Source organism: Paenibacillus phyllosphaerae, assembly GCF_014192105.1.
GTDB classification, from domain to species: domain Bacteria; phylum Bacillota; class Bacilli; order Paenibacillales; family Paenibacillaceae; genus Paenibacillus_Z; species Paenibacillus_Z phyllosphaerae.
On the sequence record NZ_JACHXK010000010.1, the window covers coordinates 1 to 115,343 of the forward strand.

General features: G+C 56.0%; 96 protein-coding genes, 8 tRNA genes and 1 riboswitch (1 of these 105 running past the window's edge). Of the genes, 79 read left to right on the forward strand and 25 right to left on the reverse strand.

What is annotated here, in order from left to right:
• Positions 1–47: 47 nt before the first annotated feature.
• The 8 genes from FHS18_RS19910 (at position 48) to FHS18_RS19945 (ending at position 855) form a co-directional block, all read left to right on the forward strand.
• Positions 48–133, forward strand: a tRNA-Tyr gene (locus FHS18_RS19910).
• Between the two features lie 122 nt (positions 134–255).
• Positions 256–328: transfer RNA gene (locus FHS18_RS19915), tRNA-Lys, on the forward strand.
• 15 nt (positions 329–343) lie between these two features.
• Positions 344–429, forward strand: a tRNA-Leu gene (locus FHS18_RS19920).
• A gap of 9 nt (positions 430–438) precedes the next feature.
• Positions 439–525: transfer RNA gene (locus tag FHS18_RS19925), tRNA-Leu, on the forward strand.
• A 3-nt stretch (positions 526–528) separates the two neighbouring features.
• A tRNA-Gly gene (locus FHS18_RS19930) sits at positions 529–603 on the forward strand.
• A 7-nt stretch (positions 604–610) separates the two neighbouring features.
• Positions 611–687, forward strand: a tRNA-Arg gene (locus FHS18_RS19935).
• Between the two features lie 9 nt (positions 688–696).
• Positions 697–773 (forward strand) — tRNA-Pro (locus FHS18_RS19940).
• A gap of 8 nt (positions 774–781) precedes the next feature.
• A tRNA-Gly gene (locus FHS18_RS19945) sits at positions 782–855 on the forward strand.
• Positions 856–1,019: 164 nt separating this feature from the next.
• Here the strand turns inward: FHS18_RS19945 and FHS18_RS19950 are convergent.
• Positions 1,020–2,540, reverse strand: a complete 1,521-nt coding sequence (locus FHS18_RS19950) for a PhoX family protein (protein ID WP_183601872.1) — start codon at positions 2,538–2,540, stop codon at positions 1,020–1,022.
• Positions 2,541–3,295: 755 nt separating this feature from the next.
• Here FHS18_RS19950 and FHS18_RS19955 point away from each other — a divergent pair.
• The 13 genes from FHS18_RS19955 to FHS18_RS20015 all read left to right on the forward strand — a co-directional run bounded on the left by FHS18_RS19955 (position 3,296) and on the right by FHS18_RS20015 (position 25,173).
• Entirely contained in the window at positions 3,296–3,778 is a 483-nt protein-coding gene (locus FHS18_RS19955) for a GNAT family N-acetyltransferase (RefSeq protein WP_183601874.1), read from the forward strand.
• A gap of 94 nt (positions 3,779–3,872) precedes the next feature.
• Entirely contained in the window at positions 3,873–4,166 is a 294-nt protein-coding gene (locus tag FHS18_RS19960; protein WP_183601876.1) for a DUF6916 family protein, read from the forward strand.
• 45 nt (positions 4,167–4,211) lie between these two features.
• Positions 4,212–4,739, forward strand: a complete 528-nt coding sequence (locus FHS18_RS19965) for a phage tail protein (RefSeq protein WP_183601878.1) — start codon at positions 4,212–4,214, stop codon at positions 4,737–4,739.
• 38 nt (positions 4,740–4,777) lie between these two features.
• Positions 4,778–5,284, forward strand: a complete 507-nt coding sequence (locus FHS18_RS19970; RefSeq protein ID WP_183601880.1) for a phage tail protein — start codon at positions 4,778–4,780, stop codon at positions 5,282–5,284.
• A gap of 12 nt (positions 5,285–5,296) precedes the next feature.
• Complete coding sequence (locus FHS18_RS19975) at positions 5,297–5,815, forward strand: phage tail protein (protein WP_354471337.1); 519 nt, start codon at positions 5,297–5,299, stop codon at positions 5,813–5,815.
• A 50-nt stretch (positions 5,816–5,865) separates the two neighbouring features.
• Positions 5,866–16,410: an S-layer homology domain-containing protein gene (locus tag FHS18_RS19980; protein WP_183601884.1), complete on the forward strand. Its 10,545-nt coding sequence runs from the start codon at positions 5,866–5,868 to the stop codon at positions 16,408–16,410.
• Between the two features lie 277 nt (positions 16,411–16,687).
• On the forward strand, positions 16,688–16,921 hold the full coding sequence (locus FHS18_RS19985) for a hypothetical protein (RefSeq protein ID WP_183601886.1): 234 nt from the start codon (positions 16,688–16,690) through the stop codon (positions 16,919–16,921).
• A 100-nt stretch (positions 16,922–17,021) separates the two neighbouring features.
• Positions 17,022–18,149 (forward strand): slipin family protein, encoded by a 1,128-nt coding sequence (locus tag FHS18_RS19990; protein ID WP_183601888.1) that lies wholly within the window; start codon positions 17,022–17,024, stop codon positions 18,147–18,149.
• A gap of 418 nt (positions 18,150–18,567) precedes the next feature.
• Positions 18,568–19,989 (forward strand): RtcB family protein, encoded by a 1,422-nt coding sequence (locus tag FHS18_RS19995; protein WP_183601890.1) that lies wholly within the window; start codon positions 18,568–18,570, stop codon positions 19,987–19,989.
• Entirely contained in the window at positions 19,986–21,284 is a 1,299-nt protein-coding gene (locus tag FHS18_RS20000) for an AAA family ATPase (protein WP_183601892.1), read from the forward strand. The genes FHS18_RS19995 and FHS18_RS20000 overlap by 4 nt, the downstream gene beginning before the upstream one ends.
• Before the next feature lie 532 nt (positions 21,285–21,816).
• Positions 21,817–23,205 (forward strand): MATE family efflux transporter, encoded by a 1,389-nt coding sequence (locus FHS18_RS20005; protein WP_183601893.1) that lies wholly within the window; start codon positions 21,817–21,819, stop codon positions 23,203–23,205.
• 104 nt (positions 23,206–23,309) lie between these two features.
• Complete coding sequence (locus tag FHS18_RS20010; RefSeq protein ID WP_183601895.1) at positions 23,310–23,954, forward strand: CBO0543 family protein; 645 nt, start codon at positions 23,310–23,312, stop codon at positions 23,952–23,954.
• A gap of 211 nt (positions 23,955–24,165) precedes the next feature.
• Complete coding sequence (locus FHS18_RS20015; protein WP_183601897.1) at positions 24,166–25,173, forward strand: aromatic acid exporter family protein; 1,008 nt, start codon at positions 24,166–24,168, stop codon at positions 25,171–25,173.
• On the opposite strand, the gene FHS18_RS20020 is transcribed toward FHS18_RS20015, so the two are convergent.
• The 3 genes from FHS18_RS20020 to FHS18_RS20030 all read right to left on the reverse strand — a co-directional run bounded on the left by FHS18_RS20020 (position 25,136) and on the right by FHS18_RS20030 (position 27,890).
• A complete protein-coding gene (locus tag FHS18_RS20020; RefSeq protein ID WP_183601899.1) occupies positions 25,136–25,609 on the reverse strand; it encodes a cupin domain-containing protein in 474 nt (157 codons plus the stop codon). The genes FHS18_RS20015 and FHS18_RS20020 overlap by 38 nt on opposite strands.
• A gap of 84 nt (positions 25,610–25,693) precedes the next feature.
• Entirely contained in the window at positions 25,694–26,590 is an 897-nt protein-coding gene (locus FHS18_RS20025; protein WP_183601901.1) for a WYL domain-containing protein, read from the reverse strand.
• Positions 26,577–27,890 (reverse strand): helix-turn-helix transcriptional regulator, encoded by a 1,314-nt coding sequence (locus FHS18_RS20030; RefSeq protein ID WP_183601902.1) that lies wholly within the window; start codon positions 27,888–27,890, stop codon positions 26,577–26,579. Before FHS18_RS20030 ends, FHS18_RS20025 begins: the two co-directional genes overlap by 14 nt.
• A gap of 223 nt (positions 27,891–28,113) precedes the next feature.
• Here FHS18_RS20030 and FHS18_RS20035 point away from each other — a divergent pair, with 223 nt between their 5' ends.
• The 10 genes from FHS18_RS20035 (at position 28,114) to FHS18_RS20080 (ending at position 44,439) form a co-directional block, all read left to right on the forward strand.
• Positions 28,114–28,902, forward strand: a complete 789-nt coding sequence (locus FHS18_RS20035) for a nucleotidyltransferase domain-containing protein (protein WP_183601904.1) — start codon at positions 28,114–28,116, stop codon at positions 28,900–28,902.
• 28 nt (positions 28,903–28,930) lie between these two features.
• On the forward strand, positions 28,931–30,388 hold the full coding sequence (locus FHS18_RS20040) for a 3' terminal RNA ribose 2'-O-methyltransferase Hen1 (RefSeq protein ID WP_183601906.1): 1,458 nt from the start codon (positions 28,931–28,933) through the stop codon (positions 30,386–30,388).
• Complete coding sequence (locus FHS18_RS20045; protein WP_183602180.1) at positions 30,388–33,000, forward strand: polynucleotide kinase-phosphatase; 2,613 nt, start codon at positions 30,388–30,390, stop codon at positions 32,998–33,000. The genes FHS18_RS20040 and FHS18_RS20045 overlap by 1 nt, the downstream gene beginning before the upstream one ends.
• 159 nt (positions 33,001–33,159) lie before the next feature.
• Positions 33,160–33,891, forward strand: coding sequence for an NAD-dependent protein deacylase (locus tag FHS18_RS20050; protein ID WP_183601908.1), 732 nt, complete (start codon positions 33,160–33,162; stop codon positions 33,889–33,891).
• A gap of 208 nt (positions 33,892–34,099) precedes the next feature.
• Positions 34,100–35,335: an SEC-C metal-binding domain-containing protein gene (locus FHS18_RS35235; RefSeq protein WP_183601910.1), complete on the forward strand. Its 1,236-nt coding sequence runs from the start codon at positions 34,100–34,102 to the stop codon at positions 35,333–35,335.
• A gap of 373 nt (positions 35,336–35,708) precedes the next feature.
• Entirely contained in the window at positions 35,709–36,380 is a 672-nt protein-coding gene (locus FHS18_RS20060) for a GntR family transcriptional regulator (RefSeq protein WP_183601912.1), read from the forward strand.
• Between the two features lie 162 nt (positions 36,381–36,542).
• Entirely contained in the window at positions 36,543–37,904 is a 1,362-nt protein-coding gene (locus tag FHS18_RS20065) for a GntP family permease (protein ID WP_183601914.1), read from the forward strand.
• A 49-nt stretch (positions 37,905–37,953) separates the two neighbouring features.
• Positions 37,954–39,480 (forward strand): gluconokinase, encoded by a 1,527-nt coding sequence (gene gntK / locus FHS18_RS20070; protein WP_183602182.1) that lies wholly within the window; start codon positions 37,954–37,956, stop codon positions 39,478–39,480.
• Positions 39,481–39,705: 225 nt separating this feature from the next.
• Positions 39,706–43,170, forward strand: coding sequence for an S-layer homology domain-containing protein (locus FHS18_RS20075; protein WP_183601916.1), 3,465 nt, complete (start codon positions 39,706–39,708; stop codon positions 43,168–43,170).
• Positions 43,171–43,341: 171 nt separating this feature from the next.
• Positions 43,342–44,439, forward strand: a complete 1,098-nt coding sequence (locus FHS18_RS20080; RefSeq protein ID WP_183601918.1) for an N-acetylmuramoyl-L-alanine amidase family protein — start codon at positions 43,342–43,344, stop codon at positions 44,437–44,439.
• Between the two features lie 122 nt (positions 44,440–44,561).
• Here FHS18_RS20080 and FHS18_RS20085 read toward each other — a convergent pair whose 3' ends face one another.
• Positions 44,562–45,344 (reverse strand): ABC transporter ATP-binding protein, encoded by a 783-nt coding sequence (locus tag FHS18_RS20085; RefSeq protein WP_183601920.1) that lies wholly within the window; start codon positions 45,342–45,344, stop codon positions 44,562–44,564.
• A 140-nt stretch (positions 45,345–45,484) separates the two neighbouring features.
• A riboswitch (PreQ1 riboswitch) is annotated at positions 45,485–45,529 on the forward strand.
• Positions 45,530–45,536: 7 nt separating this feature from the next.
• Between FHS18_RS20085 and queF the strand changes: the two genes are divergently transcribed.
• Positions 45,537–46,040 carry a preQ(1) synthase gene (gene queF / locus FHS18_RS20090; protein ID WP_183601922.1) on the forward strand — a complete coding sequence of 168 codons (504 nt, stop codon included), beginning with the start codon at positions 45,537–45,539 and terminating at the stop codon, positions 46,038–46,040.
• 71 nt (positions 46,041–46,111) lie between these two features.
• Here the strand turns inward: queF and FHS18_RS20095 are convergent, their stop codons facing one another.
• A complete protein-coding gene (locus FHS18_RS20095; protein ID WP_183601924.1) occupies positions 46,112–46,903 on the reverse strand; it encodes a metallophosphoesterase family protein in 792 nt (263 codons plus the stop codon).
• A gap of 366 nt (positions 46,904–47,269) precedes the next feature.
• Between FHS18_RS20095 and FHS18_RS20100 the strand changes: the two genes are divergently transcribed.
• From FHS18_RS20100 to FHS18_RS20110, 3 genes are all read left to right on the forward strand, one after another.
• Positions 47,270–48,313 carry a Leu/Phe/Val dehydrogenase gene (locus FHS18_RS20100; RefSeq protein WP_246427790.1) on the forward strand — a complete coding sequence of 348 codons (1,044 nt, stop codon included), beginning with the start codon at positions 47,270–47,272 and terminating at the stop codon, positions 48,311–48,313.
• Positions 48,314–48,502: 189 nt separating this feature from the next.
• A complete protein-coding gene (locus tag FHS18_RS20105; protein WP_183601926.1) occupies positions 48,503–49,441 on the forward strand; it encodes a YsnF/AvaK domain-containing protein in 939 nt (312 codons plus the stop codon).
• Positions 49,442–49,763: 322 nt separating this feature from the next.
• Positions 49,764–50,909 (forward strand): PQQ-dependent sugar dehydrogenase, encoded by a 1,146-nt coding sequence (locus FHS18_RS20110; RefSeq protein ID WP_246427791.1) that lies wholly within the window; start codon positions 49,764–49,766, stop codon positions 50,907–50,909.
• 9 nt (positions 50,910–50,918) lie between these two features.
• Here FHS18_RS20110 and FHS18_RS20115 read toward each other — a convergent pair whose 3' ends face one another.
• The 3 genes from FHS18_RS20115 to FHS18_RS34515 form a co-directional block, all read right to left on the reverse strand.
• Positions 50,919–51,404 (reverse strand): GNAT family N-acetyltransferase, encoded by a 486-nt coding sequence (locus FHS18_RS20115; RefSeq protein WP_343060592.1) that lies wholly within the window; start codon positions 51,402–51,404, stop codon positions 50,919–50,921.
• A 90-nt stretch (positions 51,405–51,494) separates the two neighbouring features.
• Positions 51,495–53,783, reverse strand: a complete 2,289-nt coding sequence (locus FHS18_RS20120; protein WP_183601930.1) for a PAS domain-containing protein — start codon at positions 53,781–53,783, stop codon at positions 51,495–51,497.
• Between the two features lie 258 nt (positions 53,784–54,041).
• Positions 54,042–54,503, reverse strand: a complete 462-nt coding sequence (locus FHS18_RS34515; RefSeq protein ID WP_343060593.1) for a YecA family protein — start codon at positions 54,501–54,503, stop codon at positions 54,042–54,044.
• A gap of 224 nt (positions 54,504–54,727) precedes the next feature.
• On the opposite strand from FHS18_RS34515, the gene FHS18_RS20130 reads away from it, so the two are divergent.
• The 5 genes from FHS18_RS20130 to FHS18_RS20150 all read left to right on the forward strand — a co-directional run bounded on the left by FHS18_RS20130 (position 54,728) and on the right by FHS18_RS20150 (position 59,654).
• Positions 54,728–55,060 carry a DUF1904 family protein gene (locus tag FHS18_RS20130; protein ID WP_183601932.1) on the forward strand — a complete coding sequence of 111 codons (333 nt, stop codon included), beginning with the start codon at positions 54,728–54,730 and terminating at the stop codon, positions 55,058–55,060.
• 474 nt (positions 55,061–55,534) lie between these two features.
• Positions 55,535–55,786 (forward strand): hypothetical protein, encoded by a 252-nt coding sequence (locus FHS18_RS20135; protein WP_183601934.1) that lies wholly within the window; start codon positions 55,535–55,537, stop codon positions 55,784–55,786.
• 110 nt (positions 55,787–55,896) lie between these two features.
• A complete protein-coding gene (locus FHS18_RS20140; RefSeq protein WP_183601936.1) occupies positions 55,897–57,315 on the forward strand; it encodes an RtcB family protein in 1,419 nt (472 codons plus the stop codon).
• A gap of 129 nt (positions 57,316–57,444) precedes the next feature.
• Entirely contained in the window at positions 57,445–58,014 is a 570-nt protein-coding gene (locus FHS18_RS20145) for a ribonuclease H-like YkuK family protein (RefSeq protein WP_183601938.1), read from the forward strand.
• A gap of 176 nt (positions 58,015–58,190) precedes the next feature.
• Positions 58,191–59,654 (forward strand): nicotinate phosphoribosyltransferase, encoded by a 1,464-nt coding sequence (locus FHS18_RS20150; protein WP_183601940.1) that lies wholly within the window; start codon positions 58,191–58,193, stop codon positions 59,652–59,654.
• A 74-nt stretch (positions 59,655–59,728) separates the two neighbouring features.
• Here FHS18_RS20150 and FHS18_RS20155 read toward each other — a convergent pair whose 3' ends face one another.
• On the reverse strand, positions 59,729–60,472 hold the full coding sequence (locus FHS18_RS20155; RefSeq protein WP_183601942.1) for a M15 family metallopeptidase: 744 nt from the start codon (positions 60,470–60,472) through the stop codon (positions 59,729–59,731).
• A 123-nt stretch (positions 60,473–60,595) separates the two neighbouring features.
• On the opposite strand from FHS18_RS20155, the gene FHS18_RS20160 reads away from it, so the two are divergent.
• On the forward strand, positions 60,596–61,312 hold the full coding sequence (locus tag FHS18_RS20160; protein ID WP_246427792.1) for an HAD family hydrolase: 717 nt from the start codon (positions 60,596–60,598) through the stop codon (positions 61,310–61,312).
• A gap of 63 nt (positions 61,313–61,375) precedes the next feature.
• Here FHS18_RS20160 and FHS18_RS20165 read toward each other — a convergent pair whose 3' ends face one another.
• Positions 61,376–61,957: a CBO0543 family protein gene (locus FHS18_RS20165; protein WP_183601944.1), complete on the reverse strand. Its 582-nt coding sequence runs from the start codon at positions 61,955–61,957 to the stop codon at positions 61,376–61,378.
• A gap of 180 nt (positions 61,958–62,137) precedes the next feature.
• Between FHS18_RS20165 and FHS18_RS20170 the strand changes: the two genes are divergently transcribed.
• The 10 genes from FHS18_RS20170 (at position 62,138) to FHS18_RS20215 (ending at position 73,661) form a co-directional block, all read left to right on the forward strand.
• Positions 62,138–62,917 carry a YheC/YheD family protein gene (locus FHS18_RS20170; RefSeq protein ID WP_183601946.1) on the forward strand — a complete coding sequence of 260 codons (780 nt, stop codon included), beginning with the start codon at positions 62,138–62,140 and terminating at the stop codon, positions 62,915–62,917.
• Positions 62,918–63,041: 124 nt separating this feature from the next.
• On the forward strand, positions 63,042–63,263 hold the full coding sequence (locus tag FHS18_RS20175) for a hypothetical protein (RefSeq protein ID WP_183601948.1): 222 nt from the start codon (positions 63,042–63,044) through the stop codon (positions 63,261–63,263).
• Between the two features lie 126 nt (positions 63,264–63,389).
• Positions 63,390–63,611, forward strand: a complete 222-nt coding sequence (locus tag FHS18_RS20180) for a hypothetical protein (RefSeq protein ID WP_183601950.1) — start codon at positions 63,390–63,392, stop codon at positions 63,609–63,611.
• A gap of 176 nt (positions 63,612–63,787) precedes the next feature.
• Entirely contained in the window at positions 63,788–65,239 is a 1,452-nt protein-coding gene (locus tag FHS18_RS20185) for an SWIM zinc finger family protein (protein ID WP_183601952.1), read from the forward strand.
• Between the two features lie 43 nt (positions 65,240–65,282).
• The gene (locus tag FHS18_RS20190; RefSeq protein ID WP_183601954.1) at positions 65,283–67,172 is read left to right on the forward strand and encodes a HEAT repeat domain-containing protein; all 1,890 of its coding nucleotides are present in this window, start codon (positions 65,283–65,285) and stop codon (positions 67,170–67,172) included.
• Positions 67,145–68,239 carry an AAA family ATPase gene (locus FHS18_RS20195; protein ID WP_183601956.1) on the forward strand — a complete coding sequence of 365 codons (1,095 nt, stop codon included), beginning with the start codon at positions 67,145–67,147 and terminating at the stop codon, positions 68,237–68,239. The genes FHS18_RS20190 and FHS18_RS20195 overlap by 28 nt, the downstream gene beginning before the upstream one ends.
• On the forward strand, positions 68,218–70,602 hold the full coding sequence (locus FHS18_RS20200) for a DUF5682 family protein (RefSeq protein ID WP_183602190.1): 2,385 nt from the start codon (positions 68,218–68,220) through the stop codon (positions 70,600–70,602). Before FHS18_RS20195 ends, FHS18_RS20200 begins: the two co-directional genes overlap by 22 nt.
• Positions 70,603–70,619: 17 nt before the next feature.
• Positions 70,620–71,822, forward strand: a complete 1,203-nt coding sequence (locus tag FHS18_RS20205; RefSeq protein WP_183601958.1) for a VWA domain-containing protein — start codon at positions 70,620–70,622, stop codon at positions 71,820–71,822.
• Positions 71,823–72,088: 266 nt separating this feature from the next.
• On the forward strand, positions 72,089–73,303 hold the full coding sequence (locus FHS18_RS20210; RefSeq protein ID WP_183601960.1) for a GIY-YIG nuclease family protein: 1,215 nt from the start codon (positions 72,089–72,091) through the stop codon (positions 73,301–73,303).
• 4 nt (positions 73,304–73,307) lie between these two features.
• Positions 73,308–73,661: an MmcQ/YjbR family DNA-binding protein gene (locus FHS18_RS20215; protein ID WP_183601962.1), complete on the forward strand. Its 354-nt coding sequence runs from the start codon at positions 73,308–73,310 to the stop codon at positions 73,659–73,661.
• 58 nt (positions 73,662–73,719) lie between these two features.
• Here FHS18_RS20215 and FHS18_RS20220 read toward each other — a convergent pair whose 3' ends face one another.
• The gene (locus FHS18_RS20220) at positions 73,720–74,511 is read right to left on the reverse strand and encodes a lipase family protein (protein ID WP_343060595.1); all 792 of its coding nucleotides are present in this window, start codon (positions 74,509–74,511) and stop codon (positions 73,720–73,722) included.
• A 380-nt stretch (positions 74,512–74,891) separates the two neighbouring features.
• Between FHS18_RS20220 and FHS18_RS20225 the strand changes: the two genes are divergently transcribed.
• Complete coding sequence (locus FHS18_RS20225) at positions 74,892–76,238, forward strand: GH1 family beta-glucosidase (RefSeq protein WP_183601964.1); 1,347 nt, start codon at positions 74,892–74,894, stop codon at positions 76,236–76,238.
• A 154-nt stretch (positions 76,239–76,392) separates the two neighbouring features.
• Here FHS18_RS20225 and FHS18_RS20230 read toward each other — a convergent pair whose 3' ends face one another.
• Entirely contained in the window at positions 76,393–76,560 is a 168-nt protein-coding gene (locus FHS18_RS20230; protein ID WP_183601966.1) for a DUF1328 domain-containing protein, read from the reverse strand.
• A gap of 405 nt (positions 76,561–76,965) precedes the next feature.
• On the opposite strand from FHS18_RS20230, the gene FHS18_RS20235 reads away from it, so the two are divergent.
• From FHS18_RS20235 to FHS18_RS20245, 3 genes are all read left to right on the forward strand, one after another.
• The gene (locus FHS18_RS20235; protein WP_183601968.1) at positions 76,966–77,520 is read left to right on the forward strand and encodes a DUF948 domain-containing protein; all 555 of its coding nucleotides are present in this window, start codon (positions 76,966–76,968) and stop codon (positions 77,518–77,520) included.
• 78 nt (positions 77,521–77,598) lie between these two features.
• Positions 77,599–78,765 (forward strand): PP2C family protein-serine/threonine phosphatase, encoded by a 1,167-nt coding sequence (locus FHS18_RS20240; protein WP_183601970.1) that lies wholly within the window; start codon positions 77,599–77,601, stop codon positions 78,763–78,765.
• A gap of 23 nt (positions 78,766–78,788) precedes the next feature.
• On the forward strand, positions 78,789–78,962 hold the full coding sequence (locus FHS18_RS20245) for a hypothetical protein (RefSeq protein ID WP_183601972.1): 174 nt from the start codon (positions 78,789–78,791) through the stop codon (positions 78,960–78,962).
• Positions 78,963–79,029: 67 nt separating this feature from the next.
• Here FHS18_RS20245 and FHS18_RS20250 read toward each other — a convergent pair whose 3' ends face one another.
• The 4 genes from FHS18_RS20250 to FHS18_RS20265 all read right to left on the reverse strand — a co-directional run bounded on the left by FHS18_RS20250 (position 79,030) and on the right by FHS18_RS20265 (position 82,072).
• On the reverse strand, positions 79,030–80,208 hold the full coding sequence (locus FHS18_RS20250; RefSeq protein WP_183601974.1) for a magnesium transporter CorA family protein: 1,179 nt from the start codon (positions 80,206–80,208) through the stop codon (positions 79,030–79,032).
• A gap of 248 nt (positions 80,209–80,456) precedes the next feature.
• The gene (locus tag FHS18_RS20255) at positions 80,457–81,239 is read right to left on the reverse strand and encodes a sigma-70 family RNA polymerase sigma factor (protein ID WP_183601976.1); all 783 of its coding nucleotides are present in this window, start codon (positions 81,237–81,239) and stop codon (positions 80,457–80,459) included.
• Entirely contained in the window at positions 81,236–81,715 is a 480-nt protein-coding gene (gene rsbW / locus FHS18_RS20260) for an anti-sigma B factor RsbW (RefSeq protein WP_183601978.1), read from the reverse strand. Before rsbW ends, FHS18_RS20255 begins: the two co-directional genes overlap by 4 nt.
• 30 nt (positions 81,716–81,745) lie before the next feature.
• Positions 81,746–82,072 (reverse strand): STAS domain-containing protein, encoded by a 327-nt coding sequence (locus FHS18_RS20265; RefSeq protein WP_183601980.1) that lies wholly within the window; start codon positions 82,070–82,072, stop codon positions 81,746–81,748.
• A gap of 283 nt (positions 82,073–82,355) precedes the next feature.
• Here FHS18_RS20265 and FHS18_RS20270 point away from each other — a divergent pair, with 283 nt between their 5' ends.
• Together FHS18_RS20270 and FHS18_RS20275 are read left to right on the forward strand one after the other, a co-directional pair.
• The gene (locus FHS18_RS20270) at positions 82,356–82,901 is read left to right on the forward strand and encodes a general stress protein (protein ID WP_183601982.1); all 546 of its coding nucleotides are present in this window, start codon (positions 82,356–82,358) and stop codon (positions 82,899–82,901) included.
• Positions 82,902–83,912: 1,011 nt separating this feature from the next.
• A complete protein-coding gene (locus FHS18_RS20275) occupies positions 83,913–84,167 on the forward strand; it encodes a hypothetical protein (RefSeq protein ID WP_183601984.1) in 255 nt (84 codons plus the stop codon).
• Between the two features lie 520 nt (positions 84,168–84,687).
• Here the strand turns inward: FHS18_RS20275 and ligD are convergent.
• From ligD to ku, 3 genes are read right to left on the reverse strand one after another with little or no spacing between them, the layout of a single operon-like run.
• Positions 84,688–85,581, reverse strand: coding sequence for a non-homologous end-joining DNA ligase (gene ligD / locus FHS18_RS20280; protein WP_183601986.1), 894 nt, complete (start codon positions 85,579–85,581; stop codon positions 84,688–84,690).
• On the reverse strand, positions 85,578–86,786 hold the full coding sequence (locus FHS18_RS20285; RefSeq protein WP_183601988.1) for an ATP-dependent DNA ligase: 1,209 nt from the start codon (positions 86,784–86,786) through the stop codon (positions 85,578–85,580). The genes ligD and FHS18_RS20285 overlap by 4 nt, the downstream gene beginning before the upstream one ends.
• Positions 86,787–87,782, reverse strand: a complete 996-nt coding sequence (ku, locus tag FHS18_RS20290; RefSeq protein ID WP_183601990.1) for a non-homologous end joining protein Ku — start codon at positions 87,780–87,782, stop codon at positions 86,787–86,789.
• A 157-nt stretch (positions 87,783–87,939) separates the two neighbouring features.
• On the opposite strand from ku, the gene FHS18_RS20295 reads away from it, so the two are divergent.
• The 11 genes from FHS18_RS20295 (at position 87,940) to FHS18_RS20345 (ending at position 97,833) form a co-directional block, all read left to right on the forward strand.
• The gene (locus FHS18_RS20295) at positions 87,940–88,161 is read left to right on the forward strand and encodes a hypothetical protein (protein ID WP_183601992.1); all 222 of its coding nucleotides are present in this window, start codon (positions 87,940–87,942) and stop codon (positions 88,159–88,161) included.
• On the forward strand, positions 88,151–88,333 hold the full coding sequence (locus FHS18_RS20300) for an H-type small acid-soluble spore protein (RefSeq protein ID WP_183601994.1): 183 nt from the start codon (positions 88,151–88,153) through the stop codon (positions 88,331–88,333). Before FHS18_RS20295 ends, FHS18_RS20300 begins: the two co-directional genes overlap by 11 nt.
• Positions 88,334–88,704: 371 nt before the next feature.
• On the forward strand, positions 88,705–88,866 hold the full coding sequence (locus FHS18_RS20305; RefSeq protein ID WP_183602221.1) for a hypothetical protein: 162 nt from the start codon (positions 88,705–88,707) through the stop codon (positions 88,864–88,866).
• 292 nt (positions 88,867–89,158) lie between these two features.
• Complete coding sequence (locus FHS18_RS20310) at positions 89,159–90,031, forward strand: YitT family protein (protein WP_183601996.1); 873 nt, start codon at positions 89,159–89,161, stop codon at positions 90,029–90,031.
• Positions 90,032–90,311: 280 nt separating this feature from the next.
• Complete coding sequence (thiL, locus tag FHS18_RS20315) at positions 90,312–91,361, forward strand: thiamine-phosphate kinase (protein WP_343060607.1); 1,050 nt, start codon at positions 90,312–90,314, stop codon at positions 91,359–91,361.
• A 28-nt stretch (positions 91,362–91,389) separates the two neighbouring features.
• Complete coding sequence (tsaE, locus tag FHS18_RS20320; RefSeq protein WP_183601998.1) at positions 91,390–91,869, forward strand: tRNA (adenosine(37)-N6)-threonylcarbamoyltransferase complex ATPase subunit type 1 TsaE; 480 nt, start codon at positions 91,390–91,392, stop codon at positions 91,867–91,869.
• Positions 91,866–92,726 carry a tRNA (adenosine(37)-N6)-threonylcarbamoyltransferase complex dimerization subunit type 1 TsaB gene (gene tsaB / locus FHS18_RS20325; RefSeq protein WP_183602001.1) on the forward strand — a complete coding sequence of 287 codons (861 nt, stop codon included), beginning with the start codon at positions 91,866–91,868 and terminating at the stop codon, positions 92,724–92,726. Before tsaE ends, tsaB begins: the two co-directional genes overlap by 4 nt.
• The gene (rimI, locus tag FHS18_RS20330) at positions 92,719–93,216 is read left to right on the forward strand and encodes a ribosomal protein S18-alanine N-acetyltransferase (protein WP_183602003.1); all 498 of its coding nucleotides are present in this window, start codon (positions 92,719–92,721) and stop codon (positions 93,214–93,216) included. Before tsaB ends, rimI begins: the two co-directional genes overlap by 8 nt.
• Positions 93,206–94,231 carry a tRNA (adenosine(37)-N6)-threonylcarbamoyltransferase complex transferase subunit TsaD gene (tsaD, locus tag FHS18_RS20335; protein WP_183602005.1) on the forward strand — a complete coding sequence of 342 codons (1,026 nt, stop codon included), beginning with the start codon at positions 93,206–93,208 and terminating at the stop codon, positions 94,229–94,231. The genes rimI and tsaD overlap by 11 nt, the downstream gene beginning before the upstream one ends.
• 1,184 nt (positions 94,232–95,415) lie before the next feature.
• Positions 95,416–96,963 carry a 2-isopropylmalate synthase gene (locus FHS18_RS20340; RefSeq protein WP_183602196.1) on the forward strand — a complete coding sequence of 516 codons (1,548 nt, stop codon included), beginning with the start codon at positions 95,416–95,418 and terminating at the stop codon, positions 96,961–96,963.
• A gap of 57 nt (positions 96,964–97,020) precedes the next feature.
• Complete coding sequence (locus tag FHS18_RS20345) at positions 97,021–97,833, forward strand: class I SAM-dependent methyltransferase (protein WP_183602007.1); 813 nt, start codon at positions 97,021–97,023, stop codon at positions 97,831–97,833.
• A 681-nt stretch (positions 97,834–98,514) separates the two neighbouring features.
• Here FHS18_RS20345 and FHS18_RS20350 read toward each other — a convergent pair.
• Positions 98,515–100,455 carry an ABC-F family ATP-binding cassette domain-containing protein gene (locus FHS18_RS20350; RefSeq protein WP_183602009.1) on the reverse strand — a complete coding sequence of 647 codons (1,941 nt, stop codon included), beginning with the start codon at positions 100,453–100,455 and terminating at the stop codon, positions 98,515–98,517.
• Positions 100,456–100,688: 233 nt separating this feature from the next.
• Here FHS18_RS20350 and FHS18_RS20355 point away from each other — a divergent pair, with 233 nt between their 5' ends.
• From FHS18_RS20355 to FHS18_RS20395, 9 genes are all read left to right on the forward strand, one after another.
• Positions 100,689–101,303 carry a 5-formyltetrahydrofolate cyclo-ligase gene (locus FHS18_RS20355; protein ID WP_183602011.1) on the forward strand — a complete coding sequence of 205 codons (615 nt, stop codon included), beginning with the start codon at positions 100,689–100,691 and terminating at the stop codon, positions 101,301–101,303.
• Between the two features lie 46 nt (positions 101,304–101,349).
• Complete coding sequence (moaC, locus tag FHS18_RS20360; protein WP_183602198.1) at positions 101,350–101,829, forward strand: cyclic pyranopterin monophosphate synthase MoaC; 480 nt, start codon at positions 101,350–101,352, stop codon at positions 101,827–101,829.
• Positions 101,830–101,866: 37 nt separating this feature from the next.
• The gene (locus FHS18_RS20365; RefSeq protein ID WP_183602013.1) at positions 101,867–102,361 is read left to right on the forward strand and encodes a MogA/MoaB family molybdenum cofactor biosynthesis protein; all 495 of its coding nucleotides are present in this window, start codon (positions 101,867–101,869) and stop codon (positions 102,359–102,361) included.
• A complete protein-coding gene (locus FHS18_RS20370) occupies positions 102,358–103,380 on the forward strand; it encodes a molybdopterin-binding protein (protein ID WP_183602015.1) in 1,023 nt (340 codons plus the stop codon). Before FHS18_RS20365 ends, FHS18_RS20370 begins: the two co-directional genes overlap by 4 nt.
• Before the next feature lie 84 nt (positions 103,381–103,464).
• On the forward strand, positions 103,465–103,701 hold the full coding sequence (gene tatA, locus FHS18_RS20375; protein WP_183602017.1) for a twin-arginine translocase TatA/TatE family subunit: 237 nt from the start codon (positions 103,465–103,467) through the stop codon (positions 103,699–103,701).
• Between the two features lie 41 nt (positions 103,702–103,742).
• Positions 103,743–104,528, forward strand: coding sequence for a twin-arginine translocase subunit TatC (gene tatC / locus FHS18_RS20380; protein ID WP_183602019.1), 786 nt, complete (start codon positions 103,743–103,745; stop codon positions 104,526–104,528).
• 363 nt (positions 104,529–104,891) lie between these two features.
• A complete protein-coding gene (groES, locus tag FHS18_RS20385; protein ID WP_183602021.1) occupies positions 104,892–105,173 on the forward strand; it encodes a co-chaperone GroES in 282 nt (93 codons plus the stop codon).
• A gap of 151 nt (positions 105,174–105,324) precedes the next feature.
• On the forward strand, positions 105,325–106,959 hold the full coding sequence (gene groL, locus FHS18_RS20390; protein WP_183602023.1) for a chaperonin GroEL: 1,635 nt from the start codon (positions 105,325–105,327) through the stop codon (positions 106,957–106,959).
• 663 nt (positions 106,960–107,622) lie between these two features.
• Positions 107,623–108,855, forward strand: coding sequence for an aminopeptidase (locus FHS18_RS20395; protein WP_183602024.1), 1,233 nt, complete (start codon positions 107,623–107,625; stop codon positions 108,853–108,855).
• 124 nt (positions 108,856–108,979) lie between these two features.
• Here FHS18_RS20395 and FHS18_RS20400 read toward each other — a convergent pair whose 3' ends face one another.
• The 4 genes from FHS18_RS20400 to FHS18_RS20415 form a co-directional block, all read right to left on the reverse strand.
• On the reverse strand, positions 108,980–110,086 hold the full coding sequence (locus FHS18_RS20400) for a CobW family GTP-binding protein (RefSeq protein WP_183602026.1): 1,107 nt from the start codon (positions 110,084–110,086) through the stop codon (positions 108,980–108,982).
• A gap of 112 nt (positions 110,087–110,198) precedes the next feature.
• Positions 110,199–111,371 carry a Ger(x)C family spore germination protein gene (locus FHS18_RS20405; RefSeq protein ID WP_183602028.1) on the reverse strand — a complete coding sequence of 391 codons (1,173 nt, stop codon included), beginning with the start codon at positions 111,369–111,371 and terminating at the stop codon, positions 110,199–110,201.
• On the reverse strand, positions 111,368–112,465 hold the full coding sequence (locus FHS18_RS20410; protein WP_183602030.1) for a GerAB/ArcD/ProY family transporter: 1,098 nt from the start codon (positions 112,463–112,465) through the stop codon (positions 111,368–111,370). The genes FHS18_RS20405 and FHS18_RS20410 overlap by 4 nt, the downstream gene beginning before the upstream one ends.
• A 7-nt stretch (positions 112,466–112,472) precedes the next feature.
• Positions 112,473–113,981: a spore germination protein gene (locus tag FHS18_RS20415; protein ID WP_183602032.1), complete on the reverse strand. Its 1,509-nt coding sequence runs from the start codon at positions 113,979–113,981 to the stop codon at positions 112,473–112,475.
• Positions 113,982–114,165: 184 nt separating this feature from the next.
• Between FHS18_RS20415 and FHS18_RS20420 the strand changes: the two genes are divergently transcribed.
• Together FHS18_RS20420 and FHS18_RS20425 are read left to right on the forward strand one after the other, a co-directional pair.
• Positions 114,166–115,200, forward strand: a complete 1,035-nt coding sequence (locus tag FHS18_RS20420) for a CobW family GTP-binding protein (protein ID WP_183602034.1) — start codon at positions 114,166–114,168, stop codon at positions 115,198–115,200.
• Between the two features lie 100 nt (positions 115,201–115,300).
• A protein-coding gene (locus FHS18_RS20425; RefSeq protein WP_183602036.1) for a hypothetical protein crosses the window boundary here: on the forward strand, positions 115,301–115,343 show its beginning. It continues 506 nt past the right edge of the window; 43 of the gene's 549 nt are visible here — the first part of the coding sequence; it begins with the start codon at positions 115,301–115,303; the stop codon falls past the right edge of the window.

The following is a 115,343-nucleotide window of genomic DNA, read 5'->3' on the forward strand; positions in this document are numbered from 1 at the left end:
GTAATCAGTAGGTTGGGGGTTCAAGTCCTCTCGGCGGCACCATCCATGGAGGATTAGCGAAGTGGCCAAACGCAGCAGACTGTAAATCTGTTCTCGTCCGAGTTCGGTGGTTCGAATCCATCATCCTCCACCAGTTTTATTTTATGGCATCTAGGAATTACTGACTTATGGCTATTCGATACGAGGCCAAGCGGTATGGATATGTGCTTTACTTCCTCAAAGTAAAGAGAACGGTCCGGGATCCAGCCATTGTATGAGCCATTAGCTCAGTTGGTAGAGCACCTGACTTTTAATCAGGGTGTCGTAGGTTCGAGTCCTACACGGCTCACTTTTATTTTCATATGCGGTTGTGGTGGAATTGGCAGACACGCTATCTTGAGGGGGTAGTGCCCACCGGGTGTATGGGTTCGAGTCCCATCAACCGCACCATATTATTTTGCGGTCATGGCGGAATTGGCAGACGCGCTAGATTCAGGTTCTAGTGGTGTAACAACCGTGGAGGTTCAAGTCCTCTTGACCGCACCATTTGCGGAAGTGGCTCAGCGGTAGAGCATCGCCTTGCCAAGGCGAGGGTCGCGGGTTCGATTCCCGTCTTCCGCTCCATAAGTACGCGCCCTTAGCTCAGCTGGATAGAGCGTTTGACTACGAATCAAAAGGTCAGGAGTTCGAATCTCTTAGGGCGCGCCATTTTTTTATCGGGATGTAGCTCAGCTTGGTAGAGCACCTGGTTTGGGACCAGGGGGTCGCATGTTCAAATCGTGTCATCCCGACCATTATGTTTGCGGGTGTAGTTCAATGGTAGAACTTCAGCCTTCCAAGCTGATAGCGTGGGTTCGATTCCCATCACCCGCTCCATACATACACATTTTAACTCCTTGCTAATAGCGAGGAGTTTTTTGCATGCGTACCGTTTAAGACGTTTCGGTTGATTGCATCTCAAATAGAAAGCCGTAGTCCGCCAGATCCCGATCCGAAAGGATCCCGATTCTGCACGTCTACGGCTTTCTTGTTGCAATTCTTTATTTCTTGCGTATGGCAACAACGCTGCTGCTAGGTTCATTTTGTTGTTGCACCACTGTGAATAGGGTATCGCCCGCACCGAATGCCACCGAGGCGAGAGTCGCATTCGCTGGGGCATAGGCGAACGATTCCGCTTTGGCGAAGGTCTCGCCGGAAGGGGATAACGCATAGATCGCATTGTTACCGAATGCGGCATAAGAGCCTTCATTCAAGCGGGATGCTGGAATCGCTGTCGATAACCATAAACGGCCTGCATCATCGAATAGCGCGCTATTCGGCGAGCTGAAACCTGCTTGTCGTCCGCCTGCTGTGGTCAAGTCGGCCTCGAAAGATAAGGATGCGGCATCATCCTGCTGCTCCACGAGTCGCATAATGCTGCCGAAACCATTACCAGCTTCCGCATTGCCTGTCTGTGTGATGAAGAGGGAACCGTCCGCAGGATGCAGCGCAATGCCGGTCGCATTCTCCAAGCGTGTCGCGCCTAAAACAAGAGCAGCTTCATGGGCATTCGTGAGCACGCTTGCCTCGTCCTGCAGCATGTCGATCAAATCCTCGCGCAGCCAGGTTACGCCTGCAGGTACCTTGAACGTGCGATCTGCAAGGATTGGCGCAATCGCCGAAGCATTCAGTGCGATCCAATTGCCTTTGCCCAAATCTGCCGCATAAAGTGTACCTTCTTCAAGTAGGGAAGAATTCGCTGTTCCGTTCCCCGCATGATATTGGCCGCTGCTCACGAATTTGTAGAGCGCATGTTGTCCGCCCATATAGACGACGACCCGTCCGTTCTTGGACAGCGTGGTTACCGCATGACCATGGGCAAAACGTCCGAGCGCCGAATGCTTACGCGGTTTGAAGCTGCTGTCGGACGGATCGAACTCAGCTAGCCATCCATATGAGCTTGGGGGCATTCCGGTCTGGGCGGCTTGCGTATCATTCGTTTGTTCGCCTACAAAAGCCGTTCCCCATAATGTTGCTCCGCCCGAACCATTCGACCAAATGCCTTGCGTGACCGATGCGCCATGTACCGCTTTGCTGCCTTTCGCTTTGCCTGTCAATTGAACTCGCTCTGAGGCAGTAAGTCTGCGCGCAGCAGGATTCTCCTTGTCTAGCGACCAGGATCCGTTTGCCGTACGCTTTACTCCCATTACGGATACGCCTCTGTTGTCAGCCGCATGATTAGGAAGAGCTGTGTGATTGACCCATACGAGTCCGGTACTCGCGTCCGTGCCTGGGCGGAATCCGACATAACCGCCGCCTACACCCAATTGAGCGGTACCGCGAAGGCTGTCACCATGATGAGCCAGCACATCGATCGTGTAGCCGTCTGCTGCCAGAAGATAATCGGTTGTAACCGGTTGAAGAGCAGGGAATGGGAGGGCCGTCGGCTTAGGGGTCCAAGTCGCAGCGGATGCTTTTCCGATGAAGGAGTCTAATCCCGTTGAAGCCGCCGCGAGTGCTGCTGCTCCGGTGCCTAACATAGCCAGAAAAGAGCGGCGGCTTACTTGTTTTTGTTCTTTCATATGTTCCTCCTGATCGATTACGCACGATAGCAAATTAGTTTCTTCTAAGCTTAAAGATAGCACAACTTGAGAGGGAGGCAAAACTATTTTGTGCGAAGAAAGTTAGTGCATTAGCATGAGGAACGGTATACTATTGAACTAGCGAAATATGCGATTTATTGCCGAAAAGCCCAGTAAAACCTTCAAAGTTTCCAGGTCCATGCAACAGCGGATTATTAAGGGATTAATGGTATCTTGCAGGGTCCTAAGATGAGATTTCGATCCATAGTCCGATCTGCAATAGAGAGACTTTGATCGTTGCTGCGTTGTGCCTCTTGGCTCAACTAGGAGTGTACGTGAAGCTTAACAGCAAGCCAGGTTCAATGAGATTGAGGGATGGAGCTTCATATGTGGACAGCTGGCTGAGACTGGCTGGTTCGTCTAGCAGTTGAACGGGATGTGAGATAGCACGGCCTCCCGGAATAGTGACGTAAGCCATGAGACTCACATGGTGCTTATGGACTACACAAGCTTTGGATGATCGAAATGCAATCGGCTATCGCCCGCCTAGAGCTGAAGTCATAGCGGAACGAGTAGACAGGCCTCGGCTGAATAGCAAAACAATCATAAGTACAGCCCACGCCTCGTTACCATCGGCGAAGAGGTGTCTCAGTTGTGCCCAACGGCAAATGAGGGCGTAGTGAAGGAAATAATCGAGCACAGATCGGAAGCAGCAATCGGGTGCCGATGTGCGAACGGGATTGGAGGAAGGGAGTATGCAGCTCGTTCGGATGGATCATCCCGATGAGGAGCTTCTGTTCGGGATGTATGCTGCCGTTTACCGTCGGAGCTTTGAGCAGTGGGGACTAGGTGAGAGGGAGACGAATCAAATCCTTCAGCTGCAGTACCGGGCGAAGTCCATGTCGTATCGGAACCAGTATCCCCAGGCGATCGACTTTCTGATCGATCTCGATAACGAAGCGGCTGGGATCGCGATCGTGCATGAAGGCACAACCCTCCTGTCGCTGATCGATCTCATGGTACTCCCGCACTTCCAACGGTTAGGATTAGGCACGCAAGTCATACGTCTGTTGCAATCAGAAGCGCAGCAGCGGGACATTCCCGTCAAGCTTCATGTAGATGTTTCGAATACGAATGCTTATAACTGGTATGTCCGAATGGGATTCGAGGAAGTAAGCAGCACACTCACGCATCACGAGATGATATGGAACCCGAATGGAGATTCCCTTGGACCCTAACCATGTCTACAGGGCCACGGCATGATACCGGGAGAGAAGATAGGCGCGGCTTGTCAGAGGCTGCTAACTATACATAGAGAGGAGGAAAACAGAATTGAGTATCTCACTTCAGCAATACAAGGATGCGGTTCATACGGCGTTTCGGGTAATCGGGACCGAGCCGGCAGTTGAGCTCACGTTATCGGACGTTGTGGATTACGGGGTGGAGAGCGGCTTCGAACGGTTTACGCTCGTATATACCGGACCGCTGCAGCCATTCTTGCAGCAGCAGACGCTGGTGCTTGGACATGAGCAACTGGAAGAGGAAGCGGTGTTCATCGTTCCGATTCAGAAGGTTGACGCTGGCATTCACTATGAGGCTGTCTTTAATCGTCCAGTCGTGGAGTAGAAGGGATAATAGATGATCTTACTATGATGAGAGAGGAGGAAACAAATGGGCACTCCGTATGTAGGGGAAATACGCATGTTCGCGGGGAACTTTGCTCCCGTAGGCTGGGCATTTTGCGACGGACAGTTGTTGCCGATTTCGGAGAATGATACGTTATTCAATCTAATCGGAACAACCTATGGCGGGGATGGACAGGAGACGTTCGCACTACCGAATCTTCAAAGCAGAATTCCGATTCATATGGGTACCGGACCGGATGGAACCACCTATCAAATCGGCGAAATGGCCGGCACAGAATCCGAGACGCTATCAACGCAGCAGATTCCTGTCCATAATCACTATTTATCCGGCCGCAAGGAACAGGGAAATACGAGCAATCCATCGGGAGCTGTGCCGGCTATGTCGACACTCGCGCCGTATACCGATCCGGAAGATACGACGGTTAGCGCAAACAAGATGCACGCGCAGGCGATTCAGTCGACTGGCGGCAGCCAACCGCATAACAACCTGCAGCCGTATCTGTGCGTGAATTTTATTATCTCGCTGTATGGTATTTTTCCGCAGCCAACCTAAAGAACGAGCAGCCTAAATCAGAAAGGAGGCGATCCGAAATGTCAGAACCTTTCCTGGGGGAAATCAAGATGTTTGCTTGCAATTTTGCCCCTAAAGGATGGGCGTTGTGCAACGGTCAGTTCTTGCCGATCAATCAGAATCAAGCTCTGTTTGCATTGCTAGGCACGATGTACGGCGGCAATGGGCAGACCACCTTCGCGTTGCCGAACTTGCGCGGCAGAGTTCCGATTCATGTGGCTAACGGTTATACGCAAGGACAAGCGAGTGGGCAGACGTCGCATACGATCACGATTAGCGAACTGCCGGCGCACTTGCATGATTTAGGGGCAACCACGCAACAAACCACGGTCAAATCACCTGATGGAGCGATCTGGGCGGCGCCTGCCGTAAGCGCGTATCATGATGGAGGAGCTAATACTGTCATGTACACCGCAAATCAGTACGTAACCAATACAGGCGGCAGCCAGGCGCATAACAATATGCAGCCCTACTTGGTACTCAACTTCTGCATCGCGCTGCAAGGTATTTTCCCTTCACAAAATTAAAGGAGAATGAATGTGGATCCATTTTTAGCCGAAATTCGCATCGTCGGATTTAATTTTGCGCCCACAGGCTGGGCGTTCTGCAATGGACAGATCCTGCCTATCTCGCAGAATACGGCGCTGTTCGCTTTACTAGGAACGACGTATGGCGGCGATGGCAAATCGACGTTTGCACTCCCGAATTTTCAGGGAAGCGCGCCTATGCATCCTGGCCAAGGTCAAGGGCTCTCTCTGCGAGATCTCGGGGAGCTAGGCGGAGAAGCGTATACGTCGCTGCTGGTATCCGAAATTCCCGCGCATACCCATCAGCTTTCGTATGGGACGACCACCGTTCCGCAAGGCGATCCGACCAGCGCGCTGCCGACGGCACCGAGAGGAAGACGGGCGGGAACGCTCTACCATGTAGGCAGCCCTACGGTTGGAATGCCGGCAACGTATCCGACGGGGGGAAGCCAGCCTCACAATAACATGCAGCCTTACCTGACGATGAATTTCATCATTGCGCTGCAGGGCGTATTCCCGCCGAGGTCGTAGCGTGCGGCAAAAAGCGTAAGATAGAAATGATGCAGGAAGCGGGGAGTCGGATGGACTTCGAAGGTAGTACCGTCCAGCGGCGAAAGCTGTGGAGACGAATAACGGCGGGGGCTTTCGGCGTAGCTTTGCTGGCAGGGACCTTGTTCCAACTGCAAAATAACGAAGGCTCGGCAGCCGTTGAGACGTATACGGTTAACAATATTACGGAGCTTAGGAACGCTGTAACGCAAAGCAATCTCAGCTCCGATGTGAATACGATCAACATGGCAGCCGGTACGTATGATCTGGGCGATGAGCCGCTGGACATTACGGAGCCGGTCAACCTGATCGGTTCCGGCGGCAATGCGGAAGGGACGGCAGGCGCCACGATACTGGCAGCTTCGGACAACCGGGTGCTGAACATTAATGACGCGCTAGGCACTTTCGGCAGCATGAAGATCGCGGCACTTACCATAACGGGAGGAACCGCGCCGGACAGTCAAGTAACCACTAAGGACCCGGTTACCGGGAAGGAGACGGTTACGAAAGTTGCCAGCGATATCTATGGCGGCGGAGGCATTCTGGCAGATACGGGAAGCGGGACGCTGTCGCTCTATAACGTCGCGATTACGAATAACGCAACGGGAGACAACAGCGGCTATGGCGGCGGCCTTTATGTATCGGGTCCCAATCAAGGCGCTTTAAGTTTGGATCGGGTAACCATCGGGAGCAACATGGCCGTAGAACACGGGGGCGGCATGTTCGTGGAGGGCGATCTGTCGGTCTCGATCATACGCTCCACATTCGAGAGCAATATTGCCAAGCGCTTTACCGGCGGCGGCATTGCTTTTCTTCCGGAGACCGAATCGGGTGCGGGACCGGTCACGATCAGCGACAGTGCATTCATCGGCAACGAGGCGCAAGGAATGGATGATCTAACGCCGACCAAACAAGGCGTTGGCGGCGGCCTGGTCATCAGTGTCCCGCTCACGACGATAACGAATAGCACCTTCAGCGGCAACAAAGCGCGGGACGGGGGCGGCGGCATCATCGCGGCAGCGGCCAGTACCGGGATACCCGTGCTTAAACATGTGACGATTGCCAATAACAGCAGTTCGACCGGCAGCGGCGGCGGATTGCTACTGAATGGCGGCACGCCGCAGTTGATCAGCTCCATCGTATCGGGTAATACTGCTGCATCTGCAGCCAATGCGGATGTTGCCATCGGAGCGGGAAAAACCGCTAAACTCGATGACACGACAAGCATGAACAACGTGCTCGAGAAAGCAGCGAGCGTCTTCAAGACCGCAACGCCAGGCGGCGGCAACGTCATCGGCTTGTCGGCGAATTTGCTGCCGCTTGCGGACAACGGCGGATTCACGAAGACACATGCGCTGGGAACGAGCAGCCCGGCTCTAGCAGCCGGCGGCGCAACGGGGGTAAGTTACGATCAGCGGGGCTTCCCAAGGCTCGTGGCCGCTCAGACGGCAGCCGGGGCCTATGAAAGCTTCAGAGCTTCTATTCGTTACAACCGCACGTATAGCGGGACATTTAATTTCGGCGGAGCTTCCGGAGTCTCCATGACGAAGAAGAGCGAGACGCCATCTGGCCTTATCTCTAGTTTCCAGTTTGCGAATCCGGCGGTTACCGCCACGCCGACGACTGAACAAGCAGGCACGGCGGTCTACGAAATTTCGCTCAACCGGACGATTGCGAACGTCAACTATACGCTTAAGGGGAATTTCGAGTTGGAAGTTCGGGCAGTTCCGGACTTGACCGTATCGGTCACCCACAGCGGCAATTTCTATCAGACGCAGAAAAAAGCGGCTTATACGATAACCGTCAAGAATGAGGGAATCAAGGAGACCAGCGGAACAATTACGCTTACCAACACCTTGCCTACAGGGATGACGTTGGACTCATCCGTCGGCACGGGGTGGACATGCACGGGCTTAACGTGTACGAGCACGACGTCGATTCCGGCCAAAGGCTCCGCGGCATTAACGCTCTATGTGAATATCGCGGATAATGCGTCGGGTACGGTGATTACCAAAACCGCCGTATCCGGCGGCGGCGAGGAAACTGCGGATAACACCAATAACTCGGGTTCGGATACGCACCAAATCTATCCGATTCCGCGCATTCAGACGATTGCGGTACCTGGAAGCAAGACGTATAAGATGGGCGATGTCCTTGCATTCTCGCTCACTTACGACAGGAACGTGACCGTGACCGGCACGCCTTCGCTGCCCATCACGATCGGCGGCACGACGAAGCAGGCCGTGTATACCGGGGGCTCCGGCTCGCAGGTGTTAACATTCGCGTACACCGTCGAAGAGGGATTAACCGACGCCGATGGCATTCAGCCGGGGTCAAGCCTTGTGCTTGGAGCGGGAACCGGCATGGCCAGCGAATATGAAGCGCCGGCTCAACTCACGCTGACCTCCATGCCAACTACAGGCGGCGTTCGGGTCGATTCCGTTATTCCGCAGATCTCTTCGATCGGACTTCCGACGAATGGTACGTTCAAGGCAGGTACCCAATTGGACTTCAATGTGATGTTCAGCGAAAATGTTGCCGTGCAAGACGCGCCGACATTGACCATGGACGTTGGAGGCGAAACGGCGGAAGCCGTCTATGTGCCGAATACCGATCCAGGCGCCGATCAGAAGAAAGCGACGTTCCGTTATATCGTCCCACAAGGGCACAACGATGCGGATGGAATCGAGCTTACGGAGATTACGCTGAATTCGGGCAGCATCCGCGACGGAGCGGGCAACGACGCGAGGTTGACGCTGGCGCCGGCAAACACGAGCGGCATACGGATCGATACCGTCGCTCCAGTTATGCAATCGTTAGACGTTCCGTCCAGCAGCTCCTACAACGAGGGAGATACGTTTACTTTTACGGCCAACTATGATGAGCCCGTAACGGTAACAGGCACGCCGACGATCAAATTCGTGAGCGGCGAGACGGAACAGCAAGCGGCCTATGTATCCGGCTCAGGAACGCAAACCTTGCGTTTCACCTACACGATACAGGCTGGCGACAACGATGCGGATGGCATCGCGTTCAGCGGAGGCGAGGCAGCCATTACTTTGAATGGCGGTACGCTTCGAGACGTGGCGGGCAATGCAGCAGCGATAAAGCCGACATCTAATCCAGTCATGAACGGCGTGCTTGTGGATACGACTGTACCGCAAGTTACGGGGATTACGATTCCGTCCAAGACGTATTTGGCAGGGGATACGATCCCGATGACGGTGCAGATGAGCGAAAACGTCAACGTGAGCGGCACGCCGAAACTGAGCTTCAATCTTGGCGGCAACACGGTCGATGCTGTTTATCAGTCTGGTTCTGGCACGCAGACGCTCAGCTTCGCTTACGAGATTCCGGCTGGCAAGCAAGATGGCGACGGCATCAGCCTTGGTACGAATCTGACCTTGGCAGGAGCGACAATTACGGACATCGCAGGCAATAACGTGAACACGCTGCTGCCTGGACCAGCCGATTATCCGGAGGTCAAAGTCGATACGATCGTACCGAAGGTAACCGCCGTGACGGCGGCAGACAGCTATTACACAGCCGGCGACTTGCTGCAGTTCAAGGTGCAACTCGACGAAGCGGTGACGGTAGTAACGACAGGAGGGACGCCTTCCCTGACGTTCAAGCTGGGGACTCAATCCTTCGAGGCTCCGTATCTGTCGGGCAGCGGGACAGCGGAGTTGGTATTCGGTTATACGATTCAGCCTAATGACGCTAACGGCGCAGCGGCTGCATTCGAAGCCGGTGCCGCGATTGCGCTTAACGGCGCCGAAGTGAAAGACTTGAATGGCAATCCGGCCAATGTCGTTCTGAGTGGCATTGCCGATCTCTCCGGGGTCATAGCGGACTCGACGATTCCGACAATGACGTCCATGACGGCCAGTGCGGACAAGCCGTATATTGCCGGCGACGTGATGGAATTCCAAGTGAGCATCAGCGAACCGGTCAACATAACCGGTACGCCAAGTTTGACGCTGGTTACGGATAGCGGAGAACGGACGGCTGCCTACACGGCGGCGGCATCCAATGCATCAACCCTCGTATTCCGTTATACCGTCGTTTCAGGCGATATGGATGAAGACGGCATCGCCTTGAATGCGAACTTGGTCCTCGGCGGCGCTTCCGTGAAGGATGCTGCAGGCAACGGTATCAACGCGGCGCTGCCGAATGCGGATACGTCGGGCATGCAGATCGATACGCTCATTCCGGAAATTACCGACGTGACGTACCCGGATGCAGGTAGTTATCTGGAAGGCGACGAACTGACGTTCACGCTCGATCTGAACAAGCCGGTGGCTGTGACGACGACGAATGGCACGCCGGGCTTGAAGCTTCTGATCGGTTCCGATGAAGCTTGGGCCGTCTACACGGGCGGCAGCGGCCCGGTGAGTCAGATGACGTTTACCTATACGATTGCATCAGGCGATACGGATGACAACGGCGTGGCACCAAGCAACGCGATCGATCTCCGTGGAGCAACGGTAAAGGATACAGCCGGGAACGCGCTTGCGCTCACGCTGCCTACAGCGGTTGTACCCGCGATGATCGTCGATACGAAACGACCTGCGATTACTTCGGTGACCTCGACGGACGGAATGTATCTCGCAGGCGAAACCTTATCGTTCCAAGTAAAATTCGATGAAGCGGTCCAAGCAACGGTTACCGGAGGCAAGCCATATCTAGCCTTCAAACTGGGCGGGAACGAACTTCAGGCGGAATATGCTTCCGGCAGCGGCACGGACACGCTGACCTTCAGCTACAACGTGCAACCTGACCATGCGAACGGCGAATCCGTCAATCTGGCGGATACAACGGGCTTAGCGTTAAGCGGAGGGGTACTGCAGGATCTGAATGGTAATGCGGCTGAATTGGCTCTCCATGGCGTCAGCGGCATGAGCGGCGTCAAGGTCGACTCGACGCTTCCAAGTTTAACGGCGATCGATACGCCCGCGGATCAGATTTACAAAGCAGGCAGCCAGCTGGACTTTACGGTTACGGCGAGCGAGGCGATTACCATTGATACGATAAACGGTACTCCGTCCTTGTCGCTTACGATCGGGGAAGATACGCGCGAAGCGGTTTTCGTCTCGGCGAATGCGCTGCAGAACACGTTGCTCTTCCGCTATACCGTCGCTACTGGCGATGCGGACGCGGACGGCATTGAACTGCCAGCTCAGCTCATGCTGAACGGCGCAACGATTAAGGATACCGCGGGCAACAGCTTGCTGTTGACGGTGCCGGCTAAGGATACGTCGGGCATTCAAGTGGATACGCTCATTCCGACAATTAGCGGAGTAACCTATCCATCGGCAGGCAGCTATCTGGAAGGCGACGAACTGACGTTCACGCTCGACTTAAACAAGCCGTTGGTCGTGACGACGACAGGTGGTACGCCTGCACTGAAACTTCAGATCGGTTCAAGTGAAGAGTGGGCCGTCTACACGGGCGGCAGCGGCTCGTTGAATCAAATGACGTTCACCTACACGATTGCCTCAGGCGATACGGACGAAGATGGCGTGGTACCAAGCAACGCAATCGAACTTCGCGGAGCAACGGCGGCAGATGCAGCTGGCAACTCGCTTGTGCTGACGCTGCCGACAGCGGCTGTACCAACGATGATCGTCGACACGAAAGTGCCTGCTATCACCTCGGTAACGGCGACTGACGGATTCTATCGCGCAGGGGACAAGCTATCGTTCCAAGTGAAATTCGATGAAGCGATCCAAGCGACGACTACCGGAGGCAAGCCATATCTGGCCTTCAAGCTTGGCGGGAACGAACGCACAGCCGAGTATGTTTCCGGCAGCGGCACGGACACGCTGACGTTCAGCTACGTCGTGCTGATGAACGACGCGAACGGCGAATCGGTCAGTCTGGCCGACACGACGGTCGTGGCATTAGCAGGAGGAACGCTGCAAGATCTGAATGGCAATGCGGCTGAATTGGATCTCCACGGCGTCAGCAGCATGAGCGGCGTTAAAGTCGATGCGACGCTTCCAAGTTTAACGGCGATCGACACGCCTTCGGATGAGATCTACAAAGCAGGCAGCCAGTTGGACTTTACGGTTACGGCCAGCGAGGCGATTGCCATCGATATGACGAATGGTACTCCGTCCTTGTTGCTCACGGTCGGGGAAGATACGCGCGAAGCGGTATTCGTCTCGGCGAATGCGCTGCAGAACACTTTGCTCTTCCGCTACACCGTTGCCCCTGGCGATGCGGACGCGGATGGCATTGAACTGCCGGTTCAGCTCACACTGAACGGCGCAATAATTAAGGACACCGCTGGCAACAGCCTTCTGTTGACGGTGCCGGCTAAGGATACATCGGGTATTCAGGTCGATACGCTCATTCCGGAAATTACCGGCGTGACGTACCCGGATGCAGGCAGCTATTTGGAAGGCGACGAACTGACGTTCACGCTCAATCTGAACAAGCCAGTGGTTGTAACGACGACAGGCGGTACACCGGCATTGAAGCTCCAGATCGGAACCGAGGAAGAATGGGCTGTCTACTCGGGCGGAAGCGGCTCTGTGAATCAAATGACGTTCACCTACACGATTGCATCAGGCGATACGGACGAAGATGGCGTTGTACCAAGCAACGCGATCGAACTTCGCGGAGCAACGGCGGCAGACGCAGCGGGCAACTCGCTTGTGCTGACGCTGCCGACAACGGCTGTACCGACGATGATCGTCGATACGAAAGTGCCTGCTATTATCTCGGTAACGGCGATTGACGGATTCTATCGCGCAGGCGACACGTTATCGTTCCAAGTGAAATTCGATGAAGCGATCCAAGCGACGACTACCGGAGGCAAGCCATATCTGGCCTTCAAGCTTGGCGGGAACGAACTTCAGGCGGAATATGCCTCCGGCAGCGGCACGGATACGCTGACCTTTAGCTACGTCGTGCTGATGAATGACGCAAACGGAGAATCGGTCAGTCTGGCCGACACGACGGGCGTGGCATTAGGAGGAGGCACGCTGGAAGATCTGGATGGCAATGCGGCTGAATTGGCTCTCCATGCCGTCAGCAGCATGAGCGGCGTTAAAGTCGATGCGACGCTTCCAAGTTTAACGGCGATCGACACGCCTGCGGACGAGATCTACAAAGCAGGCAGTCAGTTAGACTTTACGGTTACGGCCAGCGAGGCGATTGCCATCGATACGACGAACGGTACTCCGTCCTTGGCGCTCACGATCGGGGAAGAAATGCGCGAAGCGGTATTCGTCTCGGCGAATGCGCTGCAGAACACCTTGCTCTTCCGCTATACCGTCGCTACTGGCGATGCGGACGCGGATGGCATTGAACTACCGGCTCAGCTCACCCTGAACGGCGCAACGATGAAGGATGCAGCGGGCAACAGCTCTCTGTTGACGATGCCGGCTAAGGATACATCGGGTATTCAGGTGGATACGCTCATTCCGACAATTAGCGGAGTAACCTATCCAACGGCAGGCAGCTATTTGGAAGGCGACGAACTGACGTTCACGCTCAATCTGAACAAGCCAGTGGTTGTAACGACGACAGGCGGTACACCGGCATTGAAGCTCCAGATCGGCACCGAGGAAGAGTGGGCCGTCTACACGGGCGGCAGCGGTTCGGTGAATCAAATGACGTTCACCTACACGATTGCTCCAGGCGATACGGACGAAGATGGCGTGGCACCAAGCAACGCGATCGAACTTCGCGGAGCAACGGCGGCAGACGCAGCGGGCAACTCGCTCGTGCTGACGCTGCCGACAGCGGTTGTACCAACGATGATCGTCGACACGAAAGTGCCTGCGATTAGCACGGTAACGGCGACTGACGGATTCTATCGGGCAGGCGACACGTTATCGTTCCAAGTGAAATTCGATGAACCGATCCAAGCGACGACTACCGGAGGCAAGCCGTATCTGGCCTTCAAGCTTGGCGGGAACGAACGCACAGCCGAGTATGTTTCCGGCAGCGGCACGGACACGCTGACGTTCAGCTACGTCGTAACGGCTAGCGATGCGAACGGCGAGCCGGTCGATCTATCCGGTACGCAAGCGCTTGTCTTAAGCGGCGGCTTGCTGGCGGACGTGAACGGCAACCCTGCGCAACTGGCGCTGAATGGCGTCGATAACATGGCAGCCGTAATCGTGGATGCGGTGAAACCGACGATCGATCTGCTCGACGTTCCGGCATCGAAGACTTACAAGGCCGGCGATCAACTGGACTTCACGGTTACAACAAGCGAATCGGTAACAGTGGAAGGAACATCGGGAACGCCATCGATCGTCCTGCAAATCGGGGAGAACGTTCGCGAGGCCATGCTTGTTTCGGAAGACGCTTCGAAAAACGAGCTGCTCTTCCGCTACACGGTAACGAGCGGCGATTCGGATCTGGACGGGATCGCGTTATCCTCGAACCAGATTCAGTTGAATGATGCGGTTATCACGGATGCTGCGGGCAACTCGGCGGTACTCGCCTTGCCGGTTGTTGATGTATCGGGTATTAAGCTCGATACGAACGTACCGGGACTGACGAACGTAATCTGGCCGGAGTCCGGCAACTATCGGGAAGGTCAGAACCTCGCGTTAACCGTTAAAGTGAACAAAGCGGTCACAGTCAACGGCACGCCAAACCTTACGCTGCAGATTGGCGAGGATGTGGCGGAAGCCGAGTACACCGGGGATTCCAGCGAAACGGACACCTTGACGTTCGCATACACGATTGCGGACGGGGTGAATGATTCCGACGGAATCGAGCTGACGCAGCTGAGCCTGCAAGGGGCTTCGATTCAGGACCATGCCGGCAATGAGCTGGTGCTTACGCTGCCAGCGGCTTCAACGCCTTCCGTCGTGAAGATCGATACGGAAGCGCCGAGCACACCGGTCGTTGCGATGGATGACGATACGCTGTTCCAAACGGCTGTGGTGACGGTAAACGGGGAAGCGGAAGCAGGAACCGTGCTGAGCGTAACGGCAACGCTGGAACCAGCGGGCACGGAAGCGGCTGCCCAGACGGTAACGGTTGGCGAAGACGGCCATTGGTCGGTTACGCTAAGCGGCTTATCGGAAGGCGAATACGCGCTGAAGGCAGTTGCAACGGATGCGTCCGGCAACAGCAGCGAGACGAGAACGGTACAATTTGCGATCGTTCCTGTGCTTTCCCTCGATGCGGCGTCATACCAGATCGTTCGCGGCAAGACGAGAGCGCTTGTCCTGACGGCAACGTATCTCGACGGAACGAAGAAGGATATTACGGCTGACGCGGTATTCACATTCGATCAGCCGTCGATAGCGGCCATGGAAGGCACTAGCATTAAAGGGCTCCAGACAGGTACGGCGATCATGAAAGCGGAATGGTCCGGTCAGTCGATTACGGCGGCCATTAAGGTCACTTCGCCTCCGGTTGCGGGCAATGTGACCGATACGTTGGATCTGCCGCTGCTTTTGGGAGCTGAAGGGCTTGCGTACACCGTAAACCTGGACGAAATCAAAGCGGGCGAGCTCAAAATCAACATTGCTTCCGGCGAACCGCTGGAGCTGGCTCTCGACATGGCTACGCTCAATAAGCTGCTGGAGCTGAACGGCAATCTGAATCTGGAGCTTCGAACAGGTTCGAACTCGATTCGCCTGTCACTGCCGAATGTGCTCGCTCAAGCGAAGAAGCTGGCGGGAGAAAACATCGACAATCTGCAGATCGGGGTTATAGCTCCGGGTGCGGAGGAATCGGCAGCGGTATCCGAAGCGCTCGCCAAGCTGGGAGCGACATCGCCGGCTGATCCGGCAAGCTTCACCGTTCAAGTGGAGAACACGGATGGCAAGTCGTTCGAACTGTCTTCCTTCGGCGAGTATGTAACGAGGACGATCGGAGCGGGTACGGAAAAACCGGCGTCCGGCGCGATTGCGGTACGTCTGGATCCGGAGACCGGCGAATTTAGTTTCGTTCCGACATCCGCTTTCCGCGAGGAGGACGGCGTCTGGGTTGCTGAGCTGAAAGACCGCTCTACCGGGGTCTATCTGATCCTGGAAGATCCGACTACCTTCCCGGATGTCCAAGGCCATTGGGCCGCGGATTCGATTGAACTGCTCGCTTCGATGCAGATCATTAAAGGCAAGGACGACAACCAGTTCGACCCAACAGGCTCGATCACGCGAGCCGAATTCGCAGCATTGCTGACCCGTATTCTCGCCATCGGCGGGGAGACAGGGAATGCGAAGTTCGGCGACATCAACGGCGGCAGCTGGTATGCCGATGATGTATCTGCTGCTGCTCAAGCGGGTATTATTACCGGGTATTCGGATGGTTCCTTCCGTCCGGGTGCGGTAGTGACCCGTCAAGAGATGGCGGTCATGATTATGCGGGCTGCCGAGTTCATCGGCGTCTCGCATGCCGAGGGAGCGGCAAGCGAGACCTTCAAGGATCAAGGAAGCATTCCGGCATGGGCGCAGCAAGCCATTCAGCAGGCTTCCGCATTGGGATTGGTTCAAGGCAATGAAGCGGGCGAGTTCAGCCCTGCGAGCCAATCGTCACGCGCAGAAGCGGCGGTCATGCTGCTCCGCCTCATGCAGGCAGCTCAAATTTCACCATGGTAAGAGACATGCCGTAGAATATGGCAACTTAGGCAGTCCAGGCGCACTCGCGCTTGGGCTGCTTTTTTTCTATCCAAAGGGTAAAATTCCCTGTTCGTAATACTTCCGCCATGTTGCTCGCGCGCGAGATCCGGCATGATAGAGAAGCATCGAATGGAAGCATGCGCCTGACCGGGCCGGGATGTCCGATTCATCCGGCAGTGCGGGTCCACGCTGTGGGCTCGTATGCTGCACGCGTATGTTCGTCGATGCGCCAATTTGGGGCGTATGCCCCGTCGCTGTGGAGCGATTAACTGACAAAGCTGCCGATTACACCTCGGCACTATTCCAAGAGAGCGAAAGCAGACAATCCTTCTGGCTTGCCCAAGAGGGCAGGCCGCCGGCGCAAGGCTTTGCAGCCAGGCAGATACCGGATGCCCGTCGTTTGCCGATTACGAACCTGTTGCTGCCTAACGTGTTATCTCTGCTGAAAGTGAGCAGGCAGAATACGCGAGGATGGCAAGGGTATCGCTAAGTAAACGCGAGACGTTCTCAAGCATGGCTCCGCCATTGCCGCCGGAAGGATTGCTGCAAGTAGCAGCGGCGAAGATTACGCCAAAAGGGAGAGATTACCTATGTATACGAACATCATCATTCAAGCGGACGAGCGAGGCTTGTTATTCGAGAAAGGCCAATATAAGAAAGTACTGCCGCCAGGGAGCTACCGGATCTGGAAGCTGCGCAGCCAGACGGTGACGGTGGTTAAGGTGACCGAACCATTCGAGGTAAAAGGCATGGAGCTGCCGTTGTTCCTGCAGGACCGGAACCTTACGCGGGAACTGGAGGTCGTGGAGGTCAGCGACCACGAATTGGCGCTGCACTATATCGACGGCAAGTTCCATCGCTTGCTGACCGCCGGGCGCTATGCGTTCTGGACCGTTCTGCAGCGGCATCATGTCGTCCGGGCGGATCTGCGCAATCCGGAGCTCGGCCCTGAGATCGATAAGGCGATCATTCCGCGGCTTCATGCGTATATATCGGTACTTGATGTGGCCAGCTACGAACGTGGCTACTTGTATTACAATCACGTGCTGCAGCGGGAGCTAATGCCCGGGAAATATTATTTTTGGCGTACGGGTGCCGTTCAGCCGGTCGTGAAGACGATCGACCTGCGGCAGCAGCAGTTGGATCTGAACGGCCAGGAGATGATGACCGAGGATAAAATCACGCTGCGGCTGAATTTTGTCTGCCAATATCGGATCGTCGATCCGATGCGTTCGCTCGAAATGAAGGCGTTCGAGGAGCAAATCTACATTCAGCTGCAGTTGGTGCTGCGCGAATATGTCGGGACGCTGAAGCTGGATGAGCTGCTGCGGAGCAAGCAGGAGGTGGCGGCGTTCGTGTTGGAGCGGCTGAACGCGAAGAGCGAGGAATACGGCATTTCGTTCCGTTCGGCTGGCGTGAAGGATATTATCCTGCCTGGCGAGATCCGGGACATTCTCAACACGGTGCTGCTCGCGGAGAAAAAAGCGCAGGCGACGCTCATCACCCGCCGCGAGGAAACCGCTTCGACGCGGAGCCTGCTCAATACCGCCAAGCTGATGGACGAGAACAAGACGTTGTACCGCCTGAAGGAGCTGGAATTCCTCGAAAAAATATGCGAGAAGATCGGCACGATCTCGCTCTCCGGGGGCTCGAATCTGCTGGAGCGGTTGAACACGCTGCTCGGCGCAAGCGCGGTGGAAGCAACCAAAGAGGCGTAACGCCGGCACGAGCGACTTAAGTGGGCAAGAATCGTTATAACGATTCTTGCCCATTGACGCTGCAAGGGTGCTGCACGTAAGATAAGACTAACAAATCGAAGGGAGGCCAACAAAATGATGGCAATTGTAGCGAACGTTAACCAATTGAATACAACAGCCCATTTCTTTGGTCTCCACGGACTTTCTGCCTTTTAGCGCACCTATACCAATCGCATGCCTGTTGGCAGCGGCGATGGAAGCGGCGCAAAGCGCAGCGATAAGCCACGGACTTGAGAATGTCCGTGGCTTTTTTGCGCGCTTTTTTAGCATCAGAGTTGACGTGGAGACTTTAAGAGGAGGTTGTTGCAGGTGAGGATGACGCTCAGTAATCGGTTGAAAACCCAAGCGAGAACGGATAACAGAAAGAGGTTTTATGAACATGGAACAAACGTATTATCGGCAGGTGCAGCTGCCTTCGGGAGTCGTGCACGTCTACGCCGGCGATGAGATCTTTAATGGCCTGAATCATCAGGTGTTCACGATGGCCGGCAACAATTTGCAAATTCCGAATCAAACCTATATGAGCTACACCCCTGACGTCCATGTCGGCGTCGGCACTTGTATCGGAACGACGGCGGTGTGGGAAGCCGAGAGCGGCTATGTGTCCCCGTCGATCGTCGGCAGCGATATCGGCTGCGGCATGCGGGTTCATCTGACGAACCTGCGCAAGGAGGATGTGCGGGATGTGAAACTGCGGCGCAAGCTGGTGAAGACGATCGAGAAATATTTGCCGGTCGAGGAGCATGCGCGCGGGCACTTCTCGGATATCCGGCTGGAGCAGATCGTCACGAAGGGTCTGCACGGCTTGCCGAAAAAATACATTCCGGACGGCTATACGCCGCGCAAAGCGACGTCGCTGACGCATGTGGAACGGAGCAAGTTTTATCTCGACGAAGAGGTGCTGAATAAGTTCCCCGACATCATCTGGCACCGGTCGCACCGGCAGTTGGGGACGCTCGGAGGCGGCAACCATTTCGTCGAGCTGCAGGTCATTGAGATCGCGGAAGAGAGCCGGGCCATTGCCGAAAGCTGGGGACTGTTCGACGGGCAGGTCGCGGTGATGATTCACTCCGGCTCGCGGGCCTGGGGCGGCGCGGTCAGCACGTATTGCACGAGCGATATGGCCAAGGTGATGCGGCAGGAAGGGTACGGGACGGCGGATCCGAAGCTGGTCTATGCGCGGCTTGATCATCCGGTGGCGTACCAGTACGTGAACTTGATGTACAGCGCGCTGAACTACGCGGTCGTGAATCGCCATCTGATCGCCTATGCGGTACGCGAAGCATGCAAGGACGTGTTCGGCAGCAAGTTCGAGACGAAGACGCTGTATGACCTGATGCACAATTACGCATGGGAAGAGAAGCATGGGGACAACGCGTATTTCGTCCATCGCAAAGGCGCGACGCGGGCGCTCCCGAAAGACCATCCCGACAATCCGGCGCCGTATCTGGCAACGGGGCATCCCGCGCTTATCCCCGGCTCCATGGGGACCGCCTCGTATATTATGGTCGGGGACCAGGGCGGCGCGGACAATTATTACTCCATCTGTCACGGGGCAGGTCGGATTCGTTCCCGCAGCGCAACGAAGCGATTGGTGACGGTCGAAGAATTCGCGCAGGCGCTGCGGGTCGGGACGGACGAGGAGATCGTCGTCAACCAACGGTCGCTGGAGACGATCGTGGACGAATCGCCGCAAGCCTACAAGGACGTGGATCAAATTATCGACAGTGTCGTCGGTGCAGGGCTCGCTCAGGTCGTAGCTAAGTGCAAGCCGCTGGCCACCGTGAAAGGAGCTTCATGATTAAGCCGGTTAACCTTCAAGGGGATCAAATAATAACGCATGTGATCAGCGCAGAGGAGAGCAGCGACCGGACCTTATTCGTCATGCAGAACTTCAGCATCGCCATCAGCCGGATGAAACGGCTGTTGGAAGCGGGCGAAGGCTGGCAGTATGAGCTGTACACCAGCGAAAGCAATATCGACGATTGCTGGGACATGGTCGAGCAGGATCTGCTCAAAGGGAGCGATCGGATCGAGGTCGTCGCTCAAATCTATGAGTTCCTCGAATCCCGCTCGTTCTCGCTGCTGCAAGAGAATGTCCCTTTCTACACGAGTAAGACGAACCATCTGTTTCTGTACCCGCAATGGGGTACCGCGCTGGCGAGGGTTCCGGTCATGCGCCGGTACGGCATCGATCACGAGGACGTGATCTTCGCCGTGGACGATCAGCTGCTGAAGGAGTTTCTGGCGGATATGAAGCGGCGCCGCAGGGCGCTCGACCGCGAGCAGGTGACCGTGTTTACGGATGGGCATGATGGAACGCAGCGCAAGCTGGAACCGATCACGGTGATGGTGGAGCGGGAGGAGGTCCTGATGGCTTCCGAGGTCAAACATGACATCTTCCGCTCGATCGACCGGTTCTTCGAGGAGGATCGGAGTTTCTTCGAGACATTCAACATCCCCTACAAGCGGGGGATCTTATTATATGGCAAACCCGGCAACGGGAAGACGACGCTGGTGAAATCGATCGCCGGCAGCGTCAAGGCGCCAGTCGCGTACTGGCAAATTACCGAACATACGTGCAGCGATACGATTGAAGAGGTGTTCGAGGCGGCCGCGGCGATGGCCCCGATGGTCCTGGTCGTGGAGGACATCGATTCGATGCCGGAGCGTGCACGCTCGTATTTTCTCAATACGCTCGACGGGGCGACGTCGAAGGAAGGCATTTTTCTCATCGGGACGACGAACTATCCGGAGAAGATCGATCCGGCGCTCATGAACCGTGCCGGCCGATTCGACCGTGCCTACGAGATCAAGCTGCCGGATGTGGGGCAACGCGGCGAATATTTGCATCGCAAAGGGATGCCGAAGCTGCTGGAGGTTGGAGAGCTAGAGGAACTAGCGCGGCTGACCGAAGGGTTTTCTTTTGCCCAACTCAATGAGCTGTACGTGTCGGCGGCAATGGAATGGTACGAAGAGCGGACATTGAACGTACCGCGTCTGGTGAGCCGGTTGAAGGCGGATCTGCACAAGGGACGGACGCAGGAGTGGTTCCAGGATCAGACCGGCGGCCGGGTCGGCTTTGCGGCCATCTAGGCGAGAATGAGATGTGCTACAGATGGAATAAGTATAGATGAAGAGGTGTAATTCAAGTGTCAATCTTACGATGGAGCGAAGAAACATGGCCTTCGTTCATGATACATGGCGAAACATGCGCCAACCAGGAAAACGGCTATCAGGCCGTGAAGCCAGCAAGCGAGGGCGAGCAGATTAATGACGTAAGGCTATCAGTTGGAACCGCGGGTAAAGAGGCAGGTGCCTATGCGGGGCGCATTATAATGGATTAGAATGACGCTGCCGAAAGGCGGCGTTTTTTTGTCCAAAGCGTTGCCGTCTCGTTCGTGTAGAGCCGGTACTATCCTGATCGCCATAGGCGTAATGAGCATTCTCGCATTTCTTTATGTGCTGCTATCTTTTCAACTCGCATATCGTCTGTAAGCTTGACTGGTGCAGATTGCTAAGAAACATTGCAGCCCGTGAACATTTCTGCGAACGGATCTGACGAAGTATGTTATTATAGTAAACACTTAAGCACTACACTATTTCAGTAGAAAAGAATGTGATAGCCGTGGCGCAATCGCAAGTACGGGTTCGAACCCACCGATGGTTGGACAAATATTTGTCCGGCGCCTCGATGGATTATAGAAAAGTGATCGCGCTATTCCTTCCGATCTTGATCGATCAGGCGTTTATCATCGGGCTGAATCTGGTGAATACCGCGATGATCAGCTCTTCGGGCGTAGCGGCGGTCAGCGCCGTCAGTACCGTGGATTCGCTGAACGTGTTCCTGGTGAACGTGTTCGTCGCCATCGCTACGGGCGGAACCGTCATTGTTGCCCAGTACAAGGGGAGCGGCAATGATTCCATGGTGTCCAAGGCGGCAGGTGCGAGCATCGCGGCCGTATCCTTGTGCGCGTTAGGGATCGGACTGCTAGTGATGGCATTGCATGGTCCGCTGCTCAGGCTGCTCTTAGGTTCTGCTCCCTCGGACGTGATGGATAACGCGAGGGTGTACTTGATCGGCAGCTGTACGTCGTTCCTGGGGATCGGCATCGTACAGGCGGTCAGCGCCGTGATGCGGGGAATCGGGAAATCGCGGGTATCTCTGTTCTTATCTTTAATTATGAATGTGTCCTATGTGCTCTTGAACGTCATCTTGATTACGCTCATGGATATGGGCGTGCTGGGCATGACGATCGCGGTGAACGTGGCCCGGTTCGGTGCGGCGATCTGCGCGGTCTTGTATATCTTGAAGTGGGACGTCTCGCTGCATCTGCGTCTGGCGGAGCTGTTCCATGTGCAATGGGTCATGTTGAAAAAGATTATGACGATCGGCCTTCCGTTCGCGGCCGAGCAGATGTTCTTCAACGGCGGCAAAATGCTGACGCAGGTGTTCATCGTCAGCCTGGGCACCTATGCGATCGCCACGAATGCGATCAGCGGCACGATCGCGATGGTGTACCAGATACCGGCCGTCGCCATGTCGATCACCTTGGTCACGGTCGTCGGCCAATGCATCGGGGCGAAGAATATCGAGGATGCGCGGAAGTTCATCCGCTCGTTCCTATGGCTGGGCACGTATTCGTTCATCCTCATGACGATCATACTGCTGCCGCTGTTCCATCCGATGGTCAGTCTGTTCAATCCGCCGGAAGAAATCGTGGACGATATCTTCTGGGTGGTGCTGATCAACGCCATTGCGCAGATTCCGTTATGGTCGATCAGTTTCATCCTGCCTTCGGGTCTGCGGGCAGCCGGCGACTCGCGCTTTACCTCGATCACGTCGATGCTGTCGATGTGGCTGTTCCGGATCGTACTCGGGTACGTGCTCGGCATTACGCTCGGTTACGGCATCATCGGCGTATGGTTCGCGATGAACAGCGAATGGGGCGTGCGAGGAGCATTATTCCTCTGGCGATACAGAGGGAAGAAGTGGTACGCGCATAAATTGGTGTAACGATACGAGGAGCGGTTTCCCGGGTGGGCATCCGCTCCTTCTTTTGTCCCCAAAATGTATGTTAAGGCAGATACAGGAAACAGTAAGAGTGGAGGTGCGAAGACGTGGATAAAGGACAAGCGCAACATTTCGAACAGATCAGGCAAGCTAAAATTGAAGAATCCCAAACCATTCAAGACTACTGGCTTCAACATTCCAATATGGGAACGTGGCAATTCTGGCTGCTTGCCACGCTGTTCCTCGTTCCCCTAGCTGTGCTCCTATGGAAGATGGATCGGCGCAAGGCATTCCTGCTCGGCTTCTTCGGATTAAATGTTCATATCTGGTTCAGTTATATCGATACATACGGAGTCGAGCATGGTGCGTGGGGATATCCGTTCAAAATCATGCCGTACTTGCCGGAAAGCATTACGCTTGATACCTCGTTGGTACCCGTCTCGTTCATGCTGCTCTACCAATGGTGTCTCCATAGGAGATGGAATTTCTATTGGTGCGGTGCGGGACTATGTGCGGCGTACGCATTTGGCCTCAAACCGATTTTCGTGCAAATGGACTTGTTCCGCATGTATAAGGGGATGAACTTCTTCTACTTGTATCTGCTCTATTTGCTTGTGTTTGCGCTTGCGATCGGCTTCACTGCATTATTCATCGCTTTGAATAAACATGGCAATAACGAAGCGGGTAATGATTCTTGGATCGTGAAACTGCCGGGACGAAATTCATTCCGCGTCAAAACGAAACAACGATAGCGGCCACAACAGCAGCTCACAACGGTAGTTCACGACTTGCGCTTCAAGTCTTGGATTACCGTTTTTTTGTAACCGTAACATGTACTGGTCGATAAGCGGATTTCCTGCTGCATGTGGTTTGCAATCCCGTTGTCCATGCGAGTAAGATGTGGGGTAGAAGTTAGGAATCCTGCATGTAATTAGGACATGCAGAGGAAGCAAGGTGAAGAAGATGAAAGTTAGAATTGGGTTTCGAACGATGAAGACGGCGATCGGGGTGACGCTCTCGATTCTGATCGCGCAGTCGCTGGGGCTCGACTATTTCTCCGCGGCCGGCATACTGACGCTGCTCTGTATCCAGAAGTCGCGCAAGCAGTCGTATTCGGCGGCCATAAGCCGCGCGATGGCGTGCGTGAGCGGGTTATTCTACTCCAGCTTGTTATTCGAGGTTATCGGCTATTATCCATATACGTTCCTGTTGCTGCTGCTGTCGTTTATCCCGTTCTGCGTCTGGCTCGGCATCCAAGAGGGGATTGCGAGCAGCATCGTCATCGTGATGCATGTGTATATGCATCGCGAACTGTCGGACGCTTTCTTCCTCAACGAGGTGTTGGTCGTCGCGATCGGCCTTGGGGTTGCGCTCGTCATTAACTGGTATATGCCAAGCATCGATAAGGAGATGAACGGTTACCGGCGCGAGATCGATCGGCTCATTACGCAGATTCTGCACGAGATTGCGCAATATCTGCGGAACAGGGATACGCTGTGGGACGGGAAAGAAGTGCTGGAGCTTAACGATAAGTTGACCAAAGCGCGGCGGATTGCGCTGCTCGACGCGGAGAACAGCCGCGGCGGCAAAAAAGGAAGCAGCTATGCCCAACATTTCGAGGCCAAGCAGCGGCAGTTCGAGCTGATCGAACGGATGCTGCCGTTCGTGCCCCGGATTAATGCGCCGATGGAGCAGGGGGCAAGGATCGGGGAGTTCATTGAGCTGGTGAGCTCGAATTTGGATAATCAGAGCCAGGCGGAGCATTACCATGAGATGCTGCGCGGCATCCGTGAATACCACAAGCTGCTGCCGCTGCCCGAATCGCGGGAAGAGTTCGAGAACAGAGCCAATCTGTTCGCATTCGCCAATGAGCTCGAACGCTTCGTCGATACGATCCGCAGCGGCAGCAAGTGGGAGGAGGCGAACGCAGCGGTTATTCGGCTGCGGAGGCGTTCCTCGGAATCAAAGTAAAGTCGTCATAATGGAACCCTGGCGCGACGACGCAGGAGACGAACACCGGCTCCTCGCCCAGCGGTTCCGCTTTCTGCCAGACGCCGGCGGGGATCAGCACTTGCGGCAGTTGTCCGCTTGCGATATCGAGGCCCAGAATGAATTCCTCCCCGTCCTCAGGCGAATCGCCGGAACCGCCCAGCGTCAGGCGCAGCGGGCTGCCGGAATGGTAGAGCCACAGCTCGTCCGACAGAACGACGTGCCAATCGGAGGTCTCGTCTTCATGCAGCAAGAAGTAGATCGACGTTGCGGCAGGGCGGGGACCGGAATATTTGCCTCCCAGCACCTCTTTGGAAATTTGGAAATTCGCTTTCCACAGCTCTTTGTACCAACCGCCCTCGACATGGGGATGCAGGCCAAGCTGCTCGATCAATGGGGAACGCTTCGGCGTTGTCATGCTCTCATTCTCTCCTCTTCCACAACATTAACGTGCTATCTTGTAACGATAGTGAAAAAAAAGCGGAATTGCAACCCCGGAAGGCTAAGAGGCCGTACCGTCCCCGATCGCTTCCGGCGTGTGCGCATCCGCTAAACTCGCTTCTTCCAGGCCGGATTCGGCCGTCCCATCTGCTTCACTCACGACACCATACCGCGCCAGCGCCTTCGTCGCAGACTCATACATGCGCTGTTGGAAGTAGGCGCCTTCCACCACCTTCACCCGCATGCCGAGAAAACGGATTTTGGACCGCAAATAATCGTTCTCGTCTGCCGGAAAATTGAGCGTAATCCGGTACGTATCTGCCGCATCGTTGTAGGCGACATCCTTATCAAAGCAAGAGAAGGCGTATAGAATCCGGGACAACTCCTTGTTATACGCCGGAACGACTTCAACCGTTACCTGCTCTTTGCGCACATGCTGCATGACGGCAAGACGTTTCATGACCGCAATGGCGGTTCGGGGCGGCACGGTCATCGGCTCGACTTCGATAATGTTGGCAAGCTTCGTGGCCATCCACGAACGGCGCCGTAAGTGATACCAGAGCACATACCACTCGCGCTTCACCATCGAATATTCGAGCTGGTAAGGGAAGCCGCGCTCATGGCGCTGCACGCGCCCGTTGCGCAGCCGGAAGGTGAGCCGGAAGCCGGATTGCCCGGACAGCATTCGCCTCAGAACGCGCAGCAGCGGGTGATAGACCTGCACCTCCGCGCTGCGGGCCTTCTCCTGCAGCGCCGGAGCCGTATCGAGCGCCCCGTCGTCGCCTGCCAGCAAGGCGATCAGCTTCCTGTGCGTCTCCGGGTCAAGCGCGTCTGCCGCAGCCGGATGGTGCAGCATCGTGCGGAGCCAGGCGCGCTCGTGGCGGGTGAGGGCGATCGCGCCGGCATCCCGGATGCGGGAGAGCACCTGATAGTTGAACACTTTCTCAAATAGGCTCATAGTAGCGCTGAATCTCCTTCCATTCGGCGATGAATTCCTGCCGTAGACGTTCGGGCTCCAGCACCTCGCAGCTCGATCCGAAGCTGCGCAGCCAAGGCTTGATTTCGGTCATGCCGTTCACCGTGATCTCGTAGACGAACGAGTGGTCGTCTTCCTCCGTAATGAGTCCCCATTGCCCCTGCAGCAGCACACGCTCCTTCACGAAATTCGAGCGTGCCTCCTCGGGATTGTAGAACCGTGCCCGGATCTTGACCGGATAACTCGTATCGACGAGCCAGCTCAGCTTGGTCTTCGCATCGAGAACCGCAAGCCTGCGGGCGAATTCCTCCTCGCTGACCGGTTCGCCTTCTTCGAGCTGGGTCATCCCTTCGAGCCGAAATTTGGCGACCTGCTGCTTGGCGGTCTGGCCGAGCAAATACCACCGTCCGTACTGATGGTCGTAGACGACGCGAAGCGGGAGCATCTGTACCCGAGCGCCTTCGCTTTCCCGCGAGAAGACCGGATTCGTATGCTGCGCGGCGTAGGACTTGCCGGCCTTCGGCGAGTAGTACACGAACCGGATGATCCGCCGCTCCGCGATCGCCGCCAGCAGCGGGTGCAGATGCGCTTCGTCGAGAATGCGGGAGTAATAGTGGTATTTGTAACGGAACGCTTCGTTCTTGGCCGGGTCAATCCCGCGCGTCCGCAGCGTCTGCTTCAAGCTGTCGCGGAGCAAATACCCTTGCACGGACGGCACCTGCGTACCTGCCATCACGTCGACGAAATCGTACAGATGGAGCAGCTCCTCATCCGTCAGCTGCGTGACGAGGTCGTTGTGCAGCCTGTAACGGTAAGGTCTTCCGCCCGGTTCTCGCAGAATGACGCCCACTTCCTCCAGATACTTGAGATCGCTGCGCAGCGTCTTCTCGTCGGGCAGCGCGGCCTCCGGCGGCATGGAGGCGACGCAATGATCAAGCAGCTCCATCGCGGTTAGCGTCTGGTCCTGCAGAGCGGCGATGAGGAGCGACAGGCGGAAGCTCTCCGATTCCTTCACGGACTTGGCCCGATACAGGAACAAGAGCAGCGGATCGGTCGCTTCATAGTAGTTGTAGCGAAGGGATTCGGCCAGCTCTTGCCCGTTCTCGGAAGGCAGTTCCTCGGACACGGTGCTGCGGATCGACTTCAGCCGGCGAATTGTCTTGTCATAGGTATGGACGGAGATGCCGAGCCGCTCGGCAAACTGCTGGCGGTTATAAGCGCCGCTGGTTAAGGCCAGCATGCGCAGGAACTGAATTTCTTTGTCAAAACTTTCGCGGGCCATTCGGGTACCCCGTTTCCTCGAAAATACGCGTATGACATTTATTGTAGCAAAGGGCGGGAAGTGAAGAAATGGGAAACTTTGCGAGAGGTCGCCATACTTTTGCCATGTTCGAGCATGCTTATATAAGCGATGATAGCGATAGATGCAGCGGGAAGCTGCCTGTCAGCAAAATCTAAACGTTACAAGAGCGGCGATGTCGCTCGGAAGGCAGGAGGAATTACGGATGAATGCGATGGAACGACACATACAGGAAGAACTGCAGCGGATCGAGCGCGAGGAAGGCGTGCGCATCGTCTACGCCTGCGAATCCGGCAGCCGAGCATGGGGATTTCCGTCCAAGGACAGCGACTACGACGTTCGTTTTCTATACGTAAGGCCGGTGGAATGGTATCTGTCCATCTATGAGCGAAGAGACGTGATCGAGCGGCCGATCAGCGACCTGCTTGACTTCAGCGGCTGGGATGTGCGCAAGGCGCTCGGCTTGTTCCGCAAGTCGAATCCGCCTCTGCTCGAATGGCTGCAATCGCCGACGGTGTACATGGAGCAGTACGGATTCGCGGATCAGATTCGGGCGCTCTCGCCGCTGTCGTTCTCGCCGAAGTCGTGCATGTACCACTACTTGCACATGGCCAAAGGGAATTACCGCGTCTACCTGCAAGGCGAGCAGGTGAAGATTAAAAAATATTTCTACGTCCTGCGCCCGATTCTCGCCTGCGCGTGGATCGAAGCGAATGGCACGGTGCCGCCGATCGCATTCGACGAACTGGTCGAAGCGATGCTCTCGACTGAAGCGGCGCTCTACGGGGCGGTGCAAGAGCTGCTCGCGCGCAAGAAGTCCGGCGAGGAGCTGGATCTCGAACCGAGATTGCAGGTGATCAACGACTATCTCGAGGATCGCATCGCTTATTACGAGGAAGCAGCGAAGCATCAGCCTGCGGTAGAGGTCGACCAGGATGAGCAGCTCGATCAGTTGTTCCGCTCGGCAGTGGCAACGGTATGGGGCACCAAATAGAAGAGGCAGAGATGAGGAGGGCATCATTATGCATTTGATCATAAGGGCAGAAGGCACTGACGCAAGGGCAGTCTCTTATCTGCTCGCGAAGAACCCGAACAATCTGTACGACCGCGACGAGAAAGGGGTGCGCGTGCGGCTGGTCTATACCGTCTGTACGGATGACGAGGTGGAGGCCGTGCTATACGCGACGCCGGATCCGGTCGATCTGGTCAAGGGAAGTCCGGACAGCTACGACATTACGCAGTATATCAACGACCGTGAATTCGTGGTAAGCAGCTTGTTCTGCACATACATCCGCAGTGCGCTCGGGACGGCACTGAACGGTAAGACGAAGGAGGAGTACCTCCCGTGGGTAACGCATTCGTTCCCGTTCACGCTCTCGTTCGGCCCGGTGGCCTCGAATTTGCCGGATGCGATCGTGGAGCAGCTGTTCGAGCCGCTCGGGTATAAGGTGGAGCTGGAGCGAGGAGTTGCGGACTATTCGTTCGAACTGAAATCGCGCAGCTCGGTACGGTACGTGACGCTCCGCGGCGAGGTGACGCTGCAGCAGGCGCTGCGCCAGCTGCTCATTCTCATCCCCGTGCTCGACGATTATAAGCACCACTATGTGGGCCAGGACGAGATCGACAAGCTGGCTCGCTACGGGGAAGGCTGGTTGGATCCGCATCCGCTGCGGGAACTGATCCTGAAGCGGTCGCTGCGGTTCAGCAACATCATCGCGCAATTCGAAGCGAGGTTGCGCAGGGAAGCGGCTCTCTCCCCGGTGAATGCGGATGATGGAACGGATGGGCAATCGATGGCCGACGGGGAGCCACAGACAGATGGTGAGCCGCGGATGGGAGAGGAGCCGCAGACAGAAGAGCAGCCGAAGATTCGGCTCAATGAGCTGCGCTATCAGGCGATTACGAATCTCGTCAGCGGGCTGGACGCCAAGCGCACGATCGTCGATTACGGCAGCGGGGAAGGCAAGCTGGCCGCACGGCTAAGCTCGGTTGAAGGCGTGGCGGAGGTGCTAGCCGTGGAGCCGTCGGCGATGTCGCAGCTGCGCGCGATCGAGCGGTTCGACAAGTTGGCGGATCACGGGCAGAAGGTCGTTCCGACGCCGGTAACAGGCTCGCTGTTCTATTATGACGAGACGCTGCGGGGCAAGGATGTCATCGTGCTGTGCGAGGTGATTGAGCACATCGATGCGCCTCGATTGAACAAGGTGATGGATACGGTGCTGAACGAGTATCGCCCGCAGACGCTGATCGTCACGACGCCGAACCGGGAGTACAACGCGGTATATGAGATGGACCAGTCCATGCGGCATAACGACCACCGGTTCGAATGGACGCGCGGGGAGTTCGCCGATGCGTGCGACCGGTGGCGTACGAGCGGCTATACGGTCGAGATGCAGGGCATCGGCGAAGAAGTCGCTGGGCTGGGCCAGCCGACGCAGATGGCCGTGTTCAGCAGAAGGGAAGAGAGGGAACAACGATGATGAACGAAGATACGAGAAGGACAATCCGGCTGCCGCATGCAGGCATCGTGCTGCTCATGGGGCCATCCAACAGCGGCAAATCGACGCTGCTTGCCAGGCTGGTAGAGGAAGGTGTCCTGCTCCAAACAGAGGTCGTCTCCTCGGATCAGTTCCGGATGCTCGTCGGCGATGACGTATATATCGATTGGCGCGGGCGGCCGAAGCATGAGGCGGATATCCTGTATAACGACTATCAGCGCATCTCGGAGCAGGCATTCGCGGCGATGGAGACGATCCTGCGCATGAGAGGCGGGTTAGGTAAGCTGTCCGTCGTCGATGCCACCCATCTGTATCCCGATGATCGCCGCAAATATATCGACCTGGCCCATCGGCTAGACCTGCCGGTTGTCGTCGTTGCGCTCGATGTGCCTGAAGAGGCGCTCCTGAAACGGGACGCGGGACGGGCGGAGCCGCGCGGCAAGCAGCGGGTGAAGCAGCAGGCGCATCAATTCAAGCGCACCGTCCGCGGCTTGAAGGAAGAAGGCTTCGACTCGGTCTACATTCTGAAAGACGCGCAGCTGCCGGAGCTTCGCTTCGAGCGTCGGAGCAATCCGCTGCTGAAGGAGATCGGCCCGGGCATCGATATTATCGGAGATATCCACGGCTGCTGGGATGAGATGATCGAATTGATCGGCAAGCTCGGTTATGTGCCGGGCGAAGAAGGACTGTACCTGCACCCGGAAGGGCGCAAGCTGGTCTCGGTCGGCGATGTGATGAGCAGAGGACCGCAATCGATCCGCACGATGATGTTCTGGCAGCAGCATGTGGAGGCCGGAGCGGCCTATATGGTCGACAGCAATCACGGGTGGAAGATCGCCCGTTACTTAAGCGGCCGCGACGTATCGCTCAGCCATGGCGATGAGCGGGTTGCCGATGAGCTGGCGCAGCTTGCGCAGGAGCATGGCAGCGAAGCGGCCTCGCAGTGGAGACAGCGGATGAGCCACTTCTTGCTCGAGGCGCCGTCTCACCTGGTATTCACGAAGAATGGCGTCCGGCACGTTGTGGTGGCCCATGCGGGCATTCGCGATGAGGCGATCGGCAAGCAATCGAAGCGGATCTCCGATTTCTGTCGCTATGGCGATACGGATGGTTTCGACGCGGCGGGCAAGCCGGTGCGCAAGGAATGGTATGCGCATCACAATACGGGCGAGCTGATCGTATGGGGGCATGATCCGCGGGTACAGCCGGCGGTCGTGAATCACACGATCAATATCGACCAAGGGGTCGTATTCGGCGGCCAGCTGACCGCTTACCGCTATCCGGAGAAAGCGTTCGTCAGCGTGCAGGCTGCCCGCGATTATTCGGAAGCTGCCGATAATCCGCTGAAGGAATGGGCCAGACGCCGATTCTCGCCGCCGAACTTGCGCCGCTTGATCGAGGGCTACTCGGTCGTGACCGATAGCTACGGCGAGGTCGAGGTGCGCGGCGAATTCGTCAAAGCCGCGATCGACACGGTATCCCACTTCACCGTTCCGATCGAGGAGCTGCTCTATATTCCGCCGACGATGAGTCCGCCTGCCGTATCGGAGGATGAGGCGTATCTGGAGCATCCGCGCGAAGCGTTCGCCTATTACCGGGCGCAAGGCGTTCAGACGATGGTGGCGGAGAAGAAGCATATGGGCAGCCGGGCGATTCTGACGATCTACAAGGACGAAGCGGCCGCGATTCCGTACATCGGATACCCTTCGGCAGGTTCGATCTATACCCGAACGGGAAGAGCCTTCTTCCCGAATCAAATGGAGCATAAGGTGCTGGGCCAATTGCAGCAGGATCTGCGGACGTCCGAATACTTCGAACGGTACGACACGGATATCCTTGTGCTCGATGCGGAGATCTTGCCGTGGAATCTGAAGGCGAAGGAGCTGATCGCCGCCCAGTATGCCCATGTGGCGGAGGCGGCGATGCTTGATCGGACGAAGCTGCTCGTCAAGCTGAAGGAGGCCCAGGCGGCCGGCCGCGAAGTGGGCGATTGGATCGAGGAAGGGGAACGAAAACTTGCGAACGCGGAGACGTTCGGGCAAGCTTTTCAATATTATTGCTGGGATGTCGACGAACTGGAAGGCGTGCGCATCGCGTCGTTCCATATTCTCGCGCACGGCGGAGAAACTTTTTTTGACCGGACGCATGTGTGGCATATGGAGCATGCTCGTGAGTTGGCGGGCTGTTCGAAGCTGTTCATGGAGACGGAGTACCGCGTTATTACCGATGCGGCAAGCGAGGAAGAAGCAATCGCCTGGTGGGCGGAGATGACCGAGACGGGCCATGAGGGGATCGTCGTGAAGCCGGAGTTCTATCGCACGCGTAACGGCAGCAAGCTCGTACAGCCTGCGCTGAAGGTGAGGGGACGGCGGTATCTGCACATCATCTACGGCATGGACTACTTGGAGCCGGACAACTTGAAGCGGTTGAAACAGCGCAAGACGCGCAAGAAGGAGAAACATGCGCTGCTCGAATTCGCGCTCGGCATGGAGGGCATCGAGCGGTTCGTCCGGAAGGATTCGGTGGAGCGGATGCACGAATGCGTGCTCGCTGCGCTGGCTCTTGAATCGGATCCGGTTGATCCGCGGTTATAGGGTCGATACAAGGGATATAAGCGATATGGGCCTGCCGGCAGGAAGCTTCCGGCGGGCTTTTGCCGTCTTGCCCCTTTTGGGGAAACAGCGAAAACATGGTATGCTACGTGGTGGATGAAATTGGAATTTACATGGGATTAGAGGAGGCAGCGATGGCGAATGGAGAGGGAGATTCAGCAGTTGAAGCAGCTTGTCCAGGCGAGCGATAACATCGTCTTTTTCGGCGGCGCGGGGGTATCGACCGAAAGCCAAATTCCGGATTTCCGGTCCGCCACCGGACTGTATGAGACGGAGCGCGAATTTTCGCATCCGCCGGAAGTGATTCTGAGCCGGAGTTTTTTTCTGAAGCATCCCGAGCAATTTTATGCCTTTTACCGGACGAAGATGGTGCACAAGGAAGCGAAGCCGAACCCGGCGCATCAGGTGCTCGCGCAGTGGGAGGCGGAAGGTCGCCTGAAGGCGGTCATCACGCAAAATATCGACGGGTTGCATCAGCTCGCGGGAAGCCGCAACGTGCTGGAGCTGCACGGCTCCGTTCACCGCAATTATTGCACGCGCTGCCGCAAATCGTTCGATCTCGATTATATGCTATCCGATACGGATCAGGTGCCCAGCTGCGACGCATGCGGCGGATTGGTGCGCCCTGACGTCGTGTTATATGAAGAAAGTCTGAATATGGATACGCTGCTCGCCGCGAGGGATTATATCGCCGCTTGCGATGTGCTCATTGTCGGCGGGACTTCGCTCACGGTAAATCCGGCGGCTGGCCTGGTGGCGGAATACGAAGGAGATAAGCTAGTCCTCATTAATATGTCGGCAACCTCGTTCGACAGGCGGGCTAATTACAAGGTCGCGGATCGGATCGGGAAGGTGTTGCAGGCGTTGGTTTAAGGAATGATCCGCGAGGCGAGAGGTCAATAGCGGCAGGTCATCCGAGCCGTATAATAGCTCTCGCTGCAGCAATATTCGACGTAATCGGACGTACATCGGGCGGGAGTTGGCAGGTTATTCTAGTTCTCGCTCCACTTTACGCCCCTAGCGCATCTATGTTACCGTTAAACGAGCGTTTGGCAATGAATAGTGATAAGGCGGGATGTTGGTGATTGGCGTAATAGACAAGCAGGCAGCAGAGCAAGGCGCAACGAAGGCAGAGGCCAAGCGATGGGCGGCGATAGAGCACCCCTTGCATCTCGGCGAGGCACTTGGGAGGTTGACGAAGGACGAGCTCGTGGCGGTCCGGGTCAGTCTTGGACTTGCGAAGCAGAGCAGCTTGAAGAAGCAAGACCTGATCGATATGACGGTAGAGCAGCTGCCGCAGGCGGCGCAGGAAGCCGTTAGCCATATGGAACACAATATGAAGCAAGCGCTGCAGCAGCTGGTGGCAAGCCAAGGCGTTGCGCTGGCGGATACGTTCGGTGAGCAGGTCGTGAGCGGCCTCAGCGATAGTTGTATCGCGTTCACGGGAACCGTGGAAGGGCAACAGTCGCTTGTTATGCCCGTTGAGGTGCTGGAGGCGCTGAAGAGCGAGGTCGGAGTTCCGGCTGCCTCGGAAGCGCCTGCAGAGGCAGGTGCTTCCGAGGCAAATAATGATGCAGTTGAGCTGAGCCGCAATGATGCGTGGACGACGCTGACCAGGGGGCTGCTGTATTACTACGGCACGCTCGACAAGGTAAAGCTGCACAGATTGCTCGAGCAGTACACGAAGCAGTCGATTCCTTCGGCCGATTTGTATCAGCAGTTGATGGACGAAGCCGCACGCGGCGAATTCCAATACGACGAGACGCATGGCGTATCGCATAATAGCGTGAAGGATCCCGCACGGATCGCACAGGAGCATAACGCCGGCGCGGAAGTGCCGTTCTATCCGTTCTCGATGCAGCAGCTGATCGAGGCGGGTCAGCCGGGATTCTTCGAACGGACCAAGCAATGGTCTCAGTTCACGAGTTTCTTGATGGAGAACTGGAGCATGGGCGAGGACGATGCGAGCGCGATCGCGATGTCCGTACATGAGTCGATTCAAGCGCGTTCAGGACTGCAAGAGATCGTAGCGTCGATGCAGGAGCAATTGGACGTCGCCGACCGGCAGCTGTTGGAAGCGCTCGTCGAGCGCGTGGTGGAACTTATGAAGCATACGCGTCAATGGACGCTGAAGGGCCACACGCCTTCCGATCTGGCGGCCCGGCGTGAAGCAGCGGCCAACGTATTGGCGCGCGGCGGCGTTCCGAAGCGGATCGTGCCGAATGCGCAGGTGCATGTGCAGAACAAGGTCGGCCGCAATGAGCCGTGCACATGCGGAAGCGGGAAGAAATATAAGAAGTGCTGCGGGGGCAATTAATGCCCTTAAGCATGGGATGAAGCCCTAAGAGAAAGCGCCGTTACGTTCAGACGTAGCGGCGTTTTTGCGCACTTATGGAGAGTGTAAAAATTAGGCAGCATATTGGTTATTTACAAAGTTAAATGTAAGCGTTATTATTAATTCCAGAATACTTGTGTACAGGTATACTGTTGATGACTGTAAGAAGCTTAATTATGCAAGCGATTTCCACGTAAGCATCGCGTTTCGAACCTGGATATCGGCCCAATGCCGCGTGCACCTTAAGTTTGCTTCTTCGCTCATGGAATCTGACTGCAATTGTGTGCTACAATCGAGAATAATTGATCGTGCGACGAGTCGGAACGAAATTGAGCTATAGGAGAGTCGATCTAACATGCGGTATCCTTCTGCATGGCTGGCGGGGATGTCCCTTGGGGATTCGATCGCCTGCGAATTAAGGCTGCAAATTATTAGGGGCATTATTAAATCGGGCGAGGTCATCTCGGAGAATCGGATCGCCGCCGATTTCAACACAAGCCGGTCACCTGTCAGGGAGGCTTTGAAATCGCTGTCAAACGAAGGTTTGATCCGTTTGGAGCGTATGGGGGCCGTTGTGCTAGGCCTTAGCATGACCGATGTGGAGGAGTTGTACGACGTACGGTATCTGATCGAGAGCTTCGCGCAGCAGCGCTTGGCTACCGCGGACACGGAGAATCTGCTGGCGAGCCTTCGGCAAATGATCGACAAGATGGAGCTTGCCGTTAAGCACAAGGATATTGTCGAGTTCTCTTATCTGGACTTCTCCTTCCACGAAGCGATCATTACGGCTTCGAAGCATACTCGGATCCTGCATCTGTGGAAGAGCATTCGCTTGATCGTCTTGACCGTCATGCTCATTACGACGGAAGAGGTGTTCGGGAAGGGCGAGGACAAGCTCGCGATGGTCATACAGAAGCACCGGACCATTATCGAGGGGCTTGCTTCGCAGGACGTGAATATTATTCGCGGCGTCGTCGATGCGTATTTCAACGATTCGCAGGTTACGCTTCATCACAGTTTGCCATAAGGCAAGAGCGCGAGTGGAGGCATGGCAGGAAGCTTCCGCTTTTTCTCCCCGCCAACTTGTCGACAGGTATACATTAAAGGCTGAATGGGATTGCTGCCCGCATCAGGGAATAGTAAGAAGATTAGCCACCACGAATCATTAGAGCATAAAGGGGATGCATCCATGGACAGCTTGTTTGGACTTAGCCATAACGCAACATTGCTCGTATGGACACTGATCGCAATCGTTTTCTTGATCATTATGATCGCCAAATACAAGTGGAACCCATTCGTCACGCTGCTGATCTCGGCGCTTATGCTGGGACTGCTCGCGGGCATGGATCCGCAAGAAGTCATTAAATCCGTCACCGGCGGACTTGGCGGTACGCTCGGCACGATAGCCATCGTTATCGCGCTAGGTACGATGCTCGGCAAAATGATGGCGGAGTCGGGCGGCGCCGAGAAGATCGCGACCACGCTCGTCGACCGCTTCGGCCAGAAGCGCGTGCATTGGGCGATGATGATCGTCGGTTTCATCGTCGGTATTCCGGTCTTCTTCGAAGTCGGCGTCATTCTGCTGATCCCGATCGTATTCACCGTAGCCCGCAAGACCAACATGTCGCTGCTTAAGATCGGTATCCCGATCCTTGCCGGCCTCTCTACCGTTCACGGCCTCGTGCCGCCGCATCCGGCTCCTATGATTGCGATTGATGCCTACGGCGCGAATCTGGGTAAAACCATTCTGTATTCCATCTTGATCGGTCTTCCGACGGCTATTATCGCCGGCCCGCTCTTCGGCAAATTCATCGGCAACCGCATCGACGTGTCGCCGCCAGCCGATCTGGCCGAACAGTTCGCGGCTAAAGAAGCCCGTCAGCTCCCAGGCTTCGGCATCACTTTGTTTACGATCCTGCTTCCTGTTATTCTAATGTTGATCGGTTCGATCGCAATTATCATCGATCCGGACGGGACGAGCAGCATTACGCATTTTTGCGAATTTATCGGACATGAAATTATCGCGCTCTTGATCTCGGCCGTGTTCGCGTTCTTCTCGCTCGGATTTGCGCGAGGCTTCTCGAAGGAAGACGTATCCCGATTCACGAGCGAATGTCTGGCTCCGACAGCTACGATTATTCTGATCATCGGCGGCGGCGGCGCGTTCAAACAAGTACTTATTAACAGCGGCGTCGGTACGGCCATCGGCGAGATGGCCACGCAGGCCAACGTGAACATTATTCTGTTCGCATGGCTAGTCGCGGCGCTGATCCGCGTGGCGACGGGGTCGGCAACCGTAGCGATGACGACGGCCGCGGGTATCGTAACGCCGATTCTGGCGATGAACCCGGGCACGAACGTCGAGCTGGTCGTCCTGGCGACAGGCGCCGGTTCCCTCGTGCTCTCGCACGTCAATGACGCCGGCTTCTGGATGGTCAAAGAATTCTTCAACATGTCGGTGACCCAAACGTTGAAATCATGGACGGCGATGGAGACGATTCTGTCCGTTGTCGGTCTCATCTTTATTCTGCTTCTGAGCACGGTTGTGTAACGAAGCAACCTTGATAGGAAAGAAGGTCCTTTAGTTGAGTACGACCTACATGATTGGTGTCGATATCGGCACGACAAGCACGAAGGCGGTTCTGTTCGAGGAGAATGGCAAAGTCGTCGCGAAGGCCAATGAGGGGTATCCGCTGTATACCCCGACTTCGTCGATCGCCGAGCAGGATCCCGATCTTATTTTTCAAGCAGTCATCCATACGATCAAGCAAGTCATGGCCGAGAGCGGCGCAACGGCCGAGCAAGTGATGTTCGTCTCCTTCAGCTCTGCGATGCACAGCGTTATCGCCGTCGATGCGGAGTGCAAGCCGATTACCGCTTGCATTACGTGGGCGGACAACCGCAGCGCGCAATGGGCGGCTTGGCTGAAGGCCAATGGCGGACAGGCGCTGTATGAACGGACCGGCACGCCGATCCATCCGATGTCGCCGATTACGAAGCTGATGTGGCTGCGACATGACGATGAGGAGCGCTTCCGCAAGGCGAGCAAGTTCATCTCGATCAAAGAGTACGTCTTCGCCAAGCTGTTCGGCGAGTACGTCATCGATTATTCGATCGCTTCGGCTACGGGGATGATGAATCTGCACAAGCTCGACTGGGACGAGGAAGCGCTGAAGGTCGCGGGCGTCACGCCAGGCCAGCTGTCGAGACTGGTTCCGACAACGTATGCGCTGAACAGCTTGAAGCCGTCCTACGCGGCGGAGATGGGGCTGTCCGCTTCTACGCCGTTTATCGTGGGCGCCAGCGACGGCGTCCTCTCGAACCTGGGCGTGAACGCGATCGAGCCGGGCGTCGTCGCCGCGACGATCGGAACTAGCGGCGCGGTCCGGACCGTCGTGGATCGCCCGATTACCGATCCGAAGGGCCGATTCTTCTGCTATGCGCTCACCGACAAGTATTGGGTCATCGGCGGCCCGGTCAATAACGGCGGCATGCTGTACCGTTGGGTGCGCGACGAGTTCGCTTCCGCTGAGGTTGAGGCCGCTGCGCGTCTGGGCATCGACAGCTACGATCTGCTTAATCAGATCGCCGAGCGCGTTCGTCCGGGCGCGGATGGATTGCTGTTCCATCCGTACTTGACCGGCGAGCGCGCGCCGCTGTGGAATCCGGATGCGCGGGGCTCGTTCTTCGGGCTCACGATGCACCACAAGAAGGAGCATCTCATTCGCTCCGTGCTCGAAGGGGTTATTTTTAACCTGTATACGGTGCTGCTGGCGATGGAAGAGCAGATCGGCCGTCCGACGAAGATTCAGGCGACCGGCGGTTTCGCGCGCTCCTTCCTGTGGCGTCAAATGATGGCCGACATCTTCGACCAGGAGGTCGTCGTGCCGGAGAGCTTCGAGAGCTCTTGCCTTGGCGCGGTCGTGCTGGGCTTGTACGGGCTCGGCAAGATCGATTCGCTGAGCGTCGTCTCGAACATGGTCGGCGCTACGCATTCGCACAAGCCGAATCCGGAGCATGCTGCGGTCTATCACGAGCTGCTGCCGATCTATATTCAAATCTCGCGCAAGCTGGAAGAAGAGTATACGGCGATCGCGAAGTTCCAGCAGAAGCTGTTCGAATCCTAATCGCAGAAGTGGGAATCCCGTTAGCGAAGCATATGCAGGCAGGCTCGTTTGAGTCTGCCGCAAGTGCGGGGCTGGCGGGATTTTTTGCTGCAAACAGGCAATGATTCGACAAAATAACCCGAAGTGATTATAGGAAATTGTCGAATTTCGCAGTACAATTTTACTAGTTTTTAATAAGAACACGCGGGTCGGCTCGATATCCGATGTGTACAAGGGGAATTCAAGGTGAAAAGATCGCATACAAAACGAATGGCAGGCAAGCTCGCGGCAGCTTCGCTTGCTATTGCAATGACAGCAGCGCCGATCAACGTATTCGCAGACACGCCGGCTGCCGTTATTCAGAACGCATTGTCCGGTTATGATCAGGCTATTGCGAGGGCGCAGCAGCTCGGTATTCTGGTGGGCGATGCCAATGGCGATTTTCACGCCGAAGCTACGCTGACGCGCCAAGAAGCGGCGACGATCCTCGTTCGGATGTTCAAGCTCGACCATCCGGCGGCTACCGCTTCGAGCTTCAAGGACGTAGCGGTAACAAGCTGGGCTTCAAGCTACATCGAAGCGGTTCATAAAGCCGGTCTCATGAGCGGTGCGCAGGGCAGCTTCCGTCCGAAGGATACGCTGACGCGCGAAGAACTTCTCGCGACGATCGTACGCGGTCTGAAGCTTGACATGACAGGCAAAGGCGCCAACTTGACCGTGAAAGACGCAGCAAGCATTCAACCTTGGGCACGGGATTATATTCAGACGGCCATTGAGCAAGGGCTCGTCGTTACGGAAGACGGCAGCTTTCATCCGGAGAAGGCGCTCACGCGCCAGGAAACGGCGCAATACGCAGTATTTGCCGTGACCGACGAGCTACCGAAGCTGCAATCGATCGGTACGGAGTCCATTGTCGTTAACGGTCTAACGTATAAGTTTGCGGACAGCCTGAAGCCATTGTTCACCAAAGCAAACAAGGCGATTCTGGCGAATGCAGGCATCCGTTTTACCGTCGATAAAGATGTCATTACCAAAGTAACCCAGCTCAATATTGTCGCGGGCGGACAGGCTCCTAAGGAAGGCGAAGCGGAGTTCAGCGGCAATGCGGTTCTCGATGGCACCGGACTTACGGTTGGCGCCGTGAAGGTCAGCGCGGACTTCGTTACTATCAAGAACTTGAAGGTCGAAGGCGATTTCGAGATCTCGGTATCCGTCGAGCATGACTTCTACGGTTTGAATCTGGACATTGCCGGCACCACGAATGTGCTGGGCGGAGACAGCAATACGGTCGTATTCGATAACGGGAAACTTAATGGGCTGTTCATCAACAAGAAGGGCGTGCATGTAGCTCTCAAAGGCAGTACGATAGCGACTGGCATTACGATGAAAGCGAACGGCAACCTAAGCTCGGATCATGGACTGCCGGGCATTAATGTCGAGTCTGGCGTGTCGTCCTTGAAGCTTGACGGATCATCGACAGGCGTTACTTATTCAGGCGACGGCGATCTGGAAATCGGCGGCGAAGGCAAGTTAGACGAGCTCAGCACGACGGGATCGCCATCCATCACATTCACGGGGAAACGTTCGATTGGCAAGGTGAAGGTCGGCAAGCAAGGCACGGTGCTTAACTTCCAGCCCGGCAGCAGCATCAATAATATCGAATTGCCGGACGGCGTGACGCCGCAGAACGTCATTCCAAACTATGGCAGCACGATCGGCCAAGCTTCGTATGTGAACGGCGTGCCGACGTTTACGATGGCGACGCCGTCGACGTCGACGACCAAACAATCCAAGTATGTGGTTAACCGTGGGGCGCTGTATGAGGAGATGATGAAGTTTGCTAGAGTGATGGAATCTTACGATACCTTGTTGAACGTGGAGGTCGGAGAGTCAGACAAGCTAGAAGCACATGTGCGTGCGCTCGTCGAAAGCATCGATGCAATCTATAACATCTTCTTTGACCTTGATGCTACCTCTTCCGAGCTGAAGACGGCCCAAAAGAATATGCGTACCGCGTTGAATGCTTACATGTCGGTAGAAGGCGTGACGAAAGACATGCTTGCTTCCATTAAAGAAGATGCGCAATTGAAAGTGGCTGGCATTAAGGAAGCAGAGGTCGCACAAGGAACGAAACCGACTGAGGCCGGACAGTATCCTTACGGTGCTTCGAATGCACTGGCATCGGTGCTGAACTCCGCGCAGGTTCTGTTGGATGATCAAGCCGAACCCACGTCAGATGCGCTTCGCAGCATGGTGTGGAACGTTCTGGATGCATTAGCCGTTGCACAGAATAAAATGAAGGTTGAGGAGCTTCCATATATCTCCGAGATGCATGAATTTGCGGATGAAGAACGGCAGAAGCTTACGGAGGTAGCTGTACAATATCCCGGCTACACGAACAGCTTCGTTAACGCGGAATTGGATAAGTTTGCGGGATACGTCGATGAGCTCGCAGAGGCTGATCTGGATCTGGCGGATATTCAAGCCGCTAGTCTCCTTCGGCTGTATGTCATGATGTTGGACTACCAAATTGAAGCGAGCACGATTTATTATGTTGCCGATAAAGGTACGGCTGAAATAGCGACTAATCTGCCGGAAATTATGAGCGACGTACTATATAGCGAGACAACTAATGCTTTAGATGTCTTACAACCGTTCCTGGGCAAATTGGACTATATTCAAATGATGAGTCAGATCGAAAATGCCGCAGAAGACTTGAGTACCTCATACGAACAACTCGATCATGCTGCCCGCTATGTTGTCGCCCGCGGCGAGCTCTATGTGGAGATGCTTAAGGGAATTGATTATACCTCCTATTTCGGTTACGATTTGGCCGCGATCCTTGAGGGAGGAGAGGCAGACGAACCAACGGCGAATGAAGCCTCGATGATTGAAGCGTTAATGACCGCAGCTTCCACGATGTCGGATCTAGATGCGTCGTTGACGGAACTGGTCCAAGCGCGTAAAGATTTTGCTGCGGCAACGGATGTTTATCTGGCGTCTGAGCCGGTATCGGATGAAATCCTCTTGCAAGCGATTGGGGATGCGACAGATACGTACAACGCAGCGCTCAACAATGAAGCGGCCGAAGGGGAAGCCCGGAATGTCGGCCAGTATGCCTATGGCAGCGCGGCAACGCTCGAGCAAGTCATTACCGAAGCCTCCGCAGTCCTTGGAACGGATGCCTCGGAGACGACGCTGCGCGGTCTTCTCAAGAGCGTGGTAGATACCAACTTCACGATCAAGAATACGAAAGCGGTTGACAAAGAGACGGTTACTAGTCTGGAAGAGAGCATTACTTCCATTGAAGGATATCTGACTAGCAATGCGGATCATACGTCTGACGCTGCTCTGGAAGCCATATCGACACTTAAGGATTTCGTCTCCGCAGCCAATGCCATGTCGCAATTCGATTATAACGGAGCTGGCGTGTTCGAATTATTTGACCAGATGTACGTTAATATTTTGCTCTATGTCCATACCATGGTGGACACGGAAACCTATGAAATAGAGCAACGGCTCGAAGCGCTGCTTACGTCGAATCCATCCTATGAGACCGCTCCGTTGTACGTGGCTTTAAAAGAAGAACTGGATATCCTGAAGCCGATGATCGATGATCTCGATTACGGCAAGATGCCTGAATTCATGGCGCAGGTTGAGGTTGTTGAGGAAGCCGCTCAAGCATTCTGGACCAGCATAGGTCCGCAATAATAATCCCATTCTTCCCGAATAACGTTACGAGAGAAGGACTGTCCTCGCAGTCCTTCTTTCCTTTTTTCACGCGATTCACGCGTTTTTTGTCGCAAATTGGCTCAAAAACCTCGACGTAGCTTCGTATTTTGCTATAATGATAGAGAAAATTATCCATTAGCGAGGTAACAGATGAACGTAATGAAGATTGTTTCCGTTATGCTTATTGCCGTTATGATGCTAGGGGTGACTTGGCAAGTACAAGCAAAAGAGAGTTCAGTCGATTACTATAAGGTGTCCGTGGATTCCTTGAATGTGCGCAGCGATCCGGACAAGAACGGAGCGGTAGTCGCCTCCCTCGGCAAAGGGGATGTCGTCGCGGTCTCCACCGAGCAGCACGGCTGGATGAAGGTAGCTCTCAATAAGACAGCTGGCTGGGTAGCCGGCTATTATCTGGTCAAGACGGACAGCAAGTCTACGTCCGGCGGCAAGACGTCGAGCAGTTCGTCTGCGACTAGCAGCAAGCAGAAGACGGTAACGGCCGACTCTCTGCGCATGCGCAAAGGACCGGGCACGGATTATAGCGTGGTGGGCTCACTCGTCCGAGGCGAAGCCGTGACCGTGCTGACGAGCCAGTCGGGATGGTCGCAAGTAAGCGCTTCGAACGGCCAACGGGGCTGGGTATCGGAGCAGTATCTGGGCAGCGGAAGCGGTGGCAGCTCCTCTAGCGGATCGAGCAGTAGCTCGGGTTCGATTCGGGGCAAAGTGATCGTCATTGATCCGGGCCATGGCGGCGATGACCCCGGCATGATCGGCAAGAAGCAAGAGACGTTGGAGAAGGAGCTTAACCTGACGACGGCTGAGCTGCTGGCGGACCAACTGAAGGCCAAAGGCGCGAAGGTCATCCTGACGCGCACGGACGATTCGAAGCCATCGTTGTCTCAGCGGGCGCAGATCAGCGAGAATGCAGGCGCGGACGCTTTCGTCAGCATCCATTACAATTCCTCGACCAAGAAGACCTCCGGGACGCTGACCTTCTACAATAAGGAGAAGGACAAGCCGCTTGCCCGCGCGGTCGAAGCGCAGCTCGCGGATAGCGACATCGGCCTTAAGAGCAATGGTTACGCCTTCGGCGACTATCATGTGCTGCGCGAGAACGATCGGCCTGCGGTGCTCGTCGAGCTCGGGTTCCTGTCGAACGAGAAGGACGAGTCTGTCGTTCGGACGAGCAGCTACAAACGCAAGGCAGCCGCGGCGATTGCCGAGGGGCTTGAAGATTACTTCAAATAACGCGCATGAGCGCAAGATATAGCAAAAAGGCTTCGCTTGCCGGGCAGAACCGGTACGCGAAGCCTTTTTGCATGTAGCTTCAGAAGGTCAGAGAGCTGTGAGTTTCCGGAATAAGAATCGCGTTAGCGTACAGCCCGCACATAGATCCGGTCATCATGCTCTTCTACGGCCACCGGCGCTTCGAAGAAACCGCTGAGCACGTCCGCGGTCAGCATCGATGCCGTCTCGCCGGACTCGAACACCTCGCCGCGCCGGAGCAGCAGCGTATGGCCGAAGGCCGGAAGAATCTCCTCGGTATGGTGCGTCACGTAGATGAGCGACGGCGAGTCGGGCGCGGCGGCTAAGGCGTTGATGCTATCGAGCAGCTTCTCGCGCGAGAACAAGTCAAGCCCGTTGCAAGGCTCGTCCAGGATAAGCAGGCGCGGATCGGCCATCAGCGCCCGGGCAATGAGCAGCTTCTGCTTCTCGCCTTGGGAGCAGGTGCGGTATTCGCGATCCCACAGATGGCCGCAGCCAAGCGTGCGCATGAGCAGCTCCGCCTTGGCGAGCTCTTCCTCGGTGAGGCGCTCGTATAGGCCGATCGAGGCGTATTTGCCGCTGATGACGACATGTTGGGCACGGTCGCCGGCATATAGCTTTTCTTGCAGCGAGGAGCTGACCCAGCCGATCGAGCGGCGCAGCTCGCGCAGATCGACTTCGCCGTACCGGTGGCCAAGGACCGAGACGCTGCCTTGCGTCGGCCAGATATAGCCGGTGATGATGTTCAGCAGCGTTGTTTTGCCCGAGCCGTTCAGGCCGAGCAGCGCCCAGTGCTGCCCCTTATGCAGCGTCCAATGGATATTGCGCAGCAGCTCATTCGCGCCGCTCCGGTAATAGATGCCTTGTATGTCGATGACAGGGTTCAAGCTTGGTTCCTCCTTTTCTTCTATCGATGATCAGTCTATTATAGCGAATCACATGCGAGAAGGTCGACCGGCCGCGGCTGCCAAGAGGTGCTCATTCACATTGAACCCCATTCATGGTATACTACGAGACGGTTCAGACGACTAGAGAGGTTCGAGATCCTCCCTCTATAAAAAACTAAGGAGACTGACATCATGAGCGGAAGAAGCAAAGAAGAATTGCAGCAAGGCGGCATTACCCAGCTGGGCAACCAGGGCACGCAGTATCTGTTCGATTACGCCCCTGAGGTGCTGGAATCGTTCGATAACAAGCACCCGAACCGCGACTATTTCGTCAAGTTCAACTGCCCGGAGTTTACGAGCCTGTGCCCGATTACAGGCCAACCGGATTTCGCGACGATCTATATCTCGTATATTCCGGACATTAAGATGGTGGAGAGCAAATCGCTCAAGCTATATTTGTTCAGCTTCCGGAATCATGGCGACTTCCATGAGGACTGCATGAACATCATCATGAATGACCTGATTAAGCTGATGAACCCGCGTTACATTGAGGTGTGGGGCAAGTTTACGCCGCGCGGCGGCATCTCGATCGACCCGTATACGAACTGGGGACGCCCCGGTACGAAATATGAGCAGATGGCGGAGTACCGCCTAATGAACCACGATCTGTATCCGGAGAAAGTGGACAACCGTTAATTCATATGCAGGTAACCCAAAAGGCCGAACAGGAACGATCCTGTTCGGCCTTTTGGCGTTCGCGTCCAACGCTAGATGTAAATTCGCCGTACATCCACGTGCTGCCCTAGCGTCACCACGAGCGCAGAGGCGTGCAGATCCGGCTTGCGCGGCGTCGTAATCGCGGTGCCGAGCATATGCATACGCGTGCCTTCGGCGGTCAGTTCGCCCGGTATATGCAGATGTCCGGTGAAGACGTCGCTGACGTGCCCGCGCAGCGCCTCCGGGAAGAGCCACGGCGAGCGGCTCTGGACATATTTGGCCAGGTCGCGTCTGGCATCGACGGACAGGATTTGCTCCCGGACCTGCGGCTGATCGAGCGGTACATGCGTGAAGACAAGCTGCCGACGGTGGCGGCCGGTGACGGACGCCAGCCATTTCTGCGTACCCTCGGGTACGCCGCTTAAGGCGCTGTCGAGCAGAATGAGCCCTGTATCGCCCGCCTCGATGTAACGATTGTGCAGTTCGATGCCGCGCGCAAGCCATCCCTCGCGGGCAGCCTCGCGACCCTCTGCGGCGGAGAATTTCAAGATCGCGTGCTCCGTTCGGACGAAGCGCTGATAATCATGGTTCCCCGGCACGGACAGCCAAGGGCAAGGGAGCTCGTTGAGAAGGCCGATCGCGAAGTCGCGGTTCTCGTCGCTGTACCAGTCGACCATATCGCCCAGGCAAATGACGAGGTCGGGCGCTTCTTGGCGGATCAATCCGGATAGTTTGACGAAGGTGGGCCATGCGTCGGCGAAGAACAGCCGGCTGTTGCGAACCTCGACGAGCGGTTCGCGCGGCGAGATGGTATGCATGTCCGAGAATACGACGATTTTCATAAGAGCACCTCAATTTTAAGTAAGCGGATGAGCTCCGGCATGCAAGCGCCACGGTCTGCATGAATAATGGTTTGTGCGCGGGTATAGCGGCGCGCAGCATGGTTCAAAGAATAACGATTTACAAAATATTATAAGCCAACCTTACAATAAGTGGAACCGTTCATTTCGGCTGGCCGGCTTACCTCGCTTCAATGCTCCCGCTCAACCCCGTTCCGCTGCCGCTGTGCTTGGTCGGCGTACGCACATAATCGCCTTTGCCCGTCATATATTAGTAGCCCTACTAGCATTCATAGCTCGTGCCTGGACTTAAGATCCCGACCCGAACGATCGTTGCGCGCGTGAGACAAGCGAAGGGAGCGGATATCGATGAACGTGATGGACGAGATGGAGCGATTGTCGATCGAGCAATTGGTGGTCTGCCAGGACCGTGCAAGCGGGCTGCGCGCGGTGATTGCCGTACACAGCACGAAGCGAGGCCCCGCTTTGGGCGGGTGCCGAATGTGGGCGTACAAGAGTGAGCAGGAAGCGATTATCGACGCGATGCGCCTAGCCAGAGGGATGACGTACAAGGCCGCTGTCTTCGGTCTGGATTACGGCGGCGGCAAGGCGGTTATACTCGGCAACCCGGAGACGGATAAGAGCGAAGCGCTGTTCAAGGCGCTGGGACGATATATTAGTTATATGAACGGCCGATATATTACGGGCGTCGATCTGGGCACGACGGTGACCGATATGGACGGGGTCGGCAAGGAAACGATGTACGTGACGGATACGACGGGTTCGATCATGGCGACCGATGATTTCACGCCGGAGATGACCGCCTACGGGGTCTATCTGGGGATGAAAGCTTCAGCGGCTGCAGCGTTCGGATCGAGCAGCCTGCAAGGGCGCAAGGTTGCCGTTCAAGGTCTCGGGAAGGTGGGGATGCGGCTGTGCCGGTATCTGCACGAGGCGGGCGCAGAACTGCTCGTGGCTGATCTGGATGGTGGGCGTGTCCGCTCCGCGGCGATGGCGTATTCGGCCGATATCGCGCTTCCCGAAGCGATCATGCAAGAGCCTTGCGATATTTTCGCGCCATGCGCAATGGGCGGTCTGTTGAACGACGAGACGATACCGAAACTGCGGTGCGCGATCGTGGCCGGATCGGCGAACAATCAATTACTGGAAGAGGCTCATGGTCAGCTACTGTGCGACCGAGGCATCTTGTATGCCCCGGATTATGTGATCAATGCCGGCGGGCTGCTCATTACGGCCAGAGAGATCCAAGGCGGCTCGGCCGGCGATATGATGCGGAGCGTGGAGCAGATCGAATCGGTGCTGCGGCTCGTCTTCCGTTACGCAAAGAGCGCAGGGATTCCGACGAATCAGGCGGCTAACCGAATCGCCGAGCGCAATATTAAGCGGGCATGAATCGCTTGGCAGCCTCCTGCTGCGTCATTGCCCGAGCGCATCAAGTCCAGGCTCGAGGATGACGGAGCGTGGGCTTTTTGGGCTGCACGATGAATAAGGGCGCGTAAAGCGCGAGGCTCGTTTATCCTTTTTCGCCCGCGGGTATATACGACTTGTATCCAGTAGCTGGCAAGTCTAAAGGAGGAATTCATGATGGCTAAAGCAGTGTATGGTGTATTCGATACTTCGGCTGAGGTGCTCTCCGCGATCCAGACGTTACAGGCGAAAGGCTACAACAGCTATGATATGACCGTCGTAGCGGACAAGGAAGAATCGTGGGACGTACCCGACCTATACCGCCGGGCGAACGTGCAGACGATATCGGACGGCGATCGCGATGATTCGTTCCTCGATAAGGTGAAACGGTTCTTCACGGGGGACGAGCATGACGGCCTTCGCGACCGGCTGTATACGCTTGGTCTGACGGAGCAGGATACCGATACGTATTGGGAGGATCTGCGTCAAGGGAGATTCCTCATTCTAGTCGATGACGATAAAGGCATTATGAATAACCTGGTGACCGAAGAGGGCCGGACAAGCTACGCGGAAGCGGCGGCCGCAAGCGAGCTGCTGGTGGAAGAGGACACGAGCCGCAATACGCTCACCGACGACTTGTTCACGCCGGATCCCGTCACGACTGAAGTGACGACCCCGTATTCGGCTGTCGGCGAGTCGGTTCCGATTAGGCCGGACGTGGAGGACGAGCAGACGCTCCGCCTTCGCGAGGAACAGCTGAAGGTCGATAAGGAAGCGGTGCAGGCCGGCGAAGTCGTCGTGCATAAGAATATCGTGGAAGAGCAACAGACGGTCCATGTGCCGGTCGAACATGAAGAGGTCTACGTCGAGCGCCGTCCGGTGACAGGCGATCAGGCGGATGCGTTGCCGATCGAAGGCGAAGAGACCATCCGCATTCCGGTTACGGAGGAGCGGATCGAGGTGACGAAGAAGCCTGTCGTCACGGAGGAGATTGTCGTCGGCAAACGAACGGTGCAGGAGACCGAACAGGTACAGGACACCGTCCGCAAGGAAACGGTCGATGTCGACCAGAACGGCAATCCGATCGTTCGCGAGACGAATACGAATCGCTAATTCGGCTGCAACTATTAACAAAGCGAGCTCGCCTCAGGAAGAGGACGAGCTCGTTTTTTTTCTACCTATCGAACCTCTCAAGCTATCGTCAGTGAACCTGTCGTCTCCTAAACGTAAACATCCTCACAGCAACGCACATCCACCGATGAACGTATAACCAGCTATAAAGCCCGTGCGATTGGCTCAATGCATAGGCGCTCGAGTGTCATCGCCTATTGGTGCACGGATTTCCATACGATGGATCGGGCAAGGTTTAGAAGCGCGGGCCGGTTGTTATACTAATCCTAATAGATTACGAGTTTCCTAGAGGAGGGATATTCGAATGGGTGCGATGAAAATCGGCAGCGGTCTGCTCGTCGTGACGATGGCGGTAGGCCTACTGACGGCCTGTGGCCGGGGGCAGGCGCCGAACGTGATGAATACCGTCAGCAATAATACCGTAAGCAACACGCAAGGAACGGATGCTGGCGCCGTTAATGTGGAGGATGAAGCGCAAACGGCAGGGTTCGAGGTGCTGGCCGAGAAGCTGGAGACGCCATGGGCGATCGACTTCATCGGCGACACGATCTATATAAGCGAGCGTGCGGGCAAGATCGTCAAGGTCGATTCAGGCAAGCAGACGAGGCAGAACGTGAAGTTGTCCAAGGCGGTCCGAGCCGGGGGCGAAGGCGGTCTGCTCGGCTTCGCGCTGGCGCCGGACTTCCAGACGTCGAAGCAGGCATACGTCTATCATACGTACGAGGAGAACGGCAAGCTGTATAACCGGATCGTGCTGATTCGCGAGGATGATCAAGGAACGGGCTGGAGCGAGATGAGAGAGCTGTTGGGCAGCATTCCCGGAGCCCAGAATCATAATGGCGGGCGGCTGCTGCTCGGACCGGACGGCATGCTGTACGCGACGACGGGAGATGCGCAGGAGGAAGCCTCATCGCAAGACCGGAGCGCGCTGGCGGGCAAAATACTGCGGCTGAAGCCGGACGGCTCCATACCGGCGGACAATCCGCTGCCGGATTCCTATGTGTACTCATACGGTCATCGCAATCCGCAAGGCTTGGCCTGGAGCAAGGCGGGCCAACTATATAGCTCCGAGCACGGGCCATCTGGGGCGCCAGGCGGGCATGACGAATTGAATATCATTCAAGCGGGCAGCAATTATGGCTGGCCGGACATTATAGGCGATGAGAAGAAGGAGGGGATGGTAACGCCGCTCTATCATACGGGAGAATCTACGCTTGCGCCGTCAGGTATTGCGATTGCCGACAACGGAGACATTCTGGTGACCGGACTGCGCGGCCAATCTCTGGTACGCTTCTCGCCGGATGCCTCCAAGCAGGAGACGCTCGTGACGAGCGAGGGCAGGCTTCGGGATGTGAAGATCAAGGACGGAGCGATCTACGTCATCACGAACAACACGGATGGGCGCGGCGAGCCGGGCAATACCGATGACCGGCTGCTGCGCCTCAAGTAGCCCCGCCTCTTATAAGAGGACGTACATCATAATATCGTCGACATAACGGCCGCCGACATAGAACTCGTCGATGAGGCGGCCCTGCTCGATGAAGCCGCAGCTTTGATAAAAGGCAATCGCCTTCGTATTGGTCGCCATGACCCGTAGGGAGAGCTTATGTTTGCCTTGCTCGGCCGCATACGCCTTCGCGGCTTCGATCAGCTTGCGGCCGACGCCAAAGCCTTGATAGTCGGGATGTACGCCGATATCCAGCTGGGTGACATGCTGGTTGCTTGGCAGCGGCGTCGGTGCCCGGAATCCGACATAGCCGCAGACGAAGCCGTCTTTGGTCGCCACGATCTGCGTTCCGGGCGGATTCTGCAGCGCATATTCTTCGGCTGTCTTGCCCGCAAGTTCGACGGGGGCATTCGAATCGTTCCAGATGCCGCTGTTATCGATATCTACAAGTTGCTGCGCGTCTACGCCAAGGGATAGTCTAGTTTCAATCGTGCTCACGGTATTGGTTCCTCCATATCTGCATGACAGGGTGCGGTTCTCTCTTAACGAAAGAGCCCGCACCCTGTATCTTTTCATTATCGCCCTGCATTATGCACGCAGATCTCCCGCCGGCATCTCTACAGCTGCTTCCGGCTCGGACAGGAGGCCCATAGGCAGCGTGAAGTAGAACGAAGAGCCTTCTCCTTCTTGGCTGTCAACCCCGATTACGCCGCCCATAAGCTCAACCAGCTTGCGGCAGATGGCCAGACCCAGACCGGTGCCGCCGTATTTGCGGTTAATCGCCGGATGAAGCTGGGAGAAGGACTGGAAGAGCTGATCCTGCTGGGCAGCGGGAATGCCGATCCCGGTGTCCTCGACGCGGAACATGAGGGAGAGGCTGCCGGCTTCCGGTTGCCCGACTGGGCGAACCGTGATGGCAATCGTCCCGGAATCGGTGAACTTCGTCGCATTGCCGACGAGATTGATGAGCACCTGGCGCAGCCGGGCAGCATCACCCCATAGGATTGGCGGAGTCGATTCGTCGATGGAGCTCGTAAGGACGATGCGCTTATCGGCGGCCTTGACGGAGAATAGCGCAAGGATACTCTCGATCAAGGTTGCCAGATCGACTGGGCCATTGTCCAGCGTCATTTTGCCGGCATCGAGCCTGCTGAAGTCGAGTACCTCGTTCAAAATGTGCAGCAGCGAATCGCTGCTCGTGCGGATGATGTCGATGTACGATTGCTGCTCGTCGTCGAGCTCGGTCTCCGCGAGCAGATCGGTAATGCCGATAATGCCGTTCATCGGCGTCCGCAGCTCATGGCTCATGATGGCAAGGAATTCCGACTTGGCCCGGTCGGCTTGCTCGGCATGTTCCTTGGCGCGAATGATCTCCATCTCGCTCGTCTTGTCGTGGAACATAACGACCGCGCCGATCAGTTTCCCGTAGTCGAACAAAGGCGCTGCCCGGTATTCGGCAAGGAAGCTGGACCCGTCCTCCCGCCAGAAGACGCCTTCCGTGCGGGGCTGCGGCTCCCCGTTGCCGATGGCATTGAATAAGGGCGCCAGGCTGCCGTCGGCTGTCACCTGTTGGAAGCTGTGCAACCATGGGTGGTTCGCCATCTGCTCCTGCGTACAGCCGAGCATCTGCTCGCCGGCAGGATTGATGAAGATGCAGCGGCCTTCCAGATCAAGCCCGATAATGCCCTCGGAGACGGAATTCAAGATTAGCGCATGCTCCCGGCTCAGCTTCTCCAGCTGCTCGGTGTTGCGTTCGCGCTCGGTAATGTCCTGAATAACGCCGATAATCGTGACCGGCGTGCCGGAGGCGCCGATCGTCGGCTGCCACTGGGCATACATGATGCGGATACTGCCGTCCGGATGTAAGATCCGGTAGGTCGCATCGCCGCCGATCTCTATATAAGGCGCTTGGCCGATAAGTTCATAGATGCGCTCGTAGTCTTCGGGATGCACGCATTGCAGCAAGGTATCCATCGAATGGGAAGAGGATGGGATCTGATAGGCAAAAATGCGGCGAAGCTCCTCCGAATAAGTCAGCTGTCCGCTAATTAAATCCCAGTCCCAATGCCCCATATTGGCGAGCTGCTGCGCGCGTGCCAGCGTCTCTTCGTATTTTCTCCGCTGCGTAATATCCCGGCCGCTCGTGAGGACTCGAAGCGCCTCGCCTGTCTCCGAATGCCGGATGACCTGCGAGGAGAGCTCGAGCCATACGTAATGGCCTGCTCGATGACGGACGCGCCGGACGAATATATCCCGGTCGGAGTATGGCCGTTCCTTCATGTCATCGGCATCGCTCGGGTGATAATAATCGATCCGGCTGCGGCCGATCATCTCCTTGGGGTCATAGCCAAGCACGGAGAGCATCGACGGCGAGCTGTAGAGGATCGTGCCGTCCGGATCGCTGAACGTAACGAGTTCGGTCGTATATTCGGTAATCAGTGTTTGCAGGTTGAGCTGACTGCGCACCTGCTCATAGCGATGCTGCAGCACGGAGATATCCGTGGCTTGAATGACCGCATAGTCTGGCAAGGAGCCATGATCTTGCTCTTCCAAAGGCAAGAAAGAGATATGCAGCAGACACGGGGTAAGCCGGGTGTCCTTATGCAGCAGATTAAGCTCGATCTGGGCGGTCCTTTCGCTCAACAGTTGATCGATCAGCTCGGGATGATGGGTCGCTTTCTTGTCCTGCGGTACAGCAAGGTCCGTCCAGACGATTCCCTCCAGCTCTTCGGCCGTATAGCCGAGCAGACGGGAGCACGCGAGATTCGTATACCTAATCCGGCCGCTCGGCACATCCACGATTACGGAGGCAATCGGAGCATGCCGAAACACGGCCTCGAAGCTGAAATTCATGTTGTTCGATGAAGTCGTGTTCATCTTCATGCTGCCCCCTTTATCAACGTTCGGTACGGTTTCTATCTATTGTTACCATTGTAACAGCAGGTAAGAAACGACGAACAGGAAAAAAATGAGAAAATGCCAATAGCCGCGTACGCTGAGGCTGCAGCGAGCGGCTATCCACGATAGTCCAGCGGCCGGCGGGCTATTAGAGCCGCCGACTAAAGACGTATAAGAATTGCACCGGCGTCGCCGGGGCAGTAGAGCAAGCGATCCATTCCCGGGCAGCCGGATGGCTTATCGCTGTGCAGTCGCGTTGTTCCCTCCGATGGACAGCGTCAAGGCGAAGTCGAAGATTTCTTGATAGCGCTTCGACAGCGAAGTCGGGGATACGTCGTATCTTTCCGCCAGCTCCGTCATCGTTCCGCCATTGAAGAAGAATTCGATTGCCGCTGCATAGACGCCTGGCTTGCGATATACAGGCTGTGTCTTGGCTGCGTACTGATTCCACAACACAAGGGCAAAATACAGCGTGTCCGGTTCATATCGGCCTTCCATATTGGCGATCAGATCAACGGCCAGTTCACGGTGCGATTCATTGCTCCAGGTCATCGCCTGAATCAATTCCTGTATATCTACCGTCGTCGGGTCGAAGTTGCTTCCGCGCGCAGCGGCCGCCTCATCCTTTCCCAAACAACAGCGTTTGTACTTCTGTCCGCTGCCGCAATGACATAGGTCGTTTCTGCCTAATTTCGTCACAGCTATCGTCTCCTAAACTATCTATGTTGTCTCTCTATTATAGAAAGAAATTGCTGATCTGACAAAAGAATAGTGTAAAGGTTGTTTAAGATAACCGCAGCAAGCGGCTAAGGTCTTAACTTTAAGGAAGAATAAGCCATATTATAGACAGATTATGTGCGATACGAGTAAGATGGGAGCGAGTTGGAGTCGTGTCAAATTGGCAGTGAAAGGAGGAGCAACAGGTGCCGCAGTTATGGATAAAAGGCGTGTCCGCCGAGCAGCTGAGGCCGGTCAGCACCGCGTTGATCGATGAGCTTGCCGACATATGCGCTTGCGGAAGGGATAACTTCACGATCGACGTGCTTCAGACCATATCGGTCTACGACGGCCAGATCGTAGAAGCGTATCCTTTCGTGGAGGTCGCTTGGTTCGAGCGCGGACAAGCGGTTCGGGACAGGTTCGCGGAGGCGCTTACGAAGCATATGCTGGCCGCCGGTGCAGCCGAAGTAGAGGTTGCTTTCAAGGTGTATCAAGAAGAGGCCTACTACATCAACGGCCGCCCTTGCAGCAGCTAGATTAAAGCGTAGGGGGAGGGCGTGCCTTATCGGCCGCCCTTTCGTTGCGTTGTAATGCAACAATCAAATTAGCGGTTGACGCCTTTTGGAAATGCATGTTAAGATATCCACTAAATTCAAGCATTACCCACTACAAATGCCGATGAAGGCGAAGGAGGTACGGAAAATGAGCCAATTTGCGAATCGTGATGAACGAAGCAGAGAGCAGATGATACATGTGCAGCAACATGATTCCGTACGCATTTACCCAAGCGGCAGGAACAGCTTTGCCATACCGTTACGAAGGCGTCCGTCTGGCTGGAAGACAGCCCGATCGGCATTCGTATAGCAATCACGGTAGGTAGGGCTGCGATGTTTCGCAGTCTTTTTCTTTTCCTTCGGGCAGGCCGATCAGGGGCTGACCAGATAGCGGGAGAAAAAGGCGCGGGATGAAGCAGTCTTTTTTTATCCCAATAAACGAAAGGAGTGATCTCGATGAAGCCAATGGTACGCGCAAGTCTGCAGCCGATATTCGGCTATGAACATGATAGATCCGATCTAGGCCGGCAGCCGCTTGCTAGTCCTGCCCTTTTCTTCGGCCCATGGGATTTACCGTCGATCTCATCGATGGATCCATGGCGTTCGTTTGTTGGAAGATCCAACAGGCGCGAGTCGAAGTTAGGTTGCGCAGGCAAGCTTAGGCTGCCGGATCATGAGCATCACCACCTTACCCGGGAAGCGGTATGAGGGGTGTGCTATGAACCGGCAGCTTTTTTTATTCAGCTGATTGGTTTGCGTTCGCGATCGAAAGATTGGAAATGCAGCATTCAGTGCACGAGAACAAGGAGGGTAAGTAAATGAATGGGAATGTAAAACGCCATGGCAACAACCATCACGAGGTTCAACTGGACCATGGCGCGCTGCACGTGTTTGCAAGCGATGAGCTGTTCTCGGCTTTCGATGCCAAAGTGTACGAGATGGCGGACAACAATTTGCGTATTCCGCGCAACGTGTACATGGGTTACACGCCTGACGTCCATGTCGGCGTCGGAACTTGTATCGGGACGACCGCGGTATGGCGGGCTCGCGACGGATTCGTATCGCCGTCGATCGTGGGCGTCGACATCGGCTGCGGGATGCGCGTCCACTTGACGCCGCTGCACAAGCGCGATATTCAAGACCCGGCCGTGCGCCGTCAACTGATTGAAGCGATCGAGCGCTACGTTCCGACGAACGAACGGACGAATTCTCACTACGCGGATATCGATATTATGGAGGTCGTGAAGCATGGGTTGCGCGGCTTGCCGGACAAATACGTGCTGGATGCGCGTTGGCTGACGCATGTGGAAGAAGCGACGTTCAAATTCGACCATGCGTTCTTGAGCGAGCTGCCGGCCAAAATCCGCAAGAATGCGCATGGCCAGCTCGGGACGCTCGGGAGCGGGAATCACTTTATCGAGCTGCAGACGCTGGAACTAGCCGAAGAAGCGCGTTCGACCGCGGAACAGTGGGGTTTGTTCGACGGGCAGGCGGTGGTGATGATCCATTCCGGTTCCCGGGCATGGGGGGCGATGCTCGGACGGGAATTTACCAAGTCGCTGAAGGAGACGATGCATCTGTGGGGTATCGAGAATCCCGACCCGAATCTCATCTATGCCCCGGCGGTCAGCCAAGAAGGGAAGACGTACTTCAACTTGATGTACTCGGCGCTCAACTTTGCGGTCGCCAACCGGCATATGATCGCGTTCGGCGTGCGCCAGGCGCTCAAGGACGTGTTCGGGGAGGACTTCGAACTGCCGGTGCTCTACGACTTGATGCACAACTACGCGCTGAAGGAGTTTCACCGCAATGAGGCGATGATCGTCCACCGCAAAGGCGCAACGCGCGCGCTTCCGCCGGGACACTTCATGAACGCGCCTGCTTACAAATCTACCGGGCATCCGGCGCTCATTCCGGGTTCGATGGGCACAAGCTCCTACATTATGGTCGGGCGCGAGGCCGGAGCGAAAAACTTCTACTCGATCTGCCATGGCGCCGGACGCGCCCGTTCGCGCCGCGCGACGAAGGAACTTGTCACGGTCGATCAATTCGCGCAATCGCTCAAGGTCGGCACCGAAGACGAGATTCTCGTGAATCACCGCTCGCTCGCGGCGATCCTCGATGAATGCCCGCAAGCGTACAAGGACGTCGATCAGATTATCGATAGCGTGACGGGAGCGGGTCTAGCGGAAGTCGTCGCCAAATGCAAGCCGATGGCGGCGATCAAAGGAATTTAACAAAAAAAGCGTCATATTCTCTTCTATCTTTCGAATAAATCTGCTTGTGGAACGTGTTTGTTGTCAGCCGCCGGAATAGATTGTAGGAAGAGGATGTACGCATCCTTGATCAGGTGAGGAGGGAATCACATGAAGAAGCAAGCATCCGCATGGACTGAGCTTACGTTTCAAAATGTGAGCGAGCATGGCATGTCGACCGAAGATGTGCTGAGCAGAATGATTCGCTTCATCTCCCAGGATCCGCGAACCGCCTATCACTTTGTCATCGGCACAGATAGCCAAGTGTTCCGCGGCTACACCAAATTCGTCACCGGTCTGGTGCTGCACCGTCCGGGCAAAGGGGCATGGGCTTGTTACCGGGTGGTCGTCGTGCCGCGGGAGATGATGAGCCTGAAGGAAAAGCTGTCTTACGAGACGACGCTGTCGCAGGAGCTCGCGAGTCAATTCGAAGGCGATCTCTTAAGCAGGATGGAGGAGCCGCTGTTGCCGTATTTGTATCAAGGCGCCTCGTTGGAATTATTCATTGATATCGATGCGGGAACGGAGCCGGTCGTGAACAAAACGTCGCTGTACGTACAGGAGATGGTGGATCGGGTGGAGGCGACCGGGATATTCCTGGCGCGCGTCAAACCGGAATCGTTCGCCGCATCCTCGTACGCGAACCGATTCACGAAACGGCCTGTCCGGAAGGTGATGTAAAGCGATGCGCGCGTGTGGTCTAGGAAGGTCGCGGATCTGGGGAGCAGTTGTCCAGAACGCGGCCTTTATGTTTTTTGCGTAGCGTCTTCCGATTCGGTTATGCTTGAATGCGGGTAATTGGGCGCACAAGAGGGAATATTAGGCGCAATAGGCGTTAGAGAAGCGGAGGAATGCGTATGATCGGTGCGGATCGGATAAGCGCCAATCTTACCTTACATACGGACAAATATCAGATCAATATGATGTACGCGCACTGGCTGCACGGCACGATGAATCAGCAGGCGGTCTTCGAGTTGTCGTTCCGCAAGCTGCCGTTCGGCAACGGATATGCCGTCGTCGCCGGGTTGGAACGCGTCGTCCAGTTCATCAAGCAGCTGCGTTTCACCGAGGAGGAGATCGCCTACCTGCGCGAGCAGGAGGAGAATTACGACGAAGCCTTCCTCTCGGAGCTCGAGTCGCTGCGTTTTACCGGAGACATCGATGCGATGCCGGAAGGAACGCTGGCCTTCCCGAACGAGCCGCTGCTGCGGGTGAGGGCGCGGATCGCGGAGGCGCAGCTGGTCGAGACGGCGATCTTGAACTTCATCAACTTCCAGACGCTGATCGCGACCAAGGCGGCGCGGGTGAAGCAAGCGGCGCCGAATGACGTGCTGATGGAATTCGGCACGCGGCGTGCGCAAGAGGGCGATGCCGCGATATGGGGCGCGCGTGCGGCCTATGTGGCCGGCTTCGACGCGACCTCGAATATGCGGGCCGGGATGTTGTTCGGCATACCGACCAAAGGTACGCATGCGCATTCGTGGGTGCAGAGCCACAGTACGGAACTCGAGGCATTCGAGCGGTATGCCGAAGCGCTGCCAGACCAGGTGACGCTGCTCGTCGACACGTATGATACGCTCAGAAGCGGTGTGCCGAACGCGATTAAGGTCGGCCTGTCGCTCGCTGCCAAGGGCAAACGGATGAGCGCGATCCGCCTCGACAGCGGGGACTTGGCCTACCTGTCGAAGCAGGCGCGCGTCATGCTCGATGAAGCGGGGCTTACGGACGTGAAGATCGTCGCCTCGAACGATCTGGACGAGAATCTGATCTTCAACCTGAAGGCGCAGGGGGCCAAGATCGACAGCTGGGGCGTCGGGACGAAGCTGATCACCGCAGCCGATCAGCCGGCGCTAGGCGGCGTATATAAGCTTGTGGCGATTGAGCGGGATCAACGGATGGAGCCGGTCATCAAGATTTCGTCCAACCCGGAGAAGGTATCGACGCCGGGGGTGAAGGACGTTTACCGGCTCGTCAATCTTGCAAGCGGCAAGGCGGAAGCCGATTATCTCGCGTTCGAGGACGAGGAGAATGTGCGCGCCGGCGCGGAGCTGGAGCTTTTTGACCCGGCGCATCCTTATTTGAATAAGCGGATTAGCGATTACGAAGCGATCCCGCTGCTCGTTCCCATCTTCCAAGGCGGCGAATGCGTGTATGAGCTGCCTACGCTGCAGGCCATCCGCTCGCATCATACGCGGCAGCTGGAACTGTTCTGGCCCGAATATTTGCGCAAGCTCAACCCGGAAGGGTATCCGGTTGACTTGAGCCCTGCCGTATGGGAGAAGAAAATGGATCTGATCAAGCGCTATAAGGACAAGCGCTAGCAGGCAAACTAAAAACGCACGGATACGCTTTTATAGAGCGCCGTGCGTTTTTGACATGCGATAGAAGAATGGGATTATTGCTGGGCAAGGAATGTGTCGAGCGATTGATTGGAGGCGGTAATAACGCTTGCCATGTAGACGCCAACGTAACGGACATGCCAAGGCTCATAGGAATAGCCCGTCTGTTTCTCCAGGCCTTTGCCGTAATGGATAATGAAGCCGTACTTCGGCGCGTTCTTCGCCAGCCATTTGCCTTCCTTCGTATCCCCGAAGCTCTGCTCCAGCTCATAATTAACCGATGCGCTCGAAATATCCATCGCAAGGCCTGTCTGATGCTCGCTTTGACCGGGGCGCGCGCTCGTCTGATTCGCCACTTTCTCGCCTTTGAGCTTCACGTTGCGGTCGAAGATCGCCTTCTGCGTCGCGTACGAGCGGTAGCCGGAGACGGCTTTAATCGAGATCCCGTCCTTCTTGGCCGCCGCGAACAATTTCTCGAGCGCCTCAGCCGCGATCTTGCGCATCTGCTTCTTCGGGCTGTCGCCCGAGAAGGAGAACGGGACGTTCACTTTGACCAGATCGGCCGGTACATAATTCGATGGCAGATTGCGTGTCTTATTGACGAGCACAAGCGTGCTCAGTTTATTGATGACGATATTCGCGCCGCTGGTCGATTTGGTAATCGTGCGGCTCGCCGCGTTACTATATAGGAAGGACGAGCTGGCTGAAGCGGCGTGCGCAGCAGGATAAGTGGCCGCTGTCGTCAGGGAAGCGCCGATGAGCAGAGCTGCGATCAGTTTGCGTGATTGTCGGAAGTTCATGCTGTCATCTCCTTTTAATCGTTCTTTACCCGATTATAGAGAATAAATCTATCAACCTCTTATCCGACTTGTTTCGATCGTGTAAACTTTTAAGCGTAGAATGATAAATGAAAGAGGTATCGCATGATGTACGAGACTTATATTTTCGATTTATATGGAACGCTGATAGACATTGTAACAGACGAAGAGAGTCCGGAGGTATGGGAACGTCTGGCGGTGCATTTCCGCTATAGCGGCATGCAGGTAGGACCGGAGGAGCTAAAGAGCGCGGTGGCCGAAGAGATTGGGCGCCAGCTGGAGGCAGGCAGGGCACGGGCGGAGCATCCGGAGTTTGCCTATGAACAGGTTTTTGCCGCGTTGGCGCAGCAATGGGGGAGAGAGGTTTCGGCAGAATGGCTGCATGAGACGGTGCGCTGGTTCCGTATTCTATCCATGCGCAAGCTTGCCTTATATGACGGGGCGCTCGAGCTGCTGCAGTCGCTGAGACAGCAAGGCAAGAAGCTGTATCTGCTCTCGAACGGGCAGAAGACGTTCATCGAAGCCGAACTTACGATCTTGGGGATCAAGGATCTGTTCGACGGGCTTGCCATCTCGTCGGAAGCGGGCGTATGCAAGCCGGATCCGTTGTTCTACCTTTACCTGGAGGAGCAATACGGGGCAGATCTATCTTCGGCGATTATGATCGGCAACGATCCGCGGACCGATATGGAAGGCGCGCACCGGATCGGGATCGACGCTTGCTATATTCATTCGGAGTCATCGCCGGAAGGTATTGCATTCTCCTGCCGCTATGAGCTATGGGATGGGGATTTGCGCAAGGTGCCGGGAAGCGGGCTGTGACGGAAGGTGCAAGGTTAGGAGAGGAGGCTGCCAAGCTGGAGTTGGCGGCCTCTTGTCGTTGCGCTAAGTCGAAGGCGATTTCTGGAAGGCGCGATAGCGTAACTGAATATGCTTGAGCTGGCTCATGCCCCATTTCATGAAGACGGCAAGCAGGATGTAGATCGGGAAGGAGTAGATATGCTTCCAGTGGTGCGGGTTGTAGATGTGGAGCCAGATCAGGAACGGTTCTGCCAAGAAAGCCGCGCCGCAAGCAACGATAAGATGGGCAAGCAGATAGTGCCTCCATTGGCCGAACCATTGATAGACGAGCGCATACGTAATGGGCAGCAAAGAAACGTCGATCGGTATTAACCGGTTGAAGAGCGGGACCAGCTTGTACGAATAGCTCCAGATATGAAGCTCCGTTCCGATGGCGTCGAGCATCGTCGTGATGTAGGACAGAATCGCTGCGAACAGCAGCAGCTCGAAGAATCGGGTTTTATCCACCGCGACAAGCCATACAGCGATCGATACGACGAAGATTACGAGCAGGAACCACCATTGGGCGGAGAGCACTTCGACCTGCAGCCAATGATGAAGCCGAAGCTGCGTTGTAGCTTGCTGCGCAAGATCGATGGCATTGCCTTCATGCTCGATTCTAGCCATACGCATCACCTCCTGTAAGTTGTAAGCGTTATTGTCAGTTTTTCCGTAAACGCAGGAAGCTCATTCTTGATAGGCGGATGTAGTAACAATTGGCATTGGGGAAAAATCAAACGTTCGTCCCCTTCCATACGCACAGGTTCGTACGCCTCTCGGTACATATGGTATTGCGAGGTGAATGCTATGAATCGCAAAAATTACAAGAGCAGCACGATCCGAGGCAAACTTCGCGTATGCCGTTACCTGCAAGGCAGCAAAACGCTCGCGAGCCTTGTCCCGCGTACGGCTGCGCTCACGTTAGCCGGCCTTAAAACCATGTCGCAAACCCATGCTTCCTTATATATTAAGCCTGATGTCGGTTCGCTTGGCATTGGCATATTTAAGTTAAATCGTCTTGCGCAGGGCTTCGAGCTTCTGGGTACGCGCCGCCGTCAGACGACCCGCCGGGAATTTGCCACGGTCCAGGAGGTCTATCGGCATCTGAAAGCGGCCGCGAAAGGCCGAATGATCGTACAGGCGGCGATCAGGCTCGATAAGGCCGGTAACAGCCCATACGATATGCGTGTCATGATGCAGCGCAAGCCCAAAGGCAATTGGACGTGCACCGGCGCCTTCGTCAAGGTCGGGAAGCCGGGGAAGATCGTGACCAACTTTTATCAGGGCGGACAAATCATTACGCTGCGCGAGCTTTGGCAGCGCAAGGGGCTAGGCGAGGGGCACGCTGCGGGACGCACGAGACGGCTGGAGGAGAAAGCGCTCGCGGTATCCCGGCTGCTCAGCAGCAAGAAGAGAGGCATGCACGAGATGGGCATCGATTTTGCCTATGATCGCAAGGGGAAACTGTGGGTTCTTGAGGTCAACTCCAATCATCCGCAATACCACCCTCTCCGGCAGGTCGACGAGGTAGCTTATAACCGCATGCGTTCGTTCGCCAAGAGCTACGGCCGTTTATCTGACAAATGAACATGGAATGAAATGCGTTTGCGCCATCAAAGACGGCGAAAGCCGTTTCACCTTGCGGTCCGCAATCGCGCTGGGCTACAATGGCTCTATGGAAGTGACGAACGTAAAGTGAGGCGCAAGCGCGATGAAGGAAGCGGAACATAGCAAGATCGAGGACCAGCAAGCTGAACTGATGCGTGAGAATGAAAGACTGAGGCAAGAGAACGGGGAACTGCTGGAGGAGGGCGTAAGGCTGCGTGAAGAGAATGAGCGGCTGCGTCAGGAGACGGTGAAGCTTAGGGGCGTTATTCGTTCCCGCGTCCAAGAGACGATGTCCAGCCGTCTGAAGGATGCGCTAAGGGAGTAGCAAGCGAGCTTGGCTGGCTTAAAGGCGCGCCGCCGCAAGATTTCCGGAAGGATCGTCCATTTGCGGGTGGCATCGGATGTGAAAAAACGCTACAATATGAGCAGTACATGTAAATGAGGTGATCTCATGTCAGAAGAACAAGTAACCCCTGAAGTAAGCCAGGAAGAAACGATTCAAGAACCTAAGAAGGTCTCCCTTGCCGAGGCGGTCAAGCAGAAGCTTGCCCAGAAGAAGCAGGAGCAGAGCAACGGCGGCAAGCAGAAGTTCGGCCAAGGCGGCAATCAAGCCGTCATGAAGAGCCAGAACACGAAGAAAGTTAACAATCAGCGCAAGAAAATGGGTGTCTAAAACATCTGAACCGGGGGCCGTGAGCTTCCGGTTTTTTAATTTTAAAATCCGCATTGCCAAATTACGAACACATGTTCTATAATTGGTAAAAATATGGTCTAGTTTTCCGATGCAGGAAATAAACTGGTCCACGTGGAAAATAAATGGATATAACGCAGAGTATGGAGATGACAACGATGGTGACGGTGACAGAAGCTTTTGTAGACTCGATCGCGCTTAATGCGAGCGCGGCTAAGAATGGCCGCGACCTCGTCAAGAAGAATAGTTTCACGCTGCTGAACCGTTCGGAGGATGGATCGCTTCTGTTCGGCGAATGCAAGGGCAGCGGCAAGGAACCGTACCGCTGTTCGGCTGACTTCGCCAAGCCGGAGAGTCCCGTGTACCGCTGTTCCTGCCCGAGCAGGCAGTTCCCGTGCAAGCATGTCGTCGGATTGCTGTTCGCTTATGCGCAAGGTAAGGAGTTCGCGGTCGCGCCGATTCCTGACGATATTGCGGACAAGCGGGAGAAGGCCGAGAAACGGGAAGAGAAGCGGCAGACCGAGGCGGAACAGATTGCTGACGGGACGGCGGCTCCCGCCAAGCGGAAAGTCAACAAGTCGGCTTTGGTGAAGAAGCTGGCCGCGCAGCAGGAAGGGGCCGCAATTCTCGAGAAGCTGGTGTTGCAGCTTGTGCAGAACGGCATTGCTTCCGTAGATGCGGGCATGTTGCGGCTCATGAAGGAGCAGGCCAAGCAACTGGGAGGCTTCTACGTGCCAGGCTTCCAAGCGGCCGTACTCGAGCTGTCCGAGTTGCTCAGCGCGCCAACGGAGCGGGAACAGGTGTATACCGAGGTCATGGATCGATTGACTGTTCTTCACACGCTTATGAAGCGGAGCAAGGACTATCTGGCCGCGCGGGCAGCCGATCCCGAGCTGCCGATGGAGACGGCAACGTCGCTAGAGGAACGGATCGGGCATGCATGGCAGCTAACCGAACTGCGTGAGCTGGGGCACTCGGTGCAAGATGTCGAGCTGATTCAGCTTGGATTCCTGTCCTATGCCGATACGGCGCGCGGAGAGTATGTGGATGAGGGCTACTGGCTTTCGCTGAAGGATGGCGCATCCTATACGACCAAGAATCTCCGGCCGTTCCGGGCGGCGAAGTTTATTAAGGAAGAGGATAGTTGCTTCCAGGTGATGCAAGTGAAAGAACTGTTCATCTATCCCGGAGACCTCAATCCTCGGGTACGTTTCGAGGAGTCGGTGATGCGCGAGACGAGCGCGAGCGACACGGCTGCGGCATACGCGCATGCCAAGCCGACGCTTGCGGAGACCGTTAAACTGGTGAAGAATCAGCTGAAGAACCCGCTTGCGGACAGACAGCCATGGCAGTTGGTCAAGTTCAAGACGATTGGTACGACGACCGAAGGCGTCTGTTATATGGAGGATGAACAAGGGACACGGATTGCGCTAGCCGATCTGCCGTCGCTCGGCTGCAAGACCACGCATTTGTTCGAGCTGCTCTCGCCCGATCAGCTGGAGAACGCAGCGGCACTCGTGCTGTTCGAGCATGACCTGGCAAGCTCCCGTCTGCTCGCTCAGCCGATTTCTATCATCACCCCCCGCCAAATCATCCGGTTGCTATATTAATTGTTGCCAAGCGGTCTGAACATAGTAGAGGAGACTTCAAACGATGAGTATCGCTATTCTATCCGATTTACATAACGAGGTGCGCAGACTTTTCATCGCGGGCAGCGGCCTGGCAGAGGGAGACCCGCGTCTTCGCAGGCTTCAGCCGCAGCTAGCGAAGCTAGGCGAAGGATCGCCGGTGTTCAAGCGGTTGGCCGATTACGTCTCTCAGGTGATTGAGGCAAGCGGCGATAAGGCGGCTGTGCCTTTGCTTGCGCTCGGCAGCCTGCTTCATTCGATTATGTATACGCAAGGCAAGAGCGACGCGGCAGGCGATCCGGTTCCGCTCGTGCCGCTAGGGTGCGCGTCAGTGTCGCAGCCTGCTTCTTACCGCAAGCTGGCGCCTCTATTGGAGGCGCTCACGACGCGGGGAAGCGGACGAGTTGCGGTCATCCGCAGCGGAGCTGAGGAGGGCGTGTTTCAAGATTTCAGGACGTACCTGCCGGCTGTCGACGGGTTGGAGGACGTTCCCGAGATTGCGGATTATATCGCCGATCACGTCATGCCGGCCATTGGCAAGCCGATCGTGCCGATCGTTAAGCGGAAACTTAACCTGCAAGGCAACAAGGGCGATGGACGGAAGCTGCGCGTATTGTACGCCATTGCGGGAGACGCGGAGCTCGGCACGGTGGAACTGGCAGCCAGAGAGGGCTCTGCCGATGTGCGTATTGCAGCGCTCGGCCTGCTCGCCGGACATCCCGACTATTTGCCTCTGCTGCTGGAGCTCTCGGCCGACGGGCGGAAGGAAGTTCGGCGCGCGGCTTATGAGGCGCTGGCGGGCAGCGCAAGCGAAGCGAGCGTGAGCCGGTTGTTCGAGGCGTTCACCGGCAAGGATCAGGAGGCTGCCGTGCAAGCGGTGCAAGCTTGCCAGGATGAGCGGCTGACTGCTCTTGTGGTGGATTACGGCTTCGGCCTTCTTCAGGAGCTGGAGGAGAAATCGCAGACGGCCGATCAAGCCGAAGGCGACGACAAAGCCAAGGCGGTGAAGAAGCGGGATACCGTTCTGACGCATCTGGACTATACCTTGAAGGCGCTGCACGGCAAGAAGGGGCAGAACGTCTATCAGTTGCTCTGCGCCGTGCAGATGAGCAAACCGTTTATCGCGTTCTCGCAAGCCTATATACGCGAATATCCGGTACGCCTGCTGCTTGAACTGGAGATGCCGAAAGCGGATCGTTTCGTCCTCGAATTAAAGGATAGCTTCGAGAAACGCTTCATCGGTTACAGTCTGATCGCTGCGACACGTTGCTTGTCAGCGTATGAAGTATACGACCGCTTTGCCCCGGAACTGGCCAAGAAGTCTTCCGGCTCGGCGAAACTGCTGGCGCATACCATGGAAGGGCTGCTGCCGCGTGTGGAACATGCGGTATTCGGCAGAGCCGAGAGCGGCTATGACGAATATGCCGATACTCGTCCAGTCGAGCTCCCGGAAGCATTCCGTGACCTAAGATGGCTGAAGCAGCTAGTCAGCTCCGATCAGATTTCGCTCGTCGCTCCGTTCTTGCTGGCATCGCCTAATGATTCAGAGGCGGTTGCCTACGTTGCCGACAAGCTGATGCAAGTGCACAAGGTCAGAGAACCGCTCGATTATGCGGAGCAGCTATTGCTAACCCTGCTGGTCGCCGGGTATCCGGATATCCCGCGTCTGCTGGTTCACTTGACCTCTTATGCGAAAATGTATAATTCGTACTCCGAGCGGTTCGTGTCCTTGCTAGGTCTGCTGCCGGCTTCCTATGCGCAGCAGGTAGAAGAGAACGCGAAGTCCTTGCACACGTACTACAAGACGAGAGTCACGCAAGCTATAGAACGCATGAAACAAAACGACTATGCCGAATTTCCGGCATATAAAGGAGCGGAACAAATCGCATGGCTCAAGCAGCAACTAACGCGTTAAGATTACCGGCCGAGGTACTATATGCGCACGAGCTGGAAGCATTGAAGGAAACGGACAAGGCGCCTCGCCCTGCGGGCTGGCAGCTGTCCCCGCGCGCCGTCCTGACATTCATTACAGGAGGCACGGCAGGCGGCGTCACCATAACGCCGAAGTATATCGGTCATTCGAGACTAGTTGAGATCGCGATCGCCACGCTGCTGACCGACCGGGCGCTGCTCCTGATCGGCGAGCCGGGAACGGCCAAGTCGTGGCTGTCGGAGAATTTGACGGCGGCGATTCATGGCAGCTCCTCGAAGGTGATTCAGGGGACAGCCGGCACGACGGAGGAGCAGATCCGCTATTCCTGGAACTATGCGATGCTTCTCGCGAATGGGCCTTCCGAACAGGCGCTCATTAAGAGCCCGATCTATCGTGCGATGGAAGAGGGCGGCATTGCGCGCTTCGAGGAGATTTCCCGCTGCGCGTCCGAGGTTCAAGATGCACTCATCTCGATCCTCTCGGAGAAGACGATCTCCGTGCCCGAGCTGGGCCAGGAGTTGTCCGCGTCCAAAGGCTTCTCGATTATCGCGACGGCGAACACGCGCGACCGCGGCGTGAACGAGATGTCCTCCGCATTGAAGCGCCGCTTCAACAGCATTGTGCTGCCCGCGCCTGCCGATCTGGAGACGGAGCTGGATATCGTCCGCAGACGCGTGCGCGAACTGTCGAATAGCTATGAGATCGGCGCAGCGCTTCCAGCGGACGATACGATCCGCAAGGTAGTCACCATCTTCCGCGAGCTGCGCCTGGGCACGACGCTCGACAGCAAGGAAAAGGTGAAGGCGCCAAGCGGCGTCATCTCGACGGCAGAGGCGATCTCGCTGCTCACGGGCAGCATGGCGCTGGCGGCAAGCTTCGGCAGCGGCGAAGTGGAAGAGGGCGATCTGGCTGCCGGCTTGCAAGGGGCGATCGTGAAGGACGAAGAGAAGGATCGGCTTGTATGGAAAGATTACCTCGAGAACGTGATGAAGAAGCGGGGATCGGAATGGCGTCCACTGTACAATGCATGCCGGGAGATGAACGGTTGATTAGCGGCGGCGAGGGCCATGTGCACCTATTTGGCGTTCGGCACTTGTCGCCGGCGGGCGCGTATCATCTGCGGACCCTGCTCGATCAGGTGAAGCCGTCGGTCGTGCTGGTAGAAGGCCCCTCCGATGCAACCGAGTGGATCAGTCAGCTGAGTGCCAAAGGCGTTGTGCCTCCAGTCGCTTTGATGGCGTATACGGAGAGTTTGCCGGTGCGAACGCTGCTGTATCCGTTCGCTTCGTATTCGCCCGAATACGAAGCATTCCGCTGGGCTGCGGCTAACGGTGCGGACGCGGCATTCATCGATCTGCCGTCGGATATTTCCGTGACGCTGTATGAGTACCGGAAACAGGCTTTGCTGGAGCGGCAAGAGAGCGAGCAAGCGGATGAGGTGCTGCAGGCAGCCCGGGAAGAGGCATTCGAGAGCAAGCGCCAATATTACACGCGTCAGCATCAGCTCTATGAGCAGATTGCGCAGCTTGCGGGTGAGCAGAATTACGAGAGTTACTGGGAGCGGCACTTTGAGCACGATGGCAAGATGGAAGGGTATCGTCACGAGATTACGGAACTATCTTGGCAGATGCGCCGTCTGCTGGAGGACGATGAACGGAAGGCAGATCCGATCGAATCGGCCGTGAACGAAGTGCGCGAAAGCTATATGCGGCTAGAGATCAGCCGCCGTCTGGCAGCCGGGATACCGCCCGAGAAGATCGTTGTCGTTACCGGTGCGCACCATGTAAGCGGACTTGACGGTTCGCTTGCGCCGATGACCGAACAGGAGCTGGCGAAGCTGCCGCGGACGCCGACGAAGCGGACGCTCATGCCTTATTCGTACTATAAGCTGTCGAGCCAATCCGGTTACGGTGCGGGCAACCCGGCACCGGCTTATTTTGAGCTTATGTGGGACTGTCTGCAAGACGGGGCGCTGGATAACCTGCCGTCCCTCTACTTGTCCCATATTGCCCAGCGTCTTCGCGAGCAGGGTACCTATCGCTCGACGGCCTCGGTCATTGAAGGGGTCCGGCTTGCGCAGACGCTGGCTTCCTTGCGGGGGAGCAACCAGCCGATCCTAGAGGACTTACGCGATGCGGCAGTCGTTACGCTCGGTTACGGGGAGCGGTCCGTCGTCGCTGAAGCGATGGTCCGCACCGAGATCGGCACTTCGATCGGGTTCCTGCCGGAGGGGATCAGCCAGACGCCGATCCAGGATGACTTGAATCGTCAGTTGAAGCGATTGAAGCTTACGAAATACAAGTCGGCTGTCGCCACCGATCTGGAGCTGGACCTGCGCGAGAACCGGAGAGTAAAGACGAAGGAACTCGCCTATCAGGATCTCGAGCGTTCCATACTGCTGCATCGTCTGGAGCTGCTGGGGGTATCCTTCGCCAGTCGCCGGACACTGCGGTCCGATGCGCCGGCTTGGTCCGAGCATTGGGTGCTGCAGTGGACCCCGGAGGCGGAGATTCAGCTGATCGAGTCTACGCTTAAAGGCGAGACAATCGAATGGGCAGCCGCTTATGCGATTCGGGAGCGGCTTGCTGGTTGCGCGGATGTCGCGGAAGCCGCCAAGCTGGTGCGCCTGTCGTGCGACTGCGGATTAACGGCATGCATGGAAGAAGCGCGAGCCGCGCTGCAACGCTTGTCTGTCGACGGCCAGCAATTCACCGCGTTGGCGCAAGCGGCATTCGAGCTATCGGCGCTTGTTCACTACGGCTCGCTAAGGCGAACGGATACCGAAGTGCTCGTTCCGCTGCTGCAACAGCTGTTCTTCCGTGCCGCCTTGCTGTTGGTCGATGCGGCGGGATGCAGCGATGATGCGGCTACGCAAATGCTAAGCGCGATTCACCAACTTCATACCGTGTCGCAGGACCAGCATGAGCGGATCGACGATGAAGTGTGGCAGCGTCAGCTGTGGGAGCTCGCGTCGCGCGATGACCGGAATGCGCGCCTGTCCGGCTATGCGTTCGCGATTATGCTCGAGCGGCATGCGGTCACGGAGGAAGCTTGCGAACAGGAGGTATCGCGGCGATTGTCGCCCGGGATTCCAGCTGATCTGGGAGCGGGCTGGTTCGAAGGCCTTTCGCTGCGCAATCGTTACGCGCTGCTCTCCCGTCCTTCGCTATGGCGGCAGCTCGACAGCTACATCCAGTCGCTCGAGCCTGAGCAATTCCGCCGCTCGCTCGTATTCCTGCGCCGCTCCTTCGGCGCCTTCGAGCCGAGAGAAAAGGCGGCGGTAGCCGAGCTGCTGGGCGACCTGTGGGGCGCCTCCGCCTCCATGGAGGCGGAGGCGCTGCAAGAGCCGCTGACCGACGATGAGCAGACCGCGATTGCGGCATTGGACGATTTTGACTTTGGAGATTTCTAGTGAAGGATGAGCGAGCAATGACGACTGACCATATGGAACAACGCAGCCGCTGGCGCCTCATCCTCGGGCAGTCGGCTGAGGAAAAGCTGCAACCGCCCGGCAGCGGTCCGTTATTGAATGAGGAGCAGGCGCTGATGGATCAAGCGCTGGCAGCCATCTACGATGGTACGCAAGGGGAAGCTGTTCAAAGCTCGGGCAAGAGCGCTAGTCGGGGCGCAGGACTAGGCAAATCGGCCCCTTCTTTAGCGAAGTGGCTAGGCGACATCCGAACCTTCTTCCCGATGGACGTGGTCTCCGTTATCCAGGCCGATGCGATCGAGCGCAAAGGCTTGAAGGAACTGCTATTCGAACCGGAGACGCTAGCCAAGGTCAAACCGGATATTCGGATGGTGTCCACGCTGCTGTCGCTCAAAGGGCAAATACCGGAGAAAACGAAGGAAACAGCCAGGCAGTTTATTCGTACCGTGGTGGAGGATATTACCCGAAGGCTCGCGACGGATCTCCGCCGGGCCGTGACCGGCGCGATTAACCGCAGGCGACATACGCCGCTGCCCTCCATCAGCGGTATGGATTGGAAGCGGACGATTGACCGTAACCTGAAGCATTATAATCAGGAGCGGAAGACGATCATTCCGGAGCGCTTCTACTTCTTCGACCGCGCAAGACGCAGCAAGGAGTGGACCGTTATTCTCGATATCGACCAGAGCGGCTCGATGGCGGACTCGGTTATTTACGCTTCGGTGATCGGATCGATCTTCGCCTCTATGCCATCCCTCGAGACGAGAGTAGTCGTGTTCGATACCGAGGTCGTCGATTTGACGGAGCAATGCGCGGACGATCCGGTCGATATGCTGTTCGGCATTCAGCTCGGCGGCGGGACGGATATTAACAAATCGGTACAGTATTGCCAGACGTTCATCAAGGAACCGAAGAAATCGCTATTCATTCTGATCTCCGACCTGTATGAAGGGGGCAACCAAGCCCAAATGCTGCGCAGGCTGACCGACATGCACGAAGCCGGCGTTACCGTGATCTGCCTGCTGGCGCTGTCCGACAATGGCGTGCCGTTCTATGATGAGCATAATGCCAAGAAATTGGCTCAGCAAGGCATTCCGTGCTTCGGCTGTACGCCGGATCGTCTCCCGGAGCTGATAGAGGCGGCGCTGAAAGGCCATGACCTAATGACGTTTACCCAAACGGCAGGGAATAAGGCGAAGTAAAACGGAAGATTCGACCGTTTGTTAACGCCCGCAACGGTTAAGGTGTGGAATCATTAACTTAAGCAACGATTAACAGCGCAAGCAGCGCGTTATCGCTTCATTGGCGATGGCACGCTGCTTGTTTGTTGTGCCTCTAATAGCATCTTGTGCAAGGGGAAGATTCGTATATTGCTTCCGGTCCTTTACCTCTGGTAAACTGAAGATACGAGAATATATGTTCGTTTGTTATGAGAGAATGCGAGCGTACATGCAGGAGGATGATGATCATGCCGTCCTTTACCTTTCGAGCTGCAGAATATCCGGCTTTGCCGGGCTGTTACATCATGAAGAGCGAGGATGGCCGCATCCTGTATGTAGGCAAGTCGAAGTCGATTCGCGCCCGTCTGCGCTCTTATTTTCATGGCAATCAGAAGCGGCAGCGGATTACCCAGCTGGTAGAGCAGATTGCTTCGATCGAGGTGATCGTCGTTAATAATGAGCATGAAAGTCTGCTGCTGGAGAATAATTTGATCAAAGTGCACAAGCCGCCGTTCAACCGGGCGCTGAAGAAAGACAACAGCGGCTATGCGTATCTGCAAATGACGGATGAACGGTATCCGCGTCTGGCCGTCTATTACCGTGACCGCAGACAGGCGAAGGCAGAAGCGCATATTAGCCAGCAGCTTGCGTCTACAGCGACTGCATCAGTGGCAGCAGAGGGCATTGCAGAAGAGAATATGGCTTATTTCCCGGCAGCAATGGAGCTGACGGCAGCGGCTGAAGAAGCGGAGGAACGGTTCGGCCCTTTTGCCAGCAGTTATTTTCGCGATCAGCTGCTCTTATTCGTGAATGATCACTATCAGTTGCGGACCTGTGACACGATGCCGAAGAAGGTATGCCTGCTCTATCATCTGAAGCGATGCAGCGGCGTCTGCGAAGGGATGATATCGGAAGAGGATTATCGGTCTTCGGCGCGTGAAGCGGCTTCCCTGCTGCGCAATCAAGGCGAGAAGCTGATCGAGGCGATGCGTGAACGAATGGCGCAGTACGCCGAGCGGCTGGAATTCGAACGTGCGGCACATATGCTGGAGCAGATTCGTATTCTGGAACGGGTACCAGCCAAGCAGATTGTCGACCGCGAGGCCCAAATTAACCAAGATGTCGTTTATTTCGGAGAAGGGACCGTTCTGATCGCGAAAGTGCGCCAAGGCATGCTGCATCAGTTCGAACAGCTGCCTTGGGAGCGAGGGTCAGACGACCGCAGCGGCTGTGACCGATTCTTGATCGAGCGATACGCTGGTTCGCGTCCGGACGAGGTTATTGTGAGCGAGATCGGTGACCAGAAGGCGGTTGCCCGCGCGCTGCGCATACGTGGACAAGCCCCGGTCAGACTAATAGCCGCACCGAAGCGCGGCATCCGTTATGAGTTGATGCAGCTATGCAAGGCCAATTATGAACAGCGGAATGCCCGCAGTGAAAGAATGCAAAGGAGTGACGTATAAGCAAATGGATCCAATCGTGGAATATTGCTTAAGCAGAAGGGCGGCCGTCCTGGAATATCCCTTTGGGCCGGATACGATGGTATTCAAGGTCGGCGGCAAAATGTTCGCGCTCATGCCCGGAGACGGCAGCTCGGTCTCGCTGAAGTGCGACCCTGCCATCGCGGAGAATTTGCGCGAGCAGCATGAAGCCATCACGCCTGGCTACCACCTGAACAAGAAGCATTGGAACACCGTTCATATGGACGGTTCGCTGACGATCGAAGAAGTGCAGGATATGATCGATCATTCATATAAACTCGTCTTCAAGGGGCTTCCGAAGTCGGAACGCTCCCGTATCGAGGATGCGATCCTTCCCTAGGGCGAGGTGCAGGCTGCGGCTTAGGCATCTGCTTGCCGATATGGCTTATGCCTTGCGGCTAATAGTTTCCCGGGCACCAGCCGGGCGGGTCCGAACAGAGCGCTGCGGCGAATTCCGGCGCCTGCTCCGCCAAGTTGTTAAAGTAACTGCTCAGAATATGGTTCCCGCTTACCGATCCGGTCCGGAAGCTGAGCTTTTCTTCCCCTTTGACATGCATATACGTGTACGTTTTGTCGGTGCGCGGCGAGTGGTACAAGAGCGGCGGCAGCTGCGGGACGATATCGAACTCGTTATGGATCCGGACCTGAACCGGCACCGACTTGTTGTACATCTTGACGAAGGCCGGATCTCCCGTGCGCGGCGCGGCGAACGTGTAGACGAGCAGCTGTTGGAAGCTTTGATTCTTCGCAATATCCAGTGCCGCAAGCGTAGCCAACGCGCCGCCGAGACTATGCCCGGTGACGAAGAGCGGTTTCTCGGGCGGGAGCTGATCGAGCAGGGCCATGACCTGTTCTCGCGCAGACATATAGATTTCGGTGAAGCCTCGGTGCGTCGCGCCTGCCCCGGCAACCGGCTTGTATGGGATTTGCTCGGCAATCAGATCCGACACCCAGTCGACCGCAGATCCAGTGCCCCGGAAGGCAAGAATCGCGGCTCGGTCCGATTCGATCACGAAGCCGAACGGTTCCGTAACGCCGTTATAGACCTCCGCCGTGAAGGTGCCGACCGTCTGGTAGGTTCGCGGCAGCATAAACCAGTTCCGAGGGTTGTTGAATTGCGCGTAGGTTTGTCCGCATACCGCAGCCAGGAACAGCGCCGTACGTATATCCATTGCGCCTCTTTCATCCACTGCATGTTCCCTCCTCTAATCGCGCCCCCGCATTCGTTAACGACAAGCGGCCCCTTTATCGGTCTCTTTAGATATAAGGATATAAGCTTAATGCTGCATTCCCGCTCTTACGACCGTGAACGCAAACCCATCCGCTTCCGGAATGAAACTAGCACGACCATTAAAGACGGCATCAGCCGTTTCACCTTGCTCCCATCATATGCGCAGCGCTAGGCATGTGTGCCGTCAGGCAAGGACGTCAACGGCGTTCACAATTAGAGCCAAATCGGCAGGAACGAGAGCCAAATTGGATAAACTTGCTCTTTTGGGCCTCCTCTATAATGGGTGGTGATTAACACGTGTTGACACCAATGAAGGAGTAAGGGAAAGGGGTAAGACGAATGGCAATCGTACAGTTTCCGAAAGATTTCGTATGGGGTGCGGCAACGGCCTCCTTCCAAGTCGAAGGGGCCTATCAAGAGGACGGCAGAGGGATGTCGATCTGGGATACGTTCTCCCGTACGCCAGGCAAAGTGTATCAAGGGGATAACGGCGACGTAGCCTGCGATATGTACCATCTGTATCCGCAAGATGTGAAGCAAATGGCGGACCTTGGCATCAAGTCGTATCGCTTCTCGATTGCGTGGCCGCGCATCATCCCGGACGGATCGGGCGAGGTGAACGAGAAGGGGCTCGCGTTCTATCATAACCTTGTCGACGAGCTGCTGAAGTACGGCATTGAGCCGATGTGCACGCTCTACCATTGGGATTTGCCGCAGGCGCTTCAAGATCAGGGCGGCTGGGACAATCGGGCGACGATCGACCATTTTGTACGGTACGCGGAAGTGATCTTCGAATCGTTCCGGGGCAAAATCAACTGGTTCGCCACGTTCAATGAGCCTTGGTGCTCTTCCTTCCTCTCGAACTACATCGGCGCCCATGCGCCAGGCTACACGGATCTGCAGCTGGCCGTCAATGTGGCGCATAACTTGCTGGTCGCCCATGGCGGAGCGGTCCAGAAGTTCCGTTCCCTTGGCATGGAAGGGCAGATCGGCATCGTGCCGAATACGGAGTGGCAGGAGCCTTACAGCAGCAAGCAAGAGGACATCGACGCTTGCTTCCGCGCTTCCGGCTGGCTGAACGACTGGTTCATCCGTCCGGTCATGACGGGCAAGTATCCGGAGCATCTGCTGACTTGGTTCAAGTCCAAAGGCGCTCAGCCTCGCATCGAAGCCGGCGACATGGAGCTGATTAGCAGCAAGATCGATTTCCTCGGCGTGAATTATTACACCGGCGGCATCGGCCGGTACAAGGAAGGCGAAGGGCTGTTCGACTTCGAGACGGTCGATATGGGCTGGCAGAAGACGGATATCGGCTGGAACTATTACCCGCAAGGCTTGTACAACGTGTTGACCTGGATTCATAAGGAGTTCGGGGACATTCCGATCTACATTACGGAGAACGGAGCTTGCTATAACGACGGGGTTTCCGAGGACGGCAAAGTGCACGATGAGCGCCGCATCACTTACTTGAAGAGCCATCTCGCTCAAGTAGAGCGTGCGATTGCTTCCGGCGTGCCGGTGAAAGGCTACTATTGCTGGTCGCTGATGGACAACTTCGAGTGGGCTTACGGCTACTCGATGCGCTTCGGTCTCATTCATGTCGACTACGACACGCAGAAGCGTACCCCGAAGGACAGCTACAAATGGTACAAAAAAGTCGTCCAGCTTGGCTGGTACGAAGTGTAGGCGGCTATCAAATACGCTCATGCACGCAACGAAAAAGCCGGCAATGCTGATTCCGTCAGCAATGCCGGCTTTTCTCAATTTCACCTCGTATCCAAGCGCGCAGCTATTGGGCTATGCGCAGATTGGATGGTGGGTCAATCACTTTTCCTTACCGTCACATGGATGAATTACGGCGTCCGGTAAAGAGCGAGACGATGAAGAGAATCAGGAACACGAAGAAGAGGACCTTGGCAATGCCGCTCGCGGCGTCTACTACGCCCCCGAATCCGAAAATCGCCGCTACAATCGCAATAATGAAGAAAATCGCTGCCCAACGTAACATGAGCAATCACCATCCCTTTCGTATCGATTTAGATGCGTTAAGCTCAAGTCGCAAGCGGGCAGATCCGATCCTCCAGGTCTCGCGGCTAACGCGTTAACGGTGGATCAGGCTTGTCCGGTTGCCACTGGCTTAACTTCAGAATGAAACGCGCTGCGCTGCCTAGTGGCTAGCGTCGTTTCACCTTGAATTCCAGGCATTTATAAGTTTGACGTTATAAATGTGGGCCCTGGAATTCTTCGGAATGAAACGCGCTGCGCTGCCTAGTGGCTAGCGTCGTTTCACCTTGCTTGTTCGGACTTTAACCGTCTCATCCACCCTTGAAACGAGGGATTCAAAAGAAGTGTGGACGGGTAACCAATGACTAGAGTTTCGAAAGACGAATCGCTTTGAAGGAGAGGGATGCACATGTTCGAAGTGGCAATGTTAATCATCGGTTTATCGGTCGCGGTATTGGTCTTTTTCTTAATTCAAACCTTAAAGAAGGTTCAAACTTCGCTGGATGCGGCGAGCAAGACGCTTACCGAGGTACAATCGGTGGTGCATACCGTTAAAGGCGATGTAAGCGAGATCGTTACAAGCGCTAAACGAATTGCCGATCAGGCGGAAAGCAAGCTGACGGCCATCGATCCGCTGGTCGAATCGGTACGCGAGACAGGCGAGGTGCTGAATGAGGTTGCTACCGTAGCGCACAACTTCTCCTCGATCTGGACGGATAAGCTGAAACAGCGTGCGCAAACCCTCGCTGCCAAACAGGAAGCCCGCAAAGCGGCGAAGGAAGCTGCCGCCTCCCTTGAGCCGGTGCCAAGCCTGGCAATCGACGCTGGACATGACAGCCTTCGTCCGGCGCATTCGATTAGCGTCGAAGGACAAGCCGGCAATGTAAAGTCGAGTTCGCTGTCGTGGCTGGATTGGATGGAGACTGGCGTGAAGGTTGCCCGTGCGATTACCGGGTCCCGCTAGCATATCGCCAAGCGAGCGTAGTAGAATAGAAGGAGAACGTTGTGACCAAGTATTCATGTGAAGCTTAGGAGAATTGAGATGCGCATAGTAGTCGTAGATGATAACCCGATGAACGTGACCGTCGTGCATGAGATTTTGAAGCGCGCGGGATATACGAATATTGTGGCGGCGTCATCTGGAATGGAACTGTTTGGCTTGCTCGGCTTAAGTCCGGACGGGCAGCAGGATACGGATGCGGCAGGCGATGACTACGGAATCGACCTGATTCTGATGGATATGATGATGCCGGGCGTCGACGGCATCTCGGCCTGCCGCGCCATTTATCAGACGGAGCGGCTGCGGGATATCCCGATCATTATGGTTACGGCGATCGGGGATTCCAAGAAGTTGGCCGAGGCGCTGGATGCCGGCGCGATCGATTATGTGACCAAGCCTATCAATCGGATCGAGCTGCTTGCACGGATTCGTGTAGCCTTGCGTCTGAAAGAACAGAAGGACTGGCATAAGGTGCGCGACCGCCGGGTACGCGAGGAGCTTCAGCTCGCGCGCGAGGTGCAGAGCGCTGTCCTCCCGCAACCACTCGTCGAAGAAGGGATTCGGATCGGCGCAATCTTCCGCCCGTCCGAGGAGCTGTCCGGCGATCTGTACGCGTGGCACAAAATCGACGAGCACCGCTACGGTGTCGCCGTCATCGACGCAATGGGACATGGCATATCCTCATCGCTCGTCTGCATGTTCATCGCTTCGGTGTTGAAGGATGCAATGACGAAGCTGGTGGACCCGCAGTTGGTCGCGCTGGAGCTGAATCGCAGGTCGCAGCAATTGCAATTTGCCGACCAGCTCATTCAGTATTATTTTACCGCGCTGTATATGGTCGTGGATGTGAAGCAGCGGCAGGTCGAATACGTGAATGCCGGTCATCCGGCAGGCATGCTCATTCGCGCCGGCGGCGAGGTGGAGACGTTCGCGCAAGGCGGGATTGCAATCGGGATGTTCGATAACATTCAGGTGCAGAAGCATACGGTTCAGATCGGCGAAGGCGACCGGATCGTGCTCGTCACGGACGGCATCTTCGATCTGGTCGGAGCCGAAGAGGATGATGAGGATCAGCTGCAGCAGTTGAAGGCGCTGCTCCAGCCGTATGGCAGCCACATTGCCCAGGATCAGCTCGAGGAAGAGCTGTTCCGCACAGATGATTCCAACCGACAGGACGACCGTTGCTTGGTCGTCGTTGATATTCTGTAGGCCTTTCGTTCAGATGGATTGGTTTGAGCGACCCGAAGGTCGATCAGCATTCCATCAGATGGATTGGTTTGAACGACCCGAAGGTCGATCAGCATTCCATCAGATGGATTGGTTTGAACGACCCGAAGGTCGATCAGCATTCCATCAGATGGATTGGTTTGAGCGACCCGAAGGTCGATCAGCATTCCATCAAGTAAGCAACAAGGCAAGGTACGCAAAAAGGGAGATGTCCATCCGGGTATGAAGGGAAGCGGTTAAGCTTCTCTACCCGACGTGGACATTTCCCTTTTCGTCTTCGGCAGGATCGGATGGCGGACCTGGCCGGCGGCTCCGGCTGCGGCGTTTATCCGTCCTTAGCTTGGTATTGGGCCGTTGCCCGTTCAGAAGATCGCCCGTCCAGCCTTTCTGCCACAGCCACCAATAAATAAGGACCGTGGAGATGACGACGACGGCCGTCGTAACGATGAAGCCGTAAGGTTCCGTAGCCCATGGAATCTTCTCGAAGTTCATCCCCCATAAGGCACCGACCACGGTAGCCGGGGAGAAGAGGGCGGTGAAGATCGTCAGCGTCTTCATGATGTCATTGCCCCGGAAACTGGAGATCGCGTCATCCATCGCGAGCAATGTATCAATCTCCATCGCATAGTGGGTCAGCAGTACGCCGATCCGATCGAGCTTGTATTCGATCCGTTTGAACTCCTCTTGCTCGACGAGCATGTCGAGGAAGGCTTCTTTGGCCGCGCCATGGATCTCGCGGATCGGAATGAACAGGTGGCTCCAATGCAATAGGTCGTATCTGCGTTCGAAAATATTGTTCATGATTCCGGTACGGTTGCGCGTGCGCATGGATCGCTCCAGCTCTCCCAAGCGGGTCTCGAAGCCGTCCAAGCCGGCGTGGAACGTCTCCAGCACGCAGCCGATAATAACGAAGAAGGCTTCCGGCGCGGATTCGCACCGATCCAGCTTGTCCTTCCATGGATCCATCGCCAACCGAACGGAGAGGCGCAGATCATGATGAACGGTAACCAATTTCTTGGCGGTGATCCAGAAGTGGAGCGGGGTAATATCCTCCGAGTCCTCCGAAACTTGGAACAGCAAGGTGCCATGCAGCACCGGCACGCCGCCGTTCAGCTCCGATACGGCAATATGGTTGTGATTGCAGCGCTCGGCCTCTTCGAGCCAATTGCCCAGCTCGGGGAGCTCGTCCTTCAGCTCGTGCCGGAAGCTCTCCCTGAATTCGGAAGCGGAATCGGGCGTCAGCTGGCGCGCCTGGGAAGGCGAGTCTTTGGCCAGAAACGAATATTCGCTTCGCTTGTCAACTTCTGCCCGTGAAGCGGTAGAAGCATGCTTGCTTCGGCGGCTCATCCCTTCGGAGAGCGGACGCTGCAGATGGAGCACATGCCAATCCCACTGGGAAGGGAACCTCAGCATACGATGATTCATAAACGGTGATCCTCCCGATTCGAAAGCCGGTTCATCTCATTTCAAGTATATGTCATTCATCATAACGCTAATAGGGCGCTTTCACAACTTTCTTTGGTCAAAATTAACAGCGATGCGGTTAGAACGGCAAAAGCACGCCGCTTCCGGATAATCCGAAGCAAGCGTGCTTGTCCGAGCGGTTATTGAATTGGGAATGATGGCGAATAAAGGACAAAGGCAATAAGAATAGGATTGCATTCATTCGAAGCTTAGCTATACGAAGCATCTTCCTGACCTTCGCTAAGCAACGCTTTCAGCTTCTCGATGGCACGCCGCTGGATGCGCGAGATACTCATTTGGGATACGCCCAGCTGATCGGCAATCGTCCGTTGCGGCAGTCCTTCCTGGTAGATCATCAGCAGCACTTGCTGCTCCTGCGGCTTCAGCTGCGACATCGCATGCTGCAAATCCAGCTTCTTGTCGACCGTCTCGTAGTCATCGGCGGGAGAGCCGATCAGATCGCCGAGCGTCGTCGTGTTCTCTTCTTCCGAGATCGGCGTATCGAGCGACACATAATGATAGAGCTCGCGGCCCGCGAGAATCTCGGTCGTCTCCTCGATGGAGAGGTCCATGTATTCGGCGATTTCCTCGATCTTGGGCGAGCGTTCCAGCTTGACGGTCAGATCATCGACGGCCTGCTGGACGGCAATGCCTTTTTCCTTGATGCGACGGGGGACCTGCACGTACCATGACTTGTCCCTTAAGAAATTTTTCATGTGGCCGATGATGCTCTTCATGGCATAAGGTTCGAATTGAACGCCAAGGCTCATATCGAACTGCCGGAATAGGCGGATTAGCGCGATCTGTCCGACCTGAAGCAGATCTTCATATAAATCAGGGCGATTGCGCGAAATTTTACCGGCCGCCATTCGGACCATCGGCTCATAATGCTCGATCAGCGTCGTTGCTACGTCGTTGGACGGATTACTCTGGTAAGCCAGAATCAGATCCGCCCCGGACGCAGGCGACTGCTTGGCCGGCTGAAGATTCATGCCAATTCCCCACTTCTGACCAGGCGCTTGGTCAAAACCACTTCCGTTCCAGCTTCGCTGTTCACTTCAACTTGATCCATGAGCGCCTGCATAAGATAGAGGCCAAGGCCGCCTGCTTGCAGCTCCTCGACCGACTTGCCGGTTGCCGGCTGCGCCTTGCGTGCAGCGGCTGCAGCATCGAAGCTGCGTCCGTCGTCCTTGACGACAATGGAGAGGGCATCGGCTTGTTTGATGAACCGAATCTCAATGCGCGGAGCAACGTCCGGCGCCGATGCCGTAGAACCGTGCGGCAGATCGCCGTAAGCGTACAAGACCGCGTTGTTGCAGGCCTCGGATACGGCGACTTTCATATCTTCGATTTCCTCATAAGAGAAACCAATCTTGACGGCGAGGCCGTAGAGCGTAAGCCGGACTAGATCAATATATTCCGCAGACGCTGGAACCTGTAGCAATACGACTTCTTCATTAGCTTTCATGGCGTAGTCTCGTTCCTTTCTTCGTGACGATCAGGCTTGCTGCTTGAGCAGAAAAGGTGTAATACCGGTCATATCGAAAAGTTTGCGGATATTGGGCGGGATCGCTTCGACGGCAAAAGGTGCGTTATTCGCGTGACGTGCTTTCAATACCGAGACGATGATGCCGATGCCGGTACTGTCGACGTAGCGGAGATCGCGAAGGTTAATCGTTAGCTCGCGGTCCGACAGCTCCACGAGGGGCGACATGGCCGCTCTCATCTGCGCCGCCGATTCCAAGTCAAGCTCACCTCCGACATACACGGTGCACTTGCCTTCTTTGTTCTCGGTTCGCAGAATCAATTTATCGGTTTGTTTCATAGCGGGGACCTCTCCTGTTATTCGTATTTATGTAGCTGTTCGCTCCGTAAGTAAATCGGGAATGAATCGATTGAGGAAACATGGGGTAAGCGTACGGCTAATTGCTTCGTAATGAAGAATTAACCGCTCGGAATCAGGTTGAAACACATTGCGGCGCTTTGGCATCTATTTCTATTTTATCCGATTGAATCGCGAAGAAACAGGGTATACCAAGCGTACGAACATGACATCCACAAGCAACTGAAATCGCTGCTTCGCGGCAGCTATTGGAGGGATAATGGATATGGCTTACGAAATCGGGATATTCCATACGGAGCAGCAAGCGATTAATGCGGTACAAGCACTCGAGGCGGAAGGCTTCAGCAACCATGCCATAAAAGTATTCGCGAAAGACCGCGAACATTCGCATCGCGTGGAGGCGGAAACCGACGTGCACGCCGATGAATTGAATGAGATCACCGCCGCGCGCGACCAGGCGGGTGAAGACGGCGACGGCCTAATCGGCATCGTCGGCCCGGGAGCGGGCGTCGTAGCCGGCACTTACTTGGCGGGGACGCCGTCGGCAGTGGGCGCGGCGCCATATTATGGCGCGCCGGCGATCGGCGGGTCAGCCGTATTCGGCGACGACGACTCGCCCATGGAGTCGGCGCTGCGCGACCTCGGCATTACCGGCGATGCGGCCACGACGTGCCGGGACGCCATCGCCGAAGGCGCGATCATCGTCGCCGCCGATATCGGGAACGCGTCGGGCAACGACGGCCCGAATCTGACGGCCGCCGGATCCGCGGAAGCCGTATTCCGCCGCATCGGCGCTAGCGCGGTGCTGTAGATTGGAGTGAAGACGCAGTCGGCTGAGGCCGGCTGCGTTTTTTGTGGGGAGGGGGAGAAGGAGGCGACTGGAGCGAGGATTAATGGTTGCGCTGATGCGGAAAAACGGTAAATCTGCGACTAAACCAAACTACGTTGTAGTGCTGATGCGGAACAGCGGTAAATCTGCGACTAAATCGAGCTGCGTGGTAGCGCTGATGCGGAATAGTGGTAAATCTGCGACTAATCGAGCTACGTGGTTGCGCTGATGCGGAACATTGGTAAATCTGCGACTAAATCGAGCTGCGTGGTAGCGCTGAGGCGGAATAGTGGTAAATCTGCGACTAATCGAGCTACGTGGTAGCGCTGATGTGGAATAGTGGTAAATCTGCGACTAATCGAGCTACGTGGTAGTGCTGATGCAGAATAGTAGTAAATCTGCGACTAAACCGAGCTGCGTGGTAGGGCTGGTGCGGAAAAGCGGTAAATCTGCGACTAAATCGAGCTACGTGGTAGTGCTGATGCGGAATAGTAGTAAATCTGCGACTAATCGAGCTACGTGGTTGCGCTGGTGCGGAACAGCGGTAAATCTGCGACTAAATCGAGCTACGTGGTTGCGCTGGTGCGGAACAGCGGTAAATCTGCGACTAAATCGAGCTGTGTGGTAGCGCTGATGCGGAATAGCGGTAAATCTGCGACTAATCGAGCTGCGTGGTAGCGCTGATGCGGAATAGTGGTAAATCTGCGACTAAATCGAGCTGCGTGGTAGCGCTGATGCGGAATAGTGGTAAATCTGCGACTAAACCAAACTGAGTGGTAGCGCTGGTGCGGAACAGCGGTAAATCTGCGACTAAATCGAGCTACGTGGTAGCGTTGATGCGGAAAAGTGGTAAATCTGCGGCTTAAAACAGCGAGAGAGTTGCAGAAAGGCTTTCTTTTGAGTAACATAAACGTAAATAACGCGAAGAACGCGCTGTTTAACCGGAGTCCCGGTTGAGCAGCGCGTTTTTTATTGCTACGGAGGGACTGTACAATGACGAGCCATACGACGGTTAGCCTATCGTATTCCGAAATGATTCAGCGCTGGTTAGAATCAACCAAACGTAATCAAAGCAAAGAGAATAGAAGTAGACTCGCTGCAGGATTGGGATACGCGGAACGGTTATTTATTGAACGGGTATGGCTACCTGCGTTTAATAAACTAGACAATCTCCATCCCGAGTATGAAATAAAGGATTTCAAAGATGGACAAGGTTCATTGATTTTGCCTATCTCCAGGGAGATCTGAAACTTTGCATAGAGATTGATGGTTACGGGGCCCATTGGCGTGATCAGAGCAGATGGCAATTCTCTGATCATTTAATGCGTCAGAATCACTTGGTCATCGATGGTTGGTTCGTTATACGTTTTACGTTTGATGACATTAATGAAAAGCCGAGACGTTGCCAACAAGTACTGCAACAGCTCTTAGGTAGGTGGTCAAAGGGCATCCAAGGAAACGAGGAATGGGACGGTATGAGCTCACAAGAGCGCGATGTGGTTAGATTGGGCCTTCTAGAGAGCCGTATTAAGGTTAGAACGGTCGCTGAATTTTTAAATATCACAACGGATCAAGCTCGGTATTTGCTAAAGAAGATGACCAAGCGTAACATTATCGCCCCAACGGATACACAGCATAGACGAGTTCATGGTTATAAAGTTGTGAGGGTTATCCCTCTGCGAGAAATGATATAGCTTTACAAAACCAAAACTGCCTGGCTTAGTACCAAACAGCCCCTGCCAACCAGCCGGAGCTGCTCGTTCAGAGGCTACTTCTTCGTGATGAAGCTCAGAATGGAGCGCAGTGATTGCGGCGCTGCCTGCGTAAGCAGATCGCCTTCCTGCTCCAACCGGGAGGTGATGTTCAGCAGATTGAAGTCGGTGATGGCGGCGCCGCGCCGGACTTCGGACCAATGCAGCGGGGTGGATACCGTAGCGCCGATGCGGGCGCGCGGAGAGTAGGGCGCGACGATCGTTTTGCCCTCGTAATGCTGCAGGTAATCGATGTAGATCAAGTCGCCGCGATTCTTCTTCAGCCGCTCGATCGTGAACAGCTTCGGATATCGGTCGGACAAATAGGCTCCCACGAATTCCCCGATCACCCGCAGTTCATCGAAGGTCATGTCCTGCACGAGCGGCACGATGATCTGCACCCCGGTGGCACCGGACGTCTTCGGCACGGACTCGATGCCGAGCGATTCGAGCAGATCGCCAACGAGCGACGCCGCCTCCATAATCCGCGGCTCTTCCTCCACGGAGGGATCGAGGTCAAGCACCCATTCGGTCGGCTTCACCGGATTGCTGATCCGGTCGAAAGAAGCGTGATACTCGATGCAAGCCAGGTTCCCGAGCCACAGCAGCACGGGCAGCGAATCCAGCCGCACGTATTGAATCCCGCCATGTTCATCGATATGAACGAACGGCGGCGCGGGCTGCGGACTATTCTTCTGATAGAACGATTTGCCGTGCACGCCGTCCGGGAATCGGATCGTCGTCAGGTACCGGTCCTGGCAATGTTTCATAAGCCAGGGCGACAATACGGTCAGCTTTTGCAGAAAAATCGCCTTCGTGATCTCCATCTCGGGGAACAGCATCTTATTCGGATTGCTGACGGTGATCTCCTGGCCCTCGACGACGATGGTGCCTTTGACGGCGCGGCTCATGAGAGCGAGTCCTTCGGCAGGAACGTGACCAGCTTGGGATGGCGGAGCTGGCCGGCAGACGTGACCTCAAGCCCCGTAACGCGGCATCGGAACGGCAGATGCAGCCACTGCACCTCTTCGCGCTTCAGATCGTCCGGCATGCCGGGGAACGGGCAAGGCAGCGCAGGGACGGGATTCCCGCCTGGCCGGAACGTCGACATGAGCACCTTGCGCAGCGGCTCGCTCAGACCCGAGGAGACGGATCCGAGATAGCTGCCCTCGTAAGCCATAACGAGGCTCGCGATCATGCCGCTGCGCCACTTGAGGCCGACGATGTCGACATCGAGCAGCACCGCCGTTTTCTTCTTGTACCAATCCCGGTGCTTCTTGCCCTCTATGTAGGAACTGCTAAGACGCTTGCTGACGACGCCCTCCCATTGATTCGATTCGACCCATTCCCACAACGCATCGCCATCTTGGAACATATCCGTCACGAATAACTGGGGATCCTTCTCGCCGAATTTCTCGGATAACATCCGATACCGCTCCGAGTATGGCTGCTGACGCAGATCGGTCCCGCGGTCAGCCAGCAGATCGAATAAGACGTATACAAGTCCGCCGCCTGAGCCAGTCGTGCTGCCGCTGCCGGAATCGCCATCGCCTTTGATCGAAGCAATGGACGATCCGCGCGAGCGCTCCCGTTTCAGCACCTGCTGAAAATTCGGCCGAATCCCGTTCCACCAGACGACCTCGCCATCGAGCAGGCAAGGCCCAAGCGACTTCGCCCGCTGCTGCAGGACACGGACGATCTCCGGGTAAATCGCATTCTTCAGGAACATGCTGCGCGAATAGAGCTCGACCTCGCCGTCCTCATGGATGCGCGTCAGGATGCGCACGCCGTCCCACTTGAGCTGATAGCACCATTCGTCTCCCTTGGGCAGCCGTTCGTCATAGATCGGCGCCATCGGTTCGGCCGGGAGTTCCAGCAGGGCAGCCTCATGGCGTCTTAGACCTTGTTCCCGGGGCAGGTCGGCCGGTTTCGTGCCAATTGAAGGCATTGCAGCGGGATTCGACTGCGGATGTATGTCGTTATCCGTCCGCGCCTGCACCTCATCGACAGGCTGAACCACTGACCCGGATAGGCCCGAGCCATCGGCCAAAATTAAAGCAGAGGAGTCAACGGACTCCCCGCCATCAAGCTGTGAATCATGCCAAGCCTGTTCCATCTAAACGACCGACTCCTTCGTTTTCTCCGCCTTTGTTTTGCGTTTGGTCGTCTTCTTCGGGGCAGCCTCCACTTCGGGCTCGGCAACGGTTCCGACCGGTTCGGCCGTCTCTTCCGCCAGCTCGGCTTCCGCCTTGGCTTTTTTCTTGCGAGGCTTGGCGCTCGGCGTGGCAGCTACAGCGGTCGCGGCTGCTCCCGTATCGAGCGTACCCGGCGCGTCGGGAGCGACCCGCACGGCTTCCAGACTCGCTTGCAGCGCCGCCATCAGATCAAGCACATTCGTGCGCTGCTGCTGATCCGGCGCAACACGCACCTCTTCACCGGCGATTTTGGTCTGGATCAGATCCAGCAGGCGGCTGCGGTAATCGTCGGTATATTTGGCCGGCTCGAACGGGGTGGACAGCTGCTCGATCAGCATCCGCGCCATCGTCAGCTCTTTCTCATTCACGTTAATGGCCTCCGGCAAGCCCGGTACCTGCGTAATCGAACGAATCTCGTCCGGGAAGAAAATCGTCTCCATCGCCAGCGCATCGCCGATCACGCGAATGGCCGCAAGCGAACTTTTGGAGCGGATCGATACTTTGGCCAGACCGATTTTGCCGGATTGGCGCATCGCTTCGAGCAGCAGGTTATAAGCATTGCCGCCTGCTTGGTCCGGCGAGAGGTAGTAGGTTTTCTGAAAATAAATCGGATCGATCTCGGTCAAATCGACGAAATCGAGTATCGTGATCGTCTTGGACCGCTCGTCGCTGACGGATTCGAGCTCTTCCTTTTCGAAGAGGACGAAGCGCCCTTTTTCATACTCGTAGCCCTTGACGATCTCGTCGAACGAAACTTCCGCATCGCAGGTGTCGCACTTGCGCACGAAGGCGATCGGGGTGCCGCAGACGCGGTGGATCATCCGCATGGAAATATCTTTATCCTCGGTGGCGGAGAACATCTTGACCGGAACGTGGACAAGACCAAAGCTGATCGCGCCTTTCCATACCGTGTGCATTCACGCTTCACTCCTTTTCGGTGGCCATTTTGTCGGTAAGCAGATCACATAAGTCCGTAGTAGCAGTCTTCCCTGAATGCATGAAACTCAACCTTTACGGACATATTTTGATGCGAAAGACCATTATGGTGACAAGGATAGAAAGGAGATAAGTACGATGAGCGAAGCGGGCAACTCGCCTACGGGTTCCACGAATGACACGAAGCATGAAGGCCGTGATGATTATTTTATGGATATCGACCGAATGGTGAACGAGGGGCTCGGCGGCGGTCAAGTGACGCTTCATAACGGTTATATTGACGAGAGCACCACGGATACGATGGAGCCGGAGGGCGCCAAATCGAGCCAGAGCGCGAGCATGATTGCCGATGAATACTGAGCGCGCGATCGCAATACTGGAAGCGAAAGAGACGATCCCCGTCCAATATGACGGCAAGCCGGTCTGGATTGAACGTGTCGATGAACGCGGAGGAACCGCGACCGTCACGATCGAATCCGCAGCTGCGCCTCAGGTGGAGACCGTCAAAGTGGAGCAATTGGTGGAAGGTTAACTCCGTATAGGAATCAAGCAGTCGCGTGCCTGGTGAGCGGAAAAGAATCATGGTTCATCAGGTGTACGATTCCCTTCCTTAACGATAAACAAGATGAACGAACCGTCTCGGCGCGCCGAGGCGGTTCTTCGTGCTGCCGGCTGCAGGGAGGCGATGCGCACGCAATACTTCAGCTACGGCATGCGGGTAGGAGCAAAAGCCAAGGAACCTGCCACCTTTGTTTGGCCCCTCTTACGAAAGGGTAGAAATGCCTAAGAGGACAGGTAGTCAGCATTAGAATCTGCCGTTGACTATCCGTCTTGGAACTTAACGAAATGCCTTGGCTCGCGCGCATGAAGAGCAGAGAAGGCGACTAAAAGGAGAGGATTACGATGGCAATGGTAGACCGTAATGTCGATATCGAGGAACGTCATGTGGAGAAGCGGCACGATTCTAGCATGGTCGCCTCCACCTTCATCAAGTATGCGGCGTATATCATCTTAACCTTCGGCGTGTTGTACTTCCTGGTTCGCTATGTGTTCCCGATGTTCTAAGCCAAGGAACAACGGATCAGCAGGATGAAGGATAAGCGAATCGGCCCAAGGGACGAAAGTTATGAGAGCGGCGGGACATAAGAAGCGTATCGACCTGAACTAGGGAGATGCGCTTCTTTTTGTTTGGCCGGTGACAGTAGGCGGATGGTTTAACGAACTAAAAGATTTCTTCAAAAACATGTGAAAAACGAAGGAAAATGATAGCCATCTCACAAAATAGCCGACTTTACCTTGGAAAACGAGCAAAAATAAGCTATAATAAAGATATTAAGCGAAAATTAGGGGGTAAGATATGGCGAAAAAAACACAACATATTCGTTTGTCGAAGCTGGAGGTGCTTCGCCGAATCGTATTTATTACGCTCGGCGCCGCGCTCGTGTCGGTCGCGCTGGAGATTTTCCTCGTTCCGAATGAAGTCATTGACGGCGGGATCACGGGTATATCGATTATGCTCGCCCATCTGACGGACCTTCCTCTTGGTATCTTTCTCTTCTTGCTCAATCTTCCTTTTCTCATCATTGGTTATAAGCAGATCGGAAAGACGTTCGCGTTATCGACGCTATATGGCGTTATCGTCATGTCGATCGGTACGCAGCTGTTGCACCATGTCGATGCTTTAACGGAGAGCACTTTCCTTGCGCCGGTCATCGGCGGGGTTATCCTGGGCATCGGGATCGGGATTGTCATTCGCTTCGGCGGGTCGCTCGACGGCACCGAGATCATGGCGATTCTGTTCAGCAAGAACTTGCCGTTCTCCGTAGGCGAATTCGTCATGTTCATCAACTTGTTCATTCTTGGCAGCGCGGGCTTCGTCTATGGCTGGGACAGCGCGATGTACTCGCTCATTGCTTACTATATTGCGTTCAAAATGATCGACGTGACCGTCGAAGGTTTCGACGAATCGAAGTCGGTCTGGATCATTAGCGACGAGGCGCAGGAGGTCGGCGAAGCGATTATGAGCCGGCTGGGCCGCGGCGTGACGTTCCTCCACGGCGAAGGCGGATTTACGGGCGGCAGCAAGAAGGTCATCTTCTGCGTGATCACCCGTCTGGAAGAAGCGAAGCTGAAGTCGATCGTCCACGAGCTCGATCCGGTCGCGTTCCTGGCTGTCGGCAACATTCATGACGTGAAGGGCGGACGCTTCAAGAAACGGGACATTCACTAAGCCCGGTTAATTGCATCTATGCCCTCAGGCGGGCAGGCGACATCTGTTGGTAACAGCAGGTTGGCGCCTGCCCGCCTTTTGTTGCGGCATGCGGAGTGGGCCGATATAATAAAGGCAATGGTTGGTGAAGCCTGTCTTAAGCAGGATTTACCGGTGCGGAGCAAGGCCATAGGAACGTCCCGGATTCGGTGAAGGAAGACGTGCGCAAGCAAGGATTTGCCTAGCCGTAAGAATCCAGGGCGCAAGTAGGAGGCGAAGGCATCTGGACGAGTTCGCAAGCATTCGCTTCTGGACGAAGGACCGGCAGAGCGATGAGCGGCTGCGCGACAATGGCGTCGTGCTCGGCATTGGCGACGACGCGGCCGTGGTCGAAGCGCCGCCGGATGCGGGCGGCGCGCTGCAGTGGCTGCTGGCGGTCGACACGATGGTGGAGACCGTCCACTTCAATGACGCGACGATGAGCGAAGCCGACGTCGGCTGGAAAGCGCTGGCCGCGAACATTAGCGATATCGCGGCCATGGGCGGGGTGCCCCGGCATGCGCTCGTCTCGGTGAGCGCGCCAAGGGCATGGGAGCCGGCGCGGATTGGCCGGCTCTACGATGGGTTGTACGCGTGCGCCGAGCATTACGGCGTCGCGATCGTGGGCGGCGACACGACTTCGTCGCCGGCGCAAATGGTGGTGGCCGTGACGGTCGTGGGCACCGTCGAGGCCGGAGCGGCGGTCAGCCGGGCGGGCGCGAGGCCCGGCGACGCCGTGTTCTTGACCGGCCCCGTCGGCATGTCCGGGGCCGGGCTGCATTGGCTGCTCGCCGCAAGCTCGGCGAGCGGAGAGCAGCCTGTGCCGCACCGCGAGGCACAGGCTGCGGGGACGGCGGCGCTCGTTGCGGCGCACCGCCGTCCGGCCCCGTCCGTGCGCGCGGCTCGATTACTCGCCGCGCGATACCGCGTGACGTCGCTGAACGATGTCAGCGACGGGCTGGCCAGCGAGGCGTGGGAGATCGCCGAGGCGTCGGGGGGCACGCTCGCTTTGCAGCGCGGCATGCTGCCGGTTAGCGGCAGCATGGCGGCTTACGGCCGCCGATGCGGGATCGATCCACTGGAGTGGATGCTCTACGGCGGCGAGGACTACGTGCTGCTCGGCACGATGGACCCCGCCGATGCGGCTTCCGCCAAAGAAGCGATGACCGCGGAAGGACTGCCGTTCTACGTGATCGGCACGGTCGAAGCGGGCGGGCCGGGAGTGCTGCTGCAGCGCGATCCGCAGGAAGCCAAGGCGGGGCGGCCGGTGCGGGAACCGTTAGAGAAGCGGGGATATAATCATTTTAAGTAACGTTCGAGATAGAAATGAGGATGGAACGATGAAACAAGCCGTATGGCATGCTGCTTCGGAAGCCGATACGATCGCCCTCGCGGAACTGCTGGCCTCGTGGGCGAAGCCCGGCGTGCTGCTGGCGTTGGACGGGGATCTCGGCGCGGGCAAGACGCGCTTCTCGCAAGCGTTCGCCAAGGCGCTCGGCGTGCCTGGCGTCGTGAACAGCCCGACGTTTACGATCATTAAAGAATATACGGGCGAGCATCTGCCGCTCTATCATATGGATGTATACCGGCTGTCGCTGGAAGAATCGGACGCGCTCGGACTCGACGAGTACTTCTTCGGGGAGGGCGTTACGATCGTGGAATGGGCGAGCTTGATTCAGGAGCTGCTGCCGGCGGACCGTCTGGAGCTGTACATCGAGCATCTGGGCGGCGAAGCGCGAAGAATTGCGATTACGGGTATTGGCGCTCCGTACCTCGACTGGTGCGATCAACTCGTGAAGATGGGAGCGGGCACAGAATGATAGAACAACATACGAGTGAAGCTAGCGTGGCGGGGAGCAAGAATCCGGTCATTCTGGCCTTGGATACGTCGACGGCCGCTTTCGCGGCGGCGCTGATGCGCGGCAACGAGGTGCTGGGCGAGATGCAGTCGTTGGCCGAACGCAATCATTCCGTCTTTACGGTATCGCATATCAAGACGTTGCTGGCCGAGAACGGGATTGGCGCCGATCAGCTGGACGGTATCGCGGTAGGCCAAGGACCAGGTTCCTATACCGGCGTCCGCATTGCCGTGACGCTGGGCAAGACGTTGGCATGGATCTGGAAGAAGCCGCTTGTCGGCGTATCGAGTCTTGAAGGGCTGGCCTACGGGGCCAAGCTTAAGCTTGATCAGCTGGACGATTCGCAGCCGACACGGAGCGGGACGCACTGGTACGTGCCCCTCATGGATGCCCGCCGGGGACAAGCCTATACGGGGTTGTTCGCCGCGCATTCGGATGACCGCTGGGAACGTCTGGCTCCGGATGGCATTCGGCTAATGGCGGATTGGGTGACGCAATTGGCGCAGCTGGCCGAGAGGAATGGGCAGGACGATCGTCCCGAGCGCATCGTGGTACTAGGCGAGTTGGCCGTTCATGAAGCGGAAGGGCTTCGTCTTCGGGAGCTGCTCGAAGGATTGGGCATCGATGTGCGCCTGCTGCCCTTCGCGATGGAAGGACGCGCGATTGCCGAGCTAGGCGCAGCCAAGCTGCAGGACGGGGAGCAGGATGAGGTCCACACCTTCGTGCCGAACTATACGCAGCTGACCGAGGCAGAAGTGAATTTGAATGCGCGATTGAAGGCACAGGCGAGTCAAGGGGTGGGCGCACAAGATGAGTGAATCGGGTCTTAACCAAGAGCAGCTCGAATTCCGCTCGATGACGCAAGCCGACATTCCTGCGATTGTGGCGATCGAGCAGGAGGCATTCACCAGTCCCTGGACGGCGGAGGCCTTCGTGAACGAGCTGACGAAGAACCATTTTGCCCGCTACATGGTCATGGCCTATTACGGCGAGGTCATCGGCTACGGCGGCATGTGGACGATTATGGACGAAGCGCATGTGACGAATATCGCGATACGCCACGACTATCGCGGACGCGGGCTCGGCCATCGGCTGCTGACGGAGCTGCAGCGGGTCGCGGTCATGTACGGCGCGGAGCGGATGACGCTGGAGGTTCGGGTGTCGAACCATGTCGCGCAGCGTCTGTACCAGAAGATGGGCTTCGAGCCTGCCGGAATCCGGCCGGGCTATTATTCGGACAACCAAGAGGATGCCTTGATTATGTGGGCAGAGCTTCAGCGTGAGAGCGGGGAAACGTATGACGAATGAGCTGATATTAGCGGTGGAGACGAGCTGTGACGAGACTTCGGTCGCAGTCATCCGCGGCGGCAAAGAAATATTGTGCAATCTGGTCTCTAGCCAGATCGAGACCCATGAGAAATACGGCGGCGTCGTGCCGGAGATCGCATCGCGTCAGCATGTGGAATCGATTACGCTGATGATCGAACAGGCCGTGCAAGAGGCGGGTGTGACGCTCGAGGAGTTGTCGGCGATCGCGGTTACGCAGGGGCCCGGACTCGTCGGCTCCTTGCTAGTCGGCGTCATTGCGGCGAAGACGCTCGCCATGGCGCTGGATATTCCGCTGATCGGCACGCATCATATCGCCGGCCATATTTACGCCAATCAGCTCGTCCATGAGCTGGTCTATCCGTGCGTCGCGCTGGTCGTATCCGGCGGCCATACCGAACTTGTCGTGCTGGAGCGCGAGGGCGTCTTCCGGATTATCGGCCGGACGCGGGATGACGCGGTCGGCGAGGCGTACGATAAAGTCGCCCGCGCGCTGAAGTTCCCATATCCGGGCGGTCCGCACGTCGACCGGCTGGCGGGCGAAGCGGAGGAGGAGATCGAGCTGCCGCGGGCATGGCTCGAGCCGGATTCCTATGACTTCAGCTTCAGCGGGTTGAAATCGGCGGTGCTCGCCGCGATCAATCAGGCGAACATGAAGGGTCTTACCCTGGACAAAGGCGCGCTTGCACGCGGCTTCCAGAACTCGGTGATCGAGGTCCTCGTGACCAAAGCGCTGCGCGCGGTGCATGCCGAAGGCGCGAAGCAGCTGCTGTTGTGCGGTGGAGTTGCCGCGAATAAAGGCCTGCGAACGGCGCTGGCTGCCCGCTGCGAATCGGAGCAGGTGCCGCTGTTGGTGCCTCCGATGTCACTGTGTTCCGACAATGCGGCCATGATCGGCGCAGCCGCCCATTTGAAGTGGAAGCACGCGGCATTCACCTCGCTGGATATGAAGGCGGAGCCTTCGTTCTCGCTGGAAGGCTGGTCGGTTCAATCATAGCATTGGAAAATTTTATTGGATTCAGAATTGACAGACGATTTAACTTTGGCATATACTAAGCAGCAACACACACATCCTTCCAGATGCAATCGACTGATTCATCGGTCGATGCTGAAGGGACATACTTCTCAAACGCAATGATCAGGAACAGTAAGGTAACGCCGGGATGACAGAGAGCTGCGGGTTGGTGCAACGCAGTCGACGGCTGACCTGAAACTCGCCTGGGAGCGGAATGGCGGAGAGCGTAAGGTGGACCGGCCGAAGGCCAAGGCCCTGCAGACCTCGCATGTACGCCATGACGGCTAACCCCCGTAATCGGGTGCGAAGCTTTCGCGATTTCTAGAGTCGCGGACGGTTTCGTTAAAGGTGGGCGTTTCCTTTGCTGCAGCTTGAGGCTGCGTGATGAGAAGGCGTCAACAAGGGTGGTACCGCGCGGACGTAAAGTCTGTCGTCTCTTGATTACGATCAGGAGGCGGCAGGCTTTTTTTGTTGAGATGAAACGTGCCTTGCCTTGAAGAAGGCGACGTACCGTTTCGGCCAGCATGTCCGGGCAGCGGGTGTGGAAGCTTCATACACACAAGACCAAGTATAAACGTAAACGAACATAGACCAAACGCAATGAACAGGAGTAGTAGGACGATAGTTCCGGGAATGGCGGCTTCTCGCAGGTAGTTAAGAGAAGAGTCCGCCGGCAGAGAGCTGCGAACTTGGTGCGACGCAGCCGAAGGAGAAGTCCGAACTCGCCTGAAGAGCGGAACGCGGGAGTTGTGCCGTGAGATCCCTTGCATGCTTGGGGCGATCGAAGGTGCATGTACTGCGGGACGGCTGACCCCCGTAATCGGGTACGATCTTTCGTTGTCCCTTGCCCAGCAGCCAGCTGGCAGGGCGCAGGATCGGTGAGCGGGTTCGGACCTTCGACGGTTCGAGCAACGAGAGTGGTACCGCGGCACGCTGCTAAGAACAGCCTGTCGTCTCTTGGGAAATAACCAAGGGGCGTGCAGGCTGTTTTTGTTTTACATACAAGAATTTATAAGTTCTACGCTTATAAACCATCTTGTATTTCTTCGGAATGAAACGCGCTCACGCCATAAATCCGGCGACAGCCGTTTCACCTTGGACAAAACCTAAATTTCAGGAGGTTAACCTTTATGACGATAAACAATAGCCAGCCAACGGAAGCCGCTATGAAACGAATCCAAATTTTCGATACGACGCTGCGAGACGGCGAACAATCGCCCGGGGCTTCGCTGGATCCCGAGCAGAAGATCGTCATTGCCCGCCAGCTGGCGAAGCTGGGGGTGGACGTGATCGAGCCTGGCTTTGCGATATCCAGCCCTGGCGATTTCGCGGCGGTCCAGCAGATATCCCGCGAGCTGCAGACGGTGGAGATCGCCGGTTTTGCCCGTGCGATCAAAGCTGATATTGATGCGGCGATCAAGGCGACGCAGGATGCGGCTAGGCGCAGGCTGCACATCTTCATTTCCTCCTCGGATATTCATCTGGATTTTCAGCTGAAGAAATCCCGGGATCAAGTGGTCCAGATCGCCCGCGATATGGTCGCTTACGGCAAGCAGTTCGTCCCGGAGATCGAGTTCTCCGCGATGGATTCGAGCCGAGCCGGACGCGAGTTCGTCATCGAGCTGGTGGAAGCGGTGATCGCCGAAGGGGCGACGGTCATCAACCTGCCGGATACGCTGGGGTATGCGATGCCGGAAGAATACGGAGAGATGTTCCGCACGGTTCGCAAACATGCGCGGGGCGGGGATTCCGTTCGCTACAGCGCCCACTGCCACAACGATCTGGGGCTTGCGGTGGCGAATTCGCTGGCCGCGATTCAAGCGGGAGCAACGCAGATCGAAGTGACGCTGAACGGCGTTGGCGAACGGGCGGGCAACTGCTCGCTCGAGGAACTGGTCATGGCGATCGAGACGCGCAAGTCGTTCATGCAGGCGGAGACGGGCATCGTGACTAGCGAAATCTACGAGGCTTCGCGGATGGTCAGCCGGGCGATGAACTTCCCGATCGCCTTCAACAAGCCGATCGTCGGCCGCAATGCGTTCCAGCATGAATCGGGCATTCACCAGGACGGCTTGCTCAAGAACCGCAATACGTACGAAATTATGGATCCCGAAGCGATGGGCATACCGCGCAGCATGATCGTCCTTGGCAAGCATTCCGGCCGCCATGCGATCAAGCACCGCCTGGCCGAGTATGGCATTACGCCGGACGATGCGCAGCTCCTCGACGTGTATACCCGGTTCAAGGAGCGTGCCGACGAGCTGAAGCTGGTGCCGGACGATGTGCTGATCCGGTTGGCGAGCGAATCGACGCAGCAGCAGCATGATCCTTACACGCTGATCGATCTGCAGGTGCTGGCCGGCACGCAGCGTTCGCGTATCGCGTCGGTGACGATCAAGGAGCGCGGCAGCGAAGACGAGAAGACCTATACCGGAAGCGGCACGGGGCCGCTCGAGGCGGTGATCCATTGCATTCAGCAGGCGATCCCGCAAGCGGCCGAGTTCGAGGATCTGGAGCTGCATTCGTTATCGACCGGCGAGGACGCGCGCGGCGAAGCAGTCGTCAGCATTTTACACGAAGGGCGACGCTTCCGGGGGACGGCCATCCATAACGATATTATTCTGGCAGCGGCGCAGGCTTACGTTGGCGCTTGCAATCAGATGATCTTAAGCGGAGCGGCCGATCAACCGGCAGCCGATCAAGACGCGGTATAACCGCGAACGAACGTAAGTAGTTTGGCGAGTTGAAGCCTGGGAGAGGTGGAGCGGCACATGGAGGCGATCATCAAGTACTACAGCGGATTTGACGAGTGGGGAAGACTGGACCGGGAGCCGGTCGAAATGGCGGTCAACCTGCATTACATGCGCACCTATATGCCGTCGTCCGGCCGAGTGCTGGATATTGGCGCGGGACCAGGCAAGTACGCGATGCAGCTGGCAGCTTCCGGCTATCGGGTCACGTTGGCGGATCTGACGCCGCGGCTGGTCGAATTAGCCAGGCAGAAGGCCGTTGAATCGCAGTTGGACGGCCGCTTCGACGGCTTCCATGTCGCCGACGCATGCGATCTCTCGCCATTCGAGGACGACAGCTTCGAAGCTGCTATTATGCTGGGGCCGATGTATCATCTGCAAGCGAAGCAAGCCAGGGAACGCGCTGTCCGTGAGCTGAATCGCGTCACGAAGCGCAATGGGGTTGTCTGTGTCGCTTTTATGCCCAAGAACCGGCATCTCGCCGTTTCGCTGGCGAATCCATTGTTCTGGAAGCCGAATCACACCGCACAGGGGATCCGAGACTTCGCGAAATCAGGCTGCTTCAATCACACGGACGAGGGGCGTTTTACAGGCGCTTATTACGAGGAAGTCGAGGCCATTAAGCCGTTTATGGAGGCGGCAGGTTTCGAGACGCTCGCGCTTATCGCATCGGAGAGCATTGCCGGTGCCATGGGGGCGGAAGCTTGGGCGCATTGGCGTTCCCAAGGGCAGGAGGCATTCGAGCACATGATGCAGCTTATCTGCGAAAGGGCGGCAGACCCTTCCATTCTTGGCAGCGCCGCGCATCTGATGTACGTTGGGCGCAAATGCTAACCAATCGGGGCGGATCAGTATATCTGATTCGCCTTTCTTTCGTGTATTAGCAGCATTTGTCGAATAAAAAGGGTTCAAGCCTTGCATCCGATGGTTAATGAGGTGCAGTATATTTGTCGAAACGGGCATAAGTTCACTTCTCGCCCAAAGTTATCCACAAAAATATGCACAGAAAAATTGGAAAATGTGCACAAGTCTCAAATACCCAGTGTTTTCGGACGTCCCCGATGTGAACAATTGGGGGATAAGTTCTTCACAGGTCGATTGTGGATAATGTGGATAGTGGGTGTAATTTATTCGCTTTTTAACGGCGTTACACATTGTATACATAAAAAAGGCTAAGGATCTGGTACTAACGAGTCGTCGTTCATGCCAGAATTGCCGCACAATTCGTCTGCAGATGTGGATAATTCTGTGGAAAACGTGGATAGTTGCCAAATGAAGGTTATTGGCATGCGGATTTCCGACAGGATGTCGATCTGCTTCACGCTGTCGACACGATCGACAGTTTCGGAATGTCGAATGCGGCATGCGAAGTTAGATCAGCTTGTGCAAGAAGATTATCGCCATAAAATTCTTTTCGACAAAAACATAAGAAGGACCGCAGGTTTCCCCGCGGCCCTCATCCTTACTCTTCGATAAAACCTAACGCTTAGTCAACCGACGCGGTGTCTTCCTTCGTTAAGCCAACAACTCTTCCCACTGCTCGTAAACTGCGGCAAGCTCTGCCTTGCGCTTGTCCATATCAGCTTGAATCGTCTGTACGCGGACATAGTCGTTAAAGACTTCCGGATCGGCTAGCTGCTCTTCCAGACCGGCAATCTCACCCTCCAGCGTGGCAATGCTCTGCTCCAGCTGTTCCAGTTTGCGCTGCTTCGACCGTTCGTCACGTTTGGCCTGTTTGTCGGCTTGATAAGAGGTAACCGGCGCCGGTTCGCTCGCTTGAACGGTTTTTCCGGGTTTTCCTGCCGTTTGTGACAGCGTTTCCAGTCGCAACTCTTCTATTTCACGCTTTTTCTCGACCATTTCGTCATAATTTCCCAGGAAATGCTCGATTCCTTGCGGGGTCAGTTCGACAATGCGCTCGGCCATCTTATTCAGGAAGTAACGGTCATGGGAGATGAACAGCAATGTACCGTCATAATCCTCCAAGGCCGACTCGAGCACCTCTTTGCTGAAGAGGTCCAAATGGTTCGTAGGCTCGTCGAGAATGAGCACATTGGCGCGGGCTAGCATCAGTTTGGACAGGGAAACCCGTGCTTTCTCGCCGCCGCTGAGCGATCCGACGCGCTTGAGTACGTCATCGCCGCTGAACAGGAAGTTGCCCAATACAGTGCGGATGCGAACCTCCTCCAGGTGGGGATATTCCTTCCACAGCTCTTCGAGGACCGTATTCTGCGGATTCAAGCTTGTGTGTTCCTGATCGTAATAGCCGATCTTGACGTTGCTGCCCCAATGAATCGTTCCGGAATGATGGGGACGCTGGCCGACGAGCGCCTTGAGCATGGTGGACTTGCCGATTCCGTTCGGCCCGATCAGGGCAACGCTCTCGCCTCGCTCCAAGCGGTACGTCACATTGCGGAAGAGCGGTTCCTGCTTCTCTTCGAACATAATCGATAGATCGCGCACATCGAGCACGTCATTGCCTGTCTGACGGTCGATCTCGAAGGAGAAATGCGCCTTCTTCAAGTCGCCAAGCGGCTTATCGAGCCTTTCCATACGCTCGAGCGCCTTGCGCCGGCTCTGAGCCCGTTTGGTCGTCGAGGCGCGGACGAGATTGCGCTGAATGAAATCCTCCATCTTGGCGATCTCGTCCTGTTGTTTCTCGAACTGCTTCATCTGAGACTCGTATTCCGCTGCCTTCAGATCGATATAGCGGCTGTAGTTGCCCGTATAGCGCTTGGCTTGATGGCGTTCGATCTCCACGATGGCCGAGACGACGGCGTCGAGGAAATAACGGTCATGGGATACGACAAGAACGGCGCCGGAGTAACTCTTCAGATAGTCCTCCAACCAGGTCAGCGTCGGGATATCGAGATAGTTGGTCGGCTCGTCTAGCATGAGCAGATCGGGGGCCTGCAGCAGAATGCGGGCAAGCGCGAGTCTTGTTTTTTGGCCGCCGCTTAGCGTCGACACGATGGTGTCTTGCGGGAATGTGCTGAATCCCATCCCGTGCAGGACGCTGCGAATGCGGGTCTCCATCTCGAAGCCGCCTTGCTCGCGGAACTTGTCCGACAGCCGGGCATATTTCTCGAGCGTATCCTCGTATGCCTTGCCGTCTTCCTGGTGGGCCGGATCGGCGATCCGCGCTTCTATGGCGCGAAGCTCCTTCTCCATCTCGATCAGATGGGCGAAGACCGAGCGCATCTCTTCTTCGATCGTCCGCTCGGATTGCAGGCCGCTTGTCTGGGCCAGATAGCCGAGCGTCGTCTCTTTGGACTTATAGATGGTGCCTGAATCGTAGGATAGTTCGCCTGCGATGATTTTGAGCAGCGTTGATTTGCCTGCGCCGTTAACGCCGACAAGGCCGATCCGCTCGCGGGGTAGAATCTGAAAGGTAATGCCAGATAGTATCGGCTGGACGCCGTAATTTTTGGTAATCTCGGATACTTGCAGCAGCATGGATAATCCAACCTTTCGATTGATAAAAACTATAAGTGATGCGATTTCCCTTAGTGTACCGAAAGATAACGGAAACGACAACGCTTGGCAGGAAATGTTTGGTCGATCCGGAATGCTTCCCTTGCCATTGGCGAAATATGGGCAACAATGGTACACTAATTACACAATCTTGAGCAAAAAGAGAGAGTGGCGGGCCGTGAGAGACGCGGACCGCCAAACTGGGCGGGGAACGAATGAAAGAGATGAAGCAAGCCGCCCGCCAAGAAGCGGCGGCAAGACGGGAACAGCTTCCCGAGTTATTGCGCGCCGAGTTGTCCGAGCGCGCATGCATGGAGGCCAAGGCGTGGCTGGAGCGGCAGCAGGCGGAAAGCTTCATGATCTATGCGGATTTCCGGTCCGAGCTTCGGACATGGCCGCTCATTGAGTGGGGAATTCGGCATAACAAGACGGTTATTGTACCGCGGTGCTTGCCGCAGGACCGCTCCATGGAGCTCTATGCGATTAACGGCCGATCCGATCTCGCGGCCGGTGCTTACGGCATTATGGAGCCGAATCCGGCTTCCGCGCGGCGGATCTCGCTGCAGGAGCAACTGCCGGATGCCGTGTTCGTGCCAGGCTTGGCTTTTGACCGGGATGGCGGAAGGCTCGGATACGGGGGAGGTTACTACGACCGGTTTCGGGACAGGATGGAGGAGGCTGCCGCTCGGCTAGGCAGGTCTCTGCCGCCTTGGATCGGACTAGCTTATGAAGCGCAGTGGGTCGATGGCATCCCGATGGAAGCGCATGATGCGCGCGTAGACGGCGTGATTACCGAGAACGGGATTGCGCTTGTCCACAAGGAGTCATAACTTAGGTCTTAAATTGGCATGAGATGAAAGGATGGGGCAGAAGGCGATGGAGCTGACGCATTTTAACGAGCAGGGCCGTGCACGGATGGTGGATGTCTCGGATAAGGAAGTAACGAGCCGCACGGCCATAGCGCGAACGACGGTTACCATGTATGCGGACACGCTGTCTCGCATCAAGGCGGGGACGATCGGCAAAGGCGATGTGCTTGCGGTCGCGCAGGTTGCCGGCGTGATGGCGGCGAAGAATACGTCGAATTGGATTCCGATGTGCCATCCCCTTCCGCTGACGGGAATCAATCTGGCATTCTCCGATAACGGAGAGAATGAGCTATATATAGAAGGAACCGTGAAGACCACCGGCAAGACGGGGGTCGAGATGGAGGCGCTAACGGCCGTCTCGGCAGCCGCGCTGACGGTGTACGATATGTGCAAGGCGCTGCAGAAGGACATCGTGATTGGTCCAACCCATTTGGTCTCGAAGACCGGGGGCAAAAGCGGCGATTATAAGCATTCATCATCGAACTGACTGCTTACAATCTCGAAGAAACCAGGGGGAGAAGCTCATGCGGTGGAAAGTAGCGTTGCTAACAGCCAGCGACAAAGGCTCGCGCGGTGAACGGGAAGATACGAGCGCTCAGGTCATACGTGAGCTGGTGGAAGAAGAACTAGGCGGCGACATCGTCGACTATCGCATCGTCCCTGACGAGCAGGACGAGATTATGGCCGCATTAATCGAGATGACCGATTATTACCGGGCTGACCTCGTCATTACGACAGGCGGCACGGGATTGTCGCCGCGCGACTGGACGCCGGAAGCGACGCTTAAGGTCATCGATCGCAATGTGCCGGGCTTGGCCGAAGCGATGCGGATCGGGGCGATGCAGCGGACCAGGCAGGCGATGCTCTCGCGCGGGGTATGCGGTATTCGCGGGCGTTCCCTCATTATTAACCTGCCGGGCAGCCCGAAAGGCGTCCATGAGAATCTGATGGCCATTATAGACCAACTGCCTCATGCGCTCAGCATTCTGTCAGGCCGGATCGGGGAGCACAATGCATGAATAATACGACATCGTTGAAGGAAGTGCCGGTCGAGCAGGCGATTGGCTTAAGATTGGCGCACGATCTGACGCAGATATTGCCGGGTCAATTCAAAGGCAGGCTGTTCAAGAAAGGTCATGTCATTACGGAAGCGGACATTCCGAAGCTGCTCGATATCGGTAAAGCCCATATCTACATTCTCAATCTGGGCGATCAAGAGCTGCATGAGGATGACGCCGCACTGCGCATGGCGTCCGCGCTGCAAGGAGAAGGTACGAAGTTGACCGAGCCGCATGAGGGGAAAGTCGCGGTGAAGTCGGAGCTTACTGCTCCTGGGCTAGCCGTTATCGATCCGGCGTTCGTGCAGGCCGTCAATGAGATTGGCGAGATCGCGCTCGCAACGATCAAGACGAATGCCGTCGTGCAGCCCGGCGGGCAGATTGCCGCTACGCGCGTCATCCCGCTCGTGGTGGCCAAGGAGAAAGTCGAACAAGTCGAAGCGCTCGCGCAAGCTTACCGGAATGAACATGAGGGACAAGGGCCGCTGGCGATTAAGCCGCTCAATTCGTTCAAGATCGGCCTGCTTACCACAGGCGGCGAGGTATTCTCCGGCCGAATCGAGGACAAATTCGGACCGGCGGTCAGAAGGATTGTCGAGTCGCTTGGCTCCGAGGTGGCCGAGCAGCGTTTTGCGCCGGATGACAGACAAACAATTGTCAACGAAATCCACTATTTGCTTGATAAGCGTTATGATATGATACTAGTGTCCGGCGGTATGTCCGTCGACCCGGATGACCGCACGCCGGCGGCGATTAAAGAAGCCGGAGCGGATATTGTCAGCTACGGTACGCCGATGCTGCCCGGCTCGATGCTGCTGGTCGGCTACATAGGCACAGTTCCGATTATGGGGTTGCCTGGCTGCGTCATGCATGACCCGTATACGTCGTTTAATGTTTTGCTGCCGCGGATACTCGCCGGCGATACCATCAAGAGGGCGGATATCGTCGATATGGGATACGGCGGTTTGTACGGCTGCTAGAATATTGTTTTGTCTGTGGTTTGAATTGAATCGAAGAGGTGCGATCAAGCAGTAACCGCGCCTACTTTTAGGAGGAAGAACATCATGTTCAACGGCATTGGCGTTACCGGATTCATCTTGATCGTGCTTGTTGCCTTGCTGCTGTTTGGTCCGAATAAGCTGCCTGAACTCGGACGCGCTTTCGGTCGCACGCTGAAGGAATTCAAGGCTGGCGCGAAGGATCTCATGGATGACGACGATAAGGACCGCAAGGACACAAGCCGCATCGAAGTTAACCGTGACAAAGAAGAGAAGATCGAAGCGAAGCGGCTCCCGGAGTAATGCGGAGCTCGCTTTTTTTTGATTAGATAGGTGAGGTGAGCATGTTGAACGAATCGAAGTCCGAAGAGCTGTCGCGCGAGGAACTGGCGATGACGCTGTTCGAGCATATCGGCGAATTGCGCAAAAGAATCATCTATATACTCATCGTTCTGGTGCTGGGCCTTATTCTCGGCCTCTTCCTGGCGGATCCGGCTTATTCTTATCTCATGAGCCAGGAACCGGTCAACGGCATGAAGCTCCATGCCCTGTCCTTATGGGACGGAATCGGCTTATATATGAAGTTTGCGCTTGTCATCGCGCTGCTGTTCGTCATTCCTTTTGCCTTCTTCCAGTTGTGGGCGTTCGTCAAGCCGGCGCTGCGGGAGAGAGAGCAGAGAGCTGCGTTGACGTTCGTGCCGATGGCGCTGGTGCTCTTCCTGGGCGGGCTGTCCTTCTCTTACTTCGTCGTGTTCCCGATGGCGTTCAATTTCACGACGGACGTAGCGACGCATCTGGGACTGGAAGAAACCTATGGCGTCACGCAGTATTTCTCCTTCCTGTTCAGCGTCCTGATTCCGATCTCGCTCCTGTTCGAACTGCCGATCGTGATCATGTTCCTGACGCAGATCCGGATCCTGAACCCGGTTCGTCTGCGCAAAATGCGGCGGCTCGCTTACCTGATTCTGGTCGTGCTCGGCACGATGATTACGCCGCCGGACTTTATCTCGGACATGCTCGTCGCGGTGCCGATGATCATCCTGTATGAGATCAGCGTGTTCTTGTCCGGGGTTGTCTACCGGAAGCAGCAGGCGAGGGATGCCGCGTGGGAGGAAGAGTTCGGTACATAGCGGTTGTGCTGCGCATGCCGGAAGTTATAACGAAATATGAGTTAAGGAAGAACCTGTTGCCGATCCGGCTGCAGGTTCTTTTTTAATTCCCGCATGCTTAGGCATAGGGTTTCCTGTCAATGATGGAAGAGGGGGTGGAGCGCTTATTTTGCCCGGTCAATCATTGAAGCAGCAAGTGTTTGGGGCGGTTAATGATTCGCTTCCTTAATCCATCGAAGTGGTAAATTTCACACAAAATGAACAAGCAAACACTTGAAATCTAAAATCAAAATCGGTATTATTAGTTATGGTTATTAGCACTTAACAGTTGCGAGTGCTAATATATAAAATATCAGCAACAACTATTTAAAGGAGGCTATTTTCATGATCAGACCTTTGGGTGAACGCGTGTTGGTCGAACCGATCGCGAAAGAAGAAACAACTGCTAGCGGTATCCTGCTGCCAGACACAGCTAAAGAGAAGCCGCAAGAAGGCAGAGTCGTAGCAGTTGGCAGCGGCGCGCTCAAAGACGGCGTACGTGTTGCGCTGGAAGTTAAAGAAGGCGACCGTGTATTGTTCTCCAAGTATGCCGGCACTGAAGTGAAGTACGAAGGTAAAGAGTTATTGATTATGAAAGAAAGCGACATTCACGCGATCCTGGGTTAATTCCTCGGAGGGCGCGACACATAGATGGCACGGCCCATACTTAAGGAGCTGCTTGCTCCTGGCTTTACCAGAATCGAGACGCGTAAGCGCCGCTGACGTAAGCGGCGAGTACCGTTTCACCTTACCCATAACATATTAGGAGGTTTTACCATTGGCTAAAGATATCAAGTTTGGCGAAGACGCCCGCCGCGCGATGCTGCGCGGGGTTGATGCACTTGCTAACGCAGTTAAAGTAACGCTCGGTCCTAAAGGCCGCAACGTTGTCCTCGAGAAGAAATTCGGCAGCCCGCTGATCACGAACGACGGTGTATCCATCGCGAAGGAAATCGAGCTGGAAGACGCATTCGAGAACATGGGCGCGCAGCTCGTTAAAGAAGTAGCTACGAAGACGAACGACGTAGCAGGCGACGGTACGACTACAGCTACAGTTCTGGCTCAAGCGATGATCCGCGAAGGTCTGAAGAACGTAACTGCAGGCGCTAACCCAATGGTTATCCGCAAAGGTATCGAGAAAGCCGTTAAAGCGGCGATCACTGAGCTGCAATCCATTGCAAAACCAATCGAAGGCAAACAATCGATCGCACAAGTTGCGGCAATCTCTTCCGCTGACGATGAAGTTGGCCAACTGATTGCAGAAGCAATGGAGAAAGTCGGCAACGACGGCGTTATCACGGTAGAAGAATCCAAAGGCTTCGTAACGGAGTTGGAAGTCGTAGAAGGTATGCAATTCGACCGCGGCTACCTGTCCCCTTACATGATTACAGATACAGATAAAATGGAAGCTGTCCTGGACAATCCATTCATCCTGATCACCGACAAGAAGATCTCCAACATTCAAGAGATCCTTCCGGTTCTGGAGAAAGTGGTTCAATCCGGCAAAACTTTGCTGATCATCGCAGAAGACGTGGAAGGCGAAGCGCTCGCTACGCTGCTCGTTAACCGTCTGCGCGGCACATTCACATGCGTAGCTGTCAAAGCTCCAGGCTTCGGCGACCGCCGCAAAGCTATGCTGGGCGACATCGCTGCACTGACTGGCGGCCAAGTGATCACGGAAGAGCTCGGCCTTGAGCTGAAATCGACTACTGTGGATCAACTCGGTTCCGCACGCCAAGTTCGTATCTCCAAAGAGAACACGATCGTGGTTGACGGCGCTGGCGACAAGAAAGACATCGACGTGCGCGTGAGCCAAATCCGTGCGCAGCTGGAAGAAACAACTTCCGACTTCGACCGCGAGAAACTGCAAGAGCGTCTGGCTAAACTGGCTGGCGGCGTAGCGGTTATCAAAGTCGGCGCGGCTACCGAAACAGAACTGAAAGAGCGCAAACTGCGCATCGAAGACGCCCTGAACTCGACTCGCGCTGCGGTCGAAGAAGGTATCGTTTCCGGCGGCGGTACTGCACTCGTGAACGTATACAATGCTGTTGCGGCTGTTCAAGCAGACGGCGACGAGCAAACAGGCATCAACATCGTACTGCGCGCACTGGAAGAGCCAGTTCGCACAATCGCGGCTAATGCAGGCCAAGAAGGCTCCGTTATCGTTGAGCGTCTGAAAAAAGAAGCGATCGGCATCGGCTACAATGCTGCAACTAGCCAGTGGGTAAACATGTTCGAAGCAGGGATCGTTGACCCGGCTAAAGTAACGCGTTCCGCACTGCAAAACGCAGCTTCCGTAGCAGCAATGTTCCTCACAACTGAGGCTGTTGTTGCTGATAAGCCAGAGCCAAAAGGCGCAGGCGGCGGCATGCCAGACATGGGCGGCATGGGCGGTATGGGCGGCATGATGTAAGTCATTGCCCCAAAACCTAGCAATACCAAGGAAACGGGACCTTACGAGGTCCCGTTTTTTATTTTGCGGCCACGGAAAAACATATTTCATAAACAGGTATATATTGGAATTAAGGGGGGCTATATTGGGGGTAGAAGTTAACGAAGAGGCTAGCTCAATACGAAAGGGGGCGTGGCTGAATGAGCTCTTTAACCATGCTGAAACAATCAAAAGTTAAATATTTGCTGCTCCTGCCATCTTCCGTTGTGACTTTCCTTGTGCTATTCAGCTCCTACATTCTGATCTTCGGATTCGAGTATCATCACCGCTATAGGGACGGGTACATTGGTCCAAGTGCGGGTTCACAGCGGTTCGGATTCGCATTGCTCGCTTTGTATCCTATCCTGATCTATCTGCTGACTTGGCTGTACAATCGGGGCAGCAACGGCATCTTGCGAAGATTAATCAGGTCTTTGTTTCATACCTTTGTGATCTTGGCGGTGGGTATTTTAGTGAGCTTTCCGTTTCTATTTCCAGCTTACTTTCCTCTTATGGACTAATGGGGGGATAGGGATCGCCGTCCATTTGATATCGGGCAACGATCGGCGTATACTGGTCTCGATTAAGGAAGTCTTTCTTCGCGTACATACGTCCTTTTTAACACTCACACATGGAGGAATCATCATGACCCAATCATTCCAAGACCGCCTGGCCCAATACGCGGCACTCGCCGTCGAGATCGGCGTGAACGTACAGCCGGGGAAGGATCTTTATATTACGGCCCAAATCTCCGCGGCTGAATTTGTCCGTGCTGCCGCGAAGCATGCTTATACCATCGGGGCGAAACAGGTCCATGTCGAGTGGATCGACAACCAGCTGGTGCGCACGCGCTTCGAGCTGGCGCCGGAGGATTCGTTCGGCGATTATCCGGCTTGGCAGGTACAGGGACGGCTTGAAGTGGCGAAGGAGGGAGGCTCCTTCCTCACGGTCATATCGGAAGATCCGGACCTGCTCGCAGGCATTGATCCGAAGCGTCTGGGGAGCTACGAGAAGGCAAGACAAGCCGCATTCACCCCGGTTCGCGCGTATACGATGACGAATAAGGCGGCTTGGGCGATCGTCGGCGTGCCATCCCAGGCATGGGCGAATAAAGTGTTCCCGGGCCTGCCGGAAGCGGAGCGTGTGGATGCGCTCTGGAACGCGATCTTCGCGGCTACCCGCGTAGACGAGGCGGATCCGATCGCCGCATGGCGCGCGCATGCCGCGAAGCTGGACGAGAAGGCAGCATGGCTGAATGAGCAGCGCTTCACGGAGCTTCGTTATCGCGCTCCAGGCACGGAGTTGTCGATCGGCCTGGATGCGAAGCATATTTGGAAAAGCGCCGGTTCGGTGACGACTTCCGGCACCACCTTCATTCCGAACTTGCCGACGGAGGAAGTGTTCACTTCGCCGGACCGTAGCCGCGTGAACGGAACGGTGACGAGCAGCAAGCCGCTCAGCTACAACGGCACGCTGATCGACAACTTCTCGCTGACGTTCAAGGACGGGCAAGTCGTCGACTTCACCGCCGAGAAAGAATACGATTCGCTGAAGAATCTGATCGACACGGACGAAGGATCCAAATTCCTGGGCGAAGTAGCGCTTGTCCCGCACCGTTCGCCGATCTCGGATACGAATCTGCTCTTCTTCAACACGCTGTTCGACGAGAACGCAGCCTGCCATTTGGCGATCGGTTTCGGCTTCCCGTTCTGCCTCGATGGCGGCCTGACGATGAGCAAGGAGGAGCTTGCCGCACATGGCTTGAACCAGAGCCTTACGCATGTTGATTTCATGATCGGCCGCGCGGATCTCGACATTGACGGCGTACGGGCGGACGGTACGGTAGAGCCAATCTTCCGCGCAGGCAATTGGGCGTAAAAGATAGAAGCTCGGCCAGCTTGCCAGCTTCGAATAAACAATAAAGACCGCAAGACGCCTCAGCTGCCAAGCTGCGGGTCTTGCGGTCTTTTTGCATTCGTTAGTCAAGGGTAGCTGCACGTCACTAATGGCGCGTCAACTTCTCCCATTCGTTATTAATCCGAGCATGATCCAGGTCGATGCCGATCATGACAAAATACGGCTCGCCCGTATAATCGGTCGGCTGCCATTCGATCCGTTTGCCGGCCATCTGGAACAGCATCAGGGCACCGCCGGGACCGAAGGGCATGAAGCCTTTGGCGCGCAGGCAGGCGTTGCCGCGGCCGGAGAAGAACGCCTCGAAGGTGCGGCGGCTGACCGGACAAGCCGTGCCCGGATAAATCGTCACCGTCTTCACGCGGGAGTAAGATTGCCGCTGTGTCTGGATGACGGGCAGCTTCGCGAACGCGCTCTTGGGCGGACTGCCCGCGGAGGAGGACACGCCGGTGCCGCTCATCGAATAGGCTGGTGCGGGTGAAGAGCTGCGGACAACGCCCGCCGGCTTGGCATTCACACGGACTGGAGGCGCATAGTGCGTGCCGATCCCGCTAGCGTTCGATCGGACCGTAACGCCCTCAAGCACGAGCGAGGGCTTCACGTCGCATCGGACGGTAAGGACGAGCGAGCAGACGCCGTTGCGGTCGCGGACCATTTTATCCAGTTTGGCGGCGGTCTTGGATGAGATTAAGTCGGCTTTATTGGCCAGCACCACATCGGCGACCTCGATCTGTCTGCGCAGGGTATGTACAAGCTCGCGATCCGTTGCGAAGATGCTGTTATAGTCGATGGCGTGTTCGGCATCGAGGACGGTAACGATGCGGTGCAGCATCACTTTGTCCTGCAGCTCGGGCTCGCTCATCGCTTCGACGATCTCTTCCGGGTTCGCGATGCCGGTCAGCTCGATCAGAATCAGATCCGGCTGTGCCTCAGCCAGCTGCATCAGGCAACCGGACAGTTCGCTCTTCTTCGTGCAGCACAGGCAGCCTTCGGTTACGCGTGCCAACATGGCGCTCGCGGTCTCGCTGCTTATCATCACGCCATCGACGTCGGCCGAGCCTACCTCATTCATGAGGACGGAGGCGCGAAGCCCCTCAGCCTTTGCATGCTTCAGCATCCGAAGCAGCAGAGTCGTTTTTCCGCTGCCGAGGAAGCCGCTTACGACCACAATAGGAATCGGTACAATATCCGTCATTGTCAATCGCTCCTCTCATCTTCGTAAGTGTATGCGGCAAATTGCAAAACTGAACTTAAGCGCTCGGCTTTTGCCCCAATTTTCCTTACCAAAAGAGAGAAGCTAACAGGACCTATTCCTCGTCAACCGGGTCAGCCTCCTGAAGCTTGCCAATATCTTTCACCTTCACATCCGCATGCACCTGAACAGACACGCCTGGAAGAATGGCATCATGCCACTGCAGCTTGTCCCATTCGCGATAAGAAATTTGATTGCGGACTTTTTTGCCGAATCCGAACGGGTCGCTCTTCAGCTTCAGTATTTCTTCTATTAGCGTTTTCGTTTCTTTCTCGACATAAGCCTTCATCTGCTTCTCCAGCACGAGTTGGTCTTCCGTCTTCTGCAGATTAAGTTTCCCCGTGTATTCGAGCACCTCACCGGAGATGCGCAGTCGAATATCGATAGCGACATCATCGCCGCTGCGGACCGGTTTACGTACTTTGGCGGTTATTTTGCGCTTACTGGCTACGAAGCTGAGCATGATCATTTCGTCCTTCGCGCCTTCGGCCCCGGGCAGCTTCATCACGATTTCGCCGGTAGCGATATTGTCATGCAGGAAGGAGAACAGCAGCGATTTGGTCGGCGGGATCCGACCGACGTAACGGTCGCTGCGAAACAGCGCAATGCCATCGACGCTAAGCGTCTGTTTGTCCTCCTTGAGCAGGGGAGCCACCGGGTCGACCCCTTTGTCAAAATAGTCCCGGGCGAAGGTGTGCAGATTCGCTTGCGGAATCTCCGTAAGCCCGCTTGCGTTGCGAAGCAGATCATCGATATATTCGCCGGTGCTCGGATATTGCTTGAAGTCGCGCTCAAGCAGCGCATTCGCATTGCCGCTGACGATGACGACGTTGACTTTGCTGCCAATGGATGGATCGCGGACGAGCGTATCAATGTATTTCCACAGTCCTTCTTTCGCCAACCGGCTGCCGAATAATGCGCTGCGAAGCTGCCCGCTGACGATGCGGCGGTTGTTTTTGCGCGAGACGATCACGCGTGCTTCCTTGCTGGAGTGTGCCGTAGTCGTCAAGACAATCCTCGAATTCTCCGGCTGCGCTTTCGGGATGCTCAGCGTGACCCTGAGCATTTTATCTTTCTGATCCTGCGATTCTCCGTCGTCAGGGGGCAGGTCGAAGGCGACTGTTCGGGTAAAACCCATTCGTTCAATGATCCGCTGGTCTCGACAGCCGGTAACGAGAAGAGCAAACGCGACTAAGCTCGCGATGAACATCATGCGGCGAGTCATCATGCTGGCGTCCCCCCATTGCCGCCGGCTTTCTTATTCTGGAAGAAGAGCAGCGCGAGCAGGAGCAGCGGCAGCATGAAGGCCAGGCCAGCTTCGCCGTACATGGCATAACGCAGCAGTTTCTCCGAATCTCGCAAGATGCTCGGATAGAACGAAATGCCGACCGATAGCGCCAAGATGCCAAGCTCCAGAAACCGCAACTTCACCCGGGGAAACACGCGCTGCGTGGCCGTAAGCGCCATCCAGGAGAACAGCGCGATGGAGATCACATTGGAGAACAGGAAGAGCGTGAAGACGAGATTCTCCAGCCGGTTCAAGAACGGAAGCTCGATATAGGACAGCAAATTAATCACCGGGTACATGATGGACTTGAGCTGCTCGAAGCTGAAGAAGCCGAAGCATAGCATAATTAAGATCAAGTAGATGGTGAGGTTCAGAATTTGGCCGCAATAAACGCCCTTGAACAACGTCTTCTTGTCGCTATAGGGGAAGAGGAACAGCGTAATCTCGTAGCCGACGAAAATGGTATATACCTCTAGCCAATTCTTGAAGGAATGCCCCTCGGCCGCTCCTTGGAACAAGTAGGTCGTGAACCGTGACAGTTCCCAGTCATTCGTATAGTAAAAAAGGAGTACGGTTAAGATGATCGTCATGTAACAGAATAGCGTAATGGCTTTGCCCATATTATAAATGCCTTTGGTCAGCATGTAGTAAGCGAGCAGCGCAATCGAGATGTAGAGCAGGCTTGCGCTCGTCGTCGGGAAGGAGATCATTTGGTAGATGAGCACGTACTTTTTGCCAATGAAGCTGCCGAGCCCGATCCAGAAGATGGCAAGCAATAAGTAGACGGGATACAGGAGAAGCTTCGGAATGGACTGCTCGGCGATCTCATAGATCGATCTTCCTTTGCCTGCTCGATAAACAAGCTGGATAAGCGCTATATTACATACGGCTACAAAGGCTAGCAGGATGAGCCCAATCCATCCATTCGTGCCCAAATTCTCGGCGACGATTCGGGGCAGGCTGAATACGGTCACATCCAACTCCAACATATAGACGATCAGGGCGATATGATAGCCATGGAGCTTCTCTTGCATCTGGCCCCTACTTTCTTTGTTTGGTTTTGACTCTGTTCGGAGAGGCGGGCTGGCTCGGCCGGAAGATCAGCTTCGAGAAAGGGCCCCGAATGAACGTATCGAGCCAGTCCGTCCTATTCATCGGAGCCGCCGGGGTTAGATAGGAAGAACCGAGATTCGTAATGCCGCTGAGATGCACGATAATGAATCCGATCCCGAGGATGAGTCCGAAATTCCCCCAGAAGCCGGCAAGCAGTATAAGGCCGAAGCGCAGCAGACGAATCGATGCGCTCATCGTGTAGCTTGGAATGACGAAGGAGGCAATCGCGGAAGACGCGACGGCGATAATGAGAATATTGCTCGTGAATCCCGCTTGAACGGCAGCCTGTCCGATGACGATACCGCCTACGATACCGATGGTCTGCCCGATCTTGGTCGGCAGCCTTGCGCCGGCTTCCCGCAGGAGCTCGATCGTTGTCTCCATCAATAGCGCTTCATAGAGCGGCGGGAACGGGACGTTGCTCCTGGACTTGGTCAGATTCAGCAGCATCGTATGCGGGATCATTTCATAGTGGTACGTCGTGACCGAGACATAGATGGCCGTGAAGCCGATCGTAATCGCGAAGCCGATGAAACGCAGAATCCGCAAGGCGGTGCCCAGATGCCAACGCTGATAATAGTCATCCGGTGAAGCGAAGAACTCGAAGAACGACGTCGGCGCGACGAAAGCGGACGGGGAACCGTCGACCAGACCGACGACGCGGCCCGAGGTCAGTTTCGAGCAGATGGAATCCGGCCGCTCGGTCACCATATATTGAGGGAAGTACGAGTTCGGATTATCGTCGATCAATTGGACGAGCATATTGGCTTCGTGCAGCGCGTCGATCTCAATGTCATGGATCCGTGTCTTGAGCTGCTTGACAAAATGATCGTTCGCGAGTCCTTCAATATATGCGATCACGACCTGCGTCTTGGTCACTTCCCCGACAGAGAGGGAGATGAATTTCAGATGCGAGCTGCGGATCCGCTTGCGAATGAGGGCGATATTCTCGATCAGATTCTCGACGAAGCCGTCATGCGGGCCGGCGATGACGGTCTCGGTCTCCGTCTGCTCAATCGATCGTCCGATGGATCTGGCCAAATTGAGCGCGTATGCCTGCCCTTGGAAGAAGAGCATGGTCGAGCCATACAGCACGCTGTCCACGCTTTCGTTAAGCGTCGTGATCGGCTGGAAGATCGACTGCGTCAGCAGCTGCGCGGCCTGCGCGTCATCGGCCTCGAGGAACGGCTGATTCAATTGGCGATGCAATTGGTCGGCATCGATCAAATATTCCAAATAAACCGCGTGAACCTGATTCCGCGGAAAGGTACGATAACCCAGGTCAAAACAGCCGGCGAATTCCTTCAACGTACCTTCCAAAGTCGGCGGCTTCGTTTCCGTCGATTTTACCGTCGTTTGCGCATCTTGATCCGGGCTTGCAGCATGAGCGTCTGGTGCGGCGGCATCCGGATTTTGGCGATTCGACTCGTCAGGCATGAAGAACGTCTCCTCTCTGGAAAGAAGTGGCGGGTCCGCTGTATGTTTTCCTGCGGCCTTCGTTATTATGCGTTTGCTGGTTGTTGACAGGTTATCGTCAATTGAGCGCTTTGCCTAACGTGCGTTATAATCGGAACGAGTGGAAGTACGAAATGCCAAGGCTGATAGGGAAGAGGAGAGACAGATGGAGAACGTGCAAGAGAGATTGATTCCGGTACACTTGTTATCCGGTTTTCTCGGGAGCGGCAAGACAACGCTGCTGAATAGACTGATGGATTACTATAAGGCGGCCGACGTGAAGGTAGCCGTCGTGATGAATGAGCTGGGCGAGGTGAATCTGGACGGCCAATTCGTCGACCAGAGCGTACCGATGGCCGAGATGTTGAGCGGCTGCATCTGCTGTTCGATTAGCGGGGATCTGTCGATGGAGCTGAAGTCGCTGATCGACGAGCATCAACCCGATGTGATCCTCATCGAAGCGACAGGCGCCGCCAATCCGATGGAGATTATGGACGCGGTCACCGAGACGGCGATGTTCGCTCATATCGATCTGCGCTCGGTCATCACTGTCGTGGACGGGCCGGAGCTCATCAGCCGCTCCCGCCGCGGCGGGAAGACGTTCCGGCTCATGAAGGACCAGATTCGCTGCGCGACCGATCTGATCGTGAACAAGGCCGATAAGCTGGCTCCAGAGGAGTTGGTAGAAGTGCAGCAGCTTGTCCGCGAGCTCAACTCGTACGCTCCGCTTGAAGCGACGGTCCGCTGCGTCACCGATCTCAGCCGATTCGATCGCGATGCGAAGCCGGCGGGCGTGAAGCCGCAAGCAGCGAAGTCAGGGGATGAAGAACAGTCTTTGCCTGACGGCGCGCATGTGCATGACGAGAGCTGCGGGCATGCACACGGGCAGTGCGGGCATGGCGGGCACGGGCATTCGCACGCCTCGCATGACCATGTCATGACCTGGACGCACTATCTGGACAAGCCGGTGAACAGCCATTCGTTCGAGGCGTTCATGAAGGGGCTTCCGGACAACGTGTACCGGGCCAAAGGCATTGTGACGTTCGAGGAGACCGGCAGCCGCTACATGTTCCAATATGCGTATCGGGAGCTGGAGTGTACGCGGATTACGCCGCAAGCGCCGGTGAACGACGTCGCGGTGTTTATCGGCGAGCATTTTCGGAAGGATGAGCTGCTCAGCGCCATTCATGCACAATGGTAGCCATCTGAATCTCGTATGGAAAAATGAGGAATAACTCCTTGGCCGATTGGACAAACTACCCCCAAGTTAGTCAATCTAAGCGAGCAAGGAGTGTCAACCGATGACCAATTGGAAGAAAGCTTGCATTGCCGCCGCCGCTGCAG

Bases quoted from the DNA above. Each gene is read 5' to 3' on its own strand.
- FHS18_RS20155 (WP_183601942.1), bottom strand. From the start codon at position 60,472: ATGAACTTCCGACAATCACGCAAACTGATCGCAGCTCTGCTCATCGGC.
- FHS18_RS20285 (WP_183601988.1), bottom strand. From the start codon at position 86,786: ATGGAACAGGCTTGGCATGATTCACAGCTTGATGGCGGGGAGTCCGTT.
- FHS18_RS20215 (WP_183601962.1), top strand. From the start codon at position 73,308: ATGGATCCAATCGTGGAATATTGCTTAAGCAGAAGGGCGGCCGTCCTG.
- FHS18_RS20080 (WP_183601918.1), top strand. From the start codon at position 43,342: ATGAACGTAATGAAGATTGTTTCCGTTATGCTTATTGCCGTTATGATG.
- FHS18_RS19955 (WP_183601874.1), top strand. From the start codon at position 3,296: ATGCAGCTCGTTCGGATGGATCATCCCGATGAGGAGCTTCTGTTCGGG.
- FHS18_RS19995 (WP_183601890.1), top strand. From the start codon at position 18,568: ATGGAACAAACGTATTATCGGCAGGTGCAGCTGCCTTCGGGAGTCGTG.
- FHS18_RS19965 (WP_183601878.1), top strand. From the start codon at position 4,212: ATGGGCACTCCGTATGTAGGGGAAATACGCATGTTCGCGGGGAACTTT.
- FHS18_RS20240 (WP_183601970.1), top strand. From the start codon at position 77,599: ATGCGCATAGTAGTCGTAGATGATAACCCGATGAACGTGACCGTCGTG.
- FHS18_RS20275 (WP_183601984.1), top strand. From the start codon at position 83,913: ATGACGAGCCATACGACGGTTAGCCTATCGTATTCCGAAATGATTCAG.
- FHS18_RS20235 (WP_183601968.1), top strand. From the start codon at position 76,966: ATGTTCGAAGTGGCAATGTTAATCATCGGTTTATCGGTCGCGGTATTG.
- FHS18_RS20225 (WP_183601964.1), top strand. From the start codon at position 74,892: ATGGCAATCGTACAGTTTCCGAAAGATTTCGTATGGGGTGCGGCAACG.
- FHS18_RS20355 (WP_183602011.1), top strand. From the start codon at position 100,689: ATGAAAGAGATGAAGCAAGCCGCCCGCCAAGAAGCGGCGGCAAGACGG.
- FHS18_RS19980 (WP_183601884.1), top strand. From the start codon at position 5,866: ATGGACTTCGAAGGTAGTACCGTCCAGCGGCGAAAGCTGTGGAGACGA.
- FHS18_RS20035 (WP_183601904.1), top strand. From the start codon at position 28,114: ATGAATGCGATGGAACGACACATACAGGAAGAACTGCAGCGGATCGAG.
- FHS18_RS20250 (WP_183601974.1), bottom strand. From the start codon at position 80,208: ATGAATCATCGTATGCTGAGGTTCCCTTCCCAGTGGGATTGGCATGTG.
- FHS18_RS20180 (WP_183601950.1), top strand. From the start codon at position 63,390: ATGTCAGAAGAACAAGTAACCCCTGAAGTAAGCCAGGAAGAAACGATT.
- FHS18_RS20365 (WP_183602013.1), top strand. From the start codon at position 101,867: ATGCGGTGGAAAGTAGCGTTGCTAACAGCCAGCGACAAAGGCTCGCGC.
- FHS18_RS20410 (WP_183602030.1), bottom strand. From the start codon at position 112,465: ATGCAAGAGAAGCTCCATGGCTATCATATCGCCCTGATCGTCTATATG.
- FHS18_RS20160 (WP_246427792.1), top strand. From the start codon at position 60,596: ATGATGTACGAGACTTATATTTTCGATTTATATGGAACGCTGATAGAC.
- FHS18_RS20065 (WP_183601914.1), top strand. From the start codon at position 36,543: ATGGACAGCTTGTTTGGACTTAGCCATAACGCAACATTGCTCGTATGG.
- FHS18_RS20265 (WP_183601980.1), bottom strand. From the start codon at position 82,072: ATGAAACAAACCGATAAATTGATTCTGCGAACCGAGAACAAAGAAGGC.
- FHS18_RS20395 (WP_183602024.1), top strand. From the start codon at position 107,623: ATGACCCAATCATTCCAAGACCGCCTGGCCCAATACGCGGCACTCGCC.
- FHS18_RS20015 (WP_183601897.1), top strand. From the start codon at position 24,166: ATGAAAGTTAGAATTGGGTTTCGAACGATGAAGACGGCGATCGGGGTG.
- FHS18_RS20405 (WP_183602028.1), bottom strand. From the start codon at position 111,371: ATGATGACTCGCCGCATGATGTTCATCGCGAGCTTAGTCGCGTTTGCT.
- FHS18_RS20170 (WP_183601946.1), top strand. From the start codon at position 62,138: ATGAATCGCAAAAATTACAAGAGCAGCACGATCCGAGGCAAACTTCGC.
- tatA (WP_183602017.1), top strand. From the start codon at position 103,465: ATGTTCAACGGCATTGGCGTTACCGGATTCATCTTGATCGTGCTTGTT.
- FHS18_RS19950 (WP_183601872.1), bottom strand. From the start codon at position 2,540: ATGAAAGAACAAAAACAAGTAAGCCGCCGCTCTTTTCTGGCTATGTTA.
- FHS18_RS20340 (WP_183602196.1), top strand. From the start codon at position 95,416: ATGAAACGAATCCAAATTTTCGATACGACGCTGCGAGACGGCGAACAA.
- FHS18_RS20205 (WP_183601958.1), top strand. From the start codon at position 70,620: ATGACGACTGACCATATGGAACAACGCAGCCGCTGGCGCCTCATCCTC.
- groES (WP_183602021.1), top strand. From the start codon at position 104,892: ATGATCAGACCTTTGGGTGAACGCGTGTTGGTCGAACCGATCGCGAAA.
- FHS18_RS20120 (WP_183601930.1), bottom strand. From the start codon at position 53,783: ATGAACACGACTTCATCGAACAACATGAATTTCAGCTTCGAGGCCGTG.
- FHS18_RS20420 (WP_183602034.1), top strand. From the start codon at position 114,166: ATGGAGAACGTGCAAGAGAGATTGATTCCGGTACACTTGTTATCCGGT.
- FHS18_RS20100 (WP_246427790.1), top strand. From the start codon at position 47,270: ATGAACGTGATGGACGAGATGGAGCGATTGTCGATCGAGCAATTGGTG.
- tsaE (WP_183601998.1), top strand. From the start codon at position 91,390: ATGAAACAAGCCGTATGGCATGCTGCTTCGGAAGCCGATACGATCGCC.
- FHS18_RS20025 (WP_183601901.1), bottom strand. From the start codon at position 26,590: ATGAGCCTATTTGAGAAAGTGTTCAACTATCAGGTGCTCTCCCGCATC.
- FHS18_RS20415 (WP_183602032.1), bottom strand. From the start codon at position 113,981: ATGCCTGACGAGTCGAATCGCCAAAATCCGGATGCCGCCGCACCAGAC.
- FHS18_RS20105 (WP_183601926.1), top strand. From the start codon at position 48,503: ATGATGGCTAAAGCAGTGTATGGTGTATTCGATACTTCGGCTGAGGTG.
- FHS18_RS20150 (WP_183601940.1), top strand. From the start codon at position 58,191: ATGATCGGTGCGGATCGGATAAGCGCCAATCTTACCTTACATACGGAC.
- FHS18_RS20050 (WP_183601908.1), top strand. From the start codon at position 33,160: ATGGAGAGGGAGATTCAGCAGTTGAAGCAGCTTGTCCAGGCGAGCGAT.
- FHS18_RS20295 (WP_183601992.1), top strand. From the start codon at position 87,940: ATGAGCGAAGCGGGCAACTCGCCTACGGGTTCCACGAATGACACGAAG.
- ku (WP_183601990.1), bottom strand. From the start codon at position 87,782: ATGCACACGGTATGGAAAGGCGCGATCAGCTTTGGTCTTGTCCACGTT.
- FHS18_RS20110 (WP_246427791.1), top strand. From the start codon at position 49,764: ATGGGTGCGATGAAAATCGGCAGCGGTCTGCTCGTCGTGACGATGGCG.
- FHS18_RS19970 (WP_183601880.1), top strand. From the start codon at position 4,778: ATGTCAGAACCTTTCCTGGGGGAAATCAAGATGTTTGCTTGCAATTTT.
- FHS18_RS20185 (WP_183601952.1), top strand. From the start codon at position 63,788: ATGGTGACGGTGACAGAAGCTTTTGTAGACTCGATCGCGCTTAATGCG.
- FHS18_RS20400 (WP_183602026.1), bottom strand. From the start codon at position 110,086: ATGACGGATATTGTACCGATTCCTATTGTGGTCGTAAGCGGCTTCCTC.
- FHS18_RS20255 (WP_183601976.1), bottom strand. From the start codon at position 81,239: ATGAATCTTCAGCCGGCCAAGCAGTCGCCTGCGTCCGGGGCGGATCTG.
- FHS18_RS20310 (WP_183601996.1), top strand. From the start codon at position 89,159: ATGGCGAAAAAAACACAACATATTCGTTTGTCGAAGCTGGAGGTGCTT.
- FHS18_RS20190 (WP_183601954.1), top strand. From the start codon at position 65,283: ATGAGTATCGCTATTCTATCCGATTTACATAACGAGGTGCGCAGACTT.
- FHS18_RS20020 (WP_183601899.1), bottom strand. From the start codon at position 25,609: ATGACAACGCCGAAGCGTTCCCCATTGATCGAGCAGCTTGGCCTGCAT.
- FHS18_RS20300 (WP_183601994.1), top strand. From the start codon at position 88,151: ATGAATACTGAGCGCGCGATCGCAATACTGGAAGCGAAAGAGACGATC.
- FHS18_RS20270 (WP_183601982.1), top strand. From the start codon at position 82,356: ATGGCTTACGAAATCGGGATATTCCATACGGAGCAGCAAGCGATTAAT.
- tsaD (WP_183602005.1), top strand. From the start codon at position 93,206: ATGACGAATGAGCTGATATTAGCGGTGGAGACGAGCTGTGACGAGACT.
- rimI (WP_183602003.1), top strand. From the start codon at position 92,719: ATGAGTGAATCGGGTCTTAACCAAGAGCAGCTCGAATTCCGCTCGATG.
- FHS18_RS20370 (WP_183602015.1), top strand. From the start codon at position 102,358: ATGAATAATACGACATCGTTGAAGGAAGTGCCGGTCGAGCAGGCGATT.
- tatC (WP_183602019.1), top strand. From the start codon at position 103,743: ATGTTGAACGAATCGAAGTCCGAAGAGCTGTCGCGCGAGGAACTGGCG.
- FHS18_RS20345 (WP_183602007.1), top strand. From the start codon at position 97,021: ATGGAGGCGATCATCAAGTACTACAGCGGATTTGACGAGTGGGGAAGA.
- FHS18_RS20210 (WP_183601960.1), top strand. From the start codon at position 72,089: ATGCCGTCCTTTACCTTTCGAGCTGCAGAATATCCGGCTTTGCCGGGC.
- FHS18_RS20350 (WP_183602009.1), bottom strand. From the start codon at position 100,455: ATGCTGCTGCAAGTATCCGAGATTACCAAAAATTACGGCGTCCAGCCG.
- FHS18_RS20195 (WP_183601956.1), top strand. From the start codon at position 67,145: ATGGCTCAAGCAGCAACTAACGCGTTAAGATTACCGGCCGAGGTACTA.
- gntK (WP_183602182.1), top strand. From the start codon at position 37,954: ATGATTGGTGTCGATATCGGCACGACAAGCACGAAGGCGGTTCTGTTC.
- FHS18_RS20095 (WP_183601924.1), bottom strand. From the start codon at position 46,903: ATGAAAATCGTCGTATTCTCGGACATGCATACCATCTCGCCGCGCGAA.
- FHS18_RS20030 (WP_183601902.1), bottom strand. From the start codon at position 27,890: ATGGCCCGCGAAAGTTTTGACAAAGAAATTCAGTTCCTGCGCATGCTG.
- FHS18_RS20165 (WP_183601944.1), bottom strand. From the start codon at position 61,957: ATGGCTAGAATCGAGCATGAAGGCAATGCCATCGATCTTGCGCAGCAA.
- FHS18_RS20135 (WP_183601934.1), top strand. From the start codon at position 55,535: ATGAAGCCAATGGTACGCGCAAGTCTGCAGCCGATATTCGGCTATGAA.
- ligD (WP_183601986.1), bottom strand. From the start codon at position 85,581: ATGAGCCGCGCCGTCAAAGGCACCATCGTCGTCGAGGGCCAGGAGATC.
- tsaB (WP_183602001.1), top strand. From the start codon at position 91,866: ATGATAGAACAACATACGAGTGAAGCTAGCGTGGCGGGGAGCAAGAAT.
- queF (WP_183601922.1), top strand. From the start codon at position 45,537: ATGAGCGGAAGAAGCAAAGAAGAATTGCAGCAAGGCGGCATTACCCAG.
- FHS18_RS20000 (WP_183601892.1), top strand. From the start codon at position 19,986: ATGATTAAGCCGGTTAACCTTCAAGGGGATCAAATAATAACGCATGTG.
- FHS18_RS20045 (WP_183602180.1), top strand. From the start codon at position 30,388: ATGAACGAAGATACGAGAAGGACAATCCGGCTGCCGCATGCAGGCATC.
- FHS18_RS20175 (WP_183601948.1), top strand. From the start codon at position 63,042: ATGAAGGAAGCGGAACATAGCAAGATCGAGGACCAGCAAGCTGAACTG.
- FHS18_RS19990 (WP_183601888.1), top strand. From the start codon at position 17,022: ATGTATACGAACATCATCATTCAAGCGGACGAGCGAGGCTTGTTATTC.
- FHS18_RS20140 (WP_183601936.1), top strand. From the start codon at position 55,897: ATGAATGGGAATGTAAAACGCCATGGCAACAACCATCACGAGGTTCAA.
- FHS18_RS20145 (WP_183601938.1), top strand. From the start codon at position 57,445: ATGAAGAAGCAAGCATCCGCATGGACTGAGCTTACGTTTCAAAATGTG.
- FHS18_RS20230 (WP_183601966.1), bottom strand. From the start codon at position 76,560: ATGTTACGTTGGGCAGCGATTTTCTTCATTATTGCGATTGTAGCGGCG.
- moaC (WP_183602198.1), top strand. From the start codon at position 101,350: ATGGAGCTGACGCATTTTAACGAGCAGGGCCGTGCACGGATGGTGGAT.
- FHS18_RS20200 (WP_183602190.1), top strand. From the start codon at position 68,218: ATGCCGGGAGATGAACGGTTGATTAGCGGCGGCGAGGGCCATGTGCAC.
- FHS18_RS20040 (WP_183601906.1), top strand. From the start codon at position 28,931: ATGCATTTGATCATAAGGGCAGAAGGCACTGACGCAAGGGCAGTCTCT.
- FHS18_RS20305 (WP_183602221.1), top strand. From the start codon at position 88,705: ATGGCAATGGTAGACCGTAATGTCGATATCGAGGAACGTCATGTGGAG.
- rsbW (WP_183601978.1), bottom strand. From the start codon at position 81,715: ATGAAAGCTAATGAAGAAGTCGTATTGCTACAGGTTCCAGCGTCTGCG.
- FHS18_RS20060 (WP_183601912.1), top strand. From the start codon at position 35,709: ATGCGGTATCCTTCTGCATGGCTGGCGGGGATGTCCCTTGGGGATTCG.